Genomic DNA, 114782 nt, shown 5'->3' on the forward strand with positions numbered 1-114782 from the left:
TAGTCGATCAGGCTGGCCTGCGAACCCAGGTCGTAGTCCCAGACGTCATTGCGCACGGCCTGGAAGTGCCAGACCGGCTTGCCGGTAGCCACATCGATGGCGACCAGCGAGGTCGCGTACCTGTTCTGGTTTTCGGTGCGCGAGCCACTCCAGTAGTCGCCTGCGGAATTGCCCATCGGCAGGTACACCAGGCCCAGTGCTTCATCGCCGGTAGCGGTGGTCCACATGTTCGGTGTGCCACGTGTATAGGTCTGCTCGCGCGGTGGCAGGCCGCTGCGCTCGGGCTGGTCCATGTCCCACGCCCAGCGCAGCTTGCCGCTGATCGCGTCGTAGGCCTGGATGACGCCGGAGGGCGCGTCGCGGCGCTGGCCGTCCAGTACCTGGTGGCCGGTGACGATGACACCGCGGACGATCGCCGGCGGCGAGGTGATCGATACGTAACCCGGCGGCACCTCGCCCATGCCCAGGGTGATGTCGACCTGGCCGTTGTTGCCGAAATTCGCGCAGGGGCGACCGCTGTCGGCGTCCACCGCGATCAGGCGGCCGTCCAGCGTGCCTTCGATGATGCGTGCGCTGCAGGCTGAGCGGCTCCCTGGCGCCGCGCTCTGGTGGGTGCGGGTCGGCGGCGGTGCGGGCAGCGCGAGATCGGCAGCCACGTCAGCCAGTGCGGCATCGGCGAGGGTCGGCGCGCTGGGCAGCTCGTAATAGGACACGCCACGGCAGGCGGCCGTGTACGGGATCGACGCATCCTTCACCTTCGGGTCGAAACGCCATAGCTCCTTGCCGCTGCCGGCATCGAGGGCGATCAACTGATTGCGTGCGGTGCACAGGTACAACCGATCACCGATCTTCAGTGGCGTGGTTTCCGCACCCCAGCGCTTCTTCGGCAGGTCGCCGGTGCGGAACTGCCACGCCAGTTGCAGGGTTCCCACGTTTTCCGGGGTGACCTGCTGCAGCGGCGAATAACGGGTGGCGGCATTGCTGCGCCCCCATGCCGGCCAGTCCCCCTCGGCCGGCTGGTCGGCAGGCTGCAGGCCGGTGGTGTCACGGGTGGGATCAAGCCCGGCGCTGACCGCCGGCTCGGGGAACGGCTGATGCCCGTCGACCACGCCATGCGGGGTGAACGCGAGGCCGAAGGCGGCCACGAAGACCAGCATCAGTACAGCGGCCACGCTGCGCGACAGCCGCCTGGGCACCGGCGCCTGCAGGGTCGGCGCCAGCAATGCCAGGACGATGCCGAGGGCGGTCACCAGGCCCAGCCGTGGTACCCAGCGCCAGTAATCGCTGCCCGACTCCCACCAGGTCCACAGCAGGCTGCCGATGAACACCAGTGCGTACAGCAGTGCACCGCTACGCCGATTGCCCCACAACAGGATGCCGCAGACCAGCAGGCCCAAGCCGGCGATGGCGTAGTACCAGGAGCCACCGAGGCTGAGCAGCCACGCACCAAGGCCGCCGATGACCAGGCCGAGCACGATCAGCAACAGGGCCAGCACGGTAACGAGAGGATGGCGGGGCGGAGGCGCGGAAGCAGACTGCGGCGTGGCGGACATCGTCGATCTCCGGGGGCAGCATGCGCCCTTATGCCACCGTCACCGTGAAGTGCGTGCGTATTTTCGACTGCAGGCACGACGACGCCGGCACAAGGCCGGCGTCGTCGGGTACCTCAGCATCGCGGCAGGATCACTCCTGCGCGGCGTCCTCGCTGCTGGCAGCAGCCGGTGCGCCGTCGGTAGCGGCCGGGGCGGCGGCGGCCACCTCGTCCTCGTCCTCGTCGATCGAGGCATCCATGCGCTCCACCGCCTGCAGCTTCTCGTCCTTGGACAGGCGGATCAGGGTCACGCCCTGGGTGTTGCGGCCGACGCGGCTGATTTCCGAGCCACGGGTACGCACCAGGGTGCCGCCGTCGGAGATCAGCAGGACTTCATCGTCGGTACCCATCAGCACCGCGGCAACCAGCTTGCCATTGCGCTCGGTGGTCTGGATGCCGATGACGCCCTGCGTGCCACGACCCTTGCGCGGGTAGTCCGGCAGCGGGGTGCGCTTGCCGTAGCCGTTTTCGGTGGCGGTGAGGATGTAACGCAGGTTGGCGTCGTCGGCACCTTCGATCAGCGCATCGCCATTGGCGACGGCCTCCTCGACACCGTTGTCGTCCTCGTTCTCGTCCTCGATGCCGCCAGCACTCTCGGCCACGATCAGGCTGACCACTTCCTCGCCGGCCGGCATCCTGATGCCGCGCACGCCGGTAGCGGTACGACCCATCGAGCGGACCTTGTCTTCACCGAAGCGCACGGTCTTGCCGTTGGAGGCGAACAGCAGGATGTCGCGCTCGCCATCGGTCAGGCCGACGCCGACCAGGGCATCGCCCTCGTCGAGGTTGATCGCGATCTTGCCGCGGGCCAGACGGAAGGCGAACTCGCCCAGCGGGGTCTTCTTGACCGTACCGTTCTTGGTGGCGAAGAACACGAACTGGCCATCGGCGTACTCGCGCACCGGCAGCACGGCCTGCACGCGTTCGCCCGGCTCCAGCGGGATCCAGTTGATGATCGGGCGACCGCGGGCATTGGAACCGGCTTCAGGCAGCTGGTACACCGGCAGCCAGAACACCTTGCCCGAACTGGTGAAGGTCAGCAGCGTGTCGTGCGTGTTGACCAGCCACAGCTGCTCGATGAAATCCTCTTCCTTGGTCGACGCCGCGCTGCGGCCACGGCCGCCTCGACGCTGGGCGCGATAGGCGCTGACCGGCTGGCGCTTCACGTAACCGGCATGCGACAGGGTGACCACCACGTCTTCCGGGGCGATCAGGTCGAGGATGTCCAGGTCTTCTTCGCTGTGGCGGATCTCGGTACGGCGCTCGTCACCGAACTCGGCCCGCACGTTGATCAGCTCTTCGCGGATCACCTGCAGCAGGCGATCGGGATCTTCCAGGATATGGATGAGCCCGGCGATCACTTCCAGCAGCTGCTTGTATTCCTCGGTCAGGCGGTCCTGCTCCAGCCCGGTCAGGCGGTGCAGGCGCATTTCCAGGATCTGCGTCGCCTGGATCTCGGTCAGCTGGTAGCCGCCTTCGATCAGGCCCACGCCCTTGGGCAGGTCATCGGGACGCGAGGCTTCGGCACCGGCGGCGCCGAGCATCGAACCGACCAGGCCCGGTTCCCACAGGCGCGCAAGCATGCGCTCGCGTGCCTCGGTGGGGTTCGGCGAGGTCTTGATCAGTTCGATCATCTCGTCGATGTTGGCCAGCGCAACGGTGAGGCCTTCCAGCACGTGGGCCCGGGCGCGCGCCTTGCGCAGCTCGAACACGGTGCGGCGGGTAACCACTTCGCGACGGTGGCGGACGAAGGCCTCCAGCATCTGCTTGAGGTTCATCAACTGCGGGCGGCCGTCGACCAGCGCCACCATGTTGATGCCGAACACCGACTCCATCTGGGTCTGCTGGTAGAGGTTGTTGAGCACAACCTCGGCCGACTCGCCGCGCTTGATTTCGATGTAGATGCGCATGCCGTCCTTGTCGGACTCATCGCGCAGCTCGCTGATGCCTTCGATCTTCTTTTCCTTGACCAGCTCGGCGATCTTCTCGATCAGACGCGCCTTGTTCACCTGGTAAGGAATTTCAGTGACGATGATCGATTCGCGGCCGTTGTCGGCCACTTCGACATCCGCCTTGGCACGGATGCGCACGCGGCCACGGCCGGTGCGGTAACCGGCGATGATGCCGGCGGTGCCGTTGATGATGCCCGCAGTCGGGAAATCCGGGCCCGGGATGAACTCCATCAGGCCGTCGATATCGATTTCCGGATTGTCGATCAGCGCGATGCAGGCATTGATCGATTCGGTGAGGTTGTGCGGCGGAATGTTGGTCGCCATGCCCACCGCGATACCGGCCGAACCATTGACCAGCAGGTTCGGGAACCGGGTCGGCATGACCGTCGGCTCCAGTTCCTTTTCGTCGTAGTTGGGCTGGAAATCGACGGTTTCCTTGTCGATGTCCGCCATCAGCTCATGCGCAAGCCGCGACATGCGCGCCTCGGTGTATCGCATCGCCGCGGCGGAGTCGCCGTCGACCGAACCGAAGTTACCCTGGCCATCGACCAGCATGTAGCGCAGCGAGAACGGCTGTGCCAATCGCACCAGCGTGTCGTACACCGACTGGTCGCCATGCGGGTGGTACTTACCGATGACGTCACCGACGATACGTGCCGACTTGAAGTAGGGCTTGTTGCTGTGCGCGTTGAGTTCATTCATCGCAAACAGCACACGACGATGCACCGGCTTGAGGCCATCGCGCGCATCTGGCAGCGCGCGCCCCACGATCACGCTCATGGCGTAATCGAGGTAGCTCTTGCGCATCTCGTCTTCCAGGTTGACCTGGATGATTTCCTTGGCGGTTTCTGCCATTCGGGTTCCGTTGTCTGGTAGCGGTCCAGTCCGGCGCATCCACCCGGGGGTGGTCGTGCCGGAACCTCGATTCAACCGCTGGATTCTACCACACGGGGCCGTTTTCCGCCTGCCTTTACGGTGATTTTACCGGCACAAATCAGGAACTTAGGGGGTTGCCGGCCAGCGGCCGGCACTACTGGACGCCGGGGTCGGAGCCCTTTCCAGCGGAAAGGTACCCGCCCCTGCCCGCGTCAACCGCCGAAGGCGGTACGCATGTTCTCCGCGGTCGGGTTCAGGATCACCCCCCGCTCGGTCACAATGGCATCGATCAGCTCGCCCGGGGTGACATCGAACACCGGGTTCCAGGCGGCGATGCCCTCGGCCACGGTGCGGGTGCCGCCCACGCCGTACAGTTCGCCCGGGTCGCGCTGCTCGATCTCGATCTGGCTGCCGTCCACGGTATCCATGTCCACCGTCGAGGACGGCGCCACGACCATGAACTTCACCCCGTGGTGGCGGGCCGCGATGGCCAGCTGGTAGGTGCCGATCTTGTTGGCCGTATCGCCATTGGCGCAGATGCGGTCAGCGCCTACGATCACCCACTGCACCGCACCGGTCTTCATCAGGTGCGAGGCGGCCGAGTCGGCGATCAGCGTCGCGTCGATGCCGTCCTGCTGCAGCTCCCACACGGTCAGGCGCGCACCCTGCAACCACGGCCGGGTCTCACCTGCAAACACACGGGCGATGCGGTCCTGGGCCATGCCGGCGCGGATCACGCCCAGCGCCGTACCGAAGCCGGCGGTGGCCAGCGAGCCGGTATTGCAATGGGTCAACACGCCGCTGCCGGCCTCGATCAGGCCGGCACCGAGTGCGCCCATGTGGCGGTTCGCGGCCAGGTCTTCTTCGGCGATCGCTTGCGCTTCAGCCTCCAGCAGCGCCTTCCAGTCGGCACCGGCAGCGCTCAGGCAACGTCGCATGCGTGCCAGCGCCCAGGCCAGGTTGACCGCGGTCGGGCGCGAGGCATTCAGCCGCTGCAGCGCCGGCTCCAGCTGCTGCAGGGCATGCGCGCCATCGGCCGCCTGCACATCACGTGCGGCCAGCACCACACCCCAGGCGGCGGCGATGCCGATGGCCGGCGCACCGCGCACGGTCAGGGCGTGGATGGCGGCAGCCACCTCATCGCTGTCATGGCAGGCCACATGCTCGACCACGAACGGCAGCTTGCGCTGGTCGAGCAGTTGCAGGGCATCGCCGGTCCACAGGATCGGGCGGATGTGGTCGTAGCGGGCGTAGTCGAGGTCGGTGGCGGTATTCATGGCCCCATTGTAGGGCCACGCCACGCACGGATGGACCCCGTCCGGGGTCAGTTCACCGAGAATTCTGCGCGGCAGCCGCCGTCGACCCAGATGCCGTTGCGGTTCCAGCCCCAGGTGCTGCCTTCCTCGCATGGGGTGCTGGAAAGCTGGTTGGACAGGGTGGCGCTGGTGGAGATGCTGGCGCCACAGAAGCGGCGCTTTTTGGACTTGGATTCGCAGGTCAGCCGGCGCGGCATGTCGACGAAACGGCCCTGCTCGTCGGCCACCTCGAAATCACCCTGGCACCCCCGGGTGGTCCACACCTCATTGCGCTTGTAGCCCCAGCCCTGCCCTTCCCGGCACGGCAGCACCGACAGCTGCCGCAGCAACCTTACCGGCGCACCGTCCAGGCGTACCGGGCAGCTCTGCGGGCGGCCATTGGACTCACAACGCACTACCCGCCGCACCAGTCGCTTGCGGCCCTCGGCCGCGGGCACGGCATCAGTCTCTGCACCGCGCGCGCGGAACTCGGCGCGGCAGCCCAGGGTCACCCACACGCCACTGCGGTCGGTGCCCCACTCGCTGCCACGGATGCAGCTGTTGTTGGACAACTGGCGGATCAGGTCAACGCCGTTGCTGACATCGATGTCGCAATGCACCCAACCCATGTCGCGGGATTCGCAGGTCACCACTTCGCTGTCATAGCCAAGCGACTGCGCCGATGCGGTCGACGGAAGCAGGCCACCCCATATCGCCACGGAGTACATCGGTGCCGCTACGACCGCAAACCACTTGACCAAAGCCTTCCCCATGAATGGATGAACCACGACGCAAGTGTGCGGTATCGGCTGTGATAAGAGCATCATCGTGCTTGCTGAATCAAGCGCGCAGACGCGTGTTTTCGTTCAGCCTGCCAGGTCCAGCGGAAATCGGCTCATGCGTGGGCGAAATCGAATGCAAGCACGTCGGCGATGCGCGGTGTGCGGTGCATCGCCATCAGCAGGCGATCAATGCCAACGGCAACACCGGCACAGGCGGGCATTGCAGGCAGTGCATGCAACAACGCTTCATCCAGCGCGGGCTGTACCTGCCCCCGTGCATGGCGACGCTGCAGGTCATGCTGGAAACGCGCGCGCTGTTCAGCCGCATCGTTCAGTTCGTTATATCCATTGGCCAATTCCACCGCGCCCAGGTACAGCTCGAAACGCTCGGCCAGCGGCGGTGTGCCGGGGCGGATGCGCGCCAGTGCCGCCTGGCTGGCGGGCCAGTCGTGGACCACGGTCATGACCGTGTCATCGAAGTGCGGTTGGATACGGTGGGTCATCAACAGATCCAGCCAATCATCGCGGGTCAGGCCTACCGGATCGATGTGCACCTCGCCCAGCGCGGCGCGCAGTTGACCCTCATCGGCATCAAACGGGTCCACGCCGGCCTGTTGCTGGAACAGTTCGCGATAGCTCAGCACGCGCAGCGTCGCGTTGCGGCCAACCAGCGCCAACGCCTGCCCCACCAGTTCCGCGGTTTCCTGCAGCAACCGATGGTGGTCCCAGCCAACCCGATACCACTCCAGCATGGTGAACTCGGGATTGTGGCGGCCACCGGCTTCGCCATTGCGGAACACCCGGCCCAGCTCATAGCAGTCGCCCACGCCGGCAGCGAGCAGGCGCTTGAGCGGGAACTCCGGCGAGGTACGCAGCCAGCGACGACGTCCGCCCGCATCGACGTGGCCGCTGAAATCGGTGTGGAAGCTGTCGATGTTCGGCTCGGTGTTGCCGGCCACGGAAAGGATCGGCGTTTCCACTTCCAGCACGCCACGCTCGGCAAAGAAGCGTCGCACCAGCGCATTGAGGCTGGCACGCTGTTGCAGGCTGCGCAGCAGTGCCTCGCTCACAGGATGCCCTCCGGGCGCGGATGGTCCAGCGGCAGGGTCAGCAGATCGCGCGTGTCATCGATGTAGCCACTGGCCAGGTACAGGCGGCGCGCCAGTTCGTTGTGATGGTTCACCTCCAGCCGCAGCCGGCTGACCCCGCGCCCGCGTGCGCGTTGTTCGCAGATGGCCAGTGCCCGCTTGCCACGGCCACGGCCACGCGCGCGGTGGCTGAGGTAGAGCTCGTCGAGCAGCATGAAATGGCCGCCCTGCTCCAGGCTGAAGCCCATCGCGATGACCGCATAGCCAACCACGGCCGCGGCCTCGTCCAGCCACAGCAGCACTTCCCCGTTGCGCGGATCGGCCAGCAGCGCATCGACACCACGGCGCACGCGCGCATCGTCGAATTCGATCTTGTCTTCGGCATAGAAATCGCGCATCAGCGCGATCAGCAGTTCCTCGTCGGCACGGGTGGCCAGGCGGAAATCCAGCGGAGCGGTCTGCATCAGTGTTCCTTTGCGGTTGCGTGCCGGGTGCCTGCGCACCCGGCCGGTTCATCACTCGTGTTCGGCCAGGTAGGCCAGCAGGCGCTCTTCATCCCACACCGGAACGCCCAGCGATTGCGCCTTGTCCAGCTTTGAACCCGCTTCGGTGCCGGCCACCACGAAACTGGTCTTCTTCGACACGCTGCCGGATACCTTGGCGCCCAGCGCCTCCAGACGCTCCTTGGCGGTATCGCGATTGAGCTGGGCCAGCGTGCCGGTAAGCACCACCGTCTGCCCGTCCAGCGGGCCGGCCACCACTTCGGCCAGGGCCGGCGCACTGGCCAGGATGTGCTTCATCTCCACTTCGGCGGCCAGCAGCATCGCGCCATGGCCCTCGCTGTCCAGCCAGTCAGCGACGCCGCGCGCGGTGTCATCGGGCAGGCCGGCGTTGACGAACTGGCCGTGCTCGGCGTCCAGCACCGCCTGCGCGCTGGGCAGTACTGCGACCAGTTTTTCGGCGCGCAGGCGGGTAATGCCGGGAATCTCCGCTTCGACCAGCAGCTGGGCAAGGTCCAGCCCCTCGCGCAGCTTCGCACTTGGCGGGTGCACGTCGCTGATGCGCACCTGCCCCACCTGCAGCAGCGCGTCGATGGCCTGCTGGTTGCCTTCCTGTTCGAAGAAGTGGCCCAGCGAGCGCGCCACTTCGCCACCGATATCCGGCACGCGCTTGAACAACGGCCACGGCAGGCGGCGGATCAACGCCAGATCGCCAAACCACTGTGCCAGTGCCTTGGCGGTGCTCTCGCCGACGTGCTCGATGCCCAGTGCGAACAGCAGTCGCTCCAGCGTCGCATCACGGCTGGCATCGATCGCTGCGATCAGGTTGTCAGCCCACTTGGTGGCGATCTTCTTCGTGTTCCATTCGAAGGCTGCCGGCTGCGCCAATGCCTGCGCGCGCCACCCCGCATCGTTGCCATCCAGTTTCAACACAGCGTTGAGCACCGCGCCACTGCCTTCTGCCGGCAGGTGCAGTTTCAGGCTGGCCGCGAGCGCGGAAGGATCTTCTGCGTCCAACACCAGCTTCAGGTGCAGCAGCTGGTCGCGGGTGAGGCGGTACAGATCAGCCACGCTCCTGACGATCCCGGCGTCCACCAGGGTTTCGATGTACTTGTCGCCGAGACCGTCGATATCCATCGCCCGTCGCGAGGCGAAGTGGGCGATGGCCTCCTTGCGCTGCGCCGGGCAGGACAGCTCGCCGGAACAACGCCAGGCAGCAGCCCCTTCCTCGCGCACGATTTCCGAGCCGCACACCGGGCAGCTGGTCGGCATCTGCCAGGGTGTGGTGCCGGCGGGACGACGGTCGAGAATGACGCTGACCACTTCCGGAATCACATCGCCGGCGCGGCGCACGATCACGCTGTCGCCCACGCGCACATCCAGGCGCGCGATCTGGTCGGCGTTGTGCAGGGTGGCATTGGAGACGATCACACCGGCCACCGCGACCGGCGCAAGGCGCGCCACCGGAGTAGCGGCACCGGTACGGCCGATCTGGATTTCGATGGCCTCCAGCGTAGTGCTCTGTTCCTGCGCAGGGAACTTGTGCGCGATGGCCCAGCGTGGTGCGCGCGACACGAAGCCCATGGCCTGCTGGCCGGCGCGGTCATCGAGCTTGTAGACCACGCCATCAATGTCGAATGCCAGGCCGTCGCGACGCTCGCCGATGTCACGGTAGTACGCCAGCAGGCCGTCGCTGCCTTCCACCACCTTGCACAGGTCGCTGACCGGGAAACCCCAGTCGCGCAGCTGCGCCAGCGTGCCCGAGTGCGTATCGGGCAGCTCACCGCCCTGCACTTCACCGGTACCGTAGGTAAAGAAACTGAGCCTGCGCTGCGCGCTGATCTTCGGATCAAGCTGGCGCAGCGAACCGGCTGCGGCATTGCGCGGATTGGCCAGCACCTTGCCACCGTGCAGGCGCGCGCGCTCGTTGTAGGCCTCGAAGTCGGCGCGGGCCATGTAGACCTCACCGCGCACTTCCAGCACATCCGGCCAGTCCCTGCCTTTCAGGCGCTTGGGAATGTCGCCGATCTCGCGCAGGTTGGCGGTCACGTCCTCACCGGTGCTGCCATCGCCCCGGGTGGCGCCCAGCACGAAATGACCGTCCTCGTAACGCAGGCTGATCGCCAGGCCGTCCATCTTCGGTTCGGCGGAAAAACGCAGGGTGCCGCGGCGCAGGCGCTCATCGATGCGGCGCACGAAGTCGGCAACTTCCTCATCGCTGAAGGCATTGGACAGCGACAGCATCGGTACCGCATGGGTGACTTCGGCGAATCGGCCGGACGGGCGTGCCCCGACCTGCTGGGTCGGGCTGTCGGCACGGGCGAGATCAGGATGCTCGCGCTCCAGCGCCTCCAGCTCGCGCACCAGGCGGTCGTAGTCGACGTCGGGGATCTCCGGCGCATCCAGCTCGTGATAGGCGCGATTGGCCTGGGCGATCTGCCGGCGCAGGTCTTCGGCACGTTCGGCGGGGCTGGGGCTCATCGGAATCCGCGGGTTCTGGGATGGCCGTGAATTCTACCGCGCCTGCGCGCAGCACCTTGTAGAGCCGGGCCATGCGGGACTGGCGGCGAGCAACGGTCGCGCATGATTGGAGACGCTGCGCACCCCCTTGCCCGCGCTGACCACCAGCGCTAGCGTGCGTCGGTCGCCCTTCCGGAACCGTCCCCTGTGACCTTGCCTGCCTCCCGTCGCCACTTCCTGCAGCTGGCCGGTGCCGGTCTCGCCCTCGCCAGCAGCGGCCTGCCCCGGTCGGCCCAGGCACAGCCGGCGACCGTTGCGCCGCCACCCGCCGATGCGGGCGCGGTGCTGCTGAACTTCAACGAATGCCCCTATGGCCCCTCGCCGGCCGCCCAGCAGGCGGCGCGCGACAGCATCGCCAGCTGCGGCCGTTACCGCTTCGCCCTGGCCGGTGAGGTGCGCGACGCATTCATCGCCCAGGCCGATATTCCCGCCGACCACGTGCGCCTGTATCCGGGCTCCAGCGAACCGCTGAACCGTGCGGCGACACTGTGGACCGGCCCGCAGGCGGGCCTGGTGGTGGCCGACCCGACCTTCGAGACGCTGGGCGAGATGGCAGCTGCGCGTGGCGCCCACGTGCAGAAGGTGCCGCTGCGCAGCGATGGCGCGCACGACCTGCGCGCGATGGTGGCCGCCGCGCACGCGCGGCCGACCGGCCTGCTGTACGTGTGCAATCCCAACAACCCCACCGGCTCGATCAGTCCGGCCAACGAGCTGGCCTGGCTGATGGCCAACAAGCCCGCAGATACCCGCGTGCTGCTGGACGAGGCCTATCTGCAGTACAGCGAACAGCCCAGCCTGATTGCACAGGTGGCCCAGCGCGATGACCTGATCGTGCTGCGCACCTTCTCCAAGCTGTACGGCATGGCCGGCCTGCGTCTTGGCGTGGCTGCAGCGCATCCGGAGCGCCTGCGCGAGCTGGCGAGCCTGGGCGAGAACCCGCTGCCGGTGCCCGCCCTTGCAGCGGCACTGGCCAGCCTGCGCGACCCGCAGTTGATCCCGCAGCGACGTCTGCAGAACGCCAAAGTCCGGCAGGCCACCATCGCCTGGCTGGGCAAGCGTGGCTTTGACTGCCTGCCGACCGAAGCGAACTGCTTCGTGGTGGATGTGCAGCGCGACGGCGCGGCCTTTGCCAAGGCGATGGCGGACAACGGCGTGGTGATCGGCCGCAGCTGGCCGATCTGGCCGCAGCGCGTGCGCGTGACCGTGGGCACCGAGGAAGAGATGGCGCGCTTCTGCAGCGCGTTCGCGAAGGTAGCCGGCGTACCGGCCTGAACCTATCCACGCATGGCGTGGATCTACTGGTCTGGTTGGGGGGGCGAACCCTGGTTCGCCGCATCCACGCATGGCGTGGATCTACTGTTGTGGGTGCCGACCGTTGGTCGGCACGCCAGGACCTGCCGCGCTTACCAGCGCGGGGTCTTGGTCAGCGGCGGCGCCTGGTGCTGGCGATCATAGGCGCGCAGCTCATCACGGATGTGGGCGATGCGCTGGCGGCCGAGCGCGTTGCGGCTGTCATCCAGCACCACGCCATCGAGCAGTTCAGCCATGCGCTGCACGGTCGGCAGCATCTTCTCCCAGGCGTCCAGCGCGGTCAGCGGTGCCGGCAGGGTCAGGAAGAAGGCGATGGCCGGGGTTTCCATGGCGCGGATGTTGCCCATGTCGAAGCTGCCCGGCTTCATGATGCTGGCCATCGAGAAAATCGGGCCTCGCTCGGGATGCCCCTCCACCAGCCGGTGGAAGACATTCATGTGGCCAAACACCAGGCCGGTCTTCTCCGCTGCCACGACGATGTCTTCGCCGCGCAGCTGCTCACCGGCGCGGGCGGCCACGAACAGCGAAACGATCTTGTCGAAATCCTGCGTCGCGCGCTTGCCCAGGTCGCTGGCCGCGCCATCGACATCGGGCAACCCCAGTTCGGCCTGCTCGACCGTCTCGCCCATGCCAGGCTCGACGCGGTCGCCGGCCACAGGCACGCCATCCTCGCCCAGCACCGGCTCGCGACGCTCGCCGCTGATCGGTTCGGCGCTATCGAGGCGACGGCCCTGGGGCTTCTTTTTCGGGCGGCCAAACAGGAAGATCGCAGCGACCAACAGCAGGCCGGCGGCCAGGATGCCGATGCGCAACAGTGCCGTGTCGGACATTCGTTAGGTTCTCCGGCTAGTTCATTCAGGTAACTAGGATGGCACGTCAGGCCGCGCCCGCCAATCGCGCGGCTTCTTCCAGGTCCACGCTGACCAGGCGGCTGACTCCCGGCTCGCGCATCGTCACGCCCGACAACTGGTGCGCCGCTTCCATCGTGGCCTTGTTGTGGCTGACGAACAGGAACTGCACCTTCTCGCTCATTTCCTTGACCATGTTGGCCAGGCGGCCGACGTTGGCTTCATCCAGCGGCGCGTCCACCTCGTCCAGCAGGCAGAACGGTGCCGGGTTGAGCTGGAAGATCGCAAACACCAGCGCCACGGCGGTCATCGCCTTTTCGCCGCCGGACAGCAGCGAGATGCTCGACACGCGCTTGCCCGGGGGACGCGCCATGATGGTCACGCCGGTATCGAGAAGATCTTCGCCGGTCAGCTCCAGGTAGGCGTGGCCGCCACCGAACAGGCGCGGATACAGCGCCTGCACACCAGCGTTGACACGGTCGAAGGTGTCCTTGAAGCGGCCCCGGGTTTCGCGGTCGATCTTGCGGATCGCATCTTCCAGGGTCTCCAGCGCGGTGGTCAGGTCCACGTGCTGGGCATCCAGATACTCCGAGCGCTGCGAGGCTTCGCCATACTCGTGGATCGCGGCCAGGTTGACCGGCTCCAGCCGGCGCATGCGACCGTCGATCTGGTGCACCGCCTGCTCCCAGTCGCCCAGGCGGGCCTCTTCGGGCAGCGCGTTGATCACATCCTGCAGCACGAAACCGGCCTTCTCCACTGCGCCCTGCAGGGTTTCAGCACTGAGTACCAGCGCCTGCTGGTCCAGCTTGCGCTGCGAGATGCGCTCGCGCTGGGACAGCGCCTGCTCGTCGCGCTGGTGGCGGGTCTGCTCGTAGTTGCGCAGTTCGGCATCGATGCCATCCAGCAACGTGCGCGCTTCGGTCAGCACGCGATCGGCACGGACACGCTCTTCCAGCGCGTTCTGGTGCTCGGCCTGCAGCGATTCGACCGGGGTATCGCCTTCGTCCAGCTGCGAATGCAGTTCGCCCAGGCGTGCATCAAGCTGGCCGCGCTGGGTGCTCATGCGTTCCAGCGCCTGGCTCAACGACGCCACCTGGGCGCGCTGTGATTCCAGGGTCAGGGCCAACGCGTGCGAGCGCTCGCGTACCGCACGGGCGGCGTCGCGGGCCAGATCACGCGCCTCGGTCAACTGACGGCGTTCGCCCTCCAGGCCCTGCCGGTTCGACTCCAGGTCACCCATGCTGTTGACCGCATTCTCCAACCGCGCACGCGCTTCACGCGCCTGCTCGCGATTGATGTCCAGGGTCTCCAGCAACTGGCTGAGCTCGCCTTCGATACGGTCGATGCGCGTACGTGCCGCCTCGACCTTGCCCTGCTGGCCCTGCAGCTGGCCGGCCAGTTCGGACACCGCGCGGTGCGCCAGGTACAGCGCACGCTGCGCATCCTCGCGCTGCTGTTCGGCGGCCAACAGGTGCTCGCGGAAACCGGCCAGCTGTTCTTCCAGTTCGGCTTCGCGCGATTGCAGCTGCTCGATCTGCTCGCGCAGTTCGTTGATTTCGCGTTCGCGCAGCAGCGCGCCCTGCTTGGCGGCGCCGGAGCGCGACACGCGCACCCAGCCCTCGCCCAGGCGTTCACCGCCCTGGGTGATGATGGAATCGCCCTCGGGCAGGCTGGCCTGCAGTGCATTGGCTTCGGCAAGGTCACGCGCGCCGTGCAGGCGCGCAAGCAGGCGCCGGATCGGCGCTGGTCCACGCACACGTGCAGCCAGCGAGGTCGGCGCGACCTTCAGGTCCGCACCGTCATTGGCAACCAGCGCGATGCGGCCTTCGCCCAGCTCACCCAACGCATCGACCAGGCTGGCCGGGTCGTCGACCAGCACGCCTTCGATCAATTGACCGAGCGCGCTTTCCACTGCGTTTTCCCAACCCGCATCAACATCCAGGCGCTCACCTACGCGCGCGGCCGAATCCAGCCCACGCGACTTCAGCCACGCCACCGCCGCGCCCTGCTCCTGGCCGAGTGCAGCCTGCTGCAGGGTTTCCAGCGAAGACAGGCGCCCGCGCAGGCCATTGACCTGCTTGCGCAGCTCGGCCAGCTCGTTCTGCCCGTTGCGCTGCTGCTCCTGCACGGCGGCGACACCGTGCTTGCGCTCCTCGACCTGCTCGGTCAGCTCATCCAGCGCGGTCTTCTGCGTATCGTGCTGCAGGTGCAGCTGCTCGAAGACTTCATCCAGTGCATCCACGTCCAGCCCGGCACGTTCGGCCGCCAGCGCTTCGCGGCGACGATCGGCATCAAGGATCTGCTTGTCCAGGTAGTCCACGCGGGTGCGCTCGACCTCGCCGGCGCGCGAGGCTTCCGAGCTCTGCGAGGTGTGCTGCTCCCAACGCTGCTGCCAATCGGACAACCGCGCTTCGGCCTCACGCAGGCCTTCCTGCTTGATCTCGTTTTCTTCCTGCAGCGCTTCCAGCTGCGGGGTAGCCGCATCGACCGCTTCGCGCAGCACCATCAGCTTGGCCTCGTCGCCGCTGATGTGCTGGCCCAGTTCGGCCAATGCCTGGCGGGTTTCATCGCGCGCCTTGTGCAGGCGCTGCGACAGTTCGCGCTGGTGCTGGATCTGCTGTTCGAGGCGGGCCAGCGTGCTGCCCACCTGGTAGACCTCGGCCTGCGCGGCATTGAGCGCGTCGGCAGCCTCCTCGCGGCGCACGCGGGAAGTCTCGATCCGCGCCTCAGCGTCGCGCTGGTCGGCAATCAGCTGCTGCAGCTTGGTTTCTTCCTGCGACAGCCCTTCGCGCAGCTTGGACAGGCGACCATCCAGGCCACGGTATTCCAGCGCCTTCCACTCCGCATCCTTGACCCGGCGCTCTTCCTGCAACGCCTGGTACTGCTCGGCCTGCTTGGCCTGCCGCTTGAGGTGCTCGAGCTGCTTGGTGATTTCCTCGCGCAGGTCGCCAAGGCGGTCCAGGTTCTCGCGGGTGTGGCGGATGCGGGTCTCGGTTTCCTTGCGGCGCTCCTTGTACTTGGAGATGCCGGCGGCCTCTTCCAGGTACACGCGCAGGTCTTCCGGGCGCGCTTCGATGATCTGGCTGATCATGCCCTGCTCGATGATCGAGTAGCTGCGCGGGCCCAGGCCGGTGCCGAGGAACAGGTCGGTGATGTCGCGACGACGGCACTTGGTGCCGTTGAGGTAATAGTTGCTGCTGCCGTCACGGCTGACGGTACGCTTGACCGAGATCTCGTTGAACGAGGCGTACTCGCCGGAGATCGTGTGGTCGGAGTTGTCGAAGATCAGCTCGACGGTGGCCTGCGAGACCGGCTTGCGGGCATTGGAACCGGAGAAGATCACGTCGGTGAGCGAGTCACCACGCAGGCGGCTGGCCGAACTTTCGCCCATGACCCAACGCACCGCGTCGATGATGTTCGACTTGCCGCAGCCATTGGGGCCCACCACGCCGGTCATGTTGGTCGGCAGATGCAGGGTGGTCGGATCGACGAAGGACTTGAAGCCGGACAGCTTGATCGTGGAAAGACGCATGGCGTGATTGGGTTCCGGGCAAGGGCCTTACGGCCGCCGCCATAGTGGATGTCAGGTCAGCCAGCACCTCAAGCCCTTGATTTCAAAAGAATTCAACAAGGCCAAGGGTGACGCAATGGAATGAGTATAGCGGGGCCAATGTTCCACGGGCGGGATGACCGTGGGAGGAGGCTCAGCGCTCACGCCCGCTCGTGCTTCCCCGCTCTGCCGGGGGCCGCCCCGTAAACCGACCCGGGTCCGGAAAATGAGGCCAACGCATTGATCTTCATGGATTCATCCAGGATCTGTCGGCACGGGCGCAGCAGGCCAAGCACCGGCCCGGCCGGACGGGCCGCCCCAAAACAAAACGGGCACCCTTGCGGGCGCCCGTTCTGGTGATACCAGGCCTTGCGGCGTGGGATCAGGCCTTTTCGGCTTCAACCACGACCTTGACGGTGGTCTCGACGTCCGCGTGCAGGTGCACCAGGACTTCGTACTCGCCAATGTTGCGGAAGGCGCCTTCGCCCAGGATGACTTCGCTCTTGCTCAGCGCCAGGCCGGCAGCGGTGAAGGCATCGGCGATTTCGCGCGCGCCGACCGAGCCGTACAGCTTGCCTTCGGTCGAAGCGTTGGCGGCGACGGTCACGCTCGCGCCTTCCAGCTTGGCCTTGCGGGCTTCGGCTTCAGCGTGGATGGACTGGGCCTTGGCTTCGTAATCAGCGCGCTTGGCTTCGAACTCGGCCTTGTTGCTCTCGGTGGCCGGAACGGCCTTGCCCTGCGGCACGAGGAAGTTACGGCCGTAGCCCGGCTTCACGTCGACCAGGTCGCCCAGGTTGCCGAGGTTGGTGACTTTCTGCAGGAGGATCAGCTGCATGGTATTGCTCCAGATAAGTTATTCGTTAGCGAGGCGCGGGCCCCGCAACAAAGGCTGTCCGAATAGCTGGCACAGCGGGGGCAGCGCGAAGCTGCCCCGCCGGCATCAGACGTCGTGGTTGTCGGTGTACGGAATCAGGGCCAGGAAGCGAGCGCGCTTGACGGCGGTCGCCAGCTGACGCTGGTACTTCGACTTGGTACCGGTGACGCGGCTCGGCACGATCTTGCCGTTCTCGGTCAGGTACTGGCGCAGGGTGTTGAGATCCTTGTAGTCGATCTCCTTGACACCTTCGGCCGTGAACTTGCAGAACTTGCGGCGACGGAAGAACTTGGACATGTCAGTGCTCCTTAGGCGGCCGAAGCGGCGTCGTCGCCGGCATCGTTGTCAGCGGCGGGGGTGGTTTCGCCTTCTTCGTCATCACGACGACGACGCTCACCACGCTCGGGCTTGTCGCCCTTCTCGTCCTTGCTCTTCATGATCAGCGACTGCTCGGTGTCAGCCTCGTCACGCTTGATGACCAGGTTGCGCAGGACGGCGTCGTTGAAGCGGAAGCTTTCGGTCAGCTCGGTCAGCACGGCCTGGTCGACTTCGATGTTCAGCAGCACGTAGTGCGCCTTCACCAGGTTCTGGATCGGGTACGCCAGCTGGCGGCGGCCCCAGTCTTCCAGACGGTGGATGGTGCCGTTGCCGTTCTCGACCAGCGACTTGTAGCGCTCGATCATGGCCGGGACCTGCTCGCTCTGGTCCGGGTGGACCATGAACACGATTTCGTAATGACGACTCATGTTTTTCTACCTTTCGGATGTGGCCTTGCGGCCGGACAGCCCCCCGCCGTTGATACCGCGGTGGGGCAAGGGATCCTGCCAGGGAGGCAGGAAGCCGCGCATTATGGCGCAGATGGGGCTGCCGGGCAACCGGCGAGCCGCAGAGCGACCTGAACCTGGTAGCGCCGGGCCATGCCCGGCGAACGCGGAAACCGCCCCGGGCTACCCCAGGTCCACATGCAGGCGGTGCTGGCCGCATTGCAGGCACTGGAACAGGCAGCCAACCATCTCCCCGTCCCGGCTCAGGTGTTCCAGCAACCAGTCGGCGTCGCGCGGGTTGACCTCGGCCACGTCCGGCCGGACCTGGTCGAGGATGGGCAGGAGGTCCTCGCTGCCGGCAAAGCCGAGGAAGGCGCAGGGCCGTTCACAATGGCTCAGCCAGACCGATTGCTGCCAGGACGAGTAACCCGGGGTGCGCTCGCAGATCTCCAGCAACTGCCCGCGGGGAATGGTCGGTGGCGGATCGGCCGGGTCCGGCGACACCCCCTCGATATCGCTCCAGCCGGTGAATTCACCCTCATAACTGGCCGCTGCCCTGCCATCGGCGATACACCAGGGGCACAGGTAATCGGGACGCAGAGGTGTGTAGAACGGCCCCCGGTAACGAAGCGTCCGGGACTGACCGCAGCAGTCACAGATCCCGTCGACCTCTTCGAAGGAGAGGGCGTAGGCGTTGGGGGAATAGGGGAAAACCGGACGTTCCATCCTTGGATCCTCTGCGCTAATGTCCCGCCATGGACCGACTCACACGAATGCGGCACTGGATCAACCGCGACGATGGACGCTTGTTCCGTGTGGGCAACGGCCCGATCAGCGGCGCTACGGCCCTGGGCTCTCTGAGCTTGGTGGCGGCACTGCTGATGCATCTTCTGCGCGACGCCACAGGGTTGCCAGGTAGCTTTGCGGCGGCCTGCCTGACGATAGCCGGCGCGTTGCTGGCCCGGGATGCCTGCCGCAACCGCCATTGACCACGGTAAGGGGCACCCCAACGTCGGTGCCGACCAAGGTCAGCACCCGCCCGAGCGGGAGGCTCAGGCCTTGTCGGCGTCGGTGGTGAAGCTCTCGCCGCAGCCGCACTCGGCGGTGGCATTCGGGTTGCTGAACGTGAAGGTCTCGCTCAGGCCGTGCTTGCCGAAGTCGATCACGGTGCCGTCCACCAGGGCCAGGCTCTTGGCGTCGACATAGATCTTCACCCCGTCCTGGTCGAACACGGTGTCGTCCGCGCGCTCGTCGCGGGCCAGGTCGGTGATGTGGCCCCAGCCCGAGCAGCCGGTCTTGGTCACGCCAAAACGCAGGCCCAGCGCGCCGGGGGTCTGGGCGACAAAGCGCTGCACGCGCTCGAAGGCAATAGGGGTCAGGCTGACAGCCATGGTGGATCACTCCAGAGGTACCGGGACATTATAGGGAGCCGATGACCGCAGAAATGCCTCGCAAGCAGAACGCTGCAACCGGTAAACTCCCGTGTTCATAGATCGAGTCGATCAGCAGAGGATTCAAGTCATGACGGTGGTCAGCGTTGAACATGCGCTTGCCGGGAAGATCCCGGAAGGTGGCGAAGTCACGGTACGCGGTTGGGTGCGCACGGTGCGCGGTTCAGCAAATCTGGCTTTCGTGAATGTCACCGACGGCTCCTGCTTCGCCCCGATCCAGGTCGTGGCCGGCGACGCGCTGGCCAACTTCGACGAGATCAAGCGCCTGACCACCGGCTGCTCGCTGGTGGCCACCGGCACGCTGGTGAAGTCGCAGGGCAAGGGCCAGTCGTTCGAGATCCAGGCCAGCGCGGTCGAGGTGGTCGGCTGGGTCGAAGACCCGCTCACCTACCCGATCCAGCCCAAGCCGATGACGCCGGAGTTCCTGCGTGAAGTGGCGCACCTGCGCCCGCGCACCAACCTGTTCGGCGCGGTCACCCGCATCCGCAACTGCCTGGCCCAGGCTGTGCACCGCTTCTTCCACGAGAACGGCTTCAACTGGATCAGCACCCCGATCATCACCACCTCCGACGCCGAAGGCGCCGGCCAGATGTTCCGCGTGTCCACCCTGGACATGGTGAACCTGCCGCGTGACGCCCAGGGCGGGATCGACTTCAGCCGCGACTTCTTCGGCAAGGAAACCTTCCTGACCGTGTCCGGCCAGCTGAACGTCGAGGCCTACTGCCTGGCGCTGAGCAAGGTGTACACCTTCGGCCCGACCTTCCGCGCCGAGAACAGCCACACCACCCGCCACCTGGCGGAGTTCTGGATGATCGAGCCGGAAATCGCCTTCGCCGACCTGGCCGAAGACGCACGCCTGGCCGAGGAATTCCTGAAGTACCTGTTCCGCGCGGTGCTCAACGAGCGCGGCGACGACCTGGCCTTCATCGCCGAGCGCGTGGACAAGAACGCGATCACCAAGCTGGAAGACTTCATCAACGCGCCGTTCGAACGCATCGATTACACCGATGCGGTCAGCCTGCTGCAGAAGTCCGGAAAGAAGTTCGACTTCCCGGTCGAATGGGGCCTGGACCTGCAGACCGAGCACGAGCGCTGGCTGACCGAGGAACACGTCGGTCGCCCGGTGGTGGTGACCAACTACCCCGAGCACATCAAGGCCTTCTACATGCGCCTGAACGATGACGGCAAGACCGTCGCGGCGATGGACGTGCTGGCCCCGGGCATCGGCGAGATCATCGGTGGCAGCCAGCGCGAAGAGCGCCTGGACGTGCTGGATGCACGCATGGCGCAGTTCGGCCTGGATCGCGAGCACTACAGCTGGTACCGCGATTTCCGCCGCTACGGCTCGGTACCGCACGCCGGCTTCGGCCTGGGCTTCGAGCGCCTGGTGGTGTACGTCTGCGGCCTGTCCAACATCCGCGATGCGATCCCCTACCCGCGCGCCCCGGGCAGCGCGGACTTCTAAGCCCACACGCACGACCACGGAGGTACTGCCCCCATGACCCTGTTCTTCGCCCTGTGTTTCGTCGGCGTTGCAGTGGCCGGGTTCAGTGCCTTCGTGATTTTCTGGCCGCTGACCCTGGTGCATGTGCGCGATCGCCATCCGGCGCTGGCGCAGCGCTTCGGCAGTGGCGCCTTCCTCAAGCCCGATGCGCTGGGCTGGCTGCTGCGGCGCGAATACCGCACCCAGCCGGACCGCTCGCTGTCCGGGCTGGCGACGCCCGCCTGGGTATCGCTGCTGACCCTGCTGGCCGGACTGGGCATGGCTGCCCTGCTCTGGCTGGCCTCGCTCTGGTAAGACACACATGAACGACCTTTCCCACGTCCGCGACAGCTGGTGGCTGGCCAGCCTCGGCAACACCCTGATCTGGGCGCGCCTGCGCATCCGCGAGGCCGGCACTGCCGAAGTGCTGGACAGCGATGGCAATACGCTGAGCTACGACAGCGAAGACACTGCACGCTCGCAGCTGTTCGATGCCGAGTTCGTCGAGTACGACGGCCTGGATGAAGAAGATGCGCTGGTGCGCGGCTTCTCGCTGCATGAAGTGCAGCCACCGCAGGCAGGCAACGACGAAGGCCTGCGCGGGCGCATGGTGCAGTCGCTTGGCAGCCGCGCCTGAGGCCAACCGATGTTCACCCCGCGCGCTTTCGCCGAGACCGACCTGCTGTGGCTGGATCGCCTGCTGGCGCGTGATCCGTTCGTCACCGTGCTGACCGCCGGTGGCGATGGCCTGCCGGAACTGACCCGGCTGCCGGTGCTGTACCAGCGCGACGGCGACCACATCGAGCTGCGCGGCCACTGGGCCCTTGCCAACCCGCAGGCACGCCACAGCGGTGCGGCCAAGGTGCTGGTGGAGGGGCCGCATGGCTATGTATCGGCCAGCTGGTATCCGGACAAGGAACCGATGGCACGGGTGCCCACCTGGAACTACGCCGCCGCCGAGCTGCGCGGCCAGTTGCAGCCCTTCGACGATACCGATGCCCTGGCCCAGCTGGTCAGCGATACCGGCGACCACTTCGAAGCCAGCGTCGGCCAGGACTGGCGGTTCGAACCCGAGCGTGACGACCACCGCCGCCAGCTGCGCGGCATCGTCGGCTTCCGTTTTACCGTCGAACAGGTGCAGCTGACGCTGAAGCTGAGCCAGAACCACCCCGAGGCCAACCAGCAGGCGGTGATGGCCGAACTGGAACGCCTGGACAATCCCCATTCCACCGAACTGGCGCAGTGGATGCGCCGGTATCGCGACGAAGCCGCCGCAGGCAGCTGAGCGCTCTGTTTCCCGCGACGACGCGACCAGAACGGCCGCGCCTTGCCCCCACCCGACGTCAGGGACCCCGAACATGAAAGACATCCACAAGCTGCTGCAGAACAACCGCGAATGGGCTGACCGGATCGAGAAGGAAGATCCTGACTTCTTCCATCAGCTGGCCAAGCAGCAGCATCCGGAATACCTGTGGATCGGCTGTTCCGATTCGCGCGTGCCGGCCAACCAGATCATCGGCATGGCCCCGGGTGAGGTGTTCGTGCATCGCAACGTGGCCAACGTGGTGGTGCATACCGACCTGAACTGCCTCAGCGTGATCCAGTACGCCGTGGACCAACTGAAGGTGAAGCACATCCTGATCGTTGGCCATTACGGCTGCGGCGGCGTGCACGCCAGCCTGAACAACACGCGGGTGGGCCTGGCCGACAACTGGCTGCGCCATGTCGGTGACGTGGCACAGAAGCACGCCGCGATCATGGATGCGATCGAGGAGCCGGAGCTGAAGCATGCCCGCCTGTGCGAACTGAACGTGATCGAGCAGGTGGTCAACGCCTGCCGTTCGACGATCGTGCAGGACGCCTGGGCCCGCGGCCAGAAGCTGATGGTGCACGGCTGGGTGTACAGCCTGAAGGACGGCCGCGTGCGCGAAATGGGCATCGACGTGGGCGCACCTGAAGAACTGCAGCCGGCCTACGAGAAGGCCCTGTCCTACGTTCCGCGCCGCGGCCGGCGCGACTGACCCTCCCTTACGGACACCCCCATGCTTGCCTCCCCCATCAACCTGCTGGGCTGGATCGAGGAAAACCGGCATCTGTTGAAGCCGCCGGTCGGCAACAAGATGATCGACAACGGCGATTTCATCGTGATGGTGGTCGGCGGGCCGAACAGCCGCACCGATTTCCACTACGACGAAGGCCCGGAGTGGTTCTACCAGCTGGAAGGCGAGATGGTGCTGAAGGTGCAGGAGGATGGCGCGGTGCGCGATATCCCGATCCGTGCCGGCGAAATCTTCCTGCTGCCGGGCAAGGTGCCGCACTCACCGCGGCGCCCGCCCGGTGGCATCGGCCTGGTGGTCGAGCGCAAGCGCCTGCCGCATGAACGTGACGGCGTGATCTGGCATTGCGAACGCTGCAACCACAAGCTGCACGAAGAGTACTTCACGCTGCAGAACATCGAGACCGACCTGCCGAAGGTGTTCGCGCACTACCAGGCCAGCCTGGAACTGCGCACCTGCAGCGCGTGCGGCCACGTGGATCCGTTGCCGGCGCCAGTGGATTGATCGTTCGCCGGGCATGGCCCGGCGCTACCCAAGCACGCGACCTCCGGGTAGCGCCGGGCCATGCCCGGCGAGCGTACCGCGAGGCATCATGCATGCCCCAGGCGCTACACTGGCAACCCCGTTGCAGCCTGTTGCCCGACCATGTCCGACCTGCTCAGCCGCACACACGCCATTGCCCTTGATGCCGCCGATCCGCTGCGGCCGTTGCGGCAGGAATTCCTGATTCCGCGCCACGGTGGCGGTGAGCAGACCTACTTCGTCGGCAACTCGTTGGGCCTGCAGCCGCGCGGCGCACAGGCTGCAGTGCAGGAAGTGATGAAGCAGTGGGGCGAACTGGCGGTGGAAGGCCACTTCACCGGGCCGACCCAATGGCTGTCGTACCACCGCCTGGTCAGCGCACAGCTGGCCCGCGTGGTCGGTGCGCTGCCAAGCGAAGTGGTGGCAATGAACACGCTGAGCGTGAACCTGCACCTGATGATGGTCAGCTTCTACCGGCCAACGGCCGAACGCCCGGTGATCCTGATGGAAGCCGGTGCGTTCCCGACCGACCGCCATGCGGTGGAGGCACAGATCCGCTTCCATGGCTTCGACCCGGCCGACTGCCTGGTGGAGGTGCAGCCGGATGAAGCCAACGGCACGATCTCGATGGCCGCCATCGAACGCGCGATCGCCGCGCACGGTCCGCGCCTGGCGCTGGTGCTGTGGCCCGGCGTGCAATACCGCAGCGGCCAGGCCTTCGACCTCGATGCGATCACCCGCGCCGCTCGCCTGCAAGGTGCGCGCATCGGCTTCGACCTGGCGCACTCGGTCGGCAACCTGCCGCTGCGCCTGCATGACATCGCGCCGGATTTTGCCGTGTGGTGCCACTACAAGTACCTCAACAGCGGCCCCGGCGCAGTGGCCGGTGCCTTCGTGCACGAGCGCCATCATCGCGACACCACGCTGCCGCGCTTTGCCGGCTGGTGGGGCCACGACGAAGCCACCCGCTTCCAGATGGCACCGCAGTTCACGCCGGCGGTCGGTGCCGAGGGCTGGCAGCTGAGCAACCCGCCGATCCTCGGCCTGGCACCGCTGCGGGCATCGCTGGACCTGTTCGAACGCGCTGGCATGGAATCGCTGCGCAGCAAGTCGCTGGCACTGACCGGCATGCTCGACGCACTGGTACGCGCGCGCCTGCCGCAGGTGCTGGAAATCGTCACCCCGGCCGAGCCGGAGCGCCGCGGCTGCCAGCTGTCGCTGCGGGTGATCGGTGGCCGCGAGCGTGGACGCGCCCTGTTCGAACACCTGCGCGCCATCGGCGTGCTGGGTGACTGGCGCGAACCGGACGTCATCCGCATCTCGCCCACCCCGCTCTACAACCGCTACCTCGACGTGCACCACTTCGTCGAGGAAGTGGAAGCCTGGGCTGGCCTGTAAGCCGCCCTCCCCTACTGCTGGACAGTTCGTTGATCGCACATGCATCCCGCTCGCTGAGCATTGTCGGCGCCGGCCTGGCCGGATCCCTGCTGGCCATCCTGCTGTCACGGCAGGGCTGGCGCATCACCCTGTACGAACGCCGTGGCGATCCGCGCATCGCCGATTACGAAAGCGGCCGTTCGATCAACCTGGCCCTGGCCGAGCGCGGGCGCAACGCGTTGCGCCAGGCCGGCGTGGAAGACGAAGTGATGGCGCGGGCGGTGATGATGCGCGGGCGCATGGTGCATCCGCGCGAGGGCGAGCCGCAGCTGCAGCGTTATGGTCGCGACGACAGCGAAGTGATCTGGTCGATCCATCGCAGCGACCTGAATACCACGCTGCTGGAACTGGCCGAGCAGGCCGGCGCCACCGTGCATTTCCACCGCCGCCTGCACACCGTCGATTTCGATGCCGGCTACGCACGCTTCATCGATGATCGTGACGACAGCCCGCACGATATCCGCTTCGATACGCTGGTGGGTGCCGATGGCGCCGGCTCGGCGCTGCGTGCGGCGATGAACCGGCGCGAACCGCTGGGCGAGGACATTGCCTTCCTCGACCATTCCTACAAGGAACTGGAGATTCCGCCGAGCGACGATGGCGGCTTCCGCATCGAGCGCAATGCCCTGCATATCTGGCCGCGTGGCCACTACATGTGCATCGCCCTGCCCAACCACGAGGGCACCTTCACCGTCACCCTGTTCCTGCCCAACGATGGCGATCCGAGCTTCGCTACGGTCACCACCGGCGCCCAGGCCGAAGCGCTGTTCGCGCGTGAGTTCGCCGATACCCTGCCGCTGATTCCCAACCTGCGTGCAGACTGGGAGCAGCATCCGCCCGGCCTGCTCGGCACCCTCACCCTGCAACGCTGGCACCAGCAGGCACGTGCCGTGCTGATCGGTGACGCCGCGCATGCGATGGTGCCGTTCCACGGCCAGGGCATGAACTGCGCGTTCGAGGACTGCGTGGCGCTGGCCCGCCATCTGATGGAGGCGGACGACCTGCAGAGTGCGTTCGCCGCATTCGAGGCCGAGCGCAAGCCGAACGCGCGTGCGATCCAGCAGATGGCGCTGGAAAACTATCTAGAGATGCGTGACAGGGTGGCTGATCCGGCCTTCCTGCTGCAGCGTGAGCTGGAACAGGAACTGCAGCGGCGCTGGCCCACGCGTTTCGTCCCGCACTACACGATGGTGACGTTCCTGCACACGCCCTATGCCGAGGCACTGCGCCGCACCGACCTCCAGCGCGCGATGCTGATCGCCGCCACCGCAGGCCACGACACCCTGGACAACATCGACTGGAACGCACTGCAGGCGCAGATCCATGCGCAGCTGCCGGTGCTGGAGGGCGCGCACTGATGGCCGACAGCTTCCTGTTCTACGACCTGGAAACCTTCGGCCAGGATCCACGTCGTACCCGTATCTCCCAGTACGCGGCAATCCGTACCGACAGCGACCTCAATGAGATCGATACGCCGGTCAGCTTCTTCGTTCGCCCAGCCGATGATCTGCTGCCCTCGCCGATGGCGACGATGGTCACCGGCATCACTCCGCAGCAGGCGCTGGCTGAAGGCATCAGCGAAGCCGACGCGTTCGATCGCATCAACGAGCAGCTCTCGCGTCCCGGTACCTGCGCACTGGGCTACAACACCCTGCGCTTCGACGACGAGTTCATCCGCTACGGCCTGTTCCGCAACTTCCACGACCCGTACGAACGCGAGTGGCGCAACGGCAACTCGCGCTGGGACCTGCTGGACATGCTGCGGCTGATGCATGCCATCCGCCCGGACGGCATCCACTGGCCCAAGCGCGAGGACGGCGCCACCTCGTTCAAGCTGGAGCATCTGGCCGAGGCCAACGGCGTGCGCGAGGGCGATGCCCACGAAGCGCTGTCGGACGTGCGCGCGACGATCGGCATGGCGCGCCTGTTCAAGCAGTCGCAGCCGCGCCTGTGGGACTACGCGCTGAAGCTGCGCGACAAGCGTTTCGTCGGCAGCCTGCTCGACATCACTGCATTGAAGCCGGTGCTGCATATCTCGATGCGCTACCCGGCCAGCCGCCTGTGCGCGGCACCGGTGTTGCCGCTGGCGGTACATCCGACCATCAACAACCGGGTGATCGTGTTCGATCTCGACGGCGACATCGATGACCTGCTGGAACTGCCCGCCGAAGTGATCGCCCAGCGCCTGTACCTGCGCGCCAGCGAACTGCCCGAAGGCGTGGCCCGGGTGCCGTTGAAGGAAGTGCACCTGAACAAGGTGCCGGCGCTGGTGGCCTGGAACCACCTGCGCGCTGATGACCACGCACGACTCGGGCTGGACGTGGCGGCGATCGAAGCCAAGGCCGAACGCCTGCGCGCGTTCGCGCCGCAGTTGGCCGAGAAGGCGCGCCAGGTCTACAACCAGCCGCGCGCGGCGAGCGTTTCCGATGTGGATGCATCGCTGTACGACGGCTTCCTCGGCGCCGGCGACAAGCCGCTGCTGGCACTGGCACGGACCACGCCCGCCGAGCAGCTGGCCGCGCTGGAAGGCCGCTTCCGCGATCCGCGCCTGCCGGAACTGCTGTTCCGCTATCGCGCCCGCAATCATCCCGACAGCCTCGCACCGAAAGAACGCGAGCGCTGGAAAGCCTATCGCCGCCAGCGCCTGTTCGGTGAGGAAGGCATGGGCGAACTCAACCTGGCCCAGTTCCAGCAGCAGCTCGACGCGCTGGCAGCCGAGGCGCCCGACGATGCCCGCCGCGCCGCGCTGCTGCAATCGCTGCGTGACTGGGGCCAGCACCTGCAGGAGGACCTGTGAGCACCTATTTTTCCGATGCCAGTTTCAAGTTCCTGCGCAGCCTGGCGCTGCACAACGACAAGACCTGGTTCAACGACCATCGCCAGCAGTACGAAGACCACGTGCGGCAGCCGTTCCTGCGCCTGCTGGGCGACCTGCAGCCGGCCCTGGCCGAGGTCAGCGGACACTTCCGCGCAGACACGCGTGGTGTGGGCGGCTCGTTGTTCCGCATCCACCGCGACGCGCGTTTCTCCAACGATAAATCGCCCTACAAGACCTGGCAGGGTGCGCGCCTGTTCCATGAGCGCCGCCGTGAAGTGGCCGCGCCCTCGTTCTACGTGCACCTGCAGCCGGGCGAGAGCTTCGTCGGTGCCGGGCTGTGGCATCCCGAACCGGAAACCCAGCGCCGCGTCCGCCACTTCATCCTCGACAACCCGGGCAGCTGGAAGGCGGCTGCGCACGCACCGGCGCTGCGCAGGCGTTTCGACTTCGAGGAAACCGAGAAGCTGGTGCGCCCACCGCGCGGCTTCCCGGCTGACTTCGACTTCATTGATGACCTCAAGCACCGCAACTGGGTGATGTGGCGTTCGCTGGACGATGCCACGATGACCGGCCCGCGCCTGCTGTCCACGCTCGGCAAGGACCTGGCGGCGCTCGGCCCGTTCGTGGACTACCTGTGCGCTGCACTGGATCTGGAGTTCTGACCGGCGCCGGTGGCATCGCTGGGATCACCCGCCGTTCACCACCGGCAACCGTACTTGCGGCAGGCTGTGCAGCATGAAGAAGCTCATTGGCATCCTCGTTCTGCTGATCGCTGTGGTGGCCGCCTGGTGGTTCGGCGGCCCCTACCTGACCGTGCATGGCCTGTCCAAGGCCATCGAACAACGGGACACCGCCCGTCTGGAGCGCTACGTGGATTTCCCACGCGTGCGTACCAGCCTGCGCGCCCAGCTCAATGACTACCTGGTGCGCCAGGCCGGCCCCGAGGTGGCTGCCAGTCCCTTCGGTGCCCTGCTGTACGGGCTGGGTGATCAGTTGGGTGGCGCCGCGGTGGACACGATGGTCACGCCCACCGGCATCGGCGCGATGTTGCAGGGCCACGTCCTGTGGAAGCGCGGCCGCAACGAACTGCAGGGCGGCGAGGCCTTGGGTGCAACCGAGCCGGCGCGACCGCTGAAGAACGCCGAACACCACTTCGAAGCCCTGGACCGCTTCGTGGTCGACGTCGATCGCGGCCCCGGCCAGCCTCCGTTGAAGGTAGTGCTGGAACCGCAGGGCCTGCGCTGGAAGGTGGTGGACCTGCAGCTGGGGATGTCAGGCAGCCCGTAACCGGTAGCGCCGGGCCATGCCCGGCGTTTCCATGGGCGCCGATGCTCTCTCCGGGCATGGCCCGGCGCTACCACCTCACCCTTCGTTGGCGACACCATGCGGCACGTGGCCGGCGGCTACGTGTTCACGCGCACTGTCGATGTTGTGCTGCGAATCGTCAAAGAAGATGTCGGCACCGAATGCCTGCAGGAACGGGCCCTTGTGCCGCCCCCCTAGGAACAGCGCCTCGTCCAGGCGCACGCCCCATTCGCGCAGGGTGCGGATCACCCGCTCATGCGCCGGTGCAGAACGCGCGGTCACCAGCGCCGTGCGGATGGGCGCGCTGTCGCCGGCCGGGAACACTTCCTGCAGCGTGTGCAGCGCAGAGAGGAAACCGCGGAATGGACCGCCACTGAGTGGCTCGCGTGCACGCTCGCGTTCGTGCCGGCCAAAGGCTTCCACGCCCTGCTCGCGCGAAATGCGCTCGCTCTCGTCCCCGAAGATCACCGCATCACCATCGAAGGCGATGCGCAGCTGCCCGGCCGGGCGGGTGATGTCGATCTGGTCGGCGGCAGCGGCAGCGGTCTCACCCGGCGGCTTGGGCAGGATGGTCGCCGCGGCGATGCCATGGCGAAGCGCGCTGCGCACCGATTCCGGATTGGCCGACAGGAACAGGTCGGTGCCGAACGGCTTCACGTACGGCCAGGTCGGCTCACCGGCGGTGAAGGTCGCGCGGATGATGCCCAGCCCGTAGTGCTGGATGGAATTGAAGATGCGCAGGCCGGTATCGGCCGAGTTGCGTGACAGCAGGATCACTTCCACGCGCGGGTTCTCGGGACTAGCGCCCTGGTTCAGCGCCAGCAGCTTGCGCACCACCGGGAAGGCCACGCCCGGCCCGAGGATGTCGTCCTCGTGCTGGCGCTGGTACTCGGCATAGGCGGCCACGCCATCGCTTTCGAACAGCGCATGGCTTTCTTCCAGGTCGAACAGCGCACGCGAGGTCACCGCGACGGTCAGCAAACGGGGGGAGTTGTCGCCCATCGGTGGGGTCCTTCAAGCGGTCGGCAGTGCCGGCCGCCTATTGTCGTCAAAAAACGAACTGTTCGCTCAGGATCCGGTCTTCGAGGTTGTGCTCCGGGTCGAACAGCAGGGTCACCCGGTGCTCGCGCGACTCACGGATCGTCACTTCGACCACATCGCGGGTCTCGTGCGAATCGGCAGTGACGCTGACCGGACGCTTGTAGGGATCGAGCACGCGGAAGCGCACTTCGGTGTCGGCCTTGAGGATGGCGCCGCGCCAGCGTCGCGGGCGATAGGGGGCCAGCGGCGTCAGGGCGATGGTGTGCGAGCCCAGCGGCAGTACCGGCCCATGTGCGGAATAGTTGTAGGCGGTGCTTCCGGCCGGGGTGGCCACCAGCACGCCATCGCCGATCAGTTCGCCCACCCGCTCCTGGCCATTGAGGTCGATGCCGATGTGCGCCGCCTGCCGGGTCTGGCGCAGCAGCGAGACGTCGTTGTAGGCCAGCGACCCGGTGGTGGTACCCGATTCGGTCAGCGCCATCATTTCCAGCGGGCGCAGGTGGGCCGGCTCGGCACGGGCGATACGCGCATGCACGTCGTCGTCGCCGCGGTACTGGTTCATCAGGAAACCCACCGTGCCCAGCTTCATCCCGAATACCGGCCTGCCCAGGTGTCCGTGACGATGCAGGGTCTGCAGCATGAAGCCATCGCCGCCGAGCGGGCACAGCACGTCGGCCTGGTCCGGGGCGTGGTCGCCATAGCGCGAGACCATCGCTGCGCGGGCCATCTGTGCAGCTTCGGTGGTACTGGCCAGGAAAGCGATGCGGGGGGTGTCGCTCATCGGTGGATCCGGGGGAAGGCTCGGTGGAGAGCATAACCGAGCGCCGCTGCGCTCGCCGGGCATGGCCTGGCGCTACCTGCTCCGCCGTACATCGGTAGCGCCGGGCCATGCCCGGCGGTCGTCCGCAAGAAAAAACGGCCCCGCTTTCGCGGGGCCGTTCCGGTTCACGCATGCCAGGCGTGGCCTGGCACTACATCACTTACGCGCCGTGGGCAGCGAGCTGACCCAGGCGCTGCACCGCGACCGAAACGGTCGGGTAGTCCAGGGTCTTCTGCTCGGCCAGTTCGGCCAGCATCGCCAGGGTGAAGCGCAGGCTGCTGTCGTCTCGACCGATCCACGCGGCCACCTTGGCTTCAGCGGTGCTGCCCTTGGTGGCCAGCACCTGGCCGGCCAGGCTGCGGTGGTGTGCGGCCAGTTCGTCGCGCAGCACGCCACGTGCCACCGCGTGCCAGCGGCCGTTGACCTCCAGCGCGTCGATCTGCTCGAACAGCCACGGCAGCTGCAGGGCGTCGCCCAGGCGGAAGTGGATCTTGGAGACATCCACCGGCTTCAGCTTGCGGGTACGGGCCAGTTCGATGATGTCGAACGCCGGTTCCAGGAAGTGCAGTTCGGCCAGCTGCTGTGCCAGCGCCGACGGCAGGCCCTTTTCCTTCCACTCGGCCACCAGGGCTTCGTAGGTCGGACGCTGCGAATCCGGCAGCACACCCGAAGCAACACGGATGTCGTTGAACGGACCCTGGTAGCGGTTGACCGCCTCGGTGATGCCCGGCATCGGGCCCGGGCGCGACAGCAGCCAGCGTACGAACGAACGCTGCAGCTTCCAGATCACTTCCAGCGCGTCGATCTGCACCGACTCCGGCAGTGTGCCGTCGAGGGCATCGATCTGCGCCCACAGCGCGCGTGCGTCCAGCGTTTCGCGGCTGATGGTGTAGGCCTTGGCGACCTCGGCAATGGAGCGGCCGGTGTCTTCCTGCATGCGCATCAGGAAGGTGGCGCCCATGCGATTGATGGTCTGGTTGGTCACGGCCGTGGCGATGATTTCGCGCTTCAGGCGGTGACGCTCCATCGCGTCGGCGTACTTCTTCTGCAACGGGGTCGGGAAGTAACGCTGCAGCTCCTTGGACAGGTACGGATCTTCCGGAATGTCCGAATCCAGCAGCTGCGCGAACGCCACCAGCTTGGAATAGGACAGCAGCACCGACAGTTCCGGACGGGTCAGGCCCTGGCCGCGTGCCTTGCGCTGGGACAGCTCGGCGTCGGACGGCAGGAACTCGATCTGGCGATCCAGCAGGCCTTGCTGTTCCAGGGTACGGATGAAGTGCTGCTTGGACCCCAGGCGCTTGACCGCCATCCGCTCCATCAGGCTCAGGGCCTGGTTCTGGCGGTAGTTGTCATTGAGCACCAGCGCGGCGACTTCGTCGGTCATCGACGCCAGCAGCTTGTTGCGCTGCTCGACGGTCAGCTTCTTGGCCCGCACCACATCGTTGAGCAGGATCTTGATGTTGACTTCGTGGTCGGAGGTATCCACACCGGCCGAGTTGTCAATGAAGTCGGTGTTGAGCAGCACGCCGGCCTGGGCAGCTTCGATGCGGCCCAGCTGGGTCATGCCCAGGTTGCCGCCCTCGCCCACCACCTTGCAGCGCAGCTCGCCACCATTCACGCGGAGGGCGTTGTTGGCGCGGTCGCCGACATCGCTGTGCTGCTCGCTGGCAGCCTTCACGTAGGTACCGATGCCGCCGTTCCACAGCAGGTCGACCGGTGCCTTCAGGATCGCGCTCATCAGATCGTTCGGCGACAGCGCCTTGACGTTCTCGTCCAGGCCCAGCGCTTCACGCACCTGCGGGGTGATCTCGATCGACTTCAGGCTGCGCGGATACACGCCGCCGCCCTTGCTGATCAGCTTGGCATCGTAGTCCGCCCAGCTCGAACGCGGCACGGTGAACAGACGCTCACGTTCGACGAACGTGGTCGCTGCATCCGGGTTCGGGTCCAGGAAGATGTGGCGGTGGTCGAACGCAGCGACCAGGCGGATGTGGCGCGACAGCAGCATGCCGTTGCCGAACACGTCGCCGGACATGTCGCCGACGCCAACCGCGGTGAAGTCCTGGGTCTGGCTGTCACGGCCCAGTGCACGGAAGTGGCGCTTGACCGACTCCCATGCGCCGCGCGCGGTGATGCCCATGCCCTTGTGGTCGTAACCAACCGAACCGCCGGAGGCGAACGCATCGCCCATCCAGAAGCCGTGCGCGATGGCCAGGCCGTTGGCGATGTCGGAGAAGGTCGCGGTGCCCTTGTCGGCGGCCACCACCAGGTACGGATCGTCCATGTCATGGCGCACGACATCCACCGGCGGCACGATCTTGTTGTTGACGATGTTGTCGGTGATGTCCAGCAGGCCCTGGATGAACAGCTTGTAGCAGGCCACGCCGTTGGCGAAGATCGCATCGCGATCGCCGTTCACCGGCGGCATCTTGGCGAAGAAGCCGCCCTTCGCGCCGACCGGCACGATGACGGTGTTCTTGACCATCTGCGCCTTGACCAGGCCCAGCACTTCGGTACGGAAGTCTTCGCGGCGATCCGACCAGCGCAGGCCGCCACGGGCGACGGCACCGAAGCGCAGGTGGGTACCTTCCACGCGCGGGCCATACACGAAGATTTCGCGGTACGGGCGCGGCTTGGGCAGGTCCGGCACCAAGGCCGAATCGAACTTGAAGCTGATGACATGGCCGTGCTGGCCATTGGCATCGGTCTGGTAGTAGCTGGTGCGCAGGGTCGCATCGATCACGCCCATGAAGGAACGCAGGATACGGTCCTCGTCCAGGCTCGACACGCGGTCCATCAGCTTCAGCAGCGCTTCGCGCGCGGCCTGCATCTGCGCATCGCGGTCACCCTTGCGGGCGTCGACCACGGTCTTGAGCACCTTCAGGGTTGCCTCGTCGCCGGCAGCCAGCACCTCGAGGTGGGCCTTCAGCTGCGCCTGGCCGGCGGCGATGTCTTCCTTGCTTTCATGGCCGGTGGCCGGATCGAAGCGGGCTTCGAACAGTTCCACCAGCAGGCGTGCCAGCAACGGGTAGCGGGTGAAGGTGCCTTCGACGTAAGCCTGCGAGAACGGCACGCCGGTCTGCAGCAGGTACTTGCAGTAGCCACGCAGCATGGCGACCTGGCGCCAGTGCAGGCCGGCAGCCAGCACCAGGCGGTTGAAGCCATCGTTCTCGGCATCGCCGTGCCAGACGCGGGCAAAGGTCTCACCGAAGGCTTCATCGACGCTGGCCGCATCGATCGCACCAGCGGTCGACTCGACCTCGAAGTCCTGCACGTACACCGGCGCGTTGTCCACCGACAGGCGGTACGGACGCTCGGCGATCACGCGCAGGCCCATGTTTTCCATCATCGGCAGCGCGTCCGACAGCGGGATGTCATCCAGCTGGCGATACAGCTTCAGGCGCAGACCATCGCCGGATTCGCGCGGCACGGCCTGCAGGCTCAGGCGCAGGTCGTCCGGACCGGTCAGCGCATCGAGCTGGCTGACATCGTTGGCAGCAACGGCGGTGCTGTTGTCTTCGATGTAACCGGCCGGCAGCGCCTTGCCGATACGTGCAGCAATGCGCAGGCCTTCGGCTTCGCCATGGCGGGTGACCAGCGCTTCGCGCAGGTCGTCCTGCCAGTTGCGCAGCACCTGGGCCAGCTTCTGCTCCAGTTCCGCGGTATCGACGTCAAGCATTTCGCCCGGCTTCGGACGCACGATCAGGTGCACCTGGGCCAGCGGCGATTCACCCAGCACCACCGAGCTGTCCACGTACTCGCCGTGCAGCGCTTCCTTGAGCATCGCTTCGATGCGCAGGCGCACGTCGGTGTTGAAACGCTCGCGCGGCAGGTAGACCAGCGCGGAAATGAAACGGCTGTACTTGTCGCGACGCAGGAACAGGCGGCTGCGCACACGCTCCTGCAGGCCCAGCACGCCCATCGCGGTGCGGAACAGTTCGTCCTCGCTGGACTGGAACAGCTCTTCGCGCGGCAGGGTTTCCAGGATATGGCGCAGGGCCTTGCCGCTATGGCTGGAGCCGGCCAGGCCGGACTGCTTCATCACGTGTTCGTAGCGCTGGCGCACCAGCGGGATTTCCCACGGGCGGCGGTTGTAGGCGCTGGAGGTGAACAGGCCGAGGAAGCGCTGTTCGCCGATGATCTTGCCCTTGGCGTCGAATTCCAGCACGCCGATGTAATCCATGTAACCGGCACGATGCACGCGCGAACGGGCATTGGTCTTGGTCAGGATCAGCGCGTCCTTCAGCCCGGACGTGGTGTTCAGGCCCTGCGCGGCCAGGGTCTTGACCGGACGTGCAGCGGACTTGTCCTTGCCGCGCATCAGGCCCAGGCCGGTGTCGTTCAGCGGCGCCAGCACGTCTTCCTTGCCCTGCTTCTCGACGCGGTACTCGCGGTAGCCGAAGAAGGTGAAGTGGTTGTCGGCGGCCCAGCGCAGGAATTCCTGTGCTTCTTTGCGCGAGGCAGCGTCGACCGGCAGCTGGCGGCTGCCAAGGTCGTCGGCCAGCGCCAGCGCCTTGTCCTGCATCGGCTGCCAGTCGCGCACGATGGCGCGCACTTCATCCAGCGCCTTGTTGATGGCCTGCTCGATGTCTGCCATGGCTTCGGCCGGCTGGCGGTCGATCTCCAGCAGCATCACCGATTCCAGCTGGCCCTCGCCGACCTTGGTCAGCTTGCCGGCCTTGTCACGGGTGAAATGCAGCACCGGGTGGCCCAGCACATGCACGCCCACGCCATGCTCGGCCAGCGACATGGTCACGGTGTCGACCAGGAACGGCATGTCGTCGTTGATGATCTGCAGCACGGTGTGCGGCGATTCCCAACCGTTGGACTTCGCCGTCGGATTGAACACGCGGACGTTGGCCTTGCCGGCCTTGCGGGCACGGGCGAATTCCAGCGTTTCGGCTGCGAGCGCGGCCCACTCCTCAGCGCTGTGATGGGGGAACTCGTCGGCCTCCATGCGCTTGTAGAAATCGGCTGCGAATGCCACTGCCTCGGCCTGGGCGGCCGCGGGGTAACGCTTGCGCAAGGCCGTGTACACCGGCTCCAGGGAGAAACCAGCGGTCACTGCGACCTCCGACTCAACTGGTTTGCTTTTGTTTTTCACGGTCTTGGCTGCGGTTTTTTGCGGTTTCATGGCAGAGCGGCGCGCTTGCTCAGTTGGGAAAATGAAATTGTAGCCCTACCGCACGAAAAGGCCTTGCTGCAGGACGGAATAACCAGATTCGGGTTTGCTGCGGTTTAGACGCCCTATTCAGTTCGCACCGGTATGGGCGTCGCAGTCGCGCAGCGTTGCCGACAGGATCGGCAAAACGTGTTACCGGAAGACACATGCGGCAACATCGGCGCGATTCCACAATCCTGAACTGGACGGTATAGTCCACCGCGTGAATCCGGCCTACCTTCCTGTCGCCCTCGACGCGCGTGATGAGCGCGTGTTCGACGCCGTGCGCGAACTGCTTGCCCAACAGGGCATGCAGATGAGCATGGACGCGGTCGCCCAGCATGCAGGTTGCTCGAAGCAGACCCTGTACTCGCGCTACGGCAACAAGCAGGCCCTGCTGCGGCGGGTGATGCAGCGCCACGTCGGTCACGCCACCGGGGCCATGCTGCGTGCACTCCGCGGTGACGACCTGCGTGGCAGCCTGCTGCAGTTCGCCACCGACTTCCTGGAGCACTTCAACCAGCCCCACGTCGGCCAGGCCTGCCGCCTGATCGCCGCCGATGCAGCACAGTTTCCCGAAGAGGCGCGTACGCTGTACCGGCATGGCGCCGGCGCGTTGACACTTCACCTTGCTGAATGGATTGAAACCGTTTGCAGTCGCGGGCTGCTGCGGCATGACGACCCGCACTTCATGGCCGAACTGCTGCTGAGCATGATTGCCGGTCAGGATTTCGACAAACAGCGCTTCCATACCCCCCATCGTGATGACGCTGCATTGCGTCGGCGCTGGGCAGAGTTCTCCGTCGATGGCTTCCTGCGCGCGTTCGCGCCGCAGCCCTCGCCGGCCCCGTCTTCAAACCAACCCCGGAGTTCCTCCTGATGACCGCCCCACTCCGCACCCTTGCCTTGACGTGCGCCGTTGCTGTCGCCGTAGCTGCCTGCAAGAAGCCGGAACAGCCGACGCCTCCACCGCCGGAGGTGGGCGTGATCGACGCCAAGCCGCAGACCCTGCCGCTGCAGCGCGAGCTGGTCGGTCGCCTGTCGCCGTTCCGCAGCGCCGATGTGCGCGCCCGCGTGCCCGGCGTGCTGCTCAAGCGCGTCTATCAGGAAGGCAGCGAGGTCAAGCAGGGCCAGACCCTGTTCCTGATCGACCCGGCGCCCCTGCGCGCCTCGCTCAACGCCTCCGAGGCCCAGCTGGCTTCGGCCCGCGCGACCTACGCCAACGCCAAGGTCGCCGCTGACCGCGCCCGTTCGCTGGCGCCGCAGAAGTTCGTGTCCAAGGCCGACCTGGACAATGCCGAGTCGGCCGAGCGCACCGCGCTGGCCGCGGTCAAGCAGGCCGAAGCCACCGTCACGTCCTCGCGCATCAGCCTGGGCTACACCGAAGTCACCGCCCCGATCAGTGGCGTGGCCAACAAGCAGCAGGTCACCGAAGGCGCGCTGGTCGGCCAGGGCGATGTGACCTTGTTGACCACCGTGGACCAGCTCGACCCGCTGTATGTGAACTTCTCGCTGAGCGTGGATGAACTGACCCAGCTGCGTGCGCAGCAGGCCAAGGGCACCCTGGCCCTGTCCGGCGACGGCAAGGCCACGGTCAACGTCAAGCTGGCCGACGGCAGCACCTACAGCGAGCCGGGCACGCTGGACTTCTCCTCGACCACGGTCGATCCGGCCACCGGCGCGGTGTCGCTGCGCGCGGTGCTGCCGAACCCGCAGAAGATCCTGCTGCCGGGCGCCTTCGTCAGCTTCCAGGCCAACCTGGGCGAGCGCAACAATGCCTACCTGGTGCCGCAGCAGGCCCTGCTGCGTGACACCAACGGCGGCTATGTGATGGTGGTGGGTGCCGACGGCAAGGTCGTCCGCAAGAACGTCAAGACCGACGGCGCGCAGAACGGCAACTGGCTGGTCAGCGAGGGCCTGGCTGCCGGTGACAAGGTGGTCGTCGCCGGCGTGCAGAAGGTCAAGGAAGGCACGCCGGCCACGGCCAAGCCGTGGACCCCGGGCCAGGACGCCAACGGCAAGCCTGCCGCCGGCGGTGCTGCTCCGGGCGCGCCTGCCGCAGCTCCGGCCGACGCCAAGGCACCGGCCAAGGCTGACCAGGCCGACAAGGCCGAGCCGGCCGCCACCGAATCGAACAAGCAGTAACGGGACCTTCCGTCATGCCTAAATTTTTCATCGAACATCCAGTCTTCGCCTGGGTGGTGGCGATCCTGATCTCGCTCAGCGGCGTGATCGCGATCCTCAACCTCGGCGTGGAGTCCTACCCCAACATCGCCCCGCCGCAGGTGACCGTCTCGGCCACCTACCCGGGCGCAAGTGCGGATACCACGGAGAAATCGGTCACCCAGGTGATCGAGCAGCAGCTGACCGGCATCGATCACCTGCTGTACTTCAGCTCCTCATCGGCCTCCAACGGCCGCGCGTCGATCACCCTGACCTTCGAGACCGGTACCGATCCGGACATCGCCCAGGTGCAGGTGCAGAACAAGGTCTCGCTGGCCACGCCGCGACTGCCTTCGGAAGTCACCCAGCAGGGTGTGGTGGTGGCCAAGGCCAACGCCGGCTTCCTGATGGTGGTGGCGCTGCAGTCCGATACGCCGACGATCAACCGTGACGCACTGAATGACATCGTCGGTTCGCGCGTGCTCGACCAGGTCTCGCGCATCCCGGGCGTCGGCAGCACCCAGCAGTTCGGTTCCGAGTACGCCATGAACATCTGGCTCAACCCGGAAAAGATGCAGGGCTATGGCCTGTCGGCCAGCCAGGTGCTGGCGGCGGTACGCGCGCAGAACGTGCAGTTCGCCGCCGGTGCGCTGGGCTCCGACCCGTCGCCGGAAGGCCAGCACTTCACCGCCACGGTGTCGGCCGAAGGCCGCTTCAGCTCGCCGCAGGAGTTCGAGAACATCATCCTGCGCGCCAATGCCGATGGCTCGCGCGTGCTGTTGAAGGACATCGCCCGCGTCGCCTTCGGTGCCAACAACTACGGCTTCGATACCCAGTACAACGGCAAGCCCACCGGCGCCTTCGCCATCCAGCTGCTGCCGGGCGCCAACGCCCTGAACGTGGCCGAGGCGGTGCGCGGCAAGATGGACGAGCTGCAGCCCAGCTTCCCGGCCGGCGTCACCTGGTTCTCGCCGTACGACAGCACCACCTTCGTCAAGATCTCGATCCAGGAAGTGGTCAAGACCCTGTTCGAAGCGGTGTTGCTGGTGTTCCTGGTGATGCTGATCTTCCTGCAGAACTTCCGCGCCACCCTGATCCCGACCCTGGTCATCCCGGTGGCCCTGCTGGGTACGTTCCTGGGCATGTGGATGATCGGCTTCACGATCAACCAGCTGACCCTGTTTGCGATGGTGCTGGCGATCGGCATCGTGGTCGATGACGCGATCGTGGTGATCGAGAACGTCGAACGCATCATGACCGAGGAAGGCCTGGCGCCGAAGCCGGCCACGCAGAAGGCGATGACCCAGATCACCGGCGCGGTGGTGGCCATCACCGTCGTGCTGGCGGCGGTGTTCATCCCCTCCGCCCTGCAGGGCGGTGCGGCCGGTGAGATCTACAAGCAGTTCGCCCTGACCATCGCCATCTCGATGGCGTTCTCGGCGTTCCTGGCGCTGGGCTTCACCCCGGCACTGTGCGCGACGTTCCTCAAGCCGACGCACAACGACAACCCGAACATCGTCTACCGCACCTTCAACAAGTACTACGACAAGATCAGCCACACCTATGTGGGCCACATCACCTCCGCGGTGCGCCATGCACCACGCTGGATGATCCTGTTCGTGGTGCTGACCGCGCTGTGCGGTTTCCTGTTCACCCGCATGCCGGGCAGCTTCCTGCCTGAGGAAGACCAGGGCTATGCACTGGCGATCGTGCAGTTGCCGCCGGGCTCGACCAAGAGCCAGACCAACGAAGCGTTCGCACAGATGCGCGGCATCCTGGAAAAGCAGGATGGCTATGAAGGCATGCTGCAGGTGGCCGGCTTCAGCTTCGTCGGTTCCGGCGAGAACGTGGGCATGGGCTTCATCCGCCTGAAGCCGTGGGAAGAGCGCAAGTTCACTGCTCCGGAATTCATCCAGAACATGAACGGCGCGTTCTACGGCATCAAGGAAGCGCAGATCTTCGTGGTCAACCTGCCGACCGTGCAGGGCCTTGGCCAGTTCGGCGGCTTTGACATGTGGCTGCAGGACCGCAGCGGCGCCGGTTATGAGCAGCTGACCCAGGCCCGCAACATCCTGCTCGGCCAGGCCGCGCAGAAGCCGGACCACCTGGTGGGCGTGCGCCCGAACGGCCTGGAAAACGCTCCGCAGCTGCAGCTGCACGTGGACCGCGTGCAGGCGCAGTCGATGGGCATGTCGGTGTCGGACGTGTACAGCACCATCCAGCTGATGCTGGCCCCGGTGTACGTCAACGACTTCTTCTACGAAGGCCGCATCAAGCGCGTGACCATGCAGGCTGATGGTCCGTACCGCACTGGCCAGGAATCGCTGAAGAGCTTCTACAGCCCGTCCAGCCTGACCACCAATGCCGATGGCACCAACGCGATGATTCCGTTGAGCACGGTGGTCAAGTCCGAATGGGTCTCGGCACCGCCGTCGCTGAGCCGCTACAACGGCTACTCGGCGATCAACATCGTCGGCTCGCAGGCACCGGGCACCAGCTCGGGTGAAGCGATGCAGACCATGGAAGGCATCGTCAACGACGACCTGCCGGCGGGCTTCGGCTACGACTGGTCCGGCCTGTCCTATCAGGAAATCCTGGCAGGCAACGCCGCGACGCTGCTGCTGGTGCTGTCCATCGTGGTGGTGTTCCTGTGCCTGGCCGCGCTGTATGAAAGCTGGTCGATCCCGGTGGCGGTGCTGCTGGTGGTACCGCTTGGCGTTCTGGGCGCACTCGCCCTGTCGATGATGCGTGGCCTGCCGAACGATCTGTTCTTCAAGATCGGCCTGATCACGGTGATCGGCCTGGCCGCGAAGAACGCGATCCTGATCGTGGAGTTCGCGGTGGAGCAGCGTGCGGCGGGCAAGACCCTGCGCGATGCCACCATCGAAGCGGCGCGCCTGCGATTCCGCCCGATCCTGATGACGTCCTTCGCGTTCATCATGGGCGTCATCCCGATGGCGATCTCCACCGGTGCCGGCGCCAACTCGCGCCACGCCATCGGTACCGGCGTGATCGGCGGCATGCTGTTCGCCACCCTGCTCGGCCTGCTGATGATCCCGGTGTTCTTCGTGGTCGTGCGCCGCATGCTGGGCGACAAGCTGGATGAACCGTCGAAGGAATTCCTCGGCCGCCAGCGTGATGCGGAAAGCGCCCACCGCCCGGATCGTTGATCCGGCGGTAAGTTGAAACGAGAAAGGCCCCGGAGCGATCCGGGGCCTTTTTCTTTGCTGCTTTTGAATCCACGCCAACCAAGGTTGGCATCTACCAAAGCAGCGGCATGCCCGGTAGCCGCCAACCTTGGTTGGCGCTCTCCAAGGCGACGTGTCAGCGCAGCAGCGCGATCACGGCGCACACCGCCACGAGAACCAGCGCGGCCCATTGCATGGGCACGAAGAAGAAATGATGGGGTGCGGCCTCACCCTTATGCCGCGGCGCACGGTTGAGCCACAGGCCCAGCAGCACGTTCACTGCCGCACCGATGCCACCACCCAGCAGCACCTGCTGCAGCGGGATGTTGCCCTGGGGGCCGTCGTGCGGGAAGAAGTACGCCAGCAACAGGATGCCTGCGATCGGCGTCACCAGCGTCATGAAGCCCCAGCCGCGGTAGATCATGCGGTATCTCCAGAAAAAACGATCCGCATTGCAGCAGCATGCATCCTGGAAAGCCAGAGGGGCATGCCATCTGGGCACAACGCCATCCACGCATGGCGTGGATCTACTGCCGCGCCGCCATTGCAGCGGCGCGGCACGGGAAAATCAACGCAGCCCGGTTTCGTTGCGGGCAATCACCAGGCGCTGGATTTCCGAAGTGCCTTCGTAGATCTCGGTGATCTTGGCATCACGGAAGTAGCGCTCCAGCGGCATTTCCTTGGAATAGCCCATGCCGCCATGGATCTGTACGGCCTGGTGGGTGATCCACATTGCCGCTTCCGAAGCGGTCAGCTTGGCGATGGCGGCCTCGTTGCTGAAGCGCTTGCCCTCGCCCTTCACCCATGCCGCACGCAGGGTCAGCAGCAGCGCCGCATCCAGCTTGCACTTCATGTCGGCAATCTTCGCCTGGGTCATCTGGAACGTACCGATGGCCGCACCGAAGGCCTTGCGGTCCTTCACGTACTCCAGGGTCGCTTCATAGGCGGCACGGGCAATACCGATCGCCTGCGAGGCAATGCCGATGCGGCCGGCGTCAAGCACGCCCATGGCGATCTTGAAGCCCTCGCCTTCCTGCCCCAGCACGTCTTCGGGCTGCGCCACGTAATCGTTGAACTCGATCTCGCAGGTAGCCGAGGCACGGATGCCCAGCTTCGGTTCGGTCTTGCCGCGGCCGAAACCGGCCTTGTCGGTGTCGATCATGAACGCGGTGATGCCACGCGCGCCCTTGTCCGGCTCGCTCATCGCGAACAGCACGATGTACTTGGCCACCGGGCCGGAAGTGATCCAGCTCTTCTTGCCATTGATGACATAGCTGCCGTCGGCCTGCTTGACCGCGCGGCAACGCATGGCAGTGGCGTCCGAGCCCGACTGTGGCTCGGTCAGCGCGAATGCACCGATGGCCTCGCCTTCGGCGATGGCGCGCACGTACTTCTGCTTCTGCGCTTCGCTGCCATGGGTCAGGATGCCGTTGCAGAACAGCGAATTGTTGACCGACATGATGGTCGAATGCGCAGCATCACCGGCGGCGACCTCCACCATCGCCAGCACGTACGCGATCGGGTCCATGCCCGCGCCACCGTATTCGGTCGGCACTTCGATGCCCATCAGGCCGTTCTCGCCCAGCAGGCGGATGTTGTCCAGCGGGAACTCACCGGTACGGTCATGGTGCTCCGCGCTCGGGGCGATCTTTTCCTGCGCGATCCGGCGCGCAACGTCCTGCAGCATCAACTGCTCTTCGGTAAAGCTGAAATCCACAACACCCTCCCGGGAAAATGGTTCGCCGATTGTACCGGGGGCGGGGCATTGGCGGCTGACTCGACCCTGGCGGCGGCTTGACCGGGCAGCCCCCCGTCAGCGAATATATCTCTATATCGCGATAGGTAGATGTTTATGGATCTGGAAGACTGGTCGACCCGCCTGAAGGTGTTCGCCGATGCTACCCGCGTGCGCCTGCTGGCGCTGCTGGAGCAGGAAGAGCTGACCGTGGCCGAGCTTTCGGCCATCACCCGGTTGGCGCAGCCGCGGGTATCGACTCATCTGGCGCGCCTCAAGGAAGCCGGCCTTGTGCGCGACCGCCGTGCGGGCGTGTCGGCCTACTACCGCTTCGACGAAGCCCAGCTGGACCCGGCGCAGCGTGCATTGTGGCATGCCCTGAGCAACGGAAGCGATGACCCGTTGCTGCGCCAGGATGCTGAACGCGTAGCGGCGGTGCTCGCCCACCGCGCGGCTGACCAGAACTGGGCCGACAGCGTGGCCGGCGACATGGAGCGCCACTACTCCCCGGGCCGCACCTGGGAAGCGCTGGCGCGCACCGCGCTGCCATTGCTGGAAACCGGCGACGTGCTGGATATCGCCTCCGGCGACGGTGTGCTGGCCGAACTGGTCGCCCCGCACGCCAGGCGTTATGTCTGCATCGATACCAGTGCGCGCGTGGTGGCCGCCGCCAGCGAACGCCTGCGCCGCCTGCCGAACGTGGAAGTCCGCGAGGGCGACATGCATGCCCTGCCCTTCAAGGACCGCAGCTTCGACCTTGTGGTGCTGATGCACGCCCTGACCTACGCCAGCAAGCCGGCGCAGGCGGTCACCGAAGCCGCGCGCGTACTGCGCCCGGGCGGTCGCCTGCTGCTGTGCAGCCTGGCCCGCCACGAGCACAAGGCCGCGGTCGATGCTTATGGCCATGTCAACCTCGGCTTCAGCGACAAGGAGCTGAAGAAGTTCGTCGACAAGGCCGGCCTGCAGGTCTCCAACCTGGAAACGGTCACCCGCGAAAAGCGCCCGCCGCATTTCGAAGTGATCTCGCTGATCGCCAACAAACCCTGAGGTCGACATGCCCGCATTGCCCTGGCTGCACCCGGAACGCGTGGAATCGCTGCTCGCTGCCCTGCGTGATCGGATCCTGATCATCGACGGCGCGATGGGCACGATGATCCAGCGCCACGGCCTGCAGGAAGAGGATTACCGGGGCGAGCGCTTCGCCGGCGGTTACGACCACGCCCATGGGCCCGGCTGCGACCACGGCGGCACACCCGAAGGCCACGACCTGAAGGGCAACAACGACCTGTTGCTGCTGACCCGGCCGCAGGTCATCGCCGGCATCCACACCGCCTACCTGGAAGCGGGCGCGGACCTGGTGGAAACCAACACCTTCAACGCCACCTCCGTCAGCCAGGCCGACTACCACCTCGAACACCTGGTGTACGAGCTGAACAAGGCGGGTGCGGCCGTCGCACGTGCCTGCTGCGATGCGGTGGCGGCCACCACACCGGACAAGCCGCGCTTCGTCATCGGCGTGCTCGGCCCGACCAGCCGCACCGCTTCGATCAGTCCGGACGTCAATGATCCCGGCTTCCGCAACACCAGTTTCGATGAGCTGCGCGGCACCTACCGCGAAGCCATCGATGGCCTGATCGATGGTGGCGCCGACACGATCATGGTCGAGACCATCTTCGATACGCTCAACGCCAAGGCTGCGCTGTACGCCATCGAGGAGGCCTTCGATGCACGTGGCGCGCGGCTGCCGATCATGATTTCCGGCACCATCACCGATGCTTCCGGGCGCACCCTGTCCGGACAGACCGCCGAGGCGTTCCAGGCGTCACTCGCGCATGCACGGCCGTTGTCGATCGGCCTGAACTGCGCACTCGGCGCCGATGCCATGCGTCCGCACGTGGAAACCCTGTCGCAGGTGTCGGACTGCTACGTCAGTGCCCATCCCAACGCCGGCCTGCCCAATGCATTCGGTGAGTACGACGAAACACCCGAGGAAATGGCCGCCACCCTGCGTGGCTTTGCCGAAGATGGCCTGCTCAACCTGGTCGGCGGCTGCTGTGGCTCCACGCCGGACCACATCCGCGCGATCGCGCTGGCGGTGGCCGGGCTGCCGCCGCGCGCCCTGCCTGCCGCCCAGGTGCAGGCGGCATGAACACCTCCACCCCCTCCCGCACGTCCCCCTGTTGCCGCTGAGTTGCCGCCGATCATGACGCCTGTCCGCCCTACCCGCCTGTCCGGCCTGGAACCGCTGGTCATCACCCCGGATCTGCTGTTCGTCAATGTCGGCGAACGCACCAACGTCACCGGCAGCGCGCAGTTCCGCAAGCTGATCAAGGAAGGCCGTTACGAAGAAGCGGTGGACGTCGCCCGGCAGCAGGTGGCCAGCGGCGCACAGATCCTCGACGTCAACATGGACGAGGGCCTGATCGATTCGGAAGCGGCGATGACCCGCTACCTCAACCTGATCATGTCCGAGCCGGACATCGCCCGCATCCCGGTAATGGTCGATTCCTCCAAGTGGAGCGTGATCGAGGCTGGCCTGAAGTGCCTGCAGGGCAAGAGCGTGGTCAATTCGATTTCGCTGAAGGAAGGCGAGGACCTGTTCCGCGAGCACGCGCGCAAAGTGCTGCGCTACGGTGCGGCCGCAGTGGTGATGGCCTTCGATGAGAGCGGGCAGGCCGACACCTGCGCACGCAAGGTTGAAATCTGCACCCGCGCCTATCGCCTGCTGGTCGATGAAATCGGCTTCCCGCCACAGGACATCATCTTCGACCCGAACATCTTCGCCGTCGCCACCGGCATTGAAGAGCATGACAACTACGCGGTCGACTTCATCGAAGCCACCCGCATCATCAAGCAGACGCTGCCGCACTGCCATGTGTCCGGCGGCGTGTCCAACGTTTCGTTCTCGTTCCGCGGCAACGAAACCGTGCGCCAAGCGATCCACTCGGTGTTCCTGTACCACGCGATCGCCGCGGGCATGGACATGGGCATCGTCAACGCCGGCGCCATGCCGATCTACGACGAGCTGGAGCCGGAACTGCGCGAGCGCGTGGAGGATGTGATCCTCAACCGCCGCTCTGATGCCACCGAGCGCCTGCTTGAAATCGCCGAGCGCTACAAGGGCAGCAAGGGCGCGGCGAAGACCGAAGACCTGGCCTGGCGCGAGAAGCCAGTGGACGCACGGTTGGCGCATGCGCTGGTGCATGGCCTGGATGCCTGGGTCGACGCCGATACCGAAGAAGCCCGGCAACGTTCCAGCCGCCCGCTGGACGTCATTGAAGGCCCGCTGATGGCCGGCATGAACGTGGTCGGCGACCTGTTCGGTGCCGGCAAGATGTTCCTGCCGCAGGTGGTGAAATCGGCACGTGTGATGAAGAAGGCAGTGGCCTACCTGCTGCCCTACATCGAAGCCGAAAAGGCCCGCAGCGGCGACACCGCCAAGAGCAACGGCAAGATCATCATGGCCACGGTGAAGGGCGATGTGCACGACATCGGCAAGAACATCGTCGGCGTGGTCCTGGCCTGCAACAACTTCGAGGTGATCGATCTGGGCGTGATGGTGCCGGCGCAGAAGATCCTCGATGCCGCCCGCGAGCACCAGGCCGACATCATCGGCCTGTCCGGCCTGATCACGCCGTCACTGGAAGAAATGAGCCATGTCGCCCGTGAAATGCAGCGGCAGGGCTTTGACCTGCCACTGATGATCGGCGGCGCGACCACCTCGCGTGCGCACACCGCGCTGAAGATCGACCCGCACTACAAAGCCCCGACGGTCTGGGTGAAGGACGCCTCGCGCGCCGTGGGCGTGGCGCAGTCGCTGATCTCGCGCGAGCTGCGGGATGCGTTCGTCGCCGCCAACGAGGCGGACTACGCCGAGATCCGCACCCGCCACCGCAACCGCGGTGACGCCAAGCGCCTGGTCTCGCTGGAACATGCACGTGGCCAGAAGTTCCAGTGCGACTGGCAGGCGTACACGCCACCCGCACCGAAGCAGCCGGGCCTGCATGTATTCGATGACTACCCGCTGGCCGAGCTGGTGCCCTACATCGACTGGACGCCGTTCTTCCAGGCGTGGGAGCTGGCCGGCAAATATCCGGCGATCCTCACCGATGAGATCGTCGGCACCCAGGCCAGCGAGCTGTACCAGGACGCGCGCGCGATGCTCGACCGCATCGTCAACGAGAAGTGGCTGCGGGCCAAGGCCGTGTTCGGCCTGTGGCCTGCCAACAGCATCGGCGACGACGTACGCGTGCAGCATCCCGATGGCGAGGCCACCCTGCACTTCCTGCGGCAACAGGTGGACAAGCCCGCCGAACGCCCGGATTTCTGCCTGGCCGATTTCATCGCTCCGGCCGACAGCGGCAAGCAGGACTGGATCGGCGCCTTCGCAGTGACCGCCGGGATCGGCATCGACGCGCACGTGGCCCGTTTCGAGGCCGACCACGACGACTACAACGCAATCCTGCTGAAGGCGCTCGCCGACCGCTTTGCCGAAGCCCTGGCCGAACGCCTGCACCAGCGCGTACGCACCGGGTTCTGGGGGTACGACCACGCCGAAACGCTCGACAACGAAGCGCTGATCGACGAAAAGTACCGCGGCATCCGCCCCGCGCCCGGTTACCCCGCCTGCCCCGAGCACAGCGAAAAACGCCGGTTGTTCGACCTGCTGGGCGCCGAAACCAACGCCGGCATGCAACTGACCGAGAGCTTCGCGATGCTGCCGACCGCGGCGGTGTCGGGCTACTACTTCAGCCACCCGCAGAGCCAGTATTTCGTGGTCGGCCGCCTCGGTCGCGAGCAGGTCACCGACTACGCACGCCGCAAGGGCGTGGACCGTGCCCAGGCCGAACGCTGGCTGGCGTCCAACCTCGACTACGATCCGGAATGAAAAAAGGGGACGGAGGGGATTAAGTCGTTCTTGGCACAAACGACTTAATCCCCTCCGTCCCCTTTTTGTCGGTGCTTACCAGACCAGGTCGTCGGGCACCTGGTACTGCGGGTCGGCGTAGGGATCGTCCTCGGCCGGTGCATTCGGGTCGACCTTCAACGCCACCGAAGCGGCGAACACCGCCTCAGACTGGGCCAGGACTTCAGCCGTCACCAGCAGGTAGCGACCGTTGAGCTGGACCACGCCCAGTTCACCGGCATTGAGTGCCTTGAGCTGCTCGGCGGTGACGTAGATGCGCTTGATCTTGCCGCCGTACGGGAAGTGGCGCGCGATATCGGCCGCTTCGGCATTCAGGCTCTTGTCCTTCAGCAGTTCTTCCAGCTTCACCTTGGCCTCGCGGCGCTGGCGGGCTTCTTCCTGCTTCAGGCGCTCGGTCTCGATGCGCTCTTCCTTCTCCCGCTGCGCACGGATCGCGTAAGCCTTGGCCAGATCCATTTCCTCGGCGGTACGCGGCTTGCGCGGCCCCTGCCCGTGGCCCTGGCCACGCTGCTGGCCAGGCTTGCCCGGGCCGCCATTGCCATGCGCCCGCCGCTCGCCGGGTTTGTGTTCGCCCTTGCCAGCGTGCTGCGGCTTTCCATTGCCAGCGCCACCCTTGCCCTGCGGGCGGCCATCACGGCGGGGGGCATCATTCTTGCGCTCGGGCTTGGGCGCGGGCTTGAAGCCCAGGCCCATCAGCTGGTCGCGGAGGGTATCGCTCATAGGATATGGATCAGTAGTGCGGCGGCGGCGGTTCGCTCGCCGGATCAGAAGAATTCAATGCATTGCGGACCTTGCCCAGGTCTTCCAGCAGCACGCGCAGGATGCCGGCATTGCGGCTGCCTTCCATGCGCGCGTCTGCAAGTGCATCGCTCAGTTCGGCCAGCGCGTGTTCCTGGAAGGACACGCGCATCTCCAGCTCGACCAGGCGCGCTTCCAGCGCCTGCTCACGTTCGGTCGGTACTTCAGACATGCAGCGAACGCCCCCGGCCAATGCCGTAATACGCAAGGCCGGCGGCCTCGACTTCAGCCGGCTCGTACAGATTGCGGCCGTCGAACACCACCGCATCCTTCAGCCGCTCGCGCAGCATCTGGAAATCGGGGCTGCGGAACTGCTTCCACTCGGTCACCACGACCAGTGCATCGGCGCCCTGCAGCGCATCGTCGGCGCTGTCACAGAACACCAGATCGTCGCGCTCGCCGAAGATCCGCTGCGATTCATGCATCGCCTCCGGATCGTAGGCGCGCACTGTCGCACCGCCTTCCCACAACTGGGCCAGCAGGCGGCGGCTGGAGGCCTCGCGCATGTCATCGGTGTTCGGCTTGAACGCCAGGCCCCACACGGCGAACGTCCTGCCGCGCACGCCTTCGTCTTCGCCCTTGTCGTAGTGGCGCTGGATCAGGGCAAACAGGTGCCCCTTCTGCGATTCATTGACCGCCTCCACCGCGTTCAGCAGCTTCGGCTCCAGGCCGGCCTGCTGCGCGGTGCGCGCCAGTGCCTGCACGTCCTTGGGGAAACACGAACCGCCATAACCGGCACCCGGATAGATGAAGTGCCAGCCAATACGCGGATCCGAACCGATGCCCTGGCGGACCTGCTCGACGTCGGCGCCCACGCGCTCGGCGATGTTGGCGATTTCATTCATGAACGAAATCTTGGTTGCCAGCATTGCATTGGCGGCGTACTTGGTCAGCTCGGCCGAACGCACGTCCATCTCCACCACGCGATCGTGGTTGCGATTGAACGGTGCGTACAGGCGACGCATCACTGCGACCGACTCGGCGCTGGTCGCACCGATGATGATGCGGTCAGGCCGCATGCAATCGGCAACGGCGTCGCCTTCCTTCAGGAATTCGGGGTTGGACACCACATCGAAGGCGATATCCGCCCCACGCGCCGCCAGCTCCTCGGCAATGGCCGCACGCACTTTGTCGGCGGTGCCTACCGGCACCGTCGACTTGTTGACCACCACGGTCGGCACCGAAATGTACCGACCGATGGTGCGGGCCACGGCCAGCACGTACTGCAGATCGGCGCTGCCATCCTCGTCCGGCGGCGTGCCCACGGCGATGAACACCACCTGGCCGTGGCCGATGGCGGTCGCCGCGTCGGTGGTGAACACCAACCGCGACGCGGCGTGGTTGGCCTTCACCATCGGCTCCAGGCCGGGCTCGTAGATCGGGATGATGCCCCGGTTGAGGCCATCCACCTTGGCCTGATCGATATCGACGCAGACCACCTGGTGGCCAACGTCGGCCAAGCAGGTGCCGGTCACCAGACCTACGTAGCCGGTACCAAAAATCGCAACGCGCATATCCGTGCTGACTCCGTGTTGGCTTACGGCAGAACGCCCAGCAGCTCGACGTCGAAGGTCAGGGTGGAGTTCGGACCGATCGGACCACCCGGGGTGCCGTTCTCGCCGTATGCCAGTTCACCCGGGATCCAGAAGCGGTACTTCGAGCCAACCGGCATCAGGGCCACGCCCTCGGTCCAGCCCTTGATGACCTGGTCCAGACCGAATTCGGCCGGGCCACGGCCCGCGGAACTGTCGAACACCGTGCCGTTGAGCAGCTTGCCTTCGTAGTTCACGCGCACCTTGCTGGAGGGCAACGGACGCTCGCCACTGCCCGGACGGATCACCTGGTACTGCAGGCCCGACGGGGTGGTCACCACGCCCGGCTGGGTCTTGTTCTTGGCCAGGAACGCGTTGCCTTCCTGACGGTTGGTCTGCGCTGCCTGTGCGGCCTTTGCCTGCATCTCGGCCTGCTTGGCACCCATGAACGACTGGATGGTGGCAGTGGCATCGGCTTCGCTCATCTTCGGCTGGCCCTTGCTCAGGCCAGTGTTGATCGCGTCAAACAGCGAAGCGGTATCGATATCGTCCTTCAGCTGTGCCAGCGACGGACCCACCGAATAAGCACCGATCATCTGCGCGACCTTGACCCGATCGACCTTCGCCGGCTGCGAGCCCGGCGCGACGCCCGGCACCTGCTGGCCGCTGCGGGCCATCACCACCTGGCGCAGGGCGGCATCGGTCGCCTTGGCCTGTTCCTGGGTGATCTGCGGCTGCAGGCCTTCGAAGGAACGCTCCACGGCAGTGCGCAGCGCGGCTGCATCGATTTCATCGGCGATCGGCGCGAACGACTTGGCCACATCCAGACCAATGGCGTAGCCGAGCTTCTGCTTGGGGGAATTCAAGGGTGCGGTCTCCTTGGCGGCCGAAGGAGCGGCCGGTTGTTGCGACAGGGCGACACCGGAGGTGCCCATCGCCAGAATCAGAACCGACGCCGCGGCGCCGCGCATTCCCATTTTCATTCGCTGCATTCCTGGAAGTGACTGGACGCCGACGTCGGCGCGAAAACACGTATTGTCGCACGCATGCCGTCGATGTCGAGGCATCCGTGCCGGCATTCAATGTGCGGCCGGTGCCGCCAGCGCCTTGTCGATGGCCGCTTTCAGCTGCGGATCATCCGGGGTGACCTTGCTGGCGAACTGGGCAATGACCGTGCCATCGCGTCCGACCAGATACTTGTGGAAATTCCAGGCCGGCGCCACGCCGGTGGCGGCGGTCAAGCGCTGATACAGCGGCGTGGCCTGCGCGCCGGTCACGTGCACCTTTTCGAACATCGGGAACTTCACACCATAGGTAAGCGTGCAGAAATCCTGGATCTGCTTTTCATCACCCGGCTCCTGCCCCTTGAAATCGTTGGACGGGAAGCCGAGCACGGCAAACCCCTTGCCGGCGTACTGCTTCTGCAGCGCTTCCAGACCCTCGTACTGCGGGGTATAGCCGCACTTGCTTGCCGTATTGACCACCAGCAGTACCTGCCCGTGGTAACGCTGCTGCAGGTTGACCTGCTGCTTGCCCGCCAGCGGCCGGTACGACAGATCCAGCAGATCGGCGGCCGAAGCGGCGGCCGACGTGGCCAGGCCTGCGGCCAGCAGGGTCAACAGGGACAGGCCGCGAAGGCGGCGCGAGGAGGCAGTCGACAAAGGCATGGGAGACGGTCCGCGGTAGCCATTCCAGGGGTCCGGCCGTGACCGGCCGGGAATCGGCCGAACTATAGCACCGGGGTCTGCACGTCTCTGGAGCGCATGCGTTGTCGCGCTTTGCACGGCGTGGCGGAAGCAGCCTGCCGCGCGTCCCAGCCCGCTGCTGATGACATAGCATGGACATGGCTGAATGGGAGGTCGACTGAAAACGCGCCTCCGCAGTTTCTCTTTTTCGATGCATATCAAGCGGTTGAACGAATATTGCGGTGCCGTGACCACCCCTGCCATCAGTTGGGTGGGGGCAGGACTTGCACACAGGCGTGCCGGTGTTATAGTTGCATACAACACCAGTCACCTGAGACAGGGGGAACCATGAACAGCCGGATGCGTCGCAGCCTTGCCGCCCCCGCGGTCACCGCGGTATCAACCCTGTTCGTACTGGTCTGGCTGGCCATGCCGGCACCGCCGGCCGCGTCCTCCCCCACCCTCTCCGAAGACAGTACGCAGGACGCAGCAGCACCCACGGCAGGGAATGCCGCTCCCTCCCCCTCCCCCCCGCGTCGGCTGCACAGCTCCCTGTCCATGCCGTATTTCTCGTTCGCACAGCCGCTGACCCCACGGAGCTGAATATGAGCGACATCCAGTGGAGCGACGGCGCTCCCATCTACCGCCAGCTGAAGGAACGCGTGATCGCCATGATGCTTGACGGAATCCTCAAGCCGGGCGATGCCCTTCCTTCGGTGCGCCAGGTGGCCGCCGATTACCAGCTCAACCCCATCACCGTTTCGCGCGCCTACCAGGAGCTGGCCGATGAAGGCCTGGTCGAGAAGCGCCGCGGGCTGGGCATGTTCATGACCGAACAGGCGGCCACGCAGCTGCGCAGCAGCGAGCGCGAACGCTTCCTCAATGAAGAATGGCCGGCCGTACTGGAGCGCATCCAGCGACTGGGCCTGAGTCTCGACGAATTGTTGCCCCAGGGGAAATTCTGATGAATGCCAGTCCCACTACCGCTGTGCCAAGCGACGCTGTCATTACCGCCCGTGGCCTTCGCAAGGCTTACAAGAACACGCTCGCGCTCGACAACGCCAGCTTCTCCATTCCGGCAGGCCGCATCATCGGCCTGATCGGCCCCAATGGTGCCGGCAAGACCACCGCGCTGAAGGCGGTGCTCGGCCTGACCTCGGTGGAAGGCGAGCTGAGCGTGCTCGGCCGCGACCCGCGCGTGCACCGCGACGATCTGATGAACGACATCTGCTTCATCGCCGATGTCGCCGTGCTGCCGCGCTGGCTGAAGGTGCGTGAGGCGATCGACTTCGTCGCCGGCGTGCACCCCCGCTTCGATCGCGCCCGTTGCGAACGCTTCCTGGCCAACACCAAGCTGCAGCCGAAGCAGCGCGTGCGTGAACTGTCCAAGGGCATGATCGTGCAGCTGCACCTGGCCCTGGTGATGGCCATCGACGCCAAGGTGCTGGTGCTGGACGAACCCACGCTCGGCCTGGACATCCTGTACCGCAAGGAGTTCTACCAGCGCCTGCTGGAAGACTACTTCGACGAGCAGAAGACGATCATCGTCACCACCCACCAGGTGGAAGAGATCGAGCACATCCTCACCGACGTGATGTTCATCCGCGATGGTCGCATCGTCCTCAATGCGGAAATGGACGAAGTCGGCGACCGCTATACCGAACTGCTGGTCGGTGCCGACCAGCTCGAAACCGCCCGCGCACTGAAGCCCATCGACGAGCGCAGCCAGGCCTTCGGCAAGACCGTCCTGCTGTTCGACGGGGTGCCACGCAGCCAGCTGGCCAGCCTGGGTGAAACCCGCAACGCCGGCCTTGCCGATCTGTTCGTCGCTGTCATGAAGGGGACCTACGCATGAATGCCGTCAACCATCCTGTCAGTCCCGCAGGCACCCTGCGCTGGCTGCTCAAGCGCGAATACTGGGAGAACCGCGGTGGTTTCCTGTACGCCCCGGTGATCGCCGGCATCGTCTCGCTGCTGATGAGCGGCATCGGCATCGGCCTGGGCCTGTTCGCCCTGCATCGTGCCGCCCGCGACGGCGGCCTGCACATCGACGGCGAGAGCGTGAACATCAACGGCCTGGATCTGGCCGTGCTGACCCGCGACATCAGCGCCAAGGACATGGCCGACCTGGGCAACGGCCTGGACCTGGCGATGGTATTGACCTCGTCCTGGCCACTGATCGTGCTTGCCTTTGTGGTGTTCTTCTATTGCCTGGGCGCCCTGTATGACGATCGCCGCGACCGCAGCATCCTGTTCTGGAAGTCGCTGCCGCTGTCGGACACCCAGACCGTACTGTCCAAGGTGCTCAGTGCACTGATCGTCGCACCGCTCATCGCCATCATCGCTTCCAGCCTGACCCTGCTCGTTTTCATGCTGATACTGTGCCTGGTGGTGGTCTCCCACGGCGGCGATGCGATGCAGTTGATCGTGGGACCTGCCAATCCGATGAGCCTGGTCATGGGCATGTTCGTGTCCATCCCGGTGTACGCCCTGTGGGCGCTGCCCACTGCGGGCTGGCTGCTGCTGTGCTCGGCCTGGGCACGGAGCAAGCCGTTCCTTTGGGCAGTGATGCTGCCGCTGTTCGCCGGCATCATCGTCAGCACCACCAAGCTGATGCACCTGTTCGACCTGACCACCGGCTGGTTCTGGCAACACATCGTCGGCCGTCTGCTGCTGGGTGCGATGCCGGGAATGGATCTGCTGTACCGCGCCGGTGGCGGTGAATCCAGGCAGGATCTGGACTCGATCGTGGCGCTGATGGCGCCCTCTGCCCAGCTCAAGTCGCTGGCGATGCCCGACCTGTGGATCGGCGCGGCCTTCGGCGTGGCCTTCATCTTCATCGCCATCCGCCTGCGCAAGCGCGCTGGCGAAATCTGATCGTCAACCTGGAGGCACCACCCATGCGTTCCTTGATTGCCTGTACTGCACTGTTGCTGTTGCCGCTGTCGGCGCTGGCCGCCGATGCACCGAACTGCAAGTTCTCCGCGCCGCGCGCGTTGAAGATCGACGCGGCCGGTGCCAAAGCGGTGGTGTTCGAGATCAACCAGCATGACCTGAAGGTGGTCGCCAGCACCGGTGGCGGCCAGCTCGAAGGCCGCGCGTGCGCGTCCAACAAGGACTGGCTGGACCAGCTGGTGCTGGACCAGCGCCGCGTGGGCGACAAGCTGGTGGTGAGCCTGCGCCGCGACAGCCGCGACGCGCTGTCGATGGGTAACAGCTACGCCTGGCTGGACATCCGTGGCAGCGTGCCGGACAACCTGCCGCTGCAGTTCAAGATCGGCTCGGGCGATGGCAGCATCGAGAACGCGCAGTCGCTGAGCATGGACGTGGGCTCCGGTGATGGCATCGCCCGCGGCACCCGTGGCAGCGTGCATGCCGCCGTGGGTTCGGGCGACCTGGACGTTGATGGCGCCGCATCGTTCAACCTGCTCTCGCTGGGGTCGGGCGACGTCAACGCCCGCAACATCGGCGGTGATGCCAGCGTCGGCACGGTCGGCTCCGGTGACCTGAAGGTGACCGACGTGCGTGGCAACGCACGGCTGGATACCGTCGGTTCGGGCGACATCGGCTTCAAGCAGGTGCAGGGCAATGTCGAGGTCGGCGTGGTCGGCTCCGGCAACGTCGATATCGAGCAGGTCGGCGGCAATGTCCGCGTGCGCAGCCACGGCTCGGGCGACATCGATGTCGACGGCGTGCGCGGCAACCTCACCGTCGAGCACAGCGGCAGCGGCGATGTCCAGCATCGCAACGTGTCCGGCACCATCACCCTGCCGCGCGGCAAGTAACGTCCAACCATCCGATCCGAGGGGAATGCCATGAGTCTGCTGCGCCTGCTGCCTGCTGCCCTGCTGTGCCTGCCGCTGATCGCCTGTGGCGACACGTCCAGCCCCGACAAGACCGCCGGCAAGGCGGTGGCCGAGACCGCGGGCGGCGTCGGCCAGACCGTCAAGGAGGCGATGGATGACGCCCGCAGGGAAATCGCCGAAGGCAACATCAAGATCTCGGCCGACAACCAGCCACGCGCGGAGATCACCCCGCAGGGACAGCTGCTGATCGGTGGCAAGCCGGTGGCGCTGGACGATGGCCAGCGTCGCCAGCTGCTTGATTACCGTGGCCACGTGGTGGCGGTGGCGATGGACGGCATGGACGTCGGCCTGGCAGGTGCCAAGCTCGGCGCCAACGCCGCCGGTGAAGCACTGAAGGGCATCTTCAGCGGTGACAGCGAAGGCATCGAGAAACGGATCAACGCCGAGGCCGCCAAGATCGAAGCGCAGGCCAAGCGCATCTGCGACCGCATGCCGGCCATGCTGGCCAGCCAGCAGGCCCTGGCTGCCTCGCTGCCGGCGTTCAAGCCCTACGCCACGATGGACCAGAGCGATGTGGACGACTGCGGCAAGGACACCGTCGTCAACCGCTGACCCCTGTGACAGATCAGCGCACCCGGCCGGCCGCGCACCTGCGTTGCCGGCCGCTGCGCCCCGGCGGGCTTACAATGGCAGCCCCGGATGCACTTCATCGAACCGCCATGAAAAAGCTGTTTCTGCTGCTGGCCGCCCTGCTCTGCCTGGGCCTGGTCGGCTGTGACCAGGACTACCGCAACCACCGCGCCGAGCGTGGCAAACCCAAGATCTCGGTCAGCGAGAGCATCGTGACCGTTCGCCGCCAGCCGGCACCGAACATCATCATCCTGCCCGACGGGCAGATGAAGATCGACGAGATCCTGATCCCGCTCAACGCCGAACAGAAGCAGATGCTGCAGACGATGTTCGGCAAGCTGCAGGTGCTGCGCCAGAACACGCTGGTGGCCGCACCGGCCGACCCCAACATGCAGCCGGTGAAGATCGTGCCGCCGGAGGGCATGCAGGTGATTCCGCCGGACCTGGTGCAGACCATTCCCGAGTTCAAGGATTACACCGAGACCTTCGGCAACATCGTCGCCGACCGTCGCTGAAACGAACAACGCCGCCCTTCCGGGCGGCGTTCTTCTTTCTCGCCTGTGGTGGCTGCGGACCTCGGCCCGCACACCGTTCGATCAGCCGCCGGCACCACCGCCACCGGCCTGGATGCCGCCGGCCGTCAACGCGGCCGGATCCAGCAGGCGGCGCAGCTCGGCTTCGGCCAGGCCACTGTCTTCCAGCGCCACGTCCAGCACCGGGCGCTGCTCCTTGTAGGCACGCTTGGCGATCGCTGCGGCCTTCTCGTAACCGATGATCGGGTTCAGCGCGGTCACCAGGATCGGATTGCGCGCCAGCGCCTCGGCCACACGGTCCTCGCGCACCTTCAGGCCGGCAATGGCGCTGTCGGCCAGCAGGGTCGACACATTGGCCAGCAGGCCGATGCCATCGAGCAGGTTCACCGCGATCAGCGGCAGCGTCACGTTGAGCTGGAAGTTGCCGGTCTGGCCGGCCACGGTGATCGCCGTGTGGTGGCCGATCACCTGCGCGCAGGCCATCACCGTCGCCTCCGGGATCACCGGATTGACCTTGCCCGGCATGATCGAGGACCCCGGCTGCAGTGCCGGCAGTTCGATCTCGCCCAGGCCCGCCAGCGGGCCGGCGTTCATCCAGCGCAGGTCGTTGGCGATCTTGATCAGGGCCACCGCCAGCGCATTGAGCTGGCCCGACAGCTCCACCGCATCGTCCTGCGCGGCCAGGCCTTCGAACTTGTTCTCGGCGCTGTCGAACTTGAAGCCGGTCTGCTGCTTCAGCGCCTTGGCAACCTGTGCACCAAAGCGCGGGTCGGCATTGATGCCGGTGCCGATGGCGGTACCGCCGAGCGGCAGGCGGCGCACGCGCTTGAGGCTGTCCTCGATGCGCTCCTGGGCCGAGGCCAGCTGCGCCGACCATGCACCGAATTCCTGTTCGAAGGTCAGCGGCATCGCATCCATCAGATGGGTGCGGCCGGTCTTGACCACCTTGCGCAGGCTGCGGCCCTTCTTGTCCAGCGTCCGGCGCAGGTGCACCAGCGCCGGCAGCAGCTGCTCATGGGTGGCCAGCACGGCCGACACGCGCAGCGCAGTCGGAATCACGTCGTTGGAGCTCTGCCCCTGGTTGACGTGATCGTTCGGGTGCACCGTGGTCTTGCCGGCCTTGCCGGCGCGATTGGCCAGGGTGGCGATGACCTCGTTGGCATTCATGTTCGAGGACGTACCCGAGCCGGTCTGGTAGACGTCGATCGGGAACTGCGCGTCCCACGTGCCGTCCGCCACTTCAGCCGCGGCAGACTGGATGGCCTTGGCCACGGTCTTCGGCAGATGGCCCAGCTCGGCATTGACGCCGGCGGCAGCGCCCTTGACCAGGCCCAGCGCACGGATGAAACCACGCGGCATGCGCTGGCCCGACACCGGGAAATTCTGTACAGCGCGCTGGGTCTGCGCGCCCCACAGGGCGTCGGCAGGCACCTGCAGCTCGCCCATGCTGTCGTGCTCGATCCGGAATCCCTTGGGGGCACTCTTGCTTGCAGCTTTGCTCATTGCATCAACTCCGCACTACTTCAGTTGGGGAAAGGAAAGCGGCGGCTGGCAGGGTGTCGCTTCCCGGGCTGGCGGCTGCGACAACGATACTCCCTTGTCCGCAGCGTGGGATGGCGAGGACGGGCCAGATCGTTTCATCCGCAGGGCCGATTGAACGGGTAGCGCCGGGCCGCGCCCGGCGAGCGCGCAGCGCGGCCACCATCCGCCGGGCATGGCCCGGCGCTACCGAGCATGCGAAGGCCACGCGTCGTAGAATATCGGCCCCGCCGCTCGTCCCAGCCCTGCCGACATGTCCGAATCCGCCCTGCTCGCCCTGTCCCCGCTCGATGGCCGCTATGCCGGCAAGGTCGACGCCCTGCGCCCGATCTTCTCCGAGTACGGCCTGATCAAGGCCCGTGTCACGGTCGAAGTGGAGTGGCTGCTGGCCCTGGCCGCCGAGCCGGGCATCGTCGAGCTGACCGCGTTCTCCGACGCTGCCATCGTCCGCCTGCGTGCACTGTCCAACGGCTTCAGCCCGGCCCAGGCCGCGCGCGTGAAGGAGATCGAGCGCACCACCAACCATGACGTCAAGGCGGTGGAGTACTTCATCAAGGAACAGCTGAAGGACGATGCCGAGCTGGCGCCGGCGCTGGAGTTCGTGCATTTCGCCTGCACCAGCGAAGACATCAACAACCTCAGCTACGGCCTGATGCTGGAACAGGCCCGTCGCGAGGTGCTGCTGCCGACCCTGGACGGCATCGCCACTGCACTGCGCACGCTGGCCCATGCCCAGGCCGGCCAGCCGATGCTGTCGCGCACCCACGGCCAGACCGCCTCGCCGACCACGCTGGGCAAGGAGCTGGCCAACGTGGTCGCCCGCCTGGAACGCCAGCGCCGGCAGATCGCCGCGGTTGAACTGACCGGCAAGATCAACGGCGCCGTCGGCAACTACAACGCGCACATCGCCAGCTACCCGGATGTGGACTGGCCGGCCTTCGCCGAGCGCTTCGTGACCGGGCTGGGCCTGGTGTTCAACCCGTACACCACCCAGATCGAGCCGCACGACAACATCGCCGAGATCGGTGATGCCGCGCGCCGCGCCAACATCATCCTGATCGACCTGGCCCGCGACATCTGGGGCTACGTCTCGCTGGGCTATTTCAAGCAGCGCCTGAAGGAAGGCGAAGTCGGTTCGTCGACGATGCCGCACAAGGTCAACCCGATCGATTTCGAGAACGCCGAAGGCAACTTCGGCATCGCCAACGCGCTGTTCGAGCATTTCAGCGCGAAGCTGCCGATCAGCCGCTGGCAGCGTGACCTGACCGATTCCACCGTGCTGCGCGCGCTGGGCACCGCGTTCGGTCACAGTCAGGTGGCGCTGGATTCGCTGGCCAAGGGCCTGGGCAAGCTGGAAGTGAACCCGCAGCGCCTGGACGCCGATCTGGATGCGGCGTGGGAAGTGCTGGCCGAGGCCGTGCAGACGGTGATGCGCCGCCATGGGCTGCCGAACCCGTACGAGCAGCTGAAGGCGCTCACCCGTGGCCAGGGCATCACGGCCGAGTCGATGCGCACCTTCGTGCAGGGGCTGGAGCTGCCGGCCGATGCCAAGCAGCGTCTGCTGGAGATGACCCCGGGCAGCTACACCGGCCTGGCCGAGTCGCTGGCGAAGAAGATTTAAGGGTTTTCCTTGCGGCGGCGGCCGCGGGCGCTGCCTGCGGCAGGCAACAGCAACGGCAACAGCAACGTCAAAAGCGGCTCTGGATTACTGCTAGCTGGGCGGGTCGGGATGGGCCAGCGGGACACGCCGTGAACCCATCCATGGGGGCTCGATGGCGCCATCCATGGCGCCAACGGTCCCGCTGGCCCATCCCGCCCCACCTCTGACAGATTCCCGGTGACGGATCGAAGAGCGTTGGGTTGTCGGGACGGAATTTTGAAAGAGGGACGCGGCTTCGCCGCGTCCCTCTTTTTATGGCGAAGGCAGTTGGAGCAAGCGCAGCGCGCGACCTGCTGTTGCCTTTGATTTTCTTCTTCCATTCCGTGGCGGACCCCGCAGGAAACTGTCAGGGGCCGGGCGGGTGGGCCATGCAGGGGCGTTGGCGCCATGGATGGCGCCATCGAGCTTACAGGGACGTACTTGCAGCGTCCCCTGCATGGCCCACCCGCCCGGCCAAGCGCGGCTTTTGCTTGTGAGCCTGACCGCCACGAGGGGCTCCGCCGTTGGCCGGACACCCCGCGACAAACCAGCACACGTGCGCAATCCCATCGAACGTCGGACAATGGAGTCCTTGGCGGCCCGCCACGCCGCCCCTCCCGCTTTCCGCTGCAAGGAACTCCCCCATGGCCGCCCGCAAATCCTCCTCCCCCCTGATCGAAGTCACCGCCCGCCGCGGCCAGCCGCTGGGCATGGCACCGGCCACCTTCCTGCGGGACTTCTGGCAGAAACGCCCGCTGCTGATCCGCAATGCCTTCCCGGATTTCCAGACCCCGGTACAGCCGGAAGACCTGGCCGGCCTGGCCTGCGAAGAGGGCGTGCTGGCCCGCCTGATCGAGCACGACAAGGCCCAGGACGGCTGGCGCGTGCGCAGCGGCCCGTTCCAGGAAGACATCTTCCCCGCCCTGCCCGACCACGACTGGACCCTGCTGGTGCAGGACGTGGACAAATGGGACAAGGACGTGCGCGCCCTGATCGAACACTTCAGCTTCCTGCCGCGCTGGCGCATGGACGATGTGATGATCAGCTTCGCCGCTACCGGTGGCTCGGTCGGTGCCCATGTCGACCAGTACGACGTGTTCCTGCTGCAGGCCCACGGCCACCGCCGCTGGCAGATCGACGCCAGTGAATCGATCAAGGGCAAGCGCCCGCCGCTGGGCTTCCGCCCCGACGTGGAACTGAAGCTGCTGGAAGTGTTCAAGCCGACCCATGACTGGGTGCTGGCGCCGGGCGACATGCTGTACCTGCCGCCGAACGTGCCGCATCACGGCGTTGCCGAAGACCCGTGCCTGACGTTCTCGTTCGGCATGCGTGCACCGTCTTCGGCCGAGCTGATCAGTGACTATCTGGACACGTTGATCGCCGAAGCCGACGAGAACATCCGCTACCAGGACGCCGACCTGAAGGCACCGGCCGACCCGAACGAGATCGACACCGTGGCGATGGCGCGGGTGATCACCGCGCTCAACGCCATCCGCATGAACGATCCGGACAAGCTGGGTGACTGGTTCGGCCGCTTCATCACCACCTACCGCGCCGCCGGCGAGGTGATGGCCCATCAGCCCGCGCCGCCGCAGGAAGAAGTGCTCGAGGCCCTGCAGTCGGGCCTGCTGCTGCAGCGCCACCCGTGGGCGCGCCTGGCCTGGCGCCGGGCCAAGCGCGGTGCCAGCCTGTATGTCAGTGGCCAGGACTTCGCCCTGCCGGTCAAGGACGCGCAGCGCCTGGCAGGTGCCGAGCAGCTCGACGCCGCCGCCTACCGCGGTCTGTCCGACAAGGGCCGTGCGGTGGTCCAGCAGTTGCTGGTCGGCGGCGTGTTCCAGCTGATCGATCCGAACGAGGTGTACGCCGACGAGGAGGAAGAGGTGCTGGGTGAAGTGATCGAGGGCCACGAGCAGGTCGAGGTGATCGAGGCTGACTCGATGTCCGATGACGTCCATCTGGTGACCGTGCACGACGACGGTATTGAAGTGATCGTCAACTTCGATGACCACGATGAAGACGACAGCGACGCCGGCCGCGGCTGAGCCATGAGCCCGCTGCGGGTCCAGCAGGTCAGTCACGCCGAGGCCCACGTCGCCATCCACGACGTGCGCCAGCGGGTGTTCGTGCAGGAACAGGGCATCGACGCCGCCCTGGAGCGCGATGCCCTGGACCCGGTCTGTGCCCACGTGCTGGCGCTGGATGCCGACGGGCATCCGGTCGGCACCGGGCGGCTGGCGCCCGATGGCCGTATCGGCCGCATGGCGGTGCTGGCGGCGTATCGCGGCCACGGCATTGGCGAGGCCCTGCTTGAGGCACTGGTGCAGGCCGGGCGCCAGCTCGGCCTGGCCGAGCTGCACCTGCATGCGCAGCTGCCGGCACGCGACTTCTACGCCCGCCAGGGGTTCCTTCCGGAAGGCCCCGAATTCGAAGAAGCCGGCATTGGCCACCAGCAGATGCGGCGCCGCCTGCAGGCCGTTTCCGCCATCGACAGCCGCGCTGAAGCGGTGGCGATCACCACGGCGATCATCCACCGCGCCCGCCGTCGATTGTGGCTGCACAGCCGGCAGCTGGACCCCGGCCTGCTGGACGCGCCACCGGTACAGGCGGCCCTGCGCCGCTTCGTCACCGCCCGCCACGACAAGCAGCTGCGGGTGATCGTGCATGACGCCGCAGCCATCGCCAGCGCCGGTGCGCCGCTGCTGGCGCTGTTCCAGCGCCTCCCCAGTGTGATCCAGTTCCGCGAGGTCGCCGATCCGATCGATCGCGCCCTGGCCTCGGCCTGCCTGCTCAACGATGCAGGCGACTTCTACTTTCGTCTCATCGGCCATCGCCTCGACGGCGAATCGGCAATCGCGCTGCCGGCACGTTCGCAGCCGTTCGAGCAGCAATTGCAGCGTGTCTGGGACCGTTCGCGCGAATGCAGCGAATTGCGCGCACTCGGCATCTGACCGCGACCGGTGCGCTCAACCTGTCTGGGACCGACACCGGGGGACGCCCGATGCCCTCGTCGCTGCCCCTTCGTGTCCGGATGGGGGTACAATTTGGCCGTTTGAACGCGCCCGTGCATGGCTATTCATCTTCGTGCCGGGTCCTTCTGAAGCCATACCCCACAAAGCGAATCAGCACCCTCCATCGTGGACAATCAACTGAAGCAGTTTGCGCAATCTTCGCAACTCGCCGGCGGCAACGCCTCCTATGTCGAGGACCTGTACGAGCAGTACCTGGTCTCCCCGGATAGTGTCGATCCCAAATGGAAAACCTACTTCGACGGCTTCAAGGGCCGCGAAGCGGGCGACATTCCGCACTCGGCCGTCATTTCCCACATCGCGGACGCGGCCAAGGATGCGCTGAAAGCAGGCACCGGCACCGGTGCAGGCGATGAGCGCGAGCGCAATGTCGGTCGTCTGATCACCGCCTACCGTTCGCGTGGTCATCTGGACGCCCGCCTGGACCCGCTGGGCCTGGCCTCTCCGGTCAACACCCCGGACCTCGGCCTGCCCTTCCACAACCTGTCCGATGCTGACCTCAACAGCGAGTTCAGCACCGGCGGCGTGGGTGGCCAGCCGCGCATGAAGCTGCGTGACCTGCTGGCGCGCCTGAAGGCGACCTACACCGGTTCGATCGGTGCGGAGTTCATGCACATCTCCGAGGTCGAGCAGCGCCAGTGGATCTACAAGAAGCTGGAACTGGCCGGTGGCAACTACCAGCTGGACGCTGACACCCAGCGCCGCACGCTGGAGCGCCTGACCGCCGCCGAAGGCCTCGAGCGCTACCTGCACACCAAGTACGTCGGCCAGAAGCGCTTCTCGCTGGAAGGCGGCGACTCGCTGATCCCGATGATGGACACCATCATCCGCAGCGCCGGCAAGGATGGCGTCAAGGACGTGGTGATCGGCATGGCCCACCGCGGCCGCCTGAACGTGCTGGTCAACACCCTCGGCAAGAACCCGCGCAAGCTGTTCGACGAATTCGAAGGCAAGTTCGAGCACGACGAGCACGCTTCGGCCGGCGATGTGAAATACCACATGGGCTTCTCCGCCGACGTGGCCACCGAGGGTGGCCCGGTGCATCTGGCCCTGGCGTTCAACCCGTCGCACCTGGAAATCGCCGACCCGGTGGTTGCCGGCTCGGTGCGTTCGCGCCAGGAACGCCGCAAGGACACCGCACGCAAGCAGGTGATGCCGATCCTGATCCACGGCGACGCGGCCTTCTCCGGCCAGGGCGTGGTCATGGAGCTGTTCCAGATGTCGCAGGCCCGCGGCTTCGCCGTTGGCGGCACCGTGCACATCGTGGTCAACAACCAGGTCGGCTTCACCACCTCCAATCCGCAGGACACGCGCTCCACGCGCTATGCCACCGACGTGGCGAAGATGATTGCCGCCCCGGTGCTGCACGTGAACGGCGATGATCCGGAAGCGGTGGTGTTCGCCGCGCAGCTGGCGTTCGAGTTCCGCCAGAAGTTCGCCAAGGACGTGGTCATCGACCTGATGTGCTACCGCCGTTGGGGCCACAACGAGGCCGACGAGCCGGCGATCACCCAGCCGCTGATGTACCAGGTGATCCGCAAGCACGCCACCACCCGCGAGATGTACGCCGAGCAGCTGGAAAAGGCAGGCGTGATCGCCGCCGGCGCCGGCAAGGCGATGGTCGATGCGTACCGCGAGAAGCTCGATGCCGGTGAAGTGACCACCGAGCTGGCCAAGGTCGAAAAGACCCCGCCGACCAGCCCGCTGTTCGTTGATTGGCCGAAGCTGCTGGAAGGCAAGCTGTCCGATCCGGTGTCGACGAAGGTCGACAAGGACAAGCTGGTCGCGCTGGCCAAGCTGATCAACACCGTGCCCGAAGAAGTGCAGCTGCACTCGCGCGTGTCCAAGGTGTACGACGACCGCCGCAAGATGGCTGCCGGCGAGATCCCGGGCGACTGGGGCTTTGCCGAGAACCTGGCCTACGCCACCCTGCTGGATGAAGGCAGTGCGCTGCGCCTGGTCGGCCAGGACGTCGGCCGCGGCACGTTCACTCACCGCCACGCGATCCTGCACGACCAGAAGACCGACAACTACTACCTGCCGCTGCGGCAGCTGGTGGATTCGCCGGAGAAGGCCACCGTCATCGATTCGCTGCTCAGCGAAGAAGCAGTGATGGCCTACGAGTACGGTTTCTCGACCACCGATCCGAACACCCTGTGCATCTGGGAAGGCCAGTTCGGCGACTTCGCCAACGGCGCCCAGGTGGTGATCGATCAGTTCATCGCCGCCGGCGAAGCAAAGTGGGGCCGCATCTCTGGCCTGACCCTGCTGCTGCCGCATGGCTATGAAGGTCAGGGCCCGGAACACAGCTCGGCGCGCCTGGAGCGCTTCCTGCAGCTGTGCGCGCTGGAGAACATGCTGGTGGTGGTGCCGTCGACCCCGGCGCAGGCCTTCCACATGCTGCGTCGCCAGCAGCACCTGACCACCCGCAAGCCGCTGGTGGTGATGTCGCCCAAGTCGCTGCTGCGCCACAAGCTGGCCGTGTCGACCCTGGACGAGCTGGCCAATGGCGAGTTCCAGCACCTGATCGGCGATGCCAATGCAGATGCCAAGAAGGTCAAGCGCGTGGTGCTGTGCTCGGGCAAGGTCTACTACGACCTGCTGGAAGACCAGACCAAGCGTGGCCAGGACGACGTGGCGATCATCCGCGTGGAGCAGCTGTACCCGTTCCCGCGTGCGCTGCTGGCTGCCGAACTGAAGAAGTACGGCAAGGCCACCGACGTGGTGTGGACGCAGGAAGAACCGCAGAACCAGGGCGCGTGGTACCAGATCCGCCACCACCTGCAGTTCTGCCTGGCCGATGGCCAGAGCCTGCACTACGCCGGTCGCGCACGTTCGGCTTCGCCGGCTGCCGGTCACATGGCTGACCACGTCCGCGAACAGCAGCAGCTGGTCGCCGATGCACTGGTCAACCCGTTCAACGACTCGTTCGCTGAATAACTCTCCCCCTATTTAGAAGACAAACCAGGAAGCTCCCGCATGGCCACCGAAGTCAAAGCCCCGGTACTGCCCGAATCCGTCGCCGACGGCACCATCGCCACCTGGCACAAGAAGGTGGGCGACGCCGTCAAGCGCGACGAAAACCTGCTTGACCTGGAAACCGACAAGGTCGTCCTGGAAGTGCCGTCGCCGGTCGATGGCGTGATCAAGGAAATCAAGTTCAAGGAAGGCGACACCGTCACTTCCAGCCAGGTCGTGGCGATCATCGAAGAAGGCGCCGTGGCTGCTGCACCGGCCCCGGCTGCCGAAGAGAAGAAGGCTGAGGCCGCTCCGGCCGCTGCTGCTCCGGCCGCCGCCGCTGCCCCGGCCCCGGCCCCGGCTGCCAAGTCGGCTGCCGACGCGCTGCCGCCGGGCGCCCGCTTCACCGCCATCACCGAAGGCGTGAACCCGGCCGACGTCGACGGCACCGGCCGTCGTGGCGCCGTCACCAAGGAAGACATCGTCAACTTCGCCCGCAACGGCGGCGCCGGCAAGGCCGGTGGCGCACGTCCGGAAGAACGCGTGCCGATGACCCGCATCCGCAAGCGCATCGCCGAGCGCCTGATGGAGTCGAAGAACTCCACCGCCATGCTGACCACCTTCAACGAAGTCGACCTGTCCAAGGTGTCGGCGGCGCGCAAGGAACTGCAGGACGAGTTCGTCAAGGCGCACGGCATCAAGCTCGGCTTCATGAGCTTCTTCGTGAAGGCCGCCGCCAACGCGCTGCAGCGCTTCCCGCTGGTCAATGCCTCCATCGACGGCGACGACATCATCTACCACGGCTACTCGGACATCTCGATCGCCGTGTCGACCGAGAAGGGCCTGGTCACGCCGGTGCTGCGCAACGTCGAGCGCATGTCGTTCGCCGACATCGAAAAGACCATCGCTGACTACGCCAAGAAGGCCCGTGACGGCAAGCTGAGCCTGGAAGAACTGCAGGGCGGCACCTTCACCGTGACCAACGGCGGCACCTTCGGTTCGCTGCTGTCGACCCCGATCATCAACCCGCCGCAGAGCGCCATCCTCGGCATGCACGCCATCAAGGAGCGCCCGATCGCCCAGAACGGCCAGGTCGTGATCGCGCCGATGATGTACCTGGCGCTGTCCTACGATCACCGCATCATCGACGGCAAGGACTCGGTGCAGTTCCTGGTGGACATCAAGAACCAGCTGGAAAACCCGGGCCGCATGCTGTTCGGCCTGTAAGAGACCTCCCGCCCCTCCGCGCCTGCGCGGAGGGGTTCTGGTAATGCAACAAGGACTATTTCAATGGCTGAACAATTCGACGTCGTCGTCATCGGTGCCGGCCCGGCCGGTTACCACGCTGCCATCCGCGCGGCCCAGCTTGGCCTGAAGACCGCCTGCATCGACGCAGCGCTGGGCAAGGACGGCAAGCCGGCCCTGGGTGGCACCTGCCTGCGCGTGGGCTGCATCCCGTCCAAGGCGCTGCTGGATTCCTCGCGCCAGTTCTGGAACATGGGCCACATCTTTGGCGACCACGGCATCAGCTTCAAGGATGCCAAGATGGACGTCGAAGCGATGGTTGGCCGCAAGGACAAAATCGTCAAGCAGTTCACCGGCGGCATCGCCATGCTGTTCAAGGCCAACAAGGTCGCCGCCTATTACGGCTTCGGCGAACTGCAGCCGGGCAACGTGGTCAAGGTCACCCAGCATGACGGCTCGGTCGTCGAGCTGAAGGGCACCAACGTCATCATCGCCGCCGGTTCGGATTCGATCGAACTGCCGTTCGCCAAGTTCGACGGCGAAACCATCGTCGACAACGTCGGCGGCCTGGACTTCACCGAAGTGCCGGCGCGCCTGGCCGTGATCGGCGCCGGTGTGATCGGCCTGGAACTGGGCAGCGTGTGGAAGCGCCTGGGTTCGGAAGTGACCATCCTGGAAGCGCTGCCGGACTTCCTGGCTGCGGCCGATACCGAAGTGGCCAAGACCGCCGCCAAGGAATTCAAGAAGCAGGGCCTGGACATCCGCCTGGGTGCCAAGGTCTCCAAGGCCGAAGTGACCGGCAAGGGCAAGAAGAAGGAAGTCGCCCTGACCTACACCGACGCCGAAGGCGAGAAGTCGCTGGTCGTGGACAAGCTGCTGGTGGCTGTCGGCCGTCGCGCCGCCACCAAGGGCCTGCTGGCCGAAGGTACCGGCGTCAAGATCAACGAGCGTGGCCAGATCGAAGTCGACGCGCACTGCCACACCGGCGTCAATGGCGTCTGGGCGGTCGGTGACTGCGTGCGCGGCCCGATGCTGGCGCACAAGGGCTTCGAGGAAGGCATCGCGGTTGCCGAACTGATCGCCGGCCTGCCGGGCCACGTCAACTTCGACACCATTCCGTGGGTCATCTACACCGAGCCGGAGCTGGCCTGGGTCGGCAAGACCGAGCAGCAGCTGAAGGCCGAGGGCATCCCGTACAAGGCCGGCAGCTTCCCGTTCGCCGCCAACGGCCGTGCCGTGGCGATGATCGAGCCGGCAGGCTTCGTGAAGGTTCTGGCCCACGCCGAAACCGATCGCATCCTGGGCATGCACCTGGTCGGCGCCAACGTGTCCGAGCTGGTGCACGAAGGCGTGCTGACCATGGAGTTCAGCGGTTCGGCCGACGACCTGGCGCGGATCTGCCACGCTCACCCGTCGCTGTCGGAAGTGGTGCACGACGCGGCGATGGCCGTGAGCAAGCGCGCGATCCACAAGGCGAACTGAGCCATCGGGTAGTGCCGGCCACTGGCCGGCGTTGCTGGATACGAAAAACCCCGCCTCGGCGGGGTTTTTTGTTGGCCGCTTGACCGCCCGCCTGCAACCCGGCCCAATGCAACCGGCCAGGGAATGCTGTGGCCGCCGCCGATTTCCATGGAGTCGTACGATCATGCACCTGTCCCGCTTCTACCGCCTGCCGATGCTGCTCGGCTTTGCCTTGGCCGGGTGCACTGCCACCCCAGCCAGAACCGACTACCGCGCAGCCGAGGTGCAGCCGGTCGAAGTGATGCCGCAACGCGATGGCGACGTGCTGATCCGCTACCACGTGCCTGCCGAGACGCTCTTCCACTCACCCGGCGCGGATGTGCGCACGGCCAGCGATGGCAGCCTGGAAGTATCCCTGCGGCGCTGTGGGATCAAGCAGCCCTGCACGGTGACCCATCCGGCGGCAGCCACCGCCGGCGCGCCGCTGCAGGTTGAATTCGTAGTGCGCCCGCGTGGCCGCATCATCATGGTCTACCGCGATCTGCGCGAACAGGTGTTCCCGGCACCGCCGGCCGCCGCGGCGCCCTCATCCTGAAACCACCGCCGTACCGGCAGATGGCGGATCAACGCTGCACCGGCCGCGGCGCCGGCTTGGCGGCAGCCCTCTTCGGCGGATCGTCACAGATGCGGTGCTGGACGACCGTTTCCCCTGCCTTCCACTCCTTCACCACCCGGCAGGATTCCTTGGGCGCATCCTCTGCAGTCGCGGCGGTGGCGGCCAAAGCAGGATCATGCCCGCGCTCCAGGTAGGCCGACGGCGGCTCCTTGGCGGACGCGGGCGCCGCCACCAGCAGCGCCACCATCGCAATAACGAGCGGCCTCATGCGGTCACCGGGCCGCCGCCCAGCAGGCGTGCCGGCAGCATGAACAGCGCGCGCAGGAAGGCGAACAGTGCCGAGAAGGTGATGCCGAGCAGGCGGAACGGCAGGCTCAGCAGCCACACGAACGGCCAGGCGACCAGCGCCAGGATCGCCAACGGCCAGCACAGCACGAAAAGCAGGCACCAGACACCAAGCGCAAACAAGGTCTTCATCAGAGGCTCCCTCGGCGGCACCCCGCCGCCTGCAACCACGTTGCTGCCCCGCCCTGTCGCCCGCAAACGGTTTGCGACGAAACCCGGTTGGGGGGCGATGAAACCTGCCGCTGGGGAGCAGATCCGCCGGGCATGGCCCGGCGCTACCGTAACGCCGTCGGCGCTATTCGAACGAACCGACCGAGTCGTGGGCCAGGTTGTCGAAACGGGTGTATTCGCCGAAGAACTTCAGCTTGCACGAGCCGGTGGGGCCACCGCGGTGCTTGCCGATGATGATCTCGGCCAGGCCCTTGTCCGGCGAATTTTCCTTGTTGTAGTAATCGTCGCGGTAGATGAAGACGATCATGTCCGCATCCTGCTCGATTGCGCCCGATTCGCGAAGGTCGGCCATCACCGGGCGCTTGTCGGTACGTGTTTCCAGCGAGCGGTTGAGCTGGGACAGTGCAATGACCGGCACGTGCAGTTCCTTGGCCAGGCCCTTCAGCGAACGCGAGATCTCGGAAATTTCGGTCGCGCGGTTCTCGCTGTTGCCCGGCACGCTCATCAGCTGCAGGTAGTCGATCACGATCAGGCCCAGGTCGTGCTCGCGCTTGAGGCGGCGGCACTTGGAACGCAGGATCTCCGGCGACACGCCCGGCGTATCGTCGATGAAGATCTTGGTTTCCTTCAACATCTTGATCGCACCGGTCACCCGGCTCCAGTCCTCGTCCTCCAGCTGGCCGGTACGCAGGCGCTGCGCGTTGATGCGGCCATTGGACGAGATCAGGCGCATCGCCAGCTGCGATGCGGACATTTCCATCGAGAACACCGCCACGCCCTTCTTCGACTTGATCGCCGCGTACTCGGCGATGTTCAGGGCGAAGGTGGTCTTGCCCATCGCAGGACGCGCGGCAAGGATGATCAGGTCGGTCGGCTGCAGGCCGGCGGTCATCGCATCGAAATCGGTATAGCCGGTCGGCAGGCCGGTGATGTTGCCGCCATTCTCGAAGCGGTTGCGCAGCTCTTCGAATGCGTCCTTCAACGCACCGGGCATGGCCACGAAGTCGGTACGGCCGCGCGCGCCCTGCTCGGCGATGGCAAATACGCTCTTTTCCGCAGCGGACAGCAGCTCGCTGCTGTCGCGCCCCTCGGGCTGGAAACCATCGTTGACGATGTCGGTGCCGACCTGGATCAGCTGCCGCAGCACCGCCTTGTCGCGCACGATCTCGGCATAGGCCACGATGTTGGCCGCCGACGGCGTGGTGCTGGCCAGTTCGATCAGATAGGCGCCATCGCCCACCAGCTCCATCTTGCCCTGCGATTCGAACCACTCGCCCAGGGTCACCGCATCGAAGGGGCGCTCGCGCTCGGACAGCTCGCGGATCGCCCGGTAGATCATCTGGTGGTCGCGGCGGTAGAAGTCGCCCTCGGTCAACTGGTCGTTGACCCGGTCGTAGGCCTCCGGGGCCAGCATCAGGCCACCCAGCACCGCCTGTTCGGCTTCCACCGAATGCGGCGGCACGCGCAACTGGTCGATACGCGATTCATCGCGATCGCGATCGAAGCCATCGCCGCGCTCTCTGCGGTTGGAACGGAAGCCGGAACGGGCGGACATGCTGCGGTGTTTCCTGCAAAAGGGGCCAGACGAGTGTAGGCATGCGCCGAGCCCGGCGGCCATGGACAAACCTGTGGATAAGCCGTGGAAGAACGGGGGATATCCGCCTGAGCCTGTCCAGACTGGCGCGAGGGCGTCGCATTGCCTGCGACGGGCGTCGTTGCGACGCCCGAAGCGGACCATTATCGCAGATGGGAACCGCCGCTGCTGGCGTCAATCGCCCTTGGCATGTACCGCGATCAGGGCCAGGAACCGGTCCACATAGCCCTGCAGGAACGTCTGCGAGCCCTCGTTGTGGATCGTGCCGTCGGCATCGATCAGGCCATCCTTGAAGTGGATGAACGCCTCGGGCTGGCCAAGCACGTGCATGTCCAGGAAGGCCAGGCTGTTGCGCAGGTGCTGCTGGGCCACCGCCGTGCCGATCTGGCCGATGGAAGCACCGATCACCGCCGCTGGCTTGCCCGCAAAAGCGCTGTCGCCGTAGGGGCGCGAGCCGATGTCGATGGCATTCTTCAACACGCCCGGCACGGAACGGTTGTACTCGGGGGTCACGAACAGCACGGCGTCGGCGGCACGTACCTGGTCCTTCAGGCGCGTGCCCTGCGCCGGGTAGCTGGCGTCGAAATCCTGGTCGTACAGCGGCAGGTCGCCGATCTGCACATACTGGAAGCGCGCCTTGTCGCCCGCAAGTTTCTCCAGCGCGCGGGCCAGCTTGCGGTTGCATGAGTCCTTGCGCAGGCTGCCGACGAATACAGCAATGGTGGGGACGGACATCAGGACATACTCCTCACGATGCGGGAGGGCCAGCCTAGCCCCCGCCCCCTTCCCCACCGGTGAAGATCAAGCGCGCTTCACGCCTGCGCGCACCTGCCGCCAGTGGTCCTGCCAGGCCTGGAACATCAGCACGTTCCACAGGTGCGTGTGCCACTTGCGCTGGCCGCCCAGGAACTGCTGCCACAGTGGCTGCACGGCGGCGGCCGACAGCACTCCTTCGCGTTCCAGTCGCGCCGGCTGCAACAGTTCGTCCGCCCAGGGCTTCAGATCGCCCTTCAGCCAATCACTGACCGGGGCACCGAATCCACGCTTGGGCCGGTGCACCATCGACTGCGGCACGTACCGCCCCAGCACGCGCTTGAGCAGCACCTTGCTGGTCGACTCACTGCGCTTGAAGCCCAGCGGCAGCGACCAGGCGAACTCGGCCACGCGCCAGTCCAGCAAGGGCGCACGTGCCTCCAGGCTGACCGCCATCGAGGTGCGGTCGACCTTGCACAGCAGATCGTCGGGCAGATAGCTGACGAAGTCGGCCAGCATCATCGCGTCGGCCGGCGTACCGGCACCATGCAGCGGATCGGCCAGATCGTAGAAGCTGCCCGCCTCGCGTGCACCGATCACCGCCGCCGCCGGATCGCGCCAGCGCGAGATGCGGTTGCGATACACATCGCCGATGCCACGTGCGCCGGTTTCGGCCAGCAACGCGGCCAGCCCGCCGGTGCGCGACGCCTCGCCCTGCTGGTGCGCACGCGCGCCCATCCAGCGCCGCAGCGGCGCGGGCACCCGTCCCAGCATCTGCCAGTTGCGCAGCGCACGCACATAGCGGGTATAGCCGAAAAACAGCTCATCGCCGCCATCGCCGGACAGTGCGACGGTCACGCCCTGGCGGGCGAGGCGGGCGACCAGCGCGGTCGGCACCTGCGAGGCATCGGCAAAGGGTTCGTCGAACATCGCCGGCAGCTGCGGCACCACCGCCAGCGCATCGGCGCCACTGACATACAGCTCGGTGTGATCACAGCCAAGGTGGGTAGCCAGTTCCCTGGCCAACGGTGCCTCGTCGTGGTGCGAGCCGCTGAAGCCGATGCTGAAGCTGTGCACCGGCTGCCCGCTCTGCGCCTGCATCAGCGCCGCCACCAGCGACGAATCGGTGCCGCCGGACAGGAACACGCCTACCGGCACATCGGCGACCATGCGCAGCGCCACGGCATCGCGCAGCAGGCCATCCAGCTGTTCCTCGGCCTCCTCGATGCGGCCCTGGAACGGTGCGGCCAGTGCCGCCTGCATGCGCGCGCGCGCGTCCCAGTACGGACGCTGCGCCTGCTCGGGCCGATGGGCGCTGGCTCCAGCCGCCACCGCCGCCGCATCCAGCCGCAGCACGCGCCCGGGCATCAGCTTGTAGCAGCGTTGGTGGATGCTGTGCGGTGCCGGGATGTAATCCAGCCGCAGCAGCAGCGTCAGTGCATCGCGGTCGATATCGTTGTCGAAATCCGGGTGCTGCCACAGCGCCTTCAGCTCCGAGCCGAACACCAGGGCATCACCGGCCCATCCGTAGTACAGCGGCTTCTTGCCGACCCGGTCGCGGGCCAGCCACAGGCACTGCTCCTGGCGGTCCCACAGGGCGATGGCGAACATGCCGTTGGCGCGCTGCAGGGTGTCCTCGACGCCCCACTGCAGGATCGCGGCCAACAGCACCTCGGTATCGGAATGGCCACGGAACGCATGCCCCAGCGGCTCCAGTTCGGCGCGCAGCGTGGCGAAGTTGTAGACCTCGCCGTTGTAAGCCATCACATAGCGGCCGTCGGCGGAGGCCATCGGCTGGTGGCCCAGCGGTGAAAGATCGAGGATGCTCAGGCGCCGGTGGGCCAGGGCAATGCCAGCAGCGGCATCGACCCAGGTACCGCCGTCATCCGGCCCGCGATGGTGCAGCGCCTGGCCCATGGCCAGCGCCTGCGCCTGCAGGACCTCGGCCGGCGTCTGTGCCGCCGGCAACAACATACCTGCCAATCCACACATGCATCAGGGTTCCTGCGCCAGGTCGAGGGCGGCGCCAATCACCGCATTGTCGCTTGGAAGCCCGAACATTGCTGCCCCCGCCAGCGGCGTATAGGTATCGGCACCGCAGACCCGGCGCACGGGCAGGTGGCCATGGCCGGCCTCGACCAGCGCGGTGATCACGCCCTCGCCGACGCCGCCACTCTGGCGCCCTTCATCCAGCACCAGCACCCGTTGCGCGGTGGCGGCCTGGGCGCCGATGAAGGCCGCATTCAACGGCACCAGCCAGCGCAGGTCGACCACACGCACCTGCCAGCCCAGCTGCTGCTCGATGGCGACCGCTGCGCGCAGCGCCATCGGCACACCATTGCCATAGGTGAAGATCACCAGATCGCTGGCATCCGGCGCGTACACCCTGCCCTCGCCCAGCACCAGCGCGTGCCCGGGCGCGGGGTAGTCGAACAACCACTGGCCGTCGCCGGCCGCGTGCAGATCCTTGGTCATGTAGAGGGCGATCGGTTCAAGGAACACCGCTACCCGGCCATCCACGCGGGCCAATGCCGCCAATGTGCGCAGCATCATCACCGCATCATCGCCACGCGACGGACAGCCCACCACCAGCCCCGGGATGTCACGCAGCGCCGTGATCGAATTGTCATTGTGGAAATGGCCGCCGAACCCCTTCTGGTAGCCCAGCCCGGCCACCCGTACCAGCATCGGGTTGCGGAACTGGTCGTTGGAGAAGAACTGCAGCGAGCATGCCTCGCCACGTACCTGGTCGATGGCGTTGTGCAGGTAGGCCAGGTACTGGATTTCCGGAATCGGCAGCATGCCCATGTTGGCCAGCCCCTGGGCCATGCCCAGGATCATGGTCTCGTCCAGCAGCGTGTTGAACACCCGGCGCGGGCCGAAACGGCGCAGCAGGTCGCGCGTCACCGTGTAGACGCCGCCTTTCTGCGCCACGTCCTCGCCAAACAACAGCGCCTGCGGGTACTTGCCCAGCAGCTCCTGCAGCGCATGGTTGATCTGTATCGCCAGATGCCGCGGCGGTTGCCGTTCGGGCAGCGCATCGGCGCCGCCGTACAGTGCCTGCCGGGCCTCGATGGGCGCCACGCGCTCGGCCTCGGCCTGCACCGCTGCGGGCGTATAGGGTGCCAACGGCGTGATCACTTCCTGCAATGTCTGCAGCTTCGGCCGCGAATCGGCATCGATGGCGGCGGCCATGCAGCGCGCGCGCAGGGTTTCATAGGCGGCCTCGACGCCCGCCGCATCCATCCAGCCCGATTCCAGCGCGATCTGCGCCGAGCGCAGCAGCGGGTCCTGCGCCTCGGCCGCGCACAGCTCGGCCAATGCGCGCCATTCCACTTCGAAGTCGGTACCGGCGTGGCCCATCAACCGCGTGGTGCGCAGGTGCAGGAAGGTGGGCCGACGCATGCGCCGGCAATGCTCGACCGCCGCCTGCACCTGCGCGTGTCCGGCCGCCAGGTCCAGGCCATCGGCAAAGAAATAGTCCAGGCCCGGTTGCCGGCTGAAGCGCTCTGCGATCCATCCTTCAGGGGTCTTCACCGAAATACCCAGGCCATTGTCCTCGCAGACGAACAGGATCGGCACCGGCAGCTTCTGGTAGGCCGACCACATCGCGGTATTGAACGCAGTCTGCGCGGTGGCATGGTTGGCCGAAGCGTCGCCGAAGGAGCACATCACGATGCTGTCGGCGGGAATCGGCAGCGGCTGGCTCAGGCGCCTGCCACTCTCGATCGCCAGCGCGGTACCCACCGCCTTGGGCAGGTGCGAGGCGATGGTCGAGGTCTGCGGCAGCACCCACAGCGGCTTGCTGCCCCACACTTTGTGACGGCCGCCGCTGGCCGGATCATCGGCACTGGCGGCGAAGGACAGCGCGGCGTCGCGCACCGGATCCAGGCCGGGCACCAGCCGCGCACGCTCGGCCATGAACGCGCCGGAACGATAGTGCAGGAAGGCGGGGTCGGTGTGGCGGCAGGCGCGCGCAAGCAGCGCGTTGCCTTCATGGCCGGACGAGCCGATGGTGTAGAAGACCTTGTTCTGCACGCGCAGCACGCGCGCCATCAGGTCCAGCTGGCGACTGAGCAGCTGCGATTCGAACAGTTCGCCGAAGGCGGCGGCGGTGAGGGTGCTGCCCGGCAGGATCGGCGCATCCGGCGCCGGGCGCGGACGCGGGATGCCGCGCCAGGCGCGTACGGCCTCGAGGAAATTGACGTCACAGACCTCGGCGCGATTGAGACCGCGCATGCGCGCGGGAATGGGATCAGGAACCACAGCGAACATCGAACACCCTCCGTGTCGTTGTTGCAGACCGTAACGCCAAGGCTGCCCGACCCTTCCGCTGGTCGAGCACGCCCGACGCTGCAGGGGAATCAATCCGGTGCGTTGAACCGCGCGCGCACCTCGGCGGTCACCGCAGGCATGGGCACGAAGCGAGGCTGCGCTCGCACCCGCTGCAACCAGGCCCGCACCTGCGGGAATGGATCCAGTGCGATGCCACCGTCGGCGGCGACATCGGAATAGGCAAACAAGGCGATATCGGCGATACCGTAGTCATCGCCGGTGAACCACTGCGCCTGGCGCAGATGTTGCTCCATCACCGCCAGCGCGCTGGCAGCGCGCTCATGCAGGCGCGGCAGTTCAGCACGGCGTGGCGAGTCGGCCGGTGTCCAACCGCGGATGAAGCGTGCCACCGCCACGCAGGGTTCATGCGTGTACTGCTCGAAGAACATCCAGCTCAATGCCTGCGCACGCTGCCAACCGTCGGCGGGAAGATACGGCGTCCCCTCGGCCAGCCAGAACAGGATCGCATTGGATTCAGTCAGCACGCGGCCGTCGTCGCGCACGATCAACGGAACCTTGGCATTGGGGTTGAGGGCAAGAAATTCCGCTGTATGGGTCTGGCCGTGGGCGCTGTCCACCTCCACCCAGCGGTAGCGGCTGCCGAGCTGTTCGAGCAGCAGGCGCACCTTGTGGCAATTGCCCGAGACCGACATGCCATGCACCGTCAACGCAATGCGTTCTTCCACCATTGCCTGCTCCAGGGAGGTTCCGGCCTGCAGCCGGCTGTCCGCAGTCTGGCAAGCAGCTTGGCGATTGCCAAGCGCGGGTGCAGCATGGCGATTCGGTAGTGCCGGCCGCTGGCCGGCAACCTTGATGCAGCTGGATTCGTGCGATTGCCGGCCAGCGGCCGACACTACCGGACAGCGCTCAGCGTGCGCGCTGCTGCCACTGCCCGCGCGATTGCCCCCAGATTTCCAGCGGCTTGCCTTCATAGGGCGGTGGCAACTGCCCCATGCGCAGCAGCGTACTGCCGAGCTTGCGTGCAACCACCTTCGAATTTTCGTTGTCTTCGGCGATGGTGTGGATCACCTCATCCCAGTCCAACGTATCGAACGCCCAGTCGATGGCTGCGATCGCCGCCTCCGGTGCGTAGCCCTTGCCCCAGCTGGCCCGGCGGATGCTCCAGCCGACCTCGGTGCCGGGCCAGTCCTGCGGCTGCCACGGCCCCATGCGACCGATCCATTCACCGCTGGATTTCTCGATCACGCTGAACATCGAGAAGCCGAACAGCTGCCATGCGCCGGCCAGGCTGCAGAAGCTGCGCCATGCCACCGAGGGTGCCTGCACACCGCCCAGCGTGCGCATCACTTCCTCATCAGCGCAGAACGCCAGATAGGGGGCGTAGTCCTGCCGCTGCGGCGGACGCAGGATCAGGCGTTCGGTTTCAATGCGCAGGTCGAAGATGCTCATGGCGTCATGGTAGAGCCACACCACGCGTGGATGAACCCCACCCATAAAAAAACAGGCCAGCATAGGCTGGCCTGTTCGTTACCGATGTTGCCGGAGAATTACTGACGGTTCGCGGTCGCGTCGCCGGCTGCAGCCGTCTGGGTGACCAGCTGCCCATCCACCACCGGCAGGCGATCGCTGGCCGGCTTGTTGTCCATACGCACGGTCTTCTCTGCGCCGTCGTAGCGGTAGGTCACGTTGTAGCCCTTGACCACGTCACTGGTGCCCATGGCAATGCGGTTGCCCGGCTTGCTGCCCATGCGCATGGTGCCGGTGGTGCCGTCTTCATTGCGGTAGGTCACGTTGTAGCCGGTGACACGGCTCGACTCGGAGGTCGCCGTTTCGGTGTGGCACTGGCGCTCGGTGCGGTTGACCACACGGCCACCCACATGGCGCTTGTCGACCTGGTTGCCGATGAAGCCACCGGCCACGGCACCGGCAGCGGTCGCGGCCTTTTTGCCATTGCCGCCGCCCACCTGGTTGCCCAGCAGGCCACCGACCACGGCACCGACCACGGTGCCACCGACGTTGCCATCACGCTCGGGCAGGCGTTCCTGCACCACCACGTCCTGGCAGACCTCATGCGGGGTCTGGGTGGTGGACGTCTCGCGTACCGGATCGGTGCCGATCACGGTGGCATAGGCCTTCTGCTTCTCGGTGATCGGATCGACCTTCAGCACATCGGCGTATTCCAGGCCACGCGGCGCACTGGCGTCCACTGCGTCGCCGCGTGCGCCATCGTCGGTGGCATTGCCATCGACCAGGCGCGATTCACTCGGGTTTCCGGCGCTCAGCTGCTCCGGCGACTTGTCGCCGCTCTTCATGAAGGCGGCGGTCGCGATACCACCGACCAGCAGCGCGCCCGCTGCGACCAGGACAGTTGTAGTTGTGCTTTTCATGACCTGCTCCTTGCGGACCGTCCGCAACGTTCTCAGGCCAGATTGCAGCATGCGGTGCCTGAACGGAATCTCCACATTTCCTGCTCACCGCCGTAACCCATTCAGCATCTGGAAATGCTGGGCCCGTGGTAGCGTTTGCACATTCCCCAGGAGGACCTCCGCCATGGCCAACCCGATGCTGCTGCCGGTCCTGCAATGGGCACGCCGGCTGCGCTACCCCACCCTGTTCAAGCTGACCGCCGGCCTGTTCGCGCTGACCCTGTTCATCCCCGACCCGATTCCGTTCGTCGACGAACTGATGCTGGGCTTTGGCACCCTGCTGCTGGCCAACTGGAAGAGCCGCAGCGCGACCACGCCACCGCCCCTGGAGCAGCGTTGAACCTGCTGGTCGACAGCCACTGCCACCTGGATGCCAGCGAATTCGACGTTGACCGCGAGGCGGTCATCGAGCGCGCACGCGCTGCCGGCGTGCAGTGGCAGGTGGTTCCGGCGGTCACTGCGGCCAGCTGGCCAAAGCTGCGCGAGGTCTGCCAGCAGGCGACGGGGCTCTACCCCGCCTATGGCCTGCACCCGATGTTCCTGGACCAGCACCGGCCAGAACACCTGCCGCAGCTGCGTGAATGGATCGAACAGGAGCAGCCCTGCGCGATCGGCGAATGCGGGCTGGATTTCTTCGTCGAGGGCCTGGATGCCGAGGTCCAGCAGGACTATTTCCTCGGCCAGCTGACGCTGGCGCGCGAGTTTGACCTGCCGGTGATCGTGCATGCCCGCCGTGCAGTGGATGCGGTGATCACCGCGATCCGCCGCATCGGTGGCCTGCGCGGGGTGGTGCACAGTTTTTCCGGCAGCCCGGAACAGGCCGCACAATTGCACAAGCTGGGATTCCTGCTTGGCCTGGGCGGACCGTTGACCTACGAGCGAGCGCAGCGCCTGCAGCGGCTTGTCCGCACGATGCCACTGGAGCAGTTGCTGCTGGAGACCGATGCGCCGGACCAGCCCGACGCGGGTATCCGTGGCCAGCGCAACGAGCCGGCGCGGCTGGCGGTCATCGCCCGCCACATCGCCGCACTGCGCGGGATGGAACTGGATGCAGTGGCGCAGGCCACCACGGACAACGCACGGCGGTTGTTCAACCTGCCCGCCTGACCGGTAGCGCCGGGCCATGCCCGGCGGCATTGTGCTGGTCGCGCTATGCGCTCGCCGGGCATGGCCCGGCGCTACCGATCACGCGTCGGCGTGATCCTCGGCCACTTCGGCCTTCACCTTCTTCGGCTCCAGCAGCATCTCCAGCGCCTTGCCCACGGCCGCGAATGCAAATGCACCGGTGATGTGGGTGGCCGCGCCCAGGCCGGCGCCGCAATCGAGCTTCAGGGCCGCATCCGCGCCCAGGTTCGGCCGCAGGCCACAGACACTCCCATCGGCCTGCGGATATTTCACGTTTTCCAGCGAATACACCGCCGGCACGCCGAAATAGCGCTTGGCATTCTTCGGGAAGTTGAATTCGCTGCGCAGCTTCTTGCGGATCAGCGCCAGCATCGCGTCATGCTCGGTGCGCGAGACATCGCGGATGCGCACCAGGGTGGGATCGGTACGGCCGCCGGCCGCGCCGACGGTCAGCAACGGCAGCTTGCGGCGGCGGCACCAGGCGATGGTTTCCACCTTCACCCGGAAGCTGTCGCAGGCATCGATCACCAGGTCGAAACCGCGGTCCAGCAGTTCGGCCATGTTGGCCGGGGTCAGGAACGCCTGCACAGCGTCGACCTCGATCTGCGGATTGATCGCCCGGCAGCGCTCGGCCATGGCCTCGGCCTTGTTGCGGCCGTAGTTGCCTTCCAGCGCCGGCAGCTGGCGGTTGGTATTGGATACGCAGATGTCATCGGCATCGATCAGGGCCAGATGACCCACCGCCGAGCGCGCCAGCGCCTCCACCACCCACGAGCCGACGCCGCCCATGCCGACCACGGCAACACGGCTGCCCTGCAGGCGCTCGAGCGCGCCGACGCCATACAGCCGTTCAATACCGGCGAAGCGTTGTTTGACCTGTTCGTTCATCCGGCTATTTTAACGTGCAGGTCCCCTGACTACAGCACGACGACGCCGAACCCACCGTTGCACGCCCGGAGCGCCCGCCATGAGTGCCAGCCCACCCCGCCGCCCGTCCACCGCCTACCGCTATCTGTTCGTGCTCGGCCTGGGCCTGCTGATCGGCCTGATTGCCACGGTGATGGTCGGCCGCGCACTGCAGGCACGCCGCGATCCGTTCCCGGACAGCCTGATGCAGGTGATGCAGCGGCAGGCGGATCTGCTGCAGCAGGCTCAGCAGCAGAACCGCTGCAGCCTGGCCGACAGCGTCCCGCGCCTGCAGGTGCTGCGCCTGCTGTCCAACGATCTGGACCAGGCCTTCCCCGGATTGAAGGACAGCCGGCAGTTCCAGCAGCACGCCAGCCAGTACCGGGCCGATCTCAATGCGGCATTGGCCAGCCCGCCGATCGACTGCAACGCGTTGGCGCAGCAGGTCCAGGCACTGCAGGACGATTGCCGGGCCTGTCATCAGGACTTCCGCTGATTCATCTTCGAGTGGGCGAAGGCCGATGTGGTTGGCGCCTTGTTCACGTTGGAAAGAGGAGGATTCGCTCACCCTGCTGCATGACGCAGTACCACCCAACGCACCCGCCTTCACGGCCAGGAGATGCCCCATGAAGATCCAGCTCATCGCCGCCAGTGTCATCGCAACCGTCGGCCTGGCCGGCTGTGCCACCTCGCCGGGCTACGGCGGTGGTGGTTACAACAACGGCGGCTACAACAACGGCGGCTACGGCAACAACTCCGGTTACAACCAGGGCCGCTGCGCCGACTGCGGCATCGTCACCCGCATCAATGCCGTGCAGTCCGGCCGTACCGCGCCCTCCGCCACCGGCGCGATCCTCGGCGGTATCGTCGGCGCGGTTGCCGGCCATGAGATCTCCGACCACACCGGCGGCAGCCGCGGCAACAAGAACATCGCCGCCGCCGCTGGCGCCGTGGGTGGCGCATTGGCGGGCAACCAGATCCAGAAGAACGTCACCAGCGATACGTATGACATCAGCGTGCGCATGGATGACGGCCGCACCATCGTGGTCAACCAGCGCGACCTCGGCGGCATCCGCGAAAACACCTATGTCCGCGTGGTCAACGGCAAGGTCATCCTGCGCTGAACCGCAGCGGGCCCCGGCCGATCAGAACCGGAGCAACAAAAAAAGGCCCGCTTGCGCGGGCCTTTTTCATGCCGGCAAGCGGCAGGTATTACGCCGGCTGGACCTTGTCAGCCTGCAGGCCCTTCTGGCCCTGCACCACTTCAAAGCTCACAGCCTGGCCTTCCTTGAGGCTCTTGAAGCCCTGGGTCTCGATGGCACGGAAGTGCACAAACACATCCTCGCCATTCTGCCGGCTGATGAAGCCGAAGCCCTTGGCATCATTGAACCACTTCACGGTACCGTTCTCGCGATCAGCCATCTCACTAACTCCCTTTGACTCTCTACTTGTTGTTGGATACGCCTGTTGGGCGGCTGACAAGCAAGGGGGAAGCGAGGTGCATCGATGCAGCGGATCGGAACGATCTTGCTTCATCAGGCCACGATCCACGGTGACCTTGCCAAGCTCAGCGACTGCAACTTAACCCGACCAAAACGAAAAAGCAACTGGCAAAAACCTTTCACTGTCAACCCCAAAAAGACAACCATACTGGACAGCATGGACCTCTCATTCATCTTGTATCTGCTAGCGGTCATTTTTGTCCTCATCGGCATCGCCGGCATCGTCCTGCCGGCCCTGCCGGGCATCCCACTGGTCTTCATCGGGCTGGTGCTGGCGGCCTGGGCAGACGGGTTCGTCCATGTCGGCTGGCCCACTCTGCTGATCCTCGGCGTGCTGACCGCGCTGTCGCTGCTGGTCGACGTGCTGGCGACCGTAGTTGGCGCCAAGCGCGTGGGCGCCAGCCGCAAAGCGCTCTGGGGCACCTTCATCGGCAGCATCGTCGGCCTGTTCTTCATGCCGATCGGATTGTTCGCAGGGCCGTTGCTGGGCGCGCTGCTGGGCGAGTACTGGCATACCCGCGAGCTCGGCCGCTCGACCAAGGTCGGGCTGGCCACCTGGCTTGGCATCCTGCTGGGCCTGGCGCTGAAGCTGGCGCTGGTGATCGCGATGCTGGGCCTGTTCGCCTTCGCCTGGTTCCTGTGAAGCATGCGGCCTTCACGCAGCGCGCACGCACACGCCGGGCATAAACCCGTGGGGCTGGCCGTTACCGGATGCAGCCGCCACACTGTCCCTCTTTCCGCATTCATTCCGAAGGGCCTGCTGCAATGACCCTCTCTCCGTTGTTTCCCCGCCTTGCACCGCTGGCGTTGGCCCTGGCCAGCGCGCCTGTGGCTGCCCAGGAATTCGCGCCCAGCGCCGAAGCCTCGCCGGCCGCCTGCGCGGCCATCACGACCGATGCTGCCCGTCTGGCCTGCTACGACCGCCAGTTCGGGCGTACGCCTCAGGCCACCGCCGAAGCTGATGCGGCCGCCGAAGCCGCCGCACAGGCACGTCGCGAGCAGCGCGACACCACGCGGGTGAGCCAGGGCGAGGAGAAGCTGCGCGAGCGTGTCAGCGATCTGTTCCGGTCCGAAGCGCCGGACAGCGCACTTGCCAATGCCGGCCGCGGTTCGCTGCTGGACAGCCGCTGGGAACTGGCCGAGGACTCCAAGCTGGGCCCGTTCCAGCTGCGCGCGTACAAGCCTGTGTACCTGCTGCCGGCATTCTGGACCAGCGACCGCAACACCATGCCGCACTCGCCGAACCCGGCCAACAGCGTGACCACCCCGCAGGTGCTGGACAGCGCTGAGCTGAAGTTCCAGATCAGCTTCAAGACCAAGATCGCCGAGAACCTGTTCGGCGACAACGGCGACATCTGGGCGGGCTATACCCAGAGTTCGCGCTGGCAGGCCTACAACGGCGAGGACTCGCGCCCGTTCCGCGAGACCAACTACGAGCCGGAAGTGATGATGGTGTTCCGCAACGGCTACTCGATCGGTGGCTGGCGTGGGCGGATGACCGGCATCAGCCTCAACCACCAGTCCAACGGACGTGCCGATCCGCTGTCGCGCAGCTGGAACCGGGTGATCCTCAACGTCGGCCTCGACCGCGAGAACTGGGCACTGGTGCTGCGTCCCTGGTACCGCATTCCCGAGACCCGCAGCGACGACAACAACCCGGACATCGAGGACTACATGGGCCGCGGCGACGCGACCCTGACCTGGAACCACAAGGGTCACGAGGTCTCGTTGATGGCACGTCATTCGCTGCGCACCGGTGACCGCTCGCACGGCGCGCTGCAGCTGGACTACGGCTTCCCGATCAGCAACCTGCTGCGCGGCCATGTGCAGATCTTCGACGGCTATGGCGAGAGCCTGATCGATTACAACCACAAGGCGACCTACGTCGGCGTGGGCGTGTCCCTGCTGGAGTGGTTCTGATGGATGTGACGATCTGGCACAACCCCGCGTGCAGCAACTCGCGCGGGGCGCTTAAGCTGATCCGCGACGCCGGTTTTGAACCGGTGGTGATCGACTATCTCGGCAGCCCGCCCGACGTGGCCACGCTGCGCCAGGTACTGGCCGAATCCGGCCTGGCCGCGACCGGGCTGGTGCGCAGCAAGGAACCCGAGTTTGCCGCACTGGGCCTGCAGGGAAGCGATGACGACGCCCTGCTGGCCGCGATGGCCACCCACCCACGGCTGATCAACCGCCCGGTGGTACGCACCGCGAAGGGCACCCGCCTGTGCCGGCCCCCGGAAACGGTGCTGGAGATCCTGTAACCCGCCCCGCTTTGGTAGAGCCGAGCCATGCTCGGCTGCGGTTTGCGTACCACCCGTGAATGCAGCCGAGCATGGCCCGGCTCTACAGAACGGGTTACCGCCAGTCGGTGATGCCTTCGCGGCGATAGACCTCGGCGAACGCCGGGCGCGCCTTCAGGCGTTCCGCATACGCCTTCAATACCGGCCAGTGGTCGCTGGGGGTGGGCATGTTGCGTGACCAGCGCATCAACATCACCAGCATGAAATCGACCACGCCCGGCGCATCGCCGAGCAGGTAGGGACCGCCGTCCTGCAGGTGTGCGGCAACGTGCTGCCAGGCCGCCTCCAACTGCTGCCGGGCCATCGTACGCACGGCCTCGATGCACTCGCCACCCGCTGCTTCATGCGGATAGAACCAGGCGCGGTATGCCGGCTGCACGGTGTTGGCGCACCAGAACATCCAGCGATAGGCCTCGCCGCGTTCCGGCGTGCCGACGGCAGGCAACAACCCTGCCTGCGGATGACGGTCTGCCAGATACAGCGCGATCGCGGCCGCCTCGGTCAGTACCTGGTCGTCGATCAACAGGGTCGGCACCCTGCCCGCCGGATTGAGCGCCAGGTAGGCATCTGATTTGTGCTCGCGCGTTTCGAAATCGAGCAGCACCAGTTCGTGCTCGATGCCGAGCTCGATCAGCAGCCAATGCACCACCAGCGAGGCGGTGCTGGTGGAACCATACAAGGTGGTGCGCATAGGACCTGTCCTGGGCGGGGAACGGCTGATTATGCGCGCTGTCCCCGGCGTGGTCAGCCGCAGGTGCTCATGCAGGTATCACGACGCTCGCCGCAGCCCATCATCGGTGCGCGCAGCGTGCAGTCGTGCGCCTTCAACTCGCAGGAACGGCGCAGTTCCGGATGCTCGATGTCCTTGCAGCGCTGGTCCGGCGTCGGTGCCACCTGCTGCTCGCAGCTGGACTGGCGGCTGCCGATCCCCTGGCTTTCGGCCATGCAGCTGCGATAGCTGGCCTGGCACTGCATCTGGCACTGGGCACCGGCGCTGAAGCCGCCCCCACCGCCATACGACGAGGACGACGTACTGCAGCCGGCCATGACCAGCAGGGTGACAAGGGAAAGGCTACGCAACAGGTTCACAGGACACTCCTTGTTCAATAGACCGGAAGACTGCCAGAAGAACGGGTTTCGCTCACCGATCCGCCGCAGTCGAGTACACACTGCGCCCGGGTCGCATCACAGGCGCGCGTGTTGGCTGCGGTGGCGCAGTACGCGCCGGCGCCACGTGCACCTTCGCAACGATGCCGCATCTTTTCGTCAACGATGTCGCTGCATCTGTCGATGACGCGCTCCTTGCCCGACTGACAGCTCTGCTGCGCCATCTCGGCCATCGAACGCGCCTGATCCGCGCACTGCATGTGCCGCTGCGCACACCCCGCCGCACACACACGGCCGGCCTCGCTGGTGGGTTGCTCGACGTAATACTGCGGCGCGCAGCCCACCATCAAGGCAAGGGCGACTGCGGCGAAAACATTGCGTATTCCTTGACGCACAAACAGCTTCCCTTGCCTGGCAACGCGCACACCCTAGCAAAGCCGCGCGGTTGCAATCGTTAAACGAAGAACGGCGCCACCCGGGCGCCGTTCTGCAATCGGACGGGCGTGGTCGACGCCGCGCCGATCACTCCACCACGACAGGAATCTTGCCGATGCGGGCCTGCCATTCGCGCGGGCCGGTCTTGTGCACCGACTCGCCGGTGGAATCGACGGCCACGGTCACCGGCATGTCTTCCACGGTGAACTCGTAGATCGCTTCCATGCCCAGGTCCGCAAAGCCGACGACCTTGGCCGCCTTGATCGCCTTGGACACCAGATAGGCCGAACCACCGACGGCCATCAGGTAGGCCGACTTGTGCTTCTTGATGGCCTCGATCGCGGCCGGACCGCGCTCGGCCTTGCCGACCATGCCCAGCAGGCCGGTCTGTGCCAGCACCTGCTCGGTGAACTTGTCCATGCGGGTGGCGGTGGTCGGACCGGCCGGGCCTACCACTTCGTCGCGCACCGGATCGACCGGACCGACGTAGTAGATGAAGCGCCCCTTCAGATCGACCGGCAGTTCCTCGCCCTTGTTGAGCATGTCGACCATGCGCTTGTGCGCGGCGTCGCGGCCGGTCAGCAGCTTGCCGTTGAGCAGCAGGGTCTGGCCCGGCTTCCAGCTGGCCACGTCTTCCGGGGTGATCGTGTCCAGGTCCACGCGGGTGCCCTTGGACGCGTCGTAGGTCAGCTTCGGCCAGTCTTCCAGCGACGGCGGATCCAGCATGACCGGGCCGCTGCCATCCAGGGTGAAGTGCGCATGGCGGGTGGCGGCGCAGTTCGGGATCATCGCCACCGGCAGGTTGGCCGCGTGGGTCGGGTAGTCGTTGATCTTGATGTCGAGCACGGTGGTCAGGCCACCCAGGCCCTGCGCACCGATACCCAGTGCGTTGACCTTCTCGTACAGCTCCAGACGCAGTTCCTCGATGCGGTTGGACGCACCACGGGCCTGCAGCTCGGTGATGTCGATCGGCTCCATCAGCGCTTCCTTGGCCAGCAGCATCGCCTTCTCGGCAGTGCCGCCGATGCCGATGCCGAGCATGCCCGGCGGGCACCAGCCCGCGCCCATGGTCGGCACGGTCTTCAGCACCCAGTCGACGATCGAGTCGGACGGGTTGAGCATGGCGAACTTGGTCTTGGCTTCCGAGCCACCGCCCTTGGCGGCAACGATCACCTCCACGGTGTTGCCCGGCACCACCTTGACGTTGACCACACCCGGGGTGTTGTCCTTGGTATTGATGCGCTTGCCGGCCGGATCGGCCAGCACCGAAGCGCGCAGCTTGTTGTCCGGGTACAGGTAGGCGCGGCGGATGCCTTCGTTGGCCATGTCCTCCACGCCCATGGTGGCGTCATCCCAGCGCACGTCCATGCCGATTTCCAGGAACACGGTGACGATGCCGGTGTCCTGGCAGATCGGCCGATGGCCTTCGGCGCACATCCGCGAGTTGATCAGGATCTGCGCGATCGCCTCCTTCGCTGCCGGCGACTCCTCGCGCTCATAGGCGGCGGCAAGGTTCTTGATGTAGTCGACCGGGTGGTAGTACGAGATGTACTGCAGCGCGTCGGCGACGGACTGGATGAGGTCTTCCTGCTTGATCGATGTCACGGATTGCTCGCTTGCTGAAGGCTGGCGGGGGTAATCCGCCCATTTTACCCCCTCCCTCGACCGTGGGGTGGTGGTGCCGGCCGCTGGCCGGCAAGATCCGACCCTGCCCTCTGTCACGCTGCGCCCCGCTGGCGCGTCCTTGCCCACATGAACGCCGAAACCGCCTTCCAGACCCACCGCCCACGCCTGATGGCGCTGGCCTACCGCCTTCTTGGCAGCCGCAGCGACGCCGAGGACGTGGTCCAGGACGCCTGGCTGCGCTGGGCCGGCAGCGATGCGGCCGCCATCGTCGACCCCGAGGCCTGGCTGGTGACCACCACCACCCGGCTGGGGCTGGACCGGCTGCGGGCAGCCAAGCGTGAACGCACCCACTATGTCGGCCCGTGGCTGGCCGAACCGCTGGCGATCACCCTCGAACCCGACCCGGCGCCCGGCCCCGCGCAGCTGCACGCGCTGGCCGACGACGTCTCCGTGGCCTTCCTGACCCTGCTCGAACAGCTCGGACCGGAGGAGCGCGCTGCCTTCCTGCTGAAGGAAGCCTTCGACCACGACTACCGCGAGATTGCCGAGCTGATCGGCCACAGCGAGGCCAATTGCCGCCAGCTGGTGCACCGGGCCCGGCAGCGCCTACAGTCTGGGCGGCCGCGCTTCAATGCCGATGCCAGCCAGCACCGGCAACTGCTGGCGCGCTTCATGGACGCTTCCCAGCGTGGCGACAGCGAGGCCATCCAGGCGCTGCTGCATGCCAACGCGCTGCTGGTTTCCGATGGCGGTGGCGTGGTCACCGCAGCGGTGCGACCACTGCTGGGTGCCGAGCGTATCGGCCGTCTGTACTGGGCCATCGCCCGTCGCGGCGCGGCGCATCCGGCACAGCTCGGCTACGTCAATGGCGAACCGGCGATCCTGCGTTTCGAAGGCGACCACCTGCACTCGATCACCACCATTGAGGTGGTCGATGGCCGCATCGCCAATCTCTACAGCGTGCTCAATCCGAACAAATTGCCGTCGGTTGTCACGCGCGGCGATGCTGCGGCGTCCTTGTAATGAAAGGCGGCCACCGTGGCCGCCGTGGAGCCGAAAATGTCCGACCACGCCTCGCCCCGCGTTCCCTACACCCGCCTGGCCGCCGATGCCTTCAAGGGCCTGCTGGCCACCAGCAAGGCGGTGCATGACAGTTCGATCGATCCGACGTTGATGGAACTGGTGTTCCTGCGCGTGTCGCAGCTCAATGGCTGTGGCTACTGCATGGACATGCACGGCACGGCGCTGCGCAAGGGCGGCATCGAACCGCGCAAGCTGGATACGCTGCCCGCTTGGCACGAAAGCCGCTTCTTCGACGACCGCGAGCGCGCGGCGCTGGGCTGGGCCGAGGCGCTGACCCGGTTGACCGATGGCGCACCGTCGCAGGCGGCGTTCGATGCGCTGGCACCTCACTTTGATGAAAAAGGCATCAGTGACCTGAGCATGGGCATTGCAGTGATCAATGCCTGGAACCGGCTGGGGGCTGGGCTGCTGCCACCGCTGCCGTGATTCTCGGCGGGGCCAGTCTCGCGCTGGCCTCGGTAGATCCACGCCATGCGTGGATGCGGGTGGGTCCAGCCCTTCGCATTGCGAAGGGCTCTGACCCGATTCGGGCCGATGGGGTCAGAGCCCTTTGCACAGCAAAGGGATCCGACCCCGTGCGGCCACACGGCTGCCCTGACCCCACCTGCACGTATCAGGCGCGCACAATGGCGGCATGCCCGCCTCTCCCATTGCCGGCGCTGCCGGCGCCAAGAAACCCAGCCTGCGCCAACGCTTCAAGGCGATGCGCAACCTGCCGCCGTTCCTGCGCCAGGTGTGGCAGACCAGCCGCGCACTGACCCTGGCCAGCCTCGGCCTGCGCCTGATCCGTGCGCTGCTGCCGGTGGCGATGTTGTACGTCGGCAAGCTGATCATCGATACCGCCCTGCACCTGAGCCAGCACGGAGCCGGTTTTCCGCCGATGGGCGAGGCGCTGTCCAGCGGCCTGCTCAATCCACTGCTCGGCCTGCTGGCACTGGAATTCGGCCTGGCGATCGCCTCGGACCTGCTCGGTCGGCTGGTCAGCTACGCCGATGCGCTGTTGTCGGAGCTGTTCGCCAACGCCACCAGCGTGCGCCTGATGGAACATGCGGCGACCCTGGACCTGGAGGATTTCGAGGACCCGGACCTGCAGGACAAGCTGGACCGCGCACGGCGCCAGACCATGGGCCGGATGAACCTGATGAGCCAGCTGTTCGGCCAGGTGCAGGATGCGATCACCGTTGCCAGCCTGGCCGTCGGCCTGCTGGTCTACGCACCGTGGCTGATCCTGCTGCTGGCGCTGGCGCTGGTGCCGGCCTTCATCGGCGAGTCGCACTTCAATGCGGCCGGCTACAGCCTCAACTTCCTGTGGACGCCGGAGCGCCGCCAGCTGGACTACCTGCGCCAGCTCGGTGCCAGCGTGGAGACGGCCAAGGAAGTAAAGATCTTCAACCTGCACCGGTTCCTGGTCGACCGCTACCGCAGCCTGTCGGCGGCACTGTTCCTGGCCAACCGCGCGCTTGCCCGGCGGCGGGCGTTCTGGGGCACGTTGCTGGCCGCGCTGGGCACGCTGGGCTACTACACCGCGTATGCGTATATCGCCTGGCGCACGGTGCGTGGCGATTTCTCGATCGGTGACCTGACCTTTCTCGCCGGCAGCTTCCTGCGCCTGCGCCAGTTGCTGGAAGGCCTGCTGATCGGGTTCTCGCAGGTGGCCAGCCAGGCGCTGTACCTGGACGACCTGTATTCGTTCTTCCAGATCGAACCGGAAATCCATTCGCGCAAGGACGCGGTGCGCGTGCCGCAGCCGATCCGCGAGGGCTTCGTGTTCGAGGACGTGGGCTTCCGCTACCCCGATGCCGAGCAATGGGCCGTGCGCCACCTGCATTTCCACCTGCACGCGGGCGAAGTACTGGCGCTGGTCGGCGAGAACGGCGCGGGCAAGACCACCCTGGTCAAGCTGCTGGCACGCCTGTACGAACCGGACGAAGGCCGCATCCTGCTGGATGGGCGCGACCTGCGCGACTACGACCTGGACGACCTGCGCGCCAATCTGGGCGTGATCTTCCAGGATTTCGTGCGCTACAACCTCAGCGCCGGCGAGAACATCGGTGTCGGCCAGGTCGAAGCGATGGACGACCGCGCGCGGATCTCCGATGCCGCCCGCCGCGGCATGGCCGAGGAAGTGATCGCTGCCCTGCCCGGCGGCTATGACCAGCAGATCGGCCGCCGCTTCCAGCAGGGCGTGGACCTGTCCGGTGGGCAGTGGCAGAAGATCGCCATTGCCCGTGCGTGGATGCGCGATGCACAGGTGATGATCCTGGACGAGCCCACCGCGGCACTGGACGCCCGCGCCGAGTTCGAGGTGTTCCAGCGGTTCAGGGAATTGGCGGATAATCGTACGGCAGTGCTGATTTCCCACCGCTTCTCTTCAGTACGCATGGCCGACCGCATCCTGGTGCTGGCCGATGGCCGGATCGAAGCCAGCGGCACGCACGAGCAGCTGATGGCACAGGGCGGCCGGTATGCCGAACTGTTCGAACTGCAGGCGGCCGGTTATCGCTGAGAACGCCTCTCGTTCCGCCTAATGAGAACCTGTCTCATTTGAGATAGAATTGTCCCGACGACTTCCGATAGATACGCCCATGTCCTCCGCTTTCGGCGCCGAAACGGTGCTTGAGGTCCGCCACTGGACCGACGCCTACTTCAGCTTCACCCTCACCCGTGACAGCGGTTTCCGCTTCGAGAACGGCCAGTTCGTGATGATCGGCCTGGAGACCGATGCGCGGCCGCTGCTGCGCGCGTATTCCATCGCCAGCGCCAACTGGGAAGAACAGCTGGAATTCTTCAGCATCAAGGTGCAGGACGGTCCATTGACCTCGCGCCTGCAGCACATCAAGCCAGGCGACAAGGTACTGGTCGGCAGGAAGCCCACCGGCACCCTGCTGATCAGCGACCTGCACCCGGGCAAGCACCTGTACCTGCTGGGCACCGGCACCGGCCTGGCGCCGTGGCTGTCGGTGATCAAGGACCCGGAGACCTACGAGCGCTTCGACAAGGTGATCCTGTGCCACGGTGTGCGCTACGAAAAGGACCTGGCCTATCGCGATTATTTCGAGAAGGAACTGCGCGAGCATGAGTTCCTGGGCGAAATGGTTGGCGACAAGCTGCTGTACTACCCGGCGGTGACCCGCGAGCCGTTCCCGAACCAGGGCCGCCTGACCTCGCTGATGGAAAGCGGCGAGATGCAGCGCACGCTCGGCCTGCCCGAGCTGAGCCCGGAAAACGACCGCGCGATGATCTGCGGCAGCCCACAGATGCTGGCCGACCTGCGCACCGTGCTGGACAGCCGTGGCTTCCAGACTTCGCCGCGCATCGGTACGCCCGGGCACTACGTGTTCGAGCGCGCGTTCGTCGAGAAATAAGCCGCCTCGGTAGCGCCGGGCCATGCCCGGCGGATATCGGTCGCCGGGCATGGCCCGGCGCTACCGGTCAAAGCAGCGCCTCGATGCCGCCGCGCAGCTGCTCCGGCTTGGTGGTCGGCGCATAGCGATCCACCACCTGGCCCTGGCGATCGACCAGGAACTTGCTGAAGTTCCACTTGATGCGGGCGATACCCAGCAGCCCGCGCTTCTGCTGCGACAGCCATGCCCACAGCGGGTCGGCACCCTCGCCATTGACCTCGATCTTCTGCGACAGCGGGAAGCTGACCGGGTAATCGATCGAACAGAACTGGCGGATCTGCGCGGCATCGCCCGGCTCCTGCGCGCCGAACTGGTTGCAGGGAAATCCGATCACCACCAGGCCGCGATCACGATAGTCCTGCCACAGCTGTTCCAACCCGGTGTACTGCGGGGTAAAGCCACAGCGGCTGGCCACGTTGACCAGCAGCAGCGGACGGCCCTGGTACTGTGCCAACGCCTGCGGCTGGCCTTCAAGGTCGCGGAAGCTGAAATCGTAGGCAGTGGTCATGGCGGATGGCCGTGGGCGGTGATTGCATGGTACCCGGGCAGCCACCCAGGGGGTGGCCCTGCTGCGGGGTGGCTTTGCCAACATGCCTTTTGACACAAGTGCGGGCGCGCCGGGCCGGGTTACCCTCGGGCCCTTGTTTGCCTTACCGGAGTATCGACCTTGACCACCCGCCTTGCCCTTGCCGTGGCCATGACCCTCGGCCTTGCCCTGCCCGCCTATTCGGCCAGCGCCGCCGCCCCGGCCGCCGCTGCCAATGCCCAGCAGGCCAATCCGTTCTTCGCCGACAGCCCGCTGCCGCTGCATTTCCCGCAGTTCGACAAGATCAAGGACAGCGACTTCGCCCCGGCCTTCGACGCCGGCATGGCGCAGCAGCTGAAGGAAGTGGAGGCGATCGCCAACACCAAGGCCAAGCCGACCTTCGACAACACCATCATCGCCCTGGAAAAGAGCGGTGACACCCTGGACCGCGCGACCACCGTGTTCTTCAGCCTGGTCGGCGCCGACACCAACGACACCCGCAAGAAGCTGCAGGCCGACTATTCGGCGAAGTTCGCCGCGCACAGCGATGCGATCGCGCTGAACGGCAAGCTGTTCGCGCGCATCCAGGCGCTGTATGACAGCCGCACCACCCTGGGCCTGGACGCTGAAGGCGTGCGCCTGGTCGAGAAGTACTACGACAACTACGTGCGCGCCGGCGCCAAGCTGTCCGAGGCCGACAAGACCAAGCTGAAGGAAATGAACGCCGAGCTGGCCAACCTCGGCACCAAGTTCAGCCAGAATGTGCAGTCGGAAGTGAACGCTTCGGCGATCACCGTCAACGACGTCAAGGAACTGGACGGCCTGTCCAAGGAGCAGATCGCCGCTGCCGCCGAAGCCGCCAAGGCTCGTGGCCTGGACGGCAAGTACGTGATCACCCTGCTCAACACCACCGGCCAGCCGCCGCTGACCAACCTGGCCAACCGTGCCCTGCGCCAGAAGATCTACGAAGCGTCCACCACCCGCGGCAGCCGCGGCGGTGAGTTCGACAACACCGCGCTGGTCGCGCGCATCATGCAGCTGCGCGCCGACAAGGCCAAGCTGATGGGCTTTGCCAACTTCGCCGCCTACAACCTGACCAACCAGACCGCCAAGACCCCTGAAGCGGTCAATGCGATGCTCGGCAAGCTGGCCCCGGCAGCGGTGGCCAACGCCAAGCGCGAAGCCGCCGACCTGCAGGCAATGATCGACCAGGAACAGAAGGCCGCCGGCAAGCCGACCTTCAAGCTGGAGCCGTGGGACTGGGCCTTCTACAGCGAGAAGGTGCGCCAGGCCAAGTACAACTTCGACGAATCACAGCTGAAGCCGTACTTCGAGATGAAGAACGTGCTGGAGAACGGCGTGTTCTTCGCCGCCAACCAGGAATTCGGCCTGACGTTCAAGCAGCGCACCGACCTGCCGGTCTACCACGATGACGTCACCGTCTATGACGTGTTCGATGCCGACGGCAGCCAGCTGGCGATCTTCATCTTCGACCCGTACGCACGCGCCTCCAAGCGCGGCGGTGCGTGGATGAACTCGTACGTCTCGCAGTCCAAGCTGACCGGTTTCAAGCCGGTGGTGGCCAATCACCTGAACATTCCCAAGCCGCCGGCCGGCCAGCCGACCCTGCTGACCTGGGATGAAGTGAGCACCACCTTCCACGAGTTCGGCCATGCCCTGCACGGCATGTTCTCGAACGTGAAGTATCCGTACTTCTCGGGCACCGCGGTGCCGCGCGACTTCGTCGAGTTCCCCTCGCAGGTCAACGAGATGTGGGCCGACAATCCGGCCATCCTGAAGAACTACGCCAAGCACTACCAGAACGGCTCGGCAATGCCGCAGGCACTGCTGGACAAGGTGCTGGCCGCGGCCAAGTTCAACCAGGGCTTTGCCACCACCGAGTACCTGGGCGCCGCCATGCTCGACCAGCGCTGGCACCAGATCGGCCCGGACCAGGTCCCGGCCGCCAAGGACGTGATGGCCTTCGAGCGCGCCGCGCTGGAGAAGGACGGCATCTACTATGCGCCGGTTCCGCCGCGCTACAAGACCCCGTATTTCAGCCACATCATGGGCGGCTACTCGGCCGGCTACTACGCCTACATCTGGTCGGAAGTGCTCGACGCCAACACCCAGAAGTGGTTCCGCGACAACGGCGGCCTGAGCCGCAAGAACGGCGACCACTTCCGCGCGACCCTGCTGTCCAAGGGTGGCAGCGTGGATGCGATGCAGCTGTTCCGCGATTTTGCCGGCCACGAGCCGCAGATCGAACCGCTGCTGGAAAAGCGTGGCCTGACCGGCACCGGCAACTGATCGTCGGCACCGCATAGCGTGAAACGAAAACCGCCCGGGAGACCGGGCGGTTTTTTTTTCGCCGGGGGCAGACCTGGCGCATTGCCGATGCTGGCCTTTTACCCGCTGTCGCATTCGCCTCTTGCCATGACGTAGGTGCAAGAAGATGGCCGCGTTATATACCCCTCATTCAGCCCGATACAGCAGTTCGCGACACCGCTTGTCGCAAATCAAATGGAGTTGTCAGGAGAAGATCATTCCACGACGAAATTTGACAGTGGCCCCAGAACGCGCGGTGCCGCTTGTGGCCCACTCGGCCCCGACCGACCACGGAGGGAGGCGAGCACAGGAGGTGCGAACGCCAGTCAATCGTCCTGACTTCCCGTTGTGAAAAAACATGAAAATGCGCTTCAAAGCTCCCTTGCTGTGTGCCAGCGTGCTGGCTGGCATCGCAATCTTTTCTGCATCCCAGGCCATGGCTGCAGGACGTGCGTACGACACGCAGGAGGTCGCCTGCAACGATCCGGCAGATGCGGTCTGTCTGTCGTGGAACCTGCAGACCGCTCCGGGCGGATCCCGCACGGCCGGCATCAATGTGACGCTGATGGAGGGCGAGAGCATTTCCGGCGTCGTCAAGCCCAAGGCAAACCGGTACACGACGACCAAGCTGCGCGCCAATCCCGACCTGGACATCTACATTGGCATGGGCTTTGAACCCACCGAGACGCAGTTCACCTGCAAGGTCGATGAGCTCGAGGAATGCCGCATGAGCGGACGCAATCTGCCGCCGATGCACTTCAAGGTCAGAGCCCGAACCGACACGGCAACACGTCGTTGGGATACGTCTACACCGTCGCCAACTGACGCAAGGGTGATGGCGCAGCAGCCCGGCAAGACGGCGGGCTGCTGCGGTTGCGCGCCTCCGCCGGCGATCACCGCGGCGCCACGTATCCCCCGGGCACGCCCTCCGGCGACAGCACCAGCTGCCACAGCTGCGCATGCCGGCAGCGGAAGCTGGCCATCGATCCGGCCAGATAGAAACGCCACATGCGCCGGAAATGTTCGTCATAGCGCGCGTCCAGCCGCGGCCACGCCGCTTCCACGTTGCGCCGCCAGGCTTGCAGCGTCAGGTCGTAGTCGGTACCGAAGTTGTGCCAGTCCTCCAGCACGAAGCGCCCTTCGAACGCCCGGCTGATCTGCACCGCCGACGGCAGCATCGAATTGGGAAAGATGTAGCGGGCGATCCACGGATCGGTGCGGTGACGCGAAATGTTGCTGCCGATGGTATGCAACAGCAGCAGTCCCCGCGGCGAGAGACAGCGCCGGGCCACGTCGAAAAAGCTGCGGTAGTTCTTGTCGCCCACGTGTTCGAACATGCCGATCGAAAAGATCGCATCGAAAGGTTCACCAAGTTCGCGATAGTCCTGCAACCGGATCTCGATCGGCAGGCCAGCGCACAGCCTGCGGGCGAAGTCGGCCTGCTCCTGCGAGATGGTGATGCCCACGCCACTGACACCGTATCGTTCGGCGGCGAACTTCAGCGCCTCGCCCCAACCGCAGCCGATGTCCAGCACGCGTTGCCCGGGACGCAGACCCAGCTTGCGGCACACCAGATCCAGCTTGGCTTCCTGCGCGCCATCCAGATCGTCGGCATTGCGCCAGTAACCACAGCTGTAGACCAGGCGCTGGCCGAGCATCGCCTGGTACAGGTCATTGCCAAGGTCATAGTGGCGGCGGCCGACTTCGTAGCTGCCCGCCCCGGACTGCAGGTTGAACAGGCGCGCCTTCAAGGCGTCGGCCACCTCGCGCCAGCCGTGCACCCGTTCGTCCAGGTGCGCCTGCATCAGGTGGTACAGGAACTCGTCGAGGACGTTGGCATCCCACCAGCCGTCCATGTAGCTCTCGCCCAGGCCGAGTGAGCCGTGCGCGATGACCCGCGCGAAGAAGCGCGGGTCATGCATCTGGATATCCTGCGGCCGGGTTCCATCGATCTGGACCCCGGCCTCGTGGAGCAGGCCGGTGACCCGCTCCTGCAACCCTGTATCCACGTCACCTCCTCGTCTACGGTTACCCGCGTGCGAACAGCTCCACGTAGTCCTTGGCCACGTGTGGCAACAACACCGAAGCCGGCACATCGGCGGTCTGGGTGCCGTCCGAGTATGGACCCACCTGGTAGGGCGGGAACACGAAGCGCAGCGCGGTGATCTGTCCCTTGTCGTCGGTCAGCGGCTGGAACTGGCTGAAGTTGTCGGCCTGCGGACCGGTGCCGTCGGCGATCATCCGCGAGGCATTGCGCAGCGATTCCTGCAGCTGCGACGGGTCCATGTCCTCGCCGCTGAGGCGGGTGGCCACACGCTCGCGCAGCTGGTCGGCGACGAAATCGCTGATCGCTTTCCATCCCTTGGCATCGGCCACCAGCTTCTCGGCGCTCAGCATCTGCTGCTGCGCGGGCAGCCACACGAAACGAGCAACCAGCGGTTCGCCATGGGCGCCGCCGGTGTAGCGGCTGCCGTCGGCACTGACCACCACCAGCTGCGGCGTCTCCAGCAGCTTCTCGAAGCTCAGCGACAGCTCATAGGGCATGGTCGGCTTGTCGTTGCCCAGCCCGTCCAGCGCCTGCTGCAGATCGCTGCGGGCGGAGGTGGCATAGGCCTGCAGCGCGCGTGCCAGGCCCGGATAACGATCGATGCCCGCCGGGTAGCTGATGCCGACCACTTCACGTTCGTTGTTCTCGATCACATCGCGCAGATCCAACGGCGCTTCCGCCGCGGGTGCCTCGGCGGTGCCGGTGGTTTCGGCCGCAGGTGCGGCATCGGTGGCCGGAGCCGCCTCGTTCTCGCGCTGGCAACCGGCCAGCAACAGCACGCCCATAGCGCCGGCCAGCACGCTGGCGTGCAGTGGCCGGTTGTTTCCAATCTTCATCGGGATCCCCTGTTCATGTTCATGCATCATCGCCTGCCCTGGCTGAAGGGTGGCCCGCTGGATTCAGCCCACAAGCAGATCGTGGTACTCCTCGTGCCGCTGCAGGAAGGCCTCGGCATAGGCACATGCCGGCACCACCTTGTACTTCTGCTCACGGGCGAAACGCAGTGCGACCCGGGTCAGCTCACCGGCAATGCCGCGGCCGGCGATCGGCTCGGGCACTTCGGTATGGGTGATGACCATCCGCCTGCGCTTGATCTGGTACTCCAACAGTGCCACCTGCCCACGCACACGGGCGGTGAAACGGTGGTTGACCTGATCGTGTTCGACCTCGTAAGCCAGACCGGGGGGCGTGACCGAAGCCATGGGACTGTCTCCTGCGGCGACTGCGTGGATGGTGCGCACGCGGGCGCCATGATCGCGTGAAGTCTGAACAGGGACAAGTCTGCGCCCGTTGCGTCAGTTGTTGCCCTCAAGCTTCAGGCCAACCGGCCGCTAACCCCTCTGCAGGGGTGCGCCAGCCTGGCATGCCCCTTGCGACAGTTGACCAAGCGATCTGCCGTGGAGGCCCGTGATGCACCCCAGCGATTCCCAAACCGATACCGATCACGCCCTGCTGGAGGGCCTGCTGCAACTGGCCGTGGAGGGACAGACCGAAGACCAGGCGTTCCAGAGCATCGGCGAGGAAGTCTTCTCCCGCCTGCTCGATACCTACGGTCAGCAGACCCGGGCCTGACCCGGAGCGGGGCCGCAGCCCCGGGGGTCGGATCCAGTGGATCCGACCCCGGCCACCCTCAGCCGCCGCCGAGGCGGAAGGTCGGGTTGGACAGTTCGCGCAGGAAGTGACTGAAGATGCTCGGCTGCATGGCCAGCATGAAGATCACGCCGAACGCGGCACCGGCCAGGTGCGCGCTGTGGTTGATGCGATCGCCACCGCGCTTGTCCATCCAGATGCTGTAGCCGACGTAGAACGCGGCATAGACGATCGCCGGCGCCGGAATGAAGAACACCAGGATGATCGACCACGGCTTGATCAGGATGAAGGCGAACAGCACCGCCGACACCGCCCCGGACGCACCGAGGCTGAGGTAGTTCGGGTTCTTCTGGTTCTTCAGGTAGCTGGGCAGGATCGAGACCAGCAACGCACCGACGTAGAACGCCGGATAGACCAGGTAGCTGCCGGTCAGCTGCACCATCACGCTCTCGATGAACCCCCCGAAGAAGAACAGGGTGATCATGTTGAAGATCAGGTGCGACCAGTCGGCATGGATGAAGCCGTAGGTGATCAGGCGGTCGTACTGGCGGTGGCGATCCACCGCCGGCGGCCACAGGATCAGGCGGTCGGCCAGCTTGCGGTTGTTGAACGCCATCCACGACAGGATGGCGGTGATGGCGATCAACAGCAGATTGACGGGGGTCATGTCAGGCTCAGGCGGTGCGGTAGTTGTCGACCATACGATAGCGTCGTGCATACCAACCAAAGGCCAACGCCGCGATGAAGGCGAAGCCGGCGAAGAAGAACATCAGGAATGCCGCCTCGCTCAACCCGGTCCCCGCGATCTGGTGGGTCACCGTCTCGTTGCGTACCGCCGCATTGGACAGCAGCACCCACAGGTTGCCGATGGTGGTGGTCAGGTTCCAGAAGCTCATCACCACGCCCTTCATCGCCTGCGGGGCCTGGCTGTAGGCGAACTCCAGGCCGGTGGCCGAGACCAGCACCTCACCGAAGGTCAGCAGCGCGTACGGCAGCATCTGCCAGAAGATCGACATCGCATTGCCGCCATCCATCACCACCTGGATGCCACCCACCACGATCCAGGCCAGGCCGCTGAAAGCGATGCCGGCGGTCATCCGGCGCAGCGCAGTGGGCTCGAAACCGAAGCGGCGCAGGGCCGGGTACAGCACCAGGTTGTTGAACGGAATCAGGATCATCACCAGCAGCGGGTTCAGCGCCTGCATCTGCGAGGCGGTGAACCAGCTCGGCATCTGCATCTGCTGGCCCTGCAGCACCCAGGTCGAGGCTTTCTGGTCGAACAGCGAGAAGAACGGCGTGGTCAGGGCGAAGATCACCAGCACGCGCAGCACCGAGCGCACGCCTTCCACGGCTTCGGCCGGATGCTGGCCACGCGCGCGGTCCAGCTGCAGCCAGGTGCCACCACCGATGCCCGCCAGGATCGAGACCAGCGCCAGGCACAGGCAGATCACGATGCCGAGCGAGCCGACCAGGCCGAACGAGGCCACCGCCAGCACCAGGCCGAGCACGGCGATCACCAGGCCCGGACGGCCCTGGCCGGCCACCCGCGTGGTCAGCGCGGTGCGCACCACATTGGCGAACGAATGCGGGTCCTTGGGCGGCAACGGCACCAGCACGTAGCGCTTGCGGCCCAGCCAGAACACGAAGGTGGCGATGAACATCAGGATGCCCGGAATACCGAACGCCCACTGCGGGCCCCAGTTCTTCAGCACCAGCGGGATCAGCAGCGAGGCGAACAACGAGCCGAAGTTGATGATCCAGTAGAAGGCGTCGAAGACGATCTTGGCCAGGTGCTTGTTGCTCTGGTCGAACTGGTCGCCCATGAACGAGGCCACCAGCGGCTTGATGCCACCGGCGCCCAGCGCGATCAGGCCCAGGCCGAGGAAGAAGCCGCCACGGCTGCCCTCGAACAGCGCAAGGCACAGATGGCCCATGCAGTAGACCAGGCTGAACCACAGGATGGTGTGGTACTTGCCGAAGAACTTGTCGGCCAGCCAGCCACCGAGCAGCGGGAAGAAATACACGCCGATCATGAAGCTGTGCATGATGTCCTTGGCTTCACCGGCACGGCCTTCGGCTGTGATTTCCTGCAGCAGCAGGGAGGTGATCAGGAACTGCACCAGGATGTTGCGCATCCCGTAGAAACTGAACCGCTCGCAGGCCTCATTGCCGATGATGTACGGGATCTGGCGCGGCATCTTTCCCTGGCCGGCGATGGGGGCGACTGCGTCGTGGCTCATCCTGTAAGGCATTCCTGCAAAACGAAAGGCGCAAGAGTACCGGAACCTGTGCGTGCGAAGCACGCTGCAGGGCTGCATGACAGGCGCGCCAAAGCATGGCAGGCATGTGCGGCCCTGCCGGAAGTCACGGAACCTGCACGGCAAAAGCGTAAACTTATCGTTATGCGCCCCCTCCCCTTTGCCCGCATCCTGTCCAGCTGCCTTGCCCTCATGCTGGCCGTGCCTGCATTGGCACGACCGCAGGCGCCGCCGGCCGCCAGCCTTGCCACGGAGGTGCGGCAATTGACCGTCGCCGCGCTGGAACTGCCCAGCCGTGATGAAGGGCAATGGAAGCAGCGCCGCGAACAGGTGCTGCAGCTGCTGACCGATCTGCAGCCGGATGTGATCTCGGTGCAGCAGGTCCTGCAGCAGCAAGGGCGCAACCCGGCCTGCTGGTTGGCCAGCCGGCTGCGCTACAGCTGCGATTTCGTCACCGCAGACCCGCCGAGCCAGCCGGTCCGGCATGGCAACGCGATGCTCAGCCGGCTGCCGGTCAGCGAGGACGGCGTCACCCTGCTGCATCCGCCGGGCACCTTCAGTGCCGCCGGCATGATGCGCCTGCGGCTGGGCGACAACGAGGTCAACGTCTACGTCGCGCGCCTGCGGCCGGAGCCGGATGAGGCCACGGCCCGACAACATCAGACCAGCGACCTGATGACCTGGATCGGCGCCACGGCCGAGGGCATGCCGAGCCTGATCGCCGGGGATTTTTCCGCAAGCACCGTCGAGCTGGTGCGCAGCACCCCCGGCTTCCAGCCGGCCCGGCGCAATCCCGGCGCACCGGCGGCCAGCGGCGGCGGCGCCAGTGGCCATGGGCTGGATGTGCTGTTCCAGGTCAAGCATTTCGGCGGCATCCGCCAGCAGGCGATCATGCTGCCCGCCGATGGCGACCTGCCCGGCCTGCGCCTGGGCGTGATGGCGACGCTGCGGCTGCAGGACGTGGCTGCCACCACCGAATGAGAACCATGAGGTTGCCGGCCAGCGGCCGGCACTACTGATGCGCAAACAAAAAAGGCCGGGGTCTCCCCCGGCCTTCTGTTGAAGCCGCCGGGCATGGCCCGGCGCTACCGTTCTCAGGCAATCGCTTCCTGGTAACGACGCTCGACTTCGTTCCAGTCGATGACGTTGAAGAACGCGCCGATGTATTCCGGACGACGGTTCTGGTACTTCAGGTAGTACGCGTGTTCCCACACGTCCAGGCCGAGGATGGGGGTGTTGCCTTCCATCAGCGGGCTGTCCTGGTTGCCGGTGCTCTCGACCACGACCTTCTTGTCCGGGGTCACGCTCAGCCATGCCCAGCCGCTGCCGAAACGGGTCAGCGCAGCCTTGGTGAAGGCGTCCTTGAACTTGTCGAAGCCGCCCAGGTCCTTGTCGATGGCCTTGGCCACGTCGCCCACCGGGTTGCCGCCAGCATTCGGAGCCATCACGGTCCAGAACAGCGAGTGGTTGGCATGGCCGCCACCGTTGTTGCGCACCGGACCCTGCAGGTTCTCGGGCAGCGACTTCAGCTTCTTCACCAGTTCTTCGACCGGCAGGTCAGCGTACTCGGTGCCTTCCAGCGCCGCGTTGACGTTGTTGATGTAGGTCTGGTGATGCTTGGTGTGATGGATTTCCATCGTCGCCGCATCGATATGCGGTTCCAGCGCGTCGTAGGCGTAGGACAGCTTGGGCAGGGTGTAGGCCATGATGCATCTCCTGATTGCGAGGGCACCCGACGGTGTCGGGCGTTGCGCGGTGAATGATGGGGACAGACCGCCAGATTACCAAGGGGGATGTAAAGGAAATTACGTCCTGCAGGTGAGCATGCCGGCAATTGTTACGCAGCGGTGACGCGGCGCGCGCCCTCATGCAGGGTGCAGCGCGCAGGCGCTACAGTGGGCGCACCACCCTCGCCTGCTCCTGCCCATGCGCAACCCCCGGCTGTTGATCACTGCCATCGTCCTGCTGCTGCTCGGCCTGGTCGTCAATCATTTCCTGCAACGGCCACCGCCGCCGCAGTTCGCGCCCGACCTGCAGGGCACTCCGGCGGCCAACGCACCGGCGCTGCGCAGCAACAGCAACAGCGACAGCGACAGCGGCCTGCCCGGCTTCCTTCCGGCCGAGGCCCGCCAGACCATCGCGCTGATCCAGCGCGGCGGCCCGTTCCCGCATCGGCAGGACGGCAGCACCTTCGGCAACCGCGAACAACAGCTGCCACAGCGCCCGCGTGGCTACTACCGCGAGTACACCGTCGACACACCCGGTGCAGGCAACCGCGGCGCGCGGCGCATCGTCACCGGTGGCAACCCGCCCGATGCCTGGTACTACACCGATGATCACTACGAATCGTTCCGCAGCTTCACCGTACCGGCCTCCGGAGAACGCCCATGAGCCACGATGATTTCGGCCTCGGCCTGCATGACATCAACAACGCCGGCGTCTACGCGATCGACAGCTCCGATATCAGCGCGCTGTCGGCAGCGATGCGCGATGCCGACCTGAAGGTGATCCGGATCGACCTGGAGGGCGTGGGCGACAAGCGCACCCTGCTGGCGCGGCTGGCCGCCCAGCTTGATTTCCCTGCCGGCTTCGGCGGCAACTGGGACGCCCTGTCTGACAACCTGCGCGACCTGCAATGGCTGCCGGCCCATGGCTATGCGCTGTTCCTGGCCGACGTCGATGCCCTGCGCGCCGGTGCAGGCAAGGAGTTCGACACGCTGCTGGACATCCTGGATGAAGCCAGCCGTGACTGGGTAGGTCGCGACGTCCCGTTCTGGGTGTTCCTGTCACAGAGCGAATGACCTGGTAGAGGCCGGCCTTGGTCGGCATGCACGTGAAGCCCGTGGATCATCCACGCATGGCGTGGATCTACCCGGTGCAGCTGGATGCACGGTAGATCCACGCCATGCGGGGATGCGGCACCCTACCGGCTGCCGTTATCTTCCTGCAGCTCTTTCTTGAACGGGATATCCGGCGGCGGGCGCGCCACTGCCGGCTGGTCCTGCATGTTCGGATCGGTGAGGCCACAGCCGCCACCGGCCTGCAGGATCGAGATCACGCAGGAAATCTTCGTGCTGGTACCGGGCAACGGAATCTCCATTGCCTTGACACCCTTGCGCACCCATTCGGCGAGCAGCGATTCCTGCGGCACCCAATACTTGTCGAACGAGGTAGGCGTGTAGTCGTACGGCGGCCGCTTCAACCATTTGCCGGACTCGGCGATGCGCTCCTTGCTCCAGCCGTCGTTGGCCCCACCGGGTGCGCCACGCTCGGCCTTGCCGGCCCCGTCCTGGCCGGCCACGCGTACGCTGCCGTCAGCGTTGAACAGACCATCGCCCTTGCCCGCACTGGTTTGCGCGGCGCCTTGGTTGGCACCGTCGCGATTGCGGCTGGAGGCGCCCCAGTCGTCACCGCGGGCGGGCGTTGCCCAGTTGCCCGGGGCCGGTGCCGGACGGGCGCCCGCCTGTGCGGCGGCGGTACTGGTCGTCGCAGGGCGCGCCACGCTGGCGCTGTTCTGGGCCGAACTGCCGGCGGGTGCCGGCGTCGGCGTGGTCGCACTGCCTGCCGCAGTCGACGCGGCAGGTTGCGGAGCGGCAGCAACCTCCCGTTCGCGCACCTGCACTTCGCGCCCGGCAGGCGCACGCACCGTGGGCTCGCGCCCTGCGACGGTGGCCATGCGCACCTGCGGATCGGTCATCGCCTGCACTTCGCGCTCGCGCACCTGCACGTCGCGCTGCGGCACGCGTACCTGGATGTCGGTGGTGCGCATCGGCTGCGGCGCCACCGGCGCTTCAACCGTGCTGATTTCGCGCTCCTGCACCTGTACATCGCGCACGCGGGGAGCCTGCACTGCCACCTCGGGCGTGCGTACCGGCGTTGCTATCGGCGCAGCCTGTACCGGCTGCACGCTGCGCTCGCGCACGGTCGGAATGGTGTCGCGAGGCACGATGCTGACCTCGGTGCGCGGCAGTGCGACCGGCGGCACCACGAATTCGGCGGTCGCCTCTACAACTTCGGTGGCCTGTACCGGTGAGGGCGGCGGTGCGGCCACCGGCGCCGGCTCCACCTCGGGCGGCGGCGGCACGCTTGCGGTCGGTGCCGTGGCAGCGGCAGTGGAAGACGGCGCAGGTGCAGACGGTTGCGGCCGGGGCGCTGTCGCCGCTCCGGCATCCTGGCCTGCGGCTACGGCACCGGCCTCTGCGGCGGCAGCCGCCTCGGCACCGGGCTGGTCGCCGCCGCCTTCCTGTGCAGCACGGCCGACGAATTCAATCTGCACGCGCTCACCCTCGCTGCCCTGCTCGTCCGGCGAAGACGTGCGGATCACCGCCACCCAGAGCAGCAGCAGGAAGAACAACAGATGCAGCAACGCGCTGAGCAGCGCCGAGGTCCAGCGCATCCAGCGCTGGTCACGCGGCGCCGGATCCCAGTCCTGCCAGAACAGGCGGCGCAGGGAAGCCCATGGCCCCAGCCCCGGCAAGCGCCCCGGAGGCCCGGGCAGCGGCCGCGGCAGCAGCACTGCAATCACCTCGCGCGCGTGGAACGGACGCGGCAGCGGCGTCAGCGTCCGCAGCCAGATCGCCCAGCCGTACGGCAGGCCAGTGCTCTTCTCGAGGATGGGCGGTCGCTGCTGGCGCGCCAGCAGCAGGTCGATGAGTTGCTCGGCTCTGGGCAGAGGCACGCGTTGGCGATCAGGCGGCGTTGCCGCGCGGAATATACGGAGCGTGGCCGCTGTCGTGATCGGTAGCGTCACGCACCGCAGTCACCCCCGGCACACGGCCCATCAAGGTCTTCTCGATGCCCTGCTTGAGGGTGACGTCGGCCATGCCGCAGCCCTGGCAGCCACCGCCGAAGCGCAGCAGCACCACGCCGTCGGCCGAGACTTCCTGCACGGCGACCTTGCCGCCGTGCGACGCGAGCTGCGGATTGACTTCGTTTTCCACCACCCAATGCACGCGCTCGACCAGCGAGGCGGCATCGCCGGGCGCTTCGCCCTTGATCCGCGGCGCCTTGATCGTCAGCTGCTGGGTACCAGCGGTACCGGGCACGATGTCGATCTCCGCGCCATCGAGCCAGCCAACGCTGGTGGCGTCCACATAGAGGGTGAAGCCATCGCAGTCCACCGCCCACTCGTCGCCGAGCAGATCGGTCGGCTCGGCGAACTCCAGCCGGGCGTCGGCACGCGGGGTGCCAGGATCGACCGCACTCAAGCGCACGCCCATGCCGGGCACGCCCTCGCGTTCGATCAGCTTGCGGAAATGGGTCTGGGCAGTGTCGGAGATCTGGATCATCAGGCTATTCTAGCCAAGTAAGCGTCAGCCGCTCATTCGTTTTATACACCGGCCGGCGCATTGTTCAGTCAACACGAGGTGGAGGAACCCATGGCCGACCTGATTCCGCTGGCACAGGCCCGTTGCGTGCCGCGCAAAGGCAGCGACCACAAGCTGGGCGAGGCCCGGCTGGCCGAACTGCTGCCGCAGGTTCCCGGCTGGGAGCTGACCGAGGCCGGCCAGGCGCTGGTGCGCACGTTCCGCTTCAAGGATTACTACGCCACCATGGCCTTCGTGAACGCGCTGGCCTGGATCGCCCACGGCGAGGACCATCACCCGGACCTCGGCGTCCACTACGACCGTGCCGTCGTCCGCTACTCCACCCACGACGTGGGCGGCCTGAGCGAGAACGACTTCATCTGCGCAGCGAAGACTTCGGCCCTGACGGAGCAACTGAAATGAACGTGCGATTGCTGAGCCTGTCCCTGCTTGCCGTGACCGGCCTGGCCGGCTGCGGCACCTCCGAACCGCCGGCAGCACCGGCTGCGGCACCCACCGAAGTGGCTGCGGTGAAAACCCCGCCGCCGCAATACCCGCTGGAACTGGCCTGCACCGGCGTGGGCGGCACCAGCACCTTCAAGGTGGTGATCGGCACCGACGGCAAACCCAGCGAGGTCACCCTGCTGACCGGCGCGGGCAACCCGCAGCTGGACGATCTGGCCAAGACCGCCGTGCAGGGCTGGCAGTTCAAGGCAGCCACCCGCAATGGCGAGGCCGTGCCGGCCACGATCCAGGTGCCGGTCAGCTTCAACCCGCCGCAGCCCAAGCCGGACCAGTGCTTCGCCATCGAAGAAAGCCTGCGCCGCGGCGGCTGATCGCCTGCCGGTGACGAGGCCAGCCGACGCCCGCCTCGCCTTTGCCGCCCCGGCCCGTGCCGGGGCGATTGCTTGATGACAAGGAACGCGTCGGTACATGCTGCAGATTCCCCCCGAAAACATCTGGATCGCCCTGGCGGTCACCCTCGCTGCGGGCCTTGCCACCGCCATCGGCAGCCTGCTGGTGCTGTTCTCGCGTCGCCCCAATCCGCGCCTGCTGGCCTTCGGCCTGGCCTTTGCCGGCGGCGCGATGGTGTACGTCTCGCTGTCGGAGATCCTCAACAAATCCATCGCCTCGTTCGCGCTGGCCTATGGTGAACGCACCGGCTTCACCTACGGCACCCTCGCCTTCCTGCTGGGCGTGGTGGTGATCGTGCTGATCGACCACTTCATTCCCAACCCGCATGACAGCCTGGACAAGCAGGACCCGGCCTTCCGCGAGAACAGCCGCGAATACCTGAAGCGGGTCGCCCTGCTGACGTCGGTGGCGATCACCGCGCACAACTTCCCGGAGGGGCTGGCGACGTTCTTCGCGACGCTGGAGAGCCCGTCGGTGGGCATGCCGCTGGCCTTCGCCATCGCCATCCACAACATTCCCGAGGGCATCGCCATTGCGGTGCCGGTGTACTTCGCCACGCAGAACAAGTTCTATGCGTTCGCCGCCAGCCTGCTGTCAGGCCTGGCCGAGCCTGTGGGCGCGGCAATCGGCTATGTACTGCTTTCCGGCTCGCTGTCCCACGCCACGTTCGGCTGGGTGTTTGGCCTGATTGCCGGTGTGATGGTGTTCCTGGCGCTGGACGAGCTGCTGCCGGCGGCCAAGCGCTACGCCAAGGGCCACGAAACCGTGTATGGCCTGGTGGCCGGCATGGGTACGCTGGCGATCAGCCTGGTGCTGTTCAAGTGGTGAGGGATTTCCGGCCAACGGGCTGAGCCCCCTCGCGGCTGGCACCCGAACCTTTCTGAATGGTCCCGGGCGGGGTCAGTTCGCGGGGGACGCCGTTAATCCGTCCCTGGAGGCTTGGCCGCGGCATCCATGCCGCGGACACCCCCGCGAACTGACCCCGCCCGTGCCCCTCATTTTTCCGTGCGTGCCAGCCGCGCGATGAAAGGATTAAAAGCGAAGCCCGCGCTGCGCGCGTGAGTCGAGCGTGGCTCGACTCTACAAAGGCTGCGTGCAGCCTGGGGTCTACGCTGCGGCTGTCGGGTCCGCCTTGTAGCGAGCCGAGCACCGCAAGTCCGGCGAGGGCGAAGAGGCGCGGGTGTTTGAGCGCAGCGAGTTCCGCGCCGCCCCTCGGCGGACCGAGGAGCACAGGGCACCGGCGCGCAGCGCTGGCTCGCGGATGGCGGCGTGTTTCTTTGGTTACTTTCTTTGCACGAGCAAAGAAAGTGACAAGCCCACTTATCGCAGGGAAACGACGGCTCCAGCCAAACGCCCGGCGCCGCCGAACCGCCCTTAGCGAAGTCGATCCAGCGCCTCGACCAGCTCATCGGCCAGCGGCGCGTTCAGCACATACGGGCTCTTGCCATCGTCCAGCGCGAACTCCAGCGACGCGGCATGCAGGAACAGGCGCTTCAGCCCGATCTGCTCACGAAGCCGCTTGTTGACCGCAGGATCGCCGTATTTATCGTCACCGGCTACCGGATGCCCCAGATGCTGGGCGTGCACGCGGATCTGGTGGGTGCGGCCGGTTTCGATGCGCACCTCGCAATAGGAATGGCCGCCCTTGCGCTCCAGCACCCGGAAATGGCTGATGGATTCCTTGCCGATCGCGTTGACCTGCACATGACGCTCGCCGCCCTGGCGCAGGCCCACGTGCAACGGCGCGTCGACCGTCATCACCCCGTCCGGCATGCGCCCGGCCAACAGGGTCAGGTAGCGCTTGCGGATACCGGCGCCGTGGTCTTCACGCAGCAGTGCCTGCAGCTCGCTCAGTGCCGAACGCTTCTTGGCCACGATCAACAGGCCCGACGTGTCACGGTCCAGCCGGTGGACCAGCTCGAGGGTCTGCCCGGGGCGCAGAGCGCGCAGGGTCTCGATAGCGCCGAAGCTGATGCCGCTGCCACCATGGCTGGCGACGCCCGTCGGCTTGTTCAGCGCCAGCAGCCGGGCATCTTCGAAGACGATGGCCTGCTCCAGCCGACGCATGAACGCCTCGGGCGGACCCGCCTTGTCTCCCTCTTCGCTGAGACGAACCGGCGGTATCCGCACTTCGTCGCCGGCCTCCAGCTTGCGCTCGGCCTTGGCGCGGCCGCCATTGACGCGCACCTGGCCGCTGCGGACCAGCTTGTAGACCAGGCTGCGCGGGGCACCCTTGAGCTGGCCGAGCAGGAAATTGTCCAGGCGCTGGCCGGCGCGGTCGGCCGGAACGGTGATCATGCGCACGGAAGGCTTGTCGCCGGCCGGCTTGGTGGGGTCTTGTGCAGTCATCAGCCTGTTTATTCTGTTACACTCGGGGGGCGAGATAAGGGATTGATTTCGTTGGAAGTTACTCAGGGCCAGAAGCCCCGCTTCCGACGAATCCGGCACAGTGCGCGACCACCGCCCGCGGGGCGGCCATGTTAGCGGCTCACCGGCGTTCCCGGCCATCGCCGATTGCCTGACACGCAGTCGCGCTGAACATGTCCCGTGCGGCGCTCCAGCCTGGCTGACAGCTGCCTCCGGCCCTGCAACACCCAAAACCAGAAAATTGAAGCGCTCCCGCGGCCTGCCGTGGTGTCGTAGCGCTGGAAACCCAAGTCGCCCTCCCCGCGCTTGCGCGAATGGGCGGCGAGCCGTGTCCAGAGGCGAAACTCCATGGCGTTCCGCGCGGTAGCCGCTTGCGAGGAACGCAACAATGAAGCGAATGCTGATCAACGCCACGCAGGCTGAAGAGCTGCGTGTTGCCATCGTGGATGGCCAGTCGTTGTATGACATCGACATCGAGCAGCCGTCCAAGGAACAGAAGAAGTCCAACATCTACAAGGGCCGGATCTTCCGCATCGAGCCCTCGCTGGAAGCGGCCTTCGTTGAATACGGTGGTGGCCGCCATGGCTTCCTGCCGCTGAAGGAAATCTCCCGCGATTACTTCCAGGCCGGTGTCGACCACAACAAGGCCGGCATCCGCGAGCTGCTGAGGGAAGGCCAGGAAATCGTCGTCCAGGTGGACAAGGAAGAACGTGGCAACAAGGGCGCCGCCCTGACCACGTTCATCTCCCTGGCCGGCCGTTACATGGTGCTGATGCCCAATTCCCCCAGTGCCGGCGGTGTTTCCCGTCGCATCGAGGGTGAAGACCGGGCGGCCCTGAAGGACGCTCTGGACAAGCTGAACATCCCCGACGAAATGGGCGTCATCATCCGTACCGCCGGCGTCGGCCGCGATGCGGAAGAGCTGCAGTGGGATCTGGATTACCTGCTGAACGTCTGGCGCGCCATCGCCGAAGCCGCCCTGAGCAAGCCGGCCCCGTTCCTGATCTACCAGGAATCGCGCCTGATCGTGCGCGCCCTGCGTGACTACCTGCGTGCTGACATCGGCGAGATCCTGGTGGACACCGAGGAAATGTACGAGCACGCCAAGGAGTTCATGCAGCAGGTGATGCCGCAGACCCTGCGCAAGCTCAAGCATTACAAGGACGACATCCCGCTGTTCAACCGCTTCCAGATCGAATCGCAGATCGAAGGCGCCTACGAGCGCAACGTGCGCCTGCCGTCGGGTGGCTCGATCGTGGTCGACCAGACCGAAGCGCTGACTGCCGTCGACGTCAACTCCTCGCGCGCCACCAAGGGCAGCGACATCGAGGACACCGCGTTCCAGACCAACTTGGAAGCGGCCGAGGAAGTGGCCCGTCAGCTGCGCCTGCGTGACCTCGGTGGCCTGGTGGTGATCGACTTCATCGACATGGCCTCCAACAAGCACCAGCGTGAGGTCGAGAACCGCCTGGCCAACGCGCTGAAGTACGACCGTGCACGCGTGCAGGTCGGCCGCATCTCGCGCTTCGGCCTGCTGGAAATGAGCCGCCAGCGCCTGCGCCCGAGCCTGGGCGAATCCAGCCAGATCGTCTGCCCGCGTTGCGACGGCCATGGCCGCATGCGCAGCGTCGAGTCGCTGTCGCTGTCGATCATCCGCGTCGCCGAAGAGCATGCGATGAAGGAGAACACCGGGCAGGTGCTGGTACAGGCCCCGGTGGAGATCGCCAATTACCTGCTGAATGAAAAGCGCGGCGCGCTGGGCGAAATCGAGAAGCGCCACGAGGCGCCGATCGTGATCGTTGCCGACGAACAGCTGCACACCCCGCATTACACCGTCACCCGCCTGCGCGACAACGAGCTGGGCGAGGAAAGCGGCAAGCCGAGCTACCAGCGCGGTACCCCGCGCAAGCTGCCGGTGCACGCGCTGACCAAGGGCCAGCTGAACATCCCGCCGCCGATGGTGACCCAGGTCAAGCACAACTCGCCCGCCCCGGTGCGCGAGGAAGTGGAACCGGTCGCCGCCCCGGCACCGGCACCGGTGGCCGCAGCGGCCCCGGCAGCCGCCGCCAGTGGCGGCGTCGTCGGCTGGCTCAAGCGCATCTTTGGCGGCGAGCCCGCTCCCGCTCCTGCGCCGGCACCGGCCGCGCGCCAGCAGCAGGATGGCGGTCGCCGTGACCGCAACAAGGATCGCAACAAGGACCGCAAGGACCGTCGCGAGGACAGCCGTGGCAACGGCGGCAATGGCAATGCGCAGCAGCAGAAGGACGGCGGCAACCGCAAGGACCGTGGTGAGCAGCGCAAGGATGGCCGCAACGGCGGCAGCCAGGCCAATGGCAATAATGGCCAGCAGCAGCCGCAGCAGCAGGGCAAGCCGAAGGATGCCCAGCAGCCGCAGCAGCAGAACAAGCCGCGCAACGAACAGGGCCAGGGGCAGCAGCAGCCGAAGCTGAAGCAGCCGAGGCAGCCGCGCCCGCAGGACGGTGACAAGCCGGCCGAGAAGTCGCAGCGTGCCGCTGCCGAAGCCCCGGCCGATGTCGTGACCGCTGCTGCTGCCGTGGCTACCACGACTGCGGTTGCGGCCACGGTTGCGGTGCAGGAAGAAAAGGCACTGGCACCGGCCGTCGCCACTGAAAACGTGGTCGACACTGTCGCGGCCGTGGACACCGCCGCAACGACCGATGCCGAGGTCGTGGTTGCGACCGGGGCTGCCGAGGATGCCGCAGGCGATCAGACCGGCGAAGGCGCAACCCGCCGCCGCCGTGGCCGTCGCGGTGGTCGTCGTCGTCGTCGTGGTGGCGCCGAGAACGCTGCAGGTAGTGACGTACTGGGTGATGACCTGGACGACGGCGATGATGCCGAAGGCGAGGACAACGACGGCGATTCGGTCGAGCAGACCGCCCCGGCTTCGGTCGGCGCACCGGCAGCCGCCGTGCAGCCGTCGCGTTCGCAGCCGGAATTTGATTTCGATGACGAAGTCGAGCCGGCCGCCGCTGATGCCGGCAAGCCGGCACGTGCACCGGTTGCAGTGGCCGCCGCGGTTGCGCCGGTCGCTGCCGTAAGCAGTGCCGTGGTCGAGGCAGCCGCTCCAGTGTCCGCCGCAGTGCAGACTCCGGCTCCGCTGGAAGCAGTTGCCAAGGTCGAACCGGCCCCGTCGCCGGTGCAGACCAGCATGCTGGATGCCATCGATGCAGCGACGCCGGTGCAGCCCGCGCCTGAAGCGGCTCCGGTGATCGAGGCGAAGCCGCCGGTGGTCGAGACCGCTGCTGCGATCGAAGCCGCTCCGGTCGCTGAACCTACCGCGGTGGTCGAAGCTGCACCGGTGGCCGAGCCGAAGCCGGTGGTGGCCGATGTTGCGCCGGTGGTTGAAGCTGCTCCGGCAGTCGAACCGAAGGCCGAGGTTGAAGTCGCCCCGGTCGCCGAGCAGCCCGCAGCCACGGTGGCTGTCGAGGCCGCACCGGTGGACGCCGCTGCGCCGGTCGCCGATGCGGTCGTGCCGGCGCAGGTCGACCCGATCGCCGATGGCCATGCCGACGCTGCCGCACAGGCCGCCGACGCGCAGGCGTCGGAAGAAGACGAAGACGCCGGCAAGCGCACGCCACCGGTCGCCTGATCGATCCTTGATCGGCAACAACGAAACGGCGGGGATCGATGATCCCCGCCGTTTCTGTTTGTGACGTATCAGATGCCGTAGCGAACGCTTGCCGCGTCGCCACGCGAGGCCGCTATCAGGGCTTCGGCGCGAACTGCAGCCGGGTCCACACCCCGTAGTGATCGGAGGCCCAGCGGCCGCCGTCATCAGGCTGGTCGAACAGGATCTTCGCTTCGCGCGCGACCATCTCGTCCTGCTGGAAGAAGATGTGGTCGATCCGCGACGGCGCCTGGTAGTAATGGCGGTTGAGCGTGCTCACACCCGCCAGGTCGGTGTTGACGTGCACGCTGCCGTAGCTGTCGCCGTAGTGGCTGCGCAGTTCGCTCAGATCGCCGGCATCGACCAGGGCGTTGAAGTCGCCGGCAATCACCACCGGTGCCCCCGCAGAACTGCCGGCGATGAAACGCAGCAGATCCTCGACCTGGCTGCGGCGGATGCGCTGGCCGGCGTCGTCACTGCGCTCGTTGAGATGGGTGGCATAGACATTGACCGGCCTGCCCTCCACGTCGATGCGCAGATGGGCCACGGTGCGGTAGTCATCCAGCGGCAGCAGCAGGTGCTCGCCATGCGCCAGGATCGGGCGCCGGGTCAGCAGCGCATTGCCATAACGCTTGGGTGCACCCACCGGATCGGTGGACACGAATACGTACCGGTAGCCGAGCTGGCTGGCCAGCCACTGCGCCTGGTTGCGCACGTTGCGCTTCTGGATCACCTCCTGCAGCGCGATGGCATCGGGCTGCAGGCGCTTGAGCTCGGCCACGATCGTGCGACGACGGCTGGGCCAGTCCTCGCGGTCGTGGTGCAGGTTGAATGTGACCATGCTCATGCCGGGTTCGCCGACCGCTGTGGCCGCGTCAGCCGCGCTGGCCGGCTCAGCGGCTGGCGCCAGCCCGGGGAGGGCCAGCGCGATCGCCAGCCCCAGCGCGCAGAAACCGCGACCGATTCCGAGCGGACCTGGCATGCTTACTTTTCCTTGCGTTCGGCGCGGCGCACCGCGCTGGGCACATCGATCTCGACCCGTGCCGGCAACTGGTGCACATGCAGCTCGTTGTTGACCCATTCCGCCGCCTCGCCGTTGACCGTGGCCTGGCCCGGCTCGCCTGCATACGGCCATGGCAGCACCACGCCACCGGCCGGCGGCACCAGCCCGGGCTGCACTTCCAGCACCAGCTGCTTGTCGCTGCGCTGCAGGC

At 66.1% G+C, this 114782-nt stretch carries 104 protein-coding genes (2 of these 104 only partly in view); 52 read left to right on the top strand and 52 right to left on the bottom strand.

Going from position 1 to position 114782, the window contains the following annotated elements; all coding sequences use genetic code 11:
• From CLM74_RS13745 to ligA, 7 genes are all read right to left on the bottom strand, one after another.
• A protein-coding gene (locus CLM74_RS13745) for a membrane-bound PQQ-dependent dehydrogenase, glucose/quinate/shikimate family (protein WP_105164340.1) crosses the window boundary here: on the bottom strand, nt 1-1553 show its 5' portion. It extends 973 nt beyond the left edge of the window; the window shows 1553 of its 2526 coding nt (coding positions 1-1553); its start codon is at nt 1551-1553; the stop codon falls past the left edge of the window.
• Between the two features lie 130 nt (nt 1554-1683).
• Nucleotides 1684-4398 (bottom strand): DNA gyrase subunit A, encoded by a 2715-nt coding sequence (gene gyrA / locus CLM74_RS13750; protein ID WP_025876925.1) that lies wholly within the window; start codon nt 4396-4398, stop codon nt 1684-1686.
• 233 nt (nt 4399-4631) lie between these two features.
• Complete coding sequence (mtnA, locus tag CLM74_RS13755) at nt 4632-5696, bottom strand: S-methyl-5-thioribose-1-phosphate isomerase (protein WP_059064602.1); 1065 nt, start codon at nt 5694-5696, stop codon at nt 4632-4634.
• A gap of 47 nt (nt 5697-5743) precedes the next feature.
• The gene (locus CLM74_RS13760) at nt 5744-6475 is read right to left on the bottom strand and encodes a DUF3011 domain-containing protein (RefSeq protein WP_105165029.1); all 732 of its coding nucleotides are present in this window, start codon (nt 6473-6475) and stop codon (nt 5744-5746) included.
• Between the two features lie 134 nt (nt 6476-6609).
• Nucleotides 6610-7566, bottom strand: coding sequence for an EF-P lysine aminoacylase EpmA (epmA, locus tag CLM74_RS13765; protein ID WP_105164341.1), 957 nt, complete (start codon nt 7564-7566; stop codon nt 6610-6612).
• The gene (locus CLM74_RS13770; RefSeq protein ID WP_025876917.1) at nt 7563-8048 is read right to left on the bottom strand and encodes a GNAT family N-acetyltransferase; all 486 of its coding nucleotides are present in this window, start codon (nt 8046-8048) and stop codon (nt 7563-7565) included. Before CLM74_RS13770 ends, epmA begins: the two co-directional genes overlap by 4 nt.
• Before the next feature lie 51 nt (nt 8049-8099).
• On the bottom strand, nt 8100-10571 hold the full coding sequence (ligA, locus tag CLM74_RS13775) for an NAD-dependent DNA ligase LigA (protein ID WP_199776102.1): 2472 nt from the start codon (nt 10569-10571) through the stop codon (nt 8100-8102).
• A 180-nt stretch (nt 10572-10751) separates the two neighbouring features.
• Between ligA and CLM74_RS13780 the strand changes: the two genes are divergently transcribed.
• The gene (locus tag CLM74_RS13780; protein WP_105164343.1) at nt 10752-11876 is read left to right on the top strand and encodes a pyridoxal phosphate-dependent aminotransferase; all 1125 of its coding nucleotides are present in this window, start codon (nt 10752-10754) and stop codon (nt 11874-11876) included.
• A 131-nt stretch (nt 11877-12007) separates the two neighbouring features.
• Here CLM74_RS13780 and zipA read toward each other — a convergent pair whose 3' ends face one another.
• From zipA to CLM74_RS13810, 6 genes are all read right to left on the bottom strand, one after another.
• The gene (gene zipA, locus CLM74_RS13785) at nt 12008-12745 is read right to left on the bottom strand and encodes a cell division protein ZipA (protein ID WP_032976300.1); all 738 of its coding nucleotides are present in this window, start codon (nt 12743-12745) and stop codon (nt 12008-12010) included.
• 46 nt (nt 12746-12791) lie between these two features.
• Nucleotides 12792-16295: a chromosome segregation protein SMC gene (gene smc, locus CLM74_RS13790; RefSeq protein WP_025876909.1), complete on the bottom strand. Its 3504-nt coding sequence runs from the start codon at nt 16293-16295 to the stop codon at nt 12792-12794.
• Nucleotides 16296-16695: 400 nt separating this feature from the next.
• Nucleotides 16696-17148 carry a 50S ribosomal protein L9 gene (gene rplI / locus CLM74_RS13795; protein WP_025876905.1) on the bottom strand — a complete coding sequence of 151 codons (453 nt, stop codon included), beginning with the start codon at nt 17146-17148 and terminating at the stop codon, nt 16696-16698.
• 105 nt (nt 17149-17253) lie between these two features.
• Entirely contained in the window at nt 17254-17484 is a 231-nt protein-coding gene (rpsR, locus tag CLM74_RS13800; protein WP_002804494.1) for a 30S ribosomal protein S18, read from the bottom strand.
• Nucleotides 17485-17495: 11 nt separating this feature from the next.
• Nucleotides 17496-17933, bottom strand: a complete 438-nt coding sequence (gene rpsF / locus CLM74_RS13805) for a 30S ribosomal protein S6 (protein WP_025876882.1) — start codon at nt 17931-17933, stop codon at nt 17496-17498.
• Nucleotides 17934-18134: 201 nt separating this feature from the next.
• On the bottom strand, nt 18135-18677 hold the full coding sequence (locus CLM74_RS13810; RefSeq protein ID WP_105164344.1) for a CbrC family protein: 543 nt from the start codon (nt 18675-18677) through the stop codon (nt 18135-18137).
• Between the two features lie 29 nt (nt 18678-18706).
• On the opposite strand from CLM74_RS13810, the gene CLM74_RS13815 reads away from it, so the two are divergent.
• Nucleotides 18707-18940, top strand: coding sequence for a hypothetical protein (locus tag CLM74_RS13815; RefSeq protein WP_158684152.1), 234 nt, complete (start codon nt 18707-18709; stop codon nt 18938-18940).
• Nucleotides 18941-19003: 63 nt separating this feature from the next.
• Here the strand turns inward: CLM74_RS13815 and CLM74_RS13820 are convergent, their stop codons facing one another.
• Nucleotides 19004-19342, bottom strand: coding sequence for an iron-sulfur cluster assembly accessory protein (locus CLM74_RS13820; protein WP_033831500.1), 339 nt, complete (start codon nt 19340-19342; stop codon nt 19004-19006).
• A 130-nt stretch (nt 19343-19472) separates the two neighbouring features.
• Between CLM74_RS13820 and asnS the strand changes: the two genes are divergently transcribed.
• From asnS to CLM74_RS13875, 11 genes are all read left to right on the top strand, one after another.
• Complete coding sequence (gene asnS, locus CLM74_RS13825; protein ID WP_012511556.1) at nt 19473-20867, top strand: asparagine--tRNA ligase; 1395 nt, start codon at nt 19473-19475, stop codon at nt 20865-20867.
• A 33-nt stretch (nt 20868-20900) separates the two neighbouring features.
• Nucleotides 20901-21200 carry a hypothetical protein gene (locus tag CLM74_RS13830; protein ID WP_006376524.1) on the top strand — a complete coding sequence of 100 codons (300 nt, stop codon included), beginning with the start codon at nt 20901-20903 and terminating at the stop codon, nt 21198-21200.
• 7 nt (nt 21201-21207) lie between these two features.
• Nucleotides 21208-21522 (top strand): hypothetical protein, encoded by a 315-nt coding sequence (locus CLM74_RS13835; protein WP_105164346.1) that lies wholly within the window; start codon nt 21208-21210, stop codon nt 21520-21522.
• A 9-nt stretch (nt 21523-21531) separates the two neighbouring features.
• The gene (locus tag CLM74_RS13840) at nt 21532-22170 is read left to right on the top strand and encodes an FMN-binding negative transcriptional regulator (protein WP_105164347.1); all 639 of its coding nucleotides are present in this window, start codon (nt 21532-21534) and stop codon (nt 22168-22170) included.
• Nucleotides 22171-22243: 73 nt separating this feature from the next.
• Complete coding sequence (gene can, locus CLM74_RS13845; RefSeq protein ID WP_006376530.1) at nt 22244-22906, top strand: carbonate dehydratase; 663 nt, start codon at nt 22244-22246, stop codon at nt 22904-22906.
• A 21-nt stretch (nt 22907-22927) separates the two neighbouring features.
• Nucleotides 22928-23446, top strand: a complete 519-nt coding sequence (locus CLM74_RS13850; RefSeq protein ID WP_105164348.1) for a 3-hydroxyanthranilate 3,4-dioxygenase — start codon at nt 22928-22930, stop codon at nt 23444-23446.
• A gap of 141 nt (nt 23447-23587) precedes the next feature.
• Nucleotides 23588-24862, top strand: coding sequence for a kynureninase (gene kynU / locus CLM74_RS13855; RefSeq protein ID WP_059064610.1), 1275 nt, complete (start codon nt 23588-23590; stop codon nt 24860-24862).
• Between the two features lie 29 nt (nt 24863-24891).
• Entirely contained in the window at nt 24892-26259 is a 1368-nt protein-coding gene (locus tag CLM74_RS13860) for an NAD(P)/FAD-dependent oxidoreductase (protein ID WP_105164349.1), read from the top strand.
• On the top strand, nt 26259-27698 hold the full coding sequence (gene sbcB, locus CLM74_RS13865) for an exodeoxyribonuclease I (RefSeq protein WP_105164350.1): 1440 nt from the start codon (nt 26259-26261) through the stop codon (nt 27696-27698). Before CLM74_RS13860 ends, sbcB begins: the two co-directional genes overlap by 1 nt.
• Nucleotides 27695-28381: a DUF2461 domain-containing protein gene (locus CLM74_RS13870; RefSeq protein ID WP_105164351.1), complete on the top strand. Its 687-nt coding sequence runs from the start codon at nt 27695-27697 to the stop codon at nt 28379-28381. Before sbcB ends, CLM74_RS13870 begins: the two co-directional genes overlap by 4 nt.
• 73 nt (nt 28382-28454) lie before the next feature.
• Nucleotides 28455-29006: a DUF2939 domain-containing protein gene (locus CLM74_RS13875; RefSeq protein WP_099784740.1), complete on the top strand. Its 552-nt coding sequence runs from the start codon at nt 28455-28457 to the stop codon at nt 29004-29006.
• A gap of 75 nt (nt 29007-29081) precedes the next feature.
• On the opposite strand, the gene CLM74_RS13880 is transcribed toward CLM74_RS13875, so the two are convergent.
• The 3 genes from CLM74_RS13880 to CLM74_RS13890 all read right to left on the bottom strand — a co-directional run bounded on the left by CLM74_RS13880 (nt 29082) and on the right by CLM74_RS13890 (nt 36022).
• Nucleotides 29082-30026 (bottom strand): 5'-nucleotidase, encoded by a 945-nt coding sequence (locus CLM74_RS13880; protein WP_033831508.1) that lies wholly within the window; start codon nt 30024-30026, stop codon nt 29082-29084.
• A gap of 46 nt (nt 30027-30072) precedes the next feature.
• The gene (locus CLM74_RS13885; protein WP_105164352.1) at nt 30073-30846 is read right to left on the bottom strand and encodes an NAD kinase; all 774 of its coding nucleotides are present in this window, start codon (nt 30844-30846) and stop codon (nt 30073-30075) included.
• A gap of 199 nt (nt 30847-31045) precedes the next feature.
• The gene (locus CLM74_RS13890) at nt 31046-36022 is read right to left on the bottom strand and encodes an NAD-glutamate dehydrogenase domain-containing protein (protein WP_105164353.1); all 4977 of its coding nucleotides are present in this window, start codon (nt 36020-36022) and stop codon (nt 31046-31048) included.
• A gap of 250 nt (nt 36023-36272) precedes the next feature.
• Here CLM74_RS13890 and CLM74_RS13895 point away from each other — a divergent pair, with 250 nt between their 5' ends.
• The 3 genes from CLM74_RS13895 to CLM74_RS13905 are packed head-to-tail and all read left to right on the top strand — an operon-like array spanning nt 36273 to nt 41382.
• Nucleotides 36273-36929, top strand: coding sequence for a TetR/AcrR family transcriptional regulator (locus CLM74_RS13895; protein WP_025876846.1), 657 nt, complete (start codon nt 36273-36275; stop codon nt 36927-36929).
• A complete protein-coding gene (locus tag CLM74_RS13900) occupies nt 36929-38194 on the top strand; it encodes an efflux RND transporter periplasmic adaptor subunit (protein ID WP_025876844.1) in 1266 nt (421 codons plus the stop codon). Before CLM74_RS13895 ends, CLM74_RS13900 begins: the two co-directional genes overlap by 1 nt.
• A gap of 14 nt (nt 38195-38208) precedes the next feature.
• The gene (locus CLM74_RS13905) at nt 38209-41382 is read left to right on the top strand and encodes a multidrug efflux RND transporter permease subunit (protein WP_025876842.1); all 3174 of its coding nucleotides are present in this window, start codon (nt 38209-38211) and stop codon (nt 41380-41382) included.
• 154 nt (nt 41383-41536) lie between these two features.
• Here CLM74_RS13905 and CLM74_RS13910 read toward each other — a convergent pair whose 3' ends face one another.
• Nucleotides 41537-41824: a hypothetical protein gene (locus tag CLM74_RS13910; protein WP_105164354.1), complete on the bottom strand. Its 288-nt coding sequence runs from the start codon at nt 41822-41824 to the stop codon at nt 41537-41539.
• 144 nt (nt 41825-41968) lie between these two features.
• Nucleotides 41969-43117: an acyl-CoA dehydrogenase family protein gene (locus CLM74_RS13915; RefSeq protein ID WP_032976311.1), complete on the bottom strand. Its 1149-nt coding sequence runs from the start codon at nt 43115-43117 to the stop codon at nt 41969-41971.
• 135 nt (nt 43118-43252) lie between these two features.
• Here CLM74_RS13915 and CLM74_RS13920 point away from each other — a divergent pair, with 135 nt between their 5' ends.
• From CLM74_RS13920 to metH, 3 genes are read left to right on the top strand one after another with little or no spacing between them, the layout of a single operon-like run.
• Nucleotides 43253-44182 carry a metalloregulator ArsR/SmtB family transcription factor gene (locus CLM74_RS13920; RefSeq protein ID WP_025876836.1) on the top strand — a complete coding sequence of 310 codons (930 nt, stop codon included), beginning with the start codon at nt 43253-43255 and terminating at the stop codon, nt 44180-44182.
• A 7-nt stretch (nt 44183-44189) separates the two neighbouring features.
• On the top strand, nt 44190-45284 hold the full coding sequence (locus CLM74_RS13925; RefSeq protein ID WP_025876834.1) for a homocysteine S-methyltransferase family protein: 1095 nt from the start codon (nt 44190-44192) through the stop codon (nt 45282-45284).
• Between the two features lie 54 nt (nt 45285-45338).
• Entirely contained in the window at nt 45339-48023 is a 2685-nt protein-coding gene (gene metH, locus CLM74_RS13930; RefSeq protein WP_025876832.1) for a methionine synthase, read from the top strand.
• Nucleotides 48024-48098: 75 nt separating this feature from the next.
• Here metH and CLM74_RS13935 read toward each other — a convergent pair whose 3' ends face one another.
• From CLM74_RS13935 to CLM74_RS13955, 5 genes are all read right to left on the bottom strand, one after another.
• Nucleotides 48099-48782: a DUF2058 family protein gene (locus CLM74_RS13935; protein WP_032976315.1), complete on the bottom strand. Its 684-nt coding sequence runs from the start codon at nt 48780-48782 to the stop codon at nt 48099-48101.
• Between the two features lie 10 nt (nt 48783-48792).
• Nucleotides 48793-49032, bottom strand: coding sequence for a SlyX family protein (locus CLM74_RS13940; RefSeq protein ID WP_025876828.1), 240 nt, complete (start codon nt 49030-49032; stop codon nt 48793-48795).
• Entirely contained in the window at nt 49025-50374 is a 1350-nt protein-coding gene (locus tag CLM74_RS13945; protein WP_025876827.1) for a UDP-glucose/GDP-mannose dehydrogenase family protein, read from the bottom strand. Before CLM74_RS13945 ends, CLM74_RS13940 begins: the two co-directional genes overlap by 8 nt.
• 23 nt (nt 50375-50397) lie before the next feature.
• Nucleotides 50398-51375 carry an FKBP-type peptidyl-prolyl cis-trans isomerase gene (locus CLM74_RS13950; protein WP_025876825.1) on the bottom strand — a complete coding sequence of 326 codons (978 nt, stop codon included), beginning with the start codon at nt 51373-51375 and terminating at the stop codon, nt 50398-50400.
• Nucleotides 51376-51471: 96 nt separating this feature from the next.
• Nucleotides 51472-52059: a glutathione peroxidase gene (locus CLM74_RS13955; RefSeq protein ID WP_025876823.1), complete on the bottom strand. Its 588-nt coding sequence runs from the start codon at nt 52057-52059 to the stop codon at nt 51472-51474.
• 623 nt (nt 52060-52682) lie between these two features.
• Here CLM74_RS13955 and CLM74_RS13965 point away from each other — a divergent pair.
• The 6 genes from CLM74_RS13965 (at nt 52683) to CLM74_RS13990 (ending at nt 57028) form a co-directional block, all read left to right on the top strand.
• Nucleotides 52683-53042 carry a GntR family transcriptional regulator gene (locus CLM74_RS13965; RefSeq protein ID WP_012511573.1) on the top strand — a complete coding sequence of 120 codons (360 nt, stop codon included), beginning with the start codon at nt 52683-52685 and terminating at the stop codon, nt 53040-53042.
• Nucleotides 53042-53932, top strand: a complete 891-nt coding sequence (locus tag CLM74_RS13970) for an ABC transporter ATP-binding protein (protein ID WP_032976317.1) — start codon at nt 53042-53044, stop codon at nt 53930-53932. The genes CLM74_RS13965 and CLM74_RS13970 overlap by 1 nt, the downstream gene beginning before the upstream one ends.
• A complete protein-coding gene (locus CLM74_RS13975; RefSeq protein WP_025876815.1) occupies nt 53929-54954 on the top strand; it encodes a hypothetical protein in 1026 nt (341 codons plus the stop codon). Before CLM74_RS13970 ends, CLM74_RS13975 begins: the two co-directional genes overlap by 4 nt.
• 23 nt (nt 54955-54977) lie before the next feature.
• Nucleotides 54978-55862 (top strand): DUF2807 domain-containing protein, encoded by an 885-nt coding sequence (locus CLM74_RS13980; RefSeq protein WP_025876813.1) that lies wholly within the window; start codon nt 54978-54980, stop codon nt 55860-55862.
• Nucleotides 55863-55892: 30 nt separating this feature from the next.
• Nucleotides 55893-56495, top strand: coding sequence for a DUF2884 family protein (locus tag CLM74_RS13985; protein ID WP_059064617.1), 603 nt, complete (start codon nt 55893-55895; stop codon nt 56493-56495).
• A 107-nt stretch (nt 56496-56602) separates the two neighbouring features.
• Nucleotides 56603-57028, top strand: coding sequence for a hypothetical protein (locus CLM74_RS13990; RefSeq protein WP_032951937.1), 426 nt, complete (start codon nt 56603-56605; stop codon nt 57026-57028).
• A gap of 81 nt (nt 57029-57109) precedes the next feature.
• On the opposite strand, the gene CLM74_RS13995 is transcribed toward CLM74_RS13990, so the two are convergent.
• Nucleotides 57110-58549 carry a class II fumarate hydratase gene (locus CLM74_RS13995; protein WP_080148444.1) on the bottom strand — a complete coding sequence of 480 codons (1440 nt, stop codon included), beginning with the start codon at nt 58547-58549 and terminating at the stop codon, nt 57110-57112.
• A 289-nt stretch (nt 58550-58838) separates the two neighbouring features.
• Here CLM74_RS13995 and purB point away from each other — a divergent pair, with 289 nt between their 5' ends.
• From purB to CLM74_RS14030, 7 genes are all read left to right on the top strand, one after another.
• Nucleotides 58839-60206, top strand: coding sequence for an adenylosuccinate lyase (purB, locus tag CLM74_RS14000; protein ID WP_059064619.1), 1368 nt, complete (start codon nt 58839-58841; stop codon nt 60204-60206).
• 662 nt (nt 60207-60868) lie between these two features.
• Nucleotides 60869-62266 (top strand): cupin domain-containing protein, encoded by a 1398-nt coding sequence (locus CLM74_RS14005; protein ID WP_105164355.1) that lies wholly within the window; start codon nt 60869-60871, stop codon nt 62264-62266.
• A gap of 3 nt (nt 62267-62269) precedes the next feature.
• The gene (locus CLM74_RS14010; RefSeq protein ID WP_032978874.1) at nt 62270-63172 is read left to right on the top strand and encodes a GNAT family N-acetyltransferase; all 903 of its coding nucleotides are present in this window, start codon (nt 62270-62272) and stop codon (nt 63170-63172) included.
• Between the two features lie 186 nt (nt 63173-63358).
• A complete protein-coding gene (locus CLM74_RS14015) occupies nt 63359-66190 on the top strand; it encodes a 2-oxoglutarate dehydrogenase E1 component (protein ID WP_032978870.1) in 2832 nt (943 codons plus the stop codon).
• 39 nt (nt 66191-66229) lie between these two features.
• Nucleotides 66230-67435: a dihydrolipoyllysine-residue succinyltransferase gene (sucB, locus tag CLM74_RS14020; RefSeq protein ID WP_059064622.1), complete on the top strand. Its 1206-nt coding sequence runs from the start codon at nt 66230-66232 to the stop codon at nt 67433-67435.
• Nucleotides 67436-67498: 63 nt separating this feature from the next.
• Nucleotides 67499-68935 (top strand): dihydrolipoyl dehydrogenase, encoded by a 1437-nt coding sequence (lpdA, locus tag CLM74_RS14025; protein WP_032951934.1) that lies wholly within the window; start codon nt 67499-67501, stop codon nt 68933-68935.
• Between the two features lie 163 nt (nt 68936-69098).
• Nucleotides 69099-69509 carry a hypothetical protein gene (locus CLM74_RS14030; RefSeq protein ID WP_105164356.1) on the top strand — a complete coding sequence of 137 codons (411 nt, stop codon included), beginning with the start codon at nt 69099-69101 and terminating at the stop codon, nt 69507-69509.
• 28 nt (nt 69510-69537) lie between these two features.
• Here CLM74_RS14030 and CLM74_RS14035 read toward each other — a convergent pair whose 3' ends face one another.
• The 9 genes from CLM74_RS14035 to CLM74_RS14075 form a co-directional block, all read right to left on the bottom strand.
• Nucleotides 69538-69777 (bottom strand): hypothetical protein, encoded by a 240-nt coding sequence (locus tag CLM74_RS14035; RefSeq protein ID WP_193601113.1) that lies wholly within the window; start codon nt 69775-69777, stop codon nt 69538-69540.
• Nucleotides 69778-69794: 17 nt separating this feature from the next.
• Nucleotides 69795-70007, bottom strand: a complete 213-nt coding sequence (locus tag CLM74_RS14040) for a hypothetical protein (protein WP_025876788.1) — start codon at nt 70005-70007, stop codon at nt 69795-69797.
• A gap of 163 nt (nt 70008-70170) precedes the next feature.
• The gene (locus CLM74_RS14045; protein ID WP_025876786.1) at nt 70171-71601 is read right to left on the bottom strand and encodes a replicative DNA helicase; all 1431 of its coding nucleotides are present in this window, start codon (nt 71599-71601) and stop codon (nt 70171-70173) included.
• 213 nt (nt 71602-71814) lie between these two features.
• Nucleotides 71815-72375 carry an NAD(P)H-dependent oxidoreductase gene (locus CLM74_RS14050; protein ID WP_105164357.1) on the bottom strand — a complete coding sequence of 187 codons (561 nt, stop codon included), beginning with the start codon at nt 72373-72375 and terminating at the stop codon, nt 71815-71817.
• A 66-nt stretch (nt 72376-72441) separates the two neighbouring features.
• A complete protein-coding gene (gene asnB / locus CLM74_RS14055; protein WP_105164358.1) occupies nt 72442-74385 on the bottom strand; it encodes an asparagine synthase (glutamine-hydrolyzing) in 1944 nt (647 codons plus the stop codon).
• A 3-nt stretch (nt 74386-74388) separates the two neighbouring features.
• Nucleotides 74389-76668, bottom strand: coding sequence for a thiamine pyrophosphate-dependent enzyme (locus CLM74_RS14060; RefSeq protein WP_105164359.1), 2280 nt, complete (start codon nt 76666-76668; stop codon nt 74389-74391).
• Between the two features lie 89 nt (nt 76669-76757).
• Nucleotides 76758-77417: a glutathione S-transferase family protein gene (locus CLM74_RS14065; protein ID WP_025876778.1), complete on the bottom strand. Its 660-nt coding sequence runs from the start codon at nt 77415-77417 to the stop codon at nt 76758-76760.
• A gap of 178 nt (nt 77418-77595) precedes the next feature.
• A complete protein-coding gene (locus CLM74_RS14070; protein WP_105164360.1) occupies nt 77596-78138 on the bottom strand; it encodes a GNAT family N-acetyltransferase in 543 nt (180 codons plus the stop codon).
• Between the two features lie 98 nt (nt 78139-78236).
• Nucleotides 78237-79076 carry a glycine zipper 2TM domain-containing protein gene (locus tag CLM74_RS14075; protein WP_025876774.1) on the bottom strand — a complete coding sequence of 280 codons (840 nt, stop codon included), beginning with the start codon at nt 79074-79076 and terminating at the stop codon, nt 78237-78239.
• 163 nt (nt 79077-79239) lie between these two features.
• Between CLM74_RS14075 and CLM74_RS14080 the strand changes: the two genes are divergently transcribed.
• Nucleotides 79240-79455, top strand: a complete 216-nt coding sequence (locus CLM74_RS14080; protein ID WP_025876772.1) for a DUF6116 family protein — start codon at nt 79240-79242, stop codon at nt 79453-79455.
• Nucleotides 79452-80222 carry a TatD family hydrolase gene (locus CLM74_RS14085; protein ID WP_105164361.1) on the top strand — a complete coding sequence of 257 codons (771 nt, stop codon included), beginning with the start codon at nt 79452-79454 and terminating at the stop codon, nt 80220-80222. The genes CLM74_RS14080 and CLM74_RS14085 overlap by 4 nt, the downstream gene beginning before the upstream one ends.
• Before the next feature lie 78 nt (nt 80223-80300).
• Here the strand turns inward: CLM74_RS14085 and CLM74_RS14090 are convergent, their stop codons facing one another.
• The gene (locus tag CLM74_RS14090; RefSeq protein WP_025876770.1) at nt 80301-81128 is read right to left on the bottom strand and encodes a tRNA threonylcarbamoyladenosine dehydratase; all 828 of its coding nucleotides are present in this window, start codon (nt 81126-81128) and stop codon (nt 80301-80303) included.
• A gap of 79 nt (nt 81129-81207) precedes the next feature.
• Between CLM74_RS14090 and CLM74_RS14095 the strand changes: the two genes are divergently transcribed.
• Nucleotides 81208-81642: a cytochrome c gene (locus CLM74_RS14095; protein WP_025876769.1), complete on the top strand. Its 435-nt coding sequence runs from the start codon at nt 81208-81210 to the stop codon at nt 81640-81642.
• Nucleotides 81643-81772: 130 nt separating this feature from the next.
• On the top strand, nt 81773-82270 hold the full coding sequence (locus CLM74_RS14100) for a glycine zipper 2TM domain-containing protein (RefSeq protein WP_033831530.1): 498 nt from the start codon (nt 81773-81775) through the stop codon (nt 82268-82270).
• Nucleotides 82271-82358: 88 nt separating this feature from the next.
• Here the strand turns inward: CLM74_RS14100 and CLM74_RS14105 are convergent, their stop codons facing one another.
• Nucleotides 82359-82568, bottom strand: a complete 210-nt coding sequence (locus CLM74_RS14105; RefSeq protein WP_025876765.1) for a cold-shock protein — start codon at nt 82566-82568, stop codon at nt 82359-82361.
• A 237-nt stretch (nt 82569-82805) separates the two neighbouring features.
• Here CLM74_RS14105 and CLM74_RS14110 point away from each other — a divergent pair, with 237 nt between their 5' ends.
• The 3 genes from CLM74_RS14110 to arsC all read left to right on the top strand — a co-directional run bounded on the left by CLM74_RS14110 (nt 82806) and on the right by arsC (nt 84909).
• Nucleotides 82806-83291, top strand: coding sequence for a DUF456 domain-containing protein (locus tag CLM74_RS14110; RefSeq protein ID WP_033831531.1), 486 nt, complete (start codon nt 82806-82808; stop codon nt 83289-83291).
• A 122-nt stretch (nt 83292-83413) separates the two neighbouring features.
• Nucleotides 83414-84568: a phospholipase A gene (locus tag CLM74_RS14115; protein WP_032951931.1), complete on the top strand. Its 1155-nt coding sequence runs from the start codon at nt 83414-83416 to the stop codon at nt 84566-84568.
• Complete coding sequence (gene arsC / locus CLM74_RS14120; protein ID WP_088101706.1) at nt 84568-84909, top strand: arsenate reductase (glutaredoxin); 342 nt, start codon at nt 84568-84570, stop codon at nt 84907-84909. The genes CLM74_RS14115 and arsC overlap by 1 nt, the downstream gene beginning before the upstream one ends.
• Nucleotides 84910-85003: 94 nt before the next feature.
• Here arsC and CLM74_RS14125 read toward each other — a convergent pair whose 3' ends face one another.
• From CLM74_RS14125 to CLM74_RS14140, 4 genes are all read right to left on the bottom strand, one after another.
• Nucleotides 85004-85639 carry a glutathione S-transferase family protein gene (locus CLM74_RS14125; protein ID WP_105164362.1) on the bottom strand — a complete coding sequence of 212 codons (636 nt, stop codon included), beginning with the start codon at nt 85637-85639 and terminating at the stop codon, nt 85004-85006.
• A gap of 53 nt (nt 85640-85692) precedes the next feature.
• Nucleotides 85693-86037, bottom strand: coding sequence for a hypothetical protein (locus CLM74_RS14130; RefSeq protein WP_234003373.1), 345 nt, complete (start codon nt 86035-86037; stop codon nt 85693-85695).
• Nucleotides 86038-86051: 14 nt separating this feature from the next.
• Entirely contained in the window at nt 86052-86288 is a 237-nt protein-coding gene (locus tag CLM74_RS14135; protein WP_144435779.1) for a hypothetical protein, read from the bottom strand.
• A gap of 289 nt (nt 86289-86577) precedes the next feature.
• Entirely contained in the window at nt 86578-88095 is a 1518-nt protein-coding gene (locus CLM74_RS14140) for a fumarate hydratase (RefSeq protein ID WP_025876754.1), read from the bottom strand.
• 147 nt (nt 88096-88242) lie between these two features.
• On the opposite strand from CLM74_RS14140, the gene CLM74_RS14145 reads away from it, so the two are divergent.
• The 4 genes from CLM74_RS14145 to CLM74_RS14160 all read left to right on the top strand — a co-directional run bounded on the left by CLM74_RS14145 (nt 88243) and on the right by CLM74_RS14160 (nt 92564).
• Nucleotides 88243-89139, top strand: coding sequence for an RNA polymerase sigma-70 factor (locus CLM74_RS14145; protein ID WP_105164363.1), 897 nt, complete (start codon nt 88243-88245; stop codon nt 89137-89139).
• Between the two features lie 36 nt (nt 89140-89175).
• Nucleotides 89176-89625, top strand: a complete 450-nt coding sequence (locus CLM74_RS14150) for a carboxymuconolactone decarboxylase family protein (protein WP_025876752.1) — start codon at nt 89176-89178, stop codon at nt 89623-89625.
• A 208-nt stretch (nt 89626-89833) separates the two neighbouring features.
• The gene (locus tag CLM74_RS14155; protein WP_105164364.1) at nt 89834-91705 is read left to right on the top strand and encodes an ABC transporter ATP-binding protein; all 1872 of its coding nucleotides are present in this window, start codon (nt 89834-89836) and stop codon (nt 91703-91705) included.
• 79 nt (nt 91706-91784) lie between these two features.
• Entirely contained in the window at nt 91785-92564 is a 780-nt protein-coding gene (locus CLM74_RS14160; RefSeq protein WP_025876750.1) for a ferredoxin--NADP reductase, read from the top strand.
• A 67-nt stretch (nt 92565-92631) separates the two neighbouring features.
• Here the strand turns inward: CLM74_RS14160 and CLM74_RS14165 are convergent, their stop codons facing one another.
• A complete protein-coding gene (locus CLM74_RS14165) occupies nt 92632-93111 on the bottom strand; it encodes a glutathione peroxidase (RefSeq protein WP_032978822.1) in 480 nt (159 codons plus the stop codon).
• 159 nt (nt 93112-93270) lie between these two features.
• On the opposite strand from CLM74_RS14165, the gene CLM74_RS14170 reads away from it, so the two are divergent.
• Nucleotides 93271-95439 (top strand): M3 family metallopeptidase, encoded by a 2169-nt coding sequence (locus tag CLM74_RS14170; protein WP_080148431.1) that lies wholly within the window; start codon nt 93271-93273, stop codon nt 95437-95439.
• A gap of 911 nt (nt 95440-96350) precedes the next feature.
• Here CLM74_RS14170 and cfa read toward each other — a convergent pair.
• Genes cfa through CLM74_RS14185 form a run of 3 tightly spaced genes read right to left on the bottom strand, consistent with a single transcriptional unit; the run spans nt 96351 to nt 98706 of the window.
• Entirely contained in the window at nt 96351-97466 is a 1116-nt protein-coding gene (gene cfa, locus CLM74_RS14175) for a cyclopropane fatty acyl phospholipid synthase (RefSeq protein WP_105164365.1), read from the bottom strand.
• Between the two features lie 19 nt (nt 97467-97485).
• Nucleotides 97486-98367, bottom strand: a complete 882-nt coding sequence (locus tag CLM74_RS14180; RefSeq protein ID WP_105165031.1) for a DUF3298 and DUF4163 domain-containing protein — start codon at nt 98365-98367, stop codon at nt 97486-97488.
• 36 nt (nt 98368-98403) lie between these two features.
• Complete coding sequence (locus tag CLM74_RS14185) at nt 98404-98706, bottom strand: GNAT family N-acetyltransferase (RefSeq protein ID WP_025876743.1); 303 nt, start codon at nt 98704-98706, stop codon at nt 98404-98406.
• Between the two features lie 208 nt (nt 98707-98914).
• Between CLM74_RS14185 and CLM74_RS21670 the strand changes: the two genes are divergently transcribed.
• Nucleotides 98915-99076: a hypothetical protein gene (locus tag CLM74_RS21670; RefSeq protein WP_167552091.1), complete on the top strand. Its 162-nt coding sequence runs from the start codon at nt 98915-98917 to the stop codon at nt 99074-99076.
• 58 nt (nt 99077-99134) lie between these two features.
• On the opposite strand, the gene CLM74_RS14190 is transcribed toward CLM74_RS21670, so the two are convergent.
• The gene (locus tag CLM74_RS14190) at nt 99135-99761 is read right to left on the bottom strand and encodes a rhomboid family intramembrane serine protease (protein ID WP_025876742.1); all 627 of its coding nucleotides are present in this window, start codon (nt 99759-99761) and stop codon (nt 99135-99137) included.
• Between the two features lie 7 nt (nt 99762-99768).
• Nucleotides 99769-101334, bottom strand: coding sequence for an oligopeptide:H+ symporter (locus tag CLM74_RS14195; RefSeq protein WP_025876741.1), 1566 nt, complete (start codon nt 101332-101334; stop codon nt 99769-99771).
• 162 nt (nt 101335-101496) lie between these two features.
• Here CLM74_RS14195 and CLM74_RS14200 point away from each other — a divergent pair, with 162 nt between their 5' ends.
• Complete coding sequence (locus CLM74_RS14200; RefSeq protein WP_105164366.1) at nt 101497-102333, top strand: endonuclease/exonuclease/phosphatase family protein; 837 nt, start codon at nt 101497-101499, stop codon at nt 102331-102333.
• Between the two features lie 113 nt (nt 102334-102446).
• Here the strand turns inward: CLM74_RS14200 and CLM74_RS14205 are convergent, their stop codons facing one another.
• The gene (locus CLM74_RS14205; protein WP_005410310.1) at nt 102447-103058 is read right to left on the bottom strand and encodes a superoxide dismutase; all 612 of its coding nucleotides are present in this window, start codon (nt 103056-103058) and stop codon (nt 102447-102449) included.
• A 220-nt stretch (nt 103059-103278) separates the two neighbouring features.
• Here CLM74_RS14205 and CLM74_RS14210 point away from each other — a divergent pair, with 220 nt between their 5' ends.
• Together CLM74_RS14210 and CLM74_RS14215 are read left to right on the top strand one after the other, a co-directional pair.
• Nucleotides 103279-103743, top strand: coding sequence for a ribonuclease domain-containing protein (locus tag CLM74_RS14210; protein ID WP_105164367.1), 465 nt, complete (start codon nt 103279-103281; stop codon nt 103741-103743).
• Complete coding sequence (locus CLM74_RS14215) at nt 103740-104153, top strand: barstar family protein (RefSeq protein ID WP_032978803.1); 414 nt, start codon at nt 103740-103742, stop codon at nt 104151-104153. Before CLM74_RS14210 ends, CLM74_RS14215 begins: the two co-directional genes overlap by 4 nt.
• Before the next feature lie 122 nt (nt 104154-104275).
• On the opposite strand, the gene CLM74_RS14220 is transcribed toward CLM74_RS14215, so the two are convergent.
• The gene (locus CLM74_RS14220; protein ID WP_105164368.1) at nt 104276-106030 is read right to left on the bottom strand and encodes a hypothetical protein; all 1755 of its coding nucleotides are present in this window, start codon (nt 106028-106030) and stop codon (nt 104276-104278) included.
• Between the two features lie 10 nt (nt 106031-106040).
• Complete coding sequence (locus tag CLM74_RS14225) at nt 106041-106640, bottom strand: NfuA family Fe-S biogenesis protein (RefSeq protein ID WP_049466593.1); 600 nt, start codon at nt 106638-106640, stop codon at nt 106041-106043.
• 90 nt (nt 106641-106730) lie between these two features.
• Between CLM74_RS14225 and CLM74_RS14230 the strand changes: the two genes are divergently transcribed.
• The 3 genes from CLM74_RS14230 to zupT all read left to right on the top strand — a co-directional run bounded on the left by CLM74_RS14230 (nt 106731) and on the right by zupT (nt 108401).
• A complete protein-coding gene (locus CLM74_RS14230) occupies nt 106731-107081 on the top strand; it encodes a 4a-hydroxytetrahydrobiopterin dehydratase (protein ID WP_105164369.1) in 351 nt (116 codons plus the stop codon).
• Nucleotides 107078-107494 (top strand): energy transducer TonB, encoded by a 417-nt coding sequence (locus CLM74_RS14235; protein WP_025876723.1) that lies wholly within the window; start codon nt 107078-107080, stop codon nt 107492-107494. The genes CLM74_RS14230 and CLM74_RS14235 overlap by 4 nt, the downstream gene beginning before the upstream one ends.
• A 97-nt stretch (nt 107495-107591) precedes the next feature.
• Nucleotides 107592-108401, top strand: coding sequence for a zinc transporter ZupT (gene zupT, locus CLM74_RS14240; protein ID WP_025876721.1), 810 nt, complete (start codon nt 107592-107594; stop codon nt 108399-108401).
• Nucleotides 108402-108947: 546 nt separating this feature from the next.
• Here zupT and CLM74_RS14245 read toward each other — a convergent pair.
• Nucleotides 108948-109922, bottom strand: coding sequence for an RluA family pseudouridine synthase (locus tag CLM74_RS14245; RefSeq protein ID WP_025876523.1), 975 nt, complete (start codon nt 109920-109922; stop codon nt 108948-108950).
• A 406-nt stretch (nt 109923-110328) separates the two neighbouring features.
• On the opposite strand from CLM74_RS14245, the gene CLM74_RS14250 reads away from it, so the two are divergent.
• Nucleotides 110329-113550 carry an Rne/Rng family ribonuclease gene (locus CLM74_RS14250; protein ID WP_105164370.1) on the top strand — a complete coding sequence of 1074 codons (3222 nt, stop codon included), beginning with the start codon at nt 110329-110331 and terminating at the stop codon, nt 113548-113550.
• 115 nt (nt 113551-113665) lie between these two features.
• Here CLM74_RS14250 and CLM74_RS14255 read toward each other — a convergent pair whose 3' ends face one another.
• The gene (locus CLM74_RS14255; protein WP_105164371.1) at nt 113666-114550 is read right to left on the bottom strand and encodes an endonuclease/exonuclease/phosphatase family protein; all 885 of its coding nucleotides are present in this window, start codon (nt 114548-114550) and stop codon (nt 113666-113668) included.
• Between the two features lie 2 nt (nt 114551-114552).
• Nucleotides 114553-114782 carry the end of a discoidin domain-containing protein gene (locus CLM74_RS14260; protein ID WP_105164372.1) on the bottom strand. The gene runs 2938 nt beyond the window's last position, so 230 of the gene's 3168 nt are visible here — the last part of the coding sequence; the start codon falls outside the window, past its right edge; the stop codon is at nt 114553-114555.

Origin of the sequence: Stenotrophomonas sp. MYb57, from assembly GCF_002966815.1 — a bacterium.
In the GTDB taxonomy this organism is placed as follows: domain Bacteria; phylum Pseudomonadota; class Gammaproteobacteria; order Xanthomonadales; family Xanthomonadaceae; genus Stenotrophomonas; species Stenotrophomonas indicatrix.

Bases quoted from the DNA above. Each gene is read 5' to 3' on its own strand.
- gyrA (WP_025876925.1), bottom strand. From the start codon at position 4,398: ATGGCAGAAACCGCCAAGGAAATCATCCAGGTCAACCTGGAAGACGAG.
- mtnA (WP_059064602.1), bottom strand. From the start codon at position 5,696: ATGAATACCGCCACCGACCTCGACTACGCCCGCTACGACCACATCCGC.
- CLM74_RS13770 (WP_025876917.1), bottom strand. From the start codon at position 8,048: ATGCAGACCGCTCCGCTGGATTTCCGCCTGGCCACCCGTGCCGACGAG.
- zipA (WP_032976300.1), bottom strand. From the start codon at position 12,745: ATGTCCGACACGGCACTGTTGCGCATCGGCATCCTGGCCGCCGGCCTG.
- smc (WP_025876909.1), bottom strand. From the start codon at position 16,295: ATGCGTCTTTCCACGATCAAGCTGTCCGGCTTCAAGTCCTTCGTCGAT.
- rplI (WP_025876905.1), bottom strand. From the start codon at position 17,148: ATGCAGCTGATCCTCCTGCAGAAAGTCACCAACCTCGGCAACCTGGGC.
- rpsR (WP_002804494.1), bottom strand. From the start codon at position 17,484: ATGTCCAAGTTCTTCCGTCGCCGCAAGTTCTGCAAGTTCACGGCCGAA.
- rpsF (WP_025876882.1), bottom strand. From the start codon at position 17,933: ATGAGTCGTCATTACGAAATCGTGTTCATGGTCCACCCGGACCAGAGC.
- CLM74_RS13810 (WP_105164344.1), bottom strand. From the start codon at position 18,677: ATGGAACGTCCGGTTTTCCCCTATTCCCCCAACGCCTACGCCCTCTCC.
- CLM74_RS13815 (WP_158684152.1), top strand. From the start codon at position 18,707: ATGGACCGACTCACACGAATGCGGCACTGGATCAACCGCGACGATGGA.
- CLM74_RS13820 (WP_033831500.1), bottom strand. From the start codon at position 19,342: ATGGCTGTCAGCCTGACCCCTATTGCCTTCGAGCGCGTGCAGCGCTTT.
- asnS (WP_012511556.1), top strand. From the start codon at position 19,473: ATGACGGTGGTCAGCGTTGAACATGCGCTTGCCGGGAAGATCCCGGAA.
- CLM74_RS13830 (WP_006376524.1), top strand. From the start codon at position 20,901: ATGACCCTGTTCTTCGCCCTGTGTTTCGTCGGCGTTGCAGTGGCCGGG.
- CLM74_RS13835 (WP_105164346.1), top strand. From the start codon at position 21,208: ATGAACGACCTTTCCCACGTCCGCGACAGCTGGTGGCTGGCCAGCCTC.
- CLM74_RS13840 (WP_105164347.1), top strand. From the start codon at position 21,532: ATGTTCACCCCGCGCGCTTTCGCCGAGACCGACCTGCTGTGGCTGGAT.
- can (WP_006376530.1), top strand. From the start codon at position 22,244: ATGAAAGACATCCACAAGCTGCTGCAGAACAACCGCGAATGGGCTGAC.
- CLM74_RS13850 (WP_105164348.1), top strand. From the start codon at position 22,928: ATGCTTGCCTCCCCCATCAACCTGCTGGGCTGGATCGAGGAAAACCGG.
- kynU (WP_059064610.1), top strand. From the start codon at position 23,588: ATGTCCGACCTGCTCAGCCGCACACACGCCATTGCCCTTGATGCCGCC.
- sbcB (WP_105164350.1), top strand. From the start codon at position 26,259: ATGGCCGACAGCTTCCTGTTCTACGACCTGGAAACCTTCGGCCAGGAT.
- CLM74_RS13875 (WP_099784740.1), top strand. From the start codon at position 28,455: ATGAAGAAGCTCATTGGCATCCTCGTTCTGCTGATCGCTGTGGTGGCC.
- CLM74_RS13880 (WP_033831508.1), bottom strand. From the start codon at position 30,026: ATGGGCGACAACTCCCCCCGTTTGCTGACCGTCGCGGTGACCTCGCGT.
- CLM74_RS13885 (WP_105164352.1), bottom strand. From the start codon at position 30,846: ATGAGCGACACCCCCCGCATCGCTTTCCTGGCCAGTACCACCGAAGCT.
- CLM74_RS13890 (WP_105164353.1), bottom strand. From the start codon at position 36,022: ATGAAACCGCAAAAAACCGCAGCCAAGACCGTGAAAAACAAAAGCAAA.
- CLM74_RS13900 (WP_025876844.1), top strand. From the start codon at position 36,929: ATGACCGCCCCACTCCGCACCCTTGCCTTGACGTGCGCCGTTGCTGTC.
- CLM74_RS13905 (WP_025876842.1), top strand. From the start codon at position 38,209: ATGCCTAAATTTTTCATCGAACATCCAGTCTTCGCCTGGGTGGTGGCG.
- CLM74_RS13910 (WP_105164354.1), bottom strand. From the start codon at position 41,824: ATGATCTACCGCGGCTGGGGCTTCATGACGCTGGTGACGCCGATCGCA.
- CLM74_RS13920 (WP_025876836.1), top strand. From the start codon at position 43,253: ATGGATCTGGAAGACTGGTCGACCCGCCTGAAGGTGTTCGCCGATGCT.
- CLM74_RS13925 (WP_025876834.1), top strand. From the start codon at position 44,190: ATGCCCGCATTGCCCTGGCTGCACCCGGAACGCGTGGAATCGCTGCTC.
- metH (WP_025876832.1), top strand. From the start codon at position 45,339: ATGACGCCTGTCCGCCCTACCCGCCTGTCCGGCCTGGAACCGCTGGTC.
- CLM74_RS13935 (WP_032976315.1), bottom strand. From the start codon at position 48,782: ATGAGCGATACCCTCCGCGACCAGCTGATGGGCCTGGGCTTCAAGCCC.
- CLM74_RS13940 (WP_025876828.1), bottom strand. From the start codon at position 49,032: ATGTCTGAAGTACCGACCGAACGTGAGCAGGCGCTGGAAGCGCGCCTG.
- CLM74_RS13945 (WP_025876827.1), bottom strand. From the start codon at position 50,374: ATGCGCGTTGCGATTTTTGGTACCGGCTACGTAGGTCTGGTGACCGGC.
- CLM74_RS13950 (WP_025876825.1), bottom strand. From the start codon at position 51,375: ATGAAAATGGGAATGCGCGGCGCCGCGGCGTCGGTTCTGATTCTGGCG.
- CLM74_RS13955 (WP_025876823.1), bottom strand. From the start codon at position 52,059: ATGCCTTTGTCGACTGCCTCCTCGCGCCGCCTTCGCGGCCTGTCCCTG.
- CLM74_RS13965 (WP_012511573.1), top strand. From the start codon at position 52,683: ATGAGCGACATCCAGTGGAGCGACGGCGCTCCCATCTACCGCCAGCTG.
- CLM74_RS13970 (WP_032976317.1), top strand. From the start codon at position 53,042: ATGAATGCCAGTCCCACTACCGCTGTGCCAAGCGACGCTGTCATTACC.
- CLM74_RS13975 (WP_025876815.1), top strand. From the start codon at position 53,929: ATGAATGCCGTCAACCATCCTGTCAGTCCCGCAGGCACCCTGCGCTGG.
- CLM74_RS13980 (WP_025876813.1), top strand. From the start codon at position 54,978: ATGCGTTCCTTGATTGCCTGTACTGCACTGTTGCTGTTGCCGCTGTCG.
- CLM74_RS13985 (WP_059064617.1), top strand. From the start codon at position 55,893: ATGAGTCTGCTGCGCCTGCTGCCTGCTGCCCTGCTGTGCCTGCCGCTG.
- CLM74_RS13990 (WP_032951937.1), top strand. From the start codon at position 56,603: ATGAAAAAGCTGTTTCTGCTGCTGGCCGCCCTGCTCTGCCTGGGCCTG.
- CLM74_RS13995 (WP_080148444.1), bottom strand. From the start codon at position 58,549: ATGAGCAAAGCTGCAAGCAAGAGTGCCCCCAAGGGATTCCGGATCGAG.
- purB (WP_059064619.1), top strand. From the start codon at position 58,839: ATGTCCGAATCCGCCCTGCTCGCCCTGTCCCCGCTCGATGGCCGCTAT.
- CLM74_RS14005 (WP_105164355.1), top strand. From the start codon at position 60,869: ATGGCCGCCCGCAAATCCTCCTCCCCCCTGATCGAAGTCACCGCCCGC.
- CLM74_RS14010 (WP_032978874.1), top strand. From the start codon at position 62,270: ATGAGCCCGCTGCGGGTCCAGCAGGTCAGTCACGCCGAGGCCCACGTC.
- sucB (WP_059064622.1), top strand. From the start codon at position 66,230: ATGGCCACCGAAGTCAAAGCCCCGGTACTGCCCGAATCCGTCGCCGAC.
- lpdA (WP_032951934.1), top strand. From the start codon at position 67,499: ATGGCTGAACAATTCGACGTCGTCGTCATCGGTGCCGGCCCGGCCGGT.
- CLM74_RS14030 (WP_105164356.1), top strand. From the start codon at position 69,099: ATGCACCTGTCCCGCTTCTACCGCCTGCCGATGCTGCTCGGCTTTGCC.
- CLM74_RS14035 (WP_193601113.1), bottom strand. From the start codon at position 69,777: ATGGTGGCGCTGCTGGTGGCGGCGCCCGCGTCCGCCAAGGAGCCGCCG.
- CLM74_RS14040 (WP_025876788.1), bottom strand. From the start codon at position 70,007: ATGAAGACCTTGTTTGCGCTTGGTGTCTGGTGCCTGCTTTTCGTGCTG.
- CLM74_RS14045 (WP_025876786.1), bottom strand. From the start codon at position 71,601: ATGTCCGCCCGTTCCGGCTTCCGTTCCAACCGCAGAGAGCGCGGCGAT.
- CLM74_RS14050 (WP_105164357.1), bottom strand. From the start codon at position 72,375: ATGTCCGTCCCCACCATTGCTGTATTCGTCGGCAGCCTGCGCAAGGAC.
- asnB (WP_105164358.1), bottom strand. From the start codon at position 74,385: ATGTGTGGATTGGCAGGTATGTTGTTGCCGGCGGCACAGACGCCGGCC.
- CLM74_RS14060 (WP_105164359.1), bottom strand. From the start codon at position 76,668: ATGTTCGCTGTGGTTCCTGATCCCATTCCCGCGCGCATGCGCGGTCTC.
- CLM74_RS14065 (WP_025876778.1), bottom strand. From the start codon at position 77,417: ATGGTGGAAGAACGCATTGCGTTGACGGTGCATGGCATGTCGGTCTCG.
- CLM74_RS14070 (WP_105164360.1), bottom strand. From the start codon at position 78,138: ATGAGCATCTTCGACCTGCGCATTGAAACCGAACGCCTGATCCTGCGT.
- CLM74_RS14075 (WP_025876774.1), bottom strand. From the start codon at position 79,076: ATGAAAAGCACAACTACAACTGTCCTGGTCGCAGCGGGCGCGCTGCTG.
- CLM74_RS14080 (WP_025876772.1), top strand. From the start codon at position 79,240: ATGGCCAACCCGATGCTGCTGCCGGTCCTGCAATGGGCACGCCGGCTG.
- CLM74_RS14090 (WP_025876770.1), bottom strand. From the start codon at position 81,128: ATGAACGAACAGGTCAAACAACGCTTCGCCGGTATTGAACGGCTGTAT.
- CLM74_RS14095 (WP_025876769.1), top strand. From the start codon at position 81,208: ATGAGTGCCAGCCCACCCCGCCGCCCGTCCACCGCCTACCGCTATCTG.
- CLM74_RS14100 (WP_033831530.1), top strand. From the start codon at position 81,773: ATGAAGATCCAGCTCATCGCCGCCAGTGTCATCGCAACCGTCGGCCTG.
- CLM74_RS14105 (WP_025876765.1), bottom strand. From the start codon at position 82,568: ATGGCTGATCGCGAGAACGGTACCGTGAAGTGGTTCAATGATGCCAAG.
- CLM74_RS14110 (WP_033831531.1), top strand. From the start codon at position 82,806: ATGGACCTCTCATTCATCTTGTATCTGCTAGCGGTCATTTTTGTCCTC.
- CLM74_RS14115 (WP_032951931.1), top strand. From the start codon at position 83,414: ATGACCCTCTCTCCGTTGTTTCCCCGCCTTGCACCGCTGGCGTTGGCC.
- arsC (WP_088101706.1), top strand. From the start codon at position 84,568: ATGGATGTGACGATCTGGCACAACCCCGCGTGCAGCAACTCGCGCGGG.
- CLM74_RS14125 (WP_105164362.1), bottom strand. From the start codon at position 85,639: ATGCGCACCACCTTGTATGGTTCCACCAGCACCGCCTCGCTGGTGGTG.
- CLM74_RS14135 (WP_144435779.1), bottom strand. From the start codon at position 86,288: ATGGCCGAGATGGCGCAGCAGAGCTGTCAGTCGGGCAAGGAGCGCGTC.
- CLM74_RS14145 (WP_105164363.1), top strand. From the start codon at position 88,243: ATGAACGCCGAAACCGCCTTCCAGACCCACCGCCCACGCCTGATGGCG.
- CLM74_RS14150 (WP_025876752.1), top strand. From the start codon at position 89,176: ATGTCCGACCACGCCTCGCCCCGCGTTCCCTACACCCGCCTGGCCGCC.
- CLM74_RS14155 (WP_105164364.1), top strand. From the start codon at position 89,834: ATGCCCGCCTCTCCCATTGCCGGCGCTGCCGGCGCCAAGAAACCCAGC.
- CLM74_RS14160 (WP_025876750.1), top strand. From the start codon at position 91,785: ATGTCCTCCGCTTTCGGCGCCGAAACGGTGCTTGAGGTCCGCCACTGG.
- CLM74_RS14165 (WP_032978822.1), bottom strand. From the start codon at position 93,111: ATGACCACTGCCTACGATTTCAGCTTCCGCGACCTTGAAGGCCAGCCG.
- CLM74_RS14180 (WP_105165031.1), bottom strand. From the start codon at position 98,367: ATGCATGAACATGAACAGGGGATCCCGATGAAGATTGGAAACAACCGG.
- CLM74_RS14185 (WP_025876743.1), bottom strand. From the start codon at position 98,706: ATGGCTTCGGTCACGCCCCCCGGTCTGGCTTACGAGGTCGAACACGAT.
- CLM74_RS21670 (WP_167552091.1), top strand. From the start codon at position 98,915: ATGCACCCCAGCGATTCCCAAACCGATACCGATCACGCCCTGCTGGAG.
- CLM74_RS14190 (WP_025876742.1), bottom strand. From the start codon at position 99,761: ATGACCCCCGTCAATCTGCTGTTGATCGCCATCACCGCCATCCTGTCG.
- CLM74_RS14195 (WP_025876741.1), bottom strand. From the start codon at position 101,334: ATGAGCCACGACGCAGTCGCCCCCATCGCCGGCCAGGGAAAGATGCCG.
- CLM74_RS14200 (WP_105164366.1), top strand. From the start codon at position 101,497: ATGCGCCCCCTCCCCTTTGCCCGCATCCTGTCCAGCTGCCTTGCCCTC.
- CLM74_RS14205 (WP_005410310.1), bottom strand. From the start codon at position 103,058: ATGGCCTACACCCTGCCCAAGCTGTCCTACGCCTACGACGCGCTGGAA.
- CLM74_RS14210 (WP_105164367.1), top strand. From the start codon at position 103,279: ATGCGCAACCCCCGGCTGTTGATCACTGCCATCGTCCTGCTGCTGCTC.
- CLM74_RS14215 (WP_032978803.1), top strand. From the start codon at position 103,740: ATGAGCCACGATGATTTCGGCCTCGGCCTGCATGACATCAACAACGCC.
- CLM74_RS14225 (WP_049466593.1), bottom strand. From the start codon at position 106,640: ATGATCCAGATCTCCGACACTGCCCAGACCCATTTCCGCAAGCTGATC.
- CLM74_RS14230 (WP_105164369.1), top strand. From the start codon at position 106,731: ATGGCCGACCTGATTCCGCTGGCACAGGCCCGTTGCGTGCCGCGCAAA.
- CLM74_RS14235 (WP_025876723.1), top strand. From the start codon at position 107,078: ATGAACGTGCGATTGCTGAGCCTGTCCCTGCTTGCCGTGACCGGCCTG.
- zupT (WP_025876721.1), top strand. From the start codon at position 107,592: ATGCTGCAGATTCCCCCCGAAAACATCTGGATCGCCCTGGCGGTCACC.
- CLM74_RS14245 (WP_025876523.1), bottom strand. From the start codon at position 109,922: ATGACTGCACAAGACCCCACCAAGCCGGCCGGCGACAAGCCTTCCGTG.
- CLM74_RS14250 (WP_105164370.1), top strand. From the start codon at position 110,329: ATGAAGCGAATGCTGATCAACGCCACGCAGGCTGAAGAGCTGCGTGTT.
- CLM74_RS14255 (WP_105164371.1), bottom strand. From the start codon at position 114,550: ATGCCAGGTCCGCTCGGAATCGGTCGCGGTTTCTGCGCGCTGGGGCTG.